The 89,906-nt window shown below is 66.6% G+C and carries 82 protein-coding genes and 4 tRNA genes (1 of these 86 only partly in view); 57 read left to right on the forward strand and 29 right to left on the reverse strand.

Translation table 11 applies throughout. The features are described from left to right. Nucleotides 1-13 carry the final stretch of an AI-2E family transporter gene (locus tag ABE485_RS08370; RefSeq protein ID WP_346514826.1) on the forward strand. It extends 1,079 nt beyond the left edge of the window, so only the last 13 of its 1,092 coding nucleotides appear in the window; the start codon falls outside the window, past its left edge; the stop codon is at nt 11-13. A 117-nt stretch (nt 14-130) separates the two neighbouring features. Further along, a complete protein-coding gene (locus ABE485_RS08375; protein ID WP_346514827.1) occupies nt 131-352 on the forward strand; it encodes a hypothetical protein in 222 nt (73 codons plus the stop codon). A 43-nt stretch (nt 353-395) separates the two neighbouring features. Here ABE485_RS08375 and ABE485_RS08380 read toward each other — a convergent pair whose 3' ends face one another. Continuing rightward, a complete protein-coding gene (locus ABE485_RS08380) occupies nt 396-2,225 on the reverse strand; it encodes a DUF4153 domain-containing protein (protein WP_346514828.1) in 1,830 nt (609 codons plus the stop codon). A gap of 307 nt (nt 2,226-2,532) precedes the next feature. Between ABE485_RS08380 and ABE485_RS08385 the strand changes: the two genes are divergently transcribed. Continuing rightward, nucleotides 2,533-4,107 (forward strand): diguanylate cyclase, encoded by a 1,575-nt coding sequence (locus tag ABE485_RS08385; RefSeq protein WP_346514829.1) that lies wholly within the window; start codon nt 2,533-2,535, stop codon nt 4,105-4,107. 27 nt (nt 4,108-4,134) lie between these two features. On the opposite strand, the gene ABE485_RS08390 is transcribed toward ABE485_RS08385, so the two are convergent. Continuing rightward, nucleotides 4,135-4,377 (reverse strand): 6-phosphofructokinase, encoded by a 243-nt coding sequence (locus ABE485_RS08390; RefSeq protein WP_346514830.1) that lies wholly within the window; start codon nt 4,375-4,377, stop codon nt 4,135-4,137. A gap of 96 nt (nt 4,378-4,473) precedes the next feature. Here ABE485_RS08390 and yddG point away from each other — a divergent pair, with 96 nt between their 5' ends. Further along, nucleotides 4,474-5,382, forward strand: a complete 909-nt coding sequence (gene yddG / locus ABE485_RS08395) for an aromatic amino acid DMT transporter YddG (protein ID WP_346514831.1) — start codon at nt 4,474-4,476, stop codon at nt 5,380-5,382. Between the two features lie 27 nt (nt 5,383-5,409). On the opposite strand, the gene ABE485_RS08400 is transcribed toward yddG, so the two are convergent. Continuing rightward, on the reverse strand, nt 5,410-5,601 hold the full coding sequence (locus ABE485_RS08400; RefSeq protein ID WP_346514832.1) for a hypothetical protein: 192 nt from the start codon (nt 5,599-5,601) through the stop codon (nt 5,410-5,412). A 258-nt stretch (nt 5,602-5,859) separates the two neighbouring features. Here ABE485_RS08400 and ABE485_RS08405 point away from each other — a divergent pair, with 258 nt between their 5' ends. The 3 genes from ABE485_RS08405 to ABE485_RS08415 all read left to right on the forward strand — a co-directional run bounded on the left by ABE485_RS08405 (nt 5,860) and on the right by ABE485_RS08415 (nt 7,523). Beyond that, nucleotides 5,860-6,108 (forward strand): hypothetical protein, encoded by a 249-nt coding sequence (locus tag ABE485_RS08405; RefSeq protein WP_346514833.1) that lies wholly within the window; start codon nt 5,860-5,862, stop codon nt 6,106-6,108. A 115-nt stretch (nt 6,109-6,223) separates the two neighbouring features. After that, a complete protein-coding gene (locus ABE485_RS08410; protein ID WP_346514834.1) occupies nt 6,224-6,424 on the forward strand; it encodes a hypothetical protein in 201 nt (66 codons plus the stop codon). A 187-nt stretch (nt 6,425-6,611) separates the two neighbouring features. After that, entirely contained in the window at nt 6,612-7,523 is a 912-nt protein-coding gene (locus ABE485_RS08415; RefSeq protein WP_346514835.1) for a hypothetical protein, read from the forward strand. A gap of 95 nt (nt 7,524-7,618) precedes the next feature. Here ABE485_RS08415 and ABE485_RS08420 read toward each other — a convergent pair. The 3 genes from ABE485_RS08420 to egtD form a co-directional block, all read right to left on the reverse strand. Next, nucleotides 7,619-7,695: transfer RNA gene (locus tag ABE485_RS08420), tRNA-Met, on the reverse strand. A gap of 148 nt (nt 7,696-7,843) precedes the next feature. After that, on the reverse strand, nt 7,844-9,160 hold the full coding sequence (gene egtB, locus ABE485_RS08425) for an ergothioneine biosynthesis protein EgtB (RefSeq protein WP_346514836.1): 1,317 nt from the start codon (nt 9,158-9,160) through the stop codon (nt 7,844-7,846). A gap of 35 nt (nt 9,161-9,195) precedes the next feature. Then, entirely contained in the window at nt 9,196-10,173 is a 978-nt protein-coding gene (egtD, locus tag ABE485_RS08430) for an L-histidine N(alpha)-methyltransferase (RefSeq protein ID WP_346514837.1), read from the reverse strand. Between the two features lie 358 nt (nt 10,174-10,531). Here egtD and ABE485_RS08435 point away from each other — a divergent pair, with 358 nt between their 5' ends. Next, complete coding sequence (locus ABE485_RS08435; RefSeq protein ID WP_346514838.1) at nt 10,532-10,867, forward strand: DUF883 family protein; 336 nt, start codon at nt 10,532-10,534, stop codon at nt 10,865-10,867. Between the two features lie 9 nt (nt 10,868-10,876). Further along, nucleotides 10,877-12,355, forward strand: a complete 1,479-nt coding sequence (locus tag ABE485_RS08440) for a phospholipase D-like domain-containing protein (protein WP_346514839.1) — start codon at nt 10,877-10,879, stop codon at nt 12,353-12,355. A gap of 18 nt (nt 12,356-12,373) precedes the next feature. Here the strand turns inward: ABE485_RS08440 and ABE485_RS08445 are convergent, their stop codons facing one another. The 5 genes from ABE485_RS08445 to ABE485_RS08465 form a co-directional block, all read right to left on the reverse strand. After that, complete coding sequence (locus ABE485_RS08445) at nt 12,374-14,047, reverse strand: FMN-binding glutamate synthase family protein (RefSeq protein WP_346514840.1); 1,674 nt, start codon at nt 14,045-14,047, stop codon at nt 12,374-12,376. Between the two features lie 200 nt (nt 14,048-14,247). Beyond that, nucleotides 14,248-15,471 (reverse strand): YeeE/YedE family protein, encoded by a 1,224-nt coding sequence (locus ABE485_RS08450; RefSeq protein WP_346514841.1) that lies wholly within the window; start codon nt 15,469-15,471, stop codon nt 14,248-14,250. Between the two features lie 156 nt (nt 15,472-15,627). Continuing rightward, nucleotides 15,628-16,908, reverse strand: coding sequence for an arsenic transporter (locus ABE485_RS08455; protein WP_346514842.1), 1,281 nt, complete (start codon nt 16,906-16,908; stop codon nt 15,628-15,630). Nucleotides 16,909-16,917: 9 nt separating this feature from the next. Continuing rightward, nucleotides 16,918-17,862 (reverse strand): AEC family transporter, encoded by a 945-nt coding sequence (locus tag ABE485_RS08460; protein WP_346514843.1) that lies wholly within the window; start codon nt 17,860-17,862, stop codon nt 16,918-16,920. Between the two features lie 33 nt (nt 17,863-17,895). After that, entirely contained in the window at nt 17,896-18,789 is an 894-nt protein-coding gene (locus ABE485_RS08465) for a DMT family transporter (protein ID WP_346514844.1), read from the reverse strand. A 112-nt stretch (nt 18,790-18,901) separates the two neighbouring features. On the opposite strand from ABE485_RS08465, the gene ABE485_RS08470 reads away from it, so the two are divergent. Continuing rightward, a complete protein-coding gene (locus ABE485_RS08470) occupies nt 18,902-19,351 on the forward strand; it encodes a GNAT family N-acetyltransferase (protein ID WP_430795402.1) in 450 nt (149 codons plus the stop codon). A gap of 231 nt (nt 19,352-19,582) precedes the next feature. On the opposite strand, the gene ABE485_RS08475 is transcribed toward ABE485_RS08470, so the two are convergent. Beyond that, a tRNA-Leu gene (locus ABE485_RS08475) sits at nt 19,583-19,667 on the reverse strand. A 159-nt stretch (nt 19,668-19,826) separates the two neighbouring features. On the opposite strand from ABE485_RS08475, the gene ABE485_RS08480 reads away from it, so the two are divergent. Together ABE485_RS08480 and ABE485_RS08485 are read left to right on the forward strand one after the other, a co-directional pair. Beyond that, on the forward strand, nt 19,827-20,438 hold the full coding sequence (locus tag ABE485_RS08480) for a tRNA-uridine aminocarboxypropyltransferase (protein WP_346514846.1): 612 nt from the start codon (nt 19,827-19,829) through the stop codon (nt 20,436-20,438). After that, nucleotides 20,429-20,644, forward strand: coding sequence for a hypothetical protein (locus tag ABE485_RS08485; protein ID WP_346514847.1), 216 nt, complete (start codon nt 20,429-20,431; stop codon nt 20,642-20,644). The genes ABE485_RS08480 and ABE485_RS08485 overlap by 10 nt, the downstream gene beginning before the upstream one ends. A 6-nt stretch (nt 20,645-20,650) precedes the next feature. On the opposite strand, the gene ABE485_RS08490 is transcribed toward ABE485_RS08485, so the two are convergent. Beyond that, nucleotides 20,651-20,735: transfer RNA gene (locus ABE485_RS08490), tRNA-Leu, on the reverse strand. Nucleotides 20,736-21,021: 286 nt separating this feature from the next. Between ABE485_RS08490 and rnr the strand changes: the two genes are divergently transcribed. The 12 genes from rnr (at nt 21,022) to ABE485_RS08550 (ending at nt 33,668) form a co-directional block, all read left to right on the forward strand. Next, a complete protein-coding gene (rnr, locus tag ABE485_RS08495; RefSeq protein ID WP_346514848.1) occupies nt 21,022-23,487 on the forward strand; it encodes a ribonuclease R in 2,466 nt (821 codons plus the stop codon). Between the two features lie 141 nt (nt 23,488-23,628). Next, on the forward strand, nt 23,629-24,366 hold the full coding sequence (gene rlmB, locus ABE485_RS08500; RefSeq protein ID WP_346514849.1) for a 23S rRNA (guanosine(2251)-2'-O)-methyltransferase RlmB: 738 nt from the start codon (nt 23,629-23,631) through the stop codon (nt 24,364-24,366). A gap of 44 nt (nt 24,367-24,410) precedes the next feature. Then, a complete protein-coding gene (locus tag ABE485_RS08505) occupies nt 24,411-25,655 on the forward strand; it encodes a cystathionine gamma-synthase family protein (protein WP_346514909.1) in 1,245 nt (414 codons plus the stop codon). A gap of 58 nt (nt 25,656-25,713) precedes the next feature. Continuing rightward, the gene (locus ABE485_RS08510; RefSeq protein ID WP_346514850.1) at nt 25,714-26,394 is read left to right on the forward strand and encodes a Fe2+-dependent dioxygenase; all 681 of its coding nucleotides are present in this window, start codon (nt 25,714-25,716) and stop codon (nt 26,392-26,394) included. Between the two features lie 354 nt (nt 26,395-26,748). Further along, a complete protein-coding gene (locus ABE485_RS08515; RefSeq protein ID WP_003812968.1) occupies nt 26,749-27,021 on the forward strand; it encodes an HU family DNA-binding protein in 273 nt (90 codons plus the stop codon). Between the two features lie 145 nt (nt 27,022-27,166). Continuing rightward, a tRNA-Val gene (locus ABE485_RS08520) sits at nt 27,167-27,242 on the forward strand. A gap of 312 nt (nt 27,243-27,554) precedes the next feature. After that, nucleotides 27,555-28,367, forward strand: coding sequence for an energy transducer TonB (locus tag ABE485_RS08525; protein WP_346514851.1), 813 nt, complete (start codon nt 27,555-27,557; stop codon nt 28,365-28,367). 1 nt (nt 28,368) lies between these two features. Then, entirely contained in the window at nt 28,369-29,343 is a 975-nt protein-coding gene (locus ABE485_RS08530; protein WP_346514852.1) for a MotA/TolQ/ExbB proton channel family protein, read from the forward strand. Beyond that, nucleotides 29,343-29,825, forward strand: coding sequence for an ExbD/TolR family protein (locus ABE485_RS08535; protein WP_346514853.1), 483 nt, complete (start codon nt 29,343-29,345; stop codon nt 29,823-29,825). The genes ABE485_RS08530 and ABE485_RS08535 overlap by 1 nt, the downstream gene beginning before the upstream one ends. A 64-nt stretch (nt 29,826-29,889) precedes the next feature. Beyond that, nucleotides 29,890-30,561, forward strand: coding sequence for a response regulator transcription factor (locus ABE485_RS08540; protein ID WP_008164454.1), 672 nt, complete (start codon nt 29,890-29,892; stop codon nt 30,559-30,561). A gap of 111 nt (nt 30,562-30,672) precedes the next feature. Continuing rightward, a complete protein-coding gene (locus ABE485_RS08545) occupies nt 30,673-31,743 on the forward strand; it encodes a sensor histidine kinase (RefSeq protein WP_430795403.1) in 1,071 nt (356 codons plus the stop codon). Further along, nucleotides 31,740-33,668 (forward strand): potassium transporter Kup, encoded by a 1,929-nt coding sequence (locus ABE485_RS08550; RefSeq protein WP_346514855.1) that lies wholly within the window; start codon nt 31,740-31,742, stop codon nt 33,666-33,668. The genes ABE485_RS08545 and ABE485_RS08550 overlap by 4 nt, the downstream gene beginning before the upstream one ends. 63 nt (nt 33,669-33,731) lie before the next feature. Here ABE485_RS08550 and argG read toward each other — a convergent pair whose 3' ends face one another. Continuing rightward, complete coding sequence (gene argG, locus ABE485_RS08555) at nt 33,732-35,072, reverse strand: argininosuccinate synthase (RefSeq protein ID WP_346514856.1); 1,341 nt, start codon at nt 35,070-35,072, stop codon at nt 33,732-33,734. A 65-nt stretch (nt 35,073-35,137) separates the two neighbouring features. After that, nucleotides 35,138-36,070, reverse strand: a complete 933-nt coding sequence (locus ABE485_RS08560) for a LysR family transcriptional regulator (protein ID WP_346514857.1) — start codon at nt 36,068-36,070, stop codon at nt 35,138-35,140. Nucleotides 36,071-36,166: 96 nt separating this feature from the next. On the opposite strand from ABE485_RS08560, the gene ABE485_RS08565 reads away from it, so the two are divergent. The 5 genes from ABE485_RS08565 (at nt 36,167) to ABE485_RS08585 (ending at nt 40,034) form a co-directional block, all read left to right on the forward strand. After that, nucleotides 36,167-37,033 (forward strand): amidohydrolase family protein, encoded by an 867-nt coding sequence (locus tag ABE485_RS08565; protein WP_346514910.1) that lies wholly within the window; start codon nt 36,167-36,169, stop codon nt 37,031-37,033. A gap of 70 nt (nt 37,034-37,103) precedes the next feature. Continuing rightward, nucleotides 37,104-38,057 (forward strand): Bug family tripartite tricarboxylate transporter substrate binding protein, encoded by a 954-nt coding sequence (locus ABE485_RS08570; protein WP_346514858.1) that lies wholly within the window; start codon nt 37,104-37,106, stop codon nt 38,055-38,057. Between the two features lie 2 nt (nt 38,058-38,059). Beyond that, nucleotides 38,060-38,590: a carboxymuconolactone decarboxylase family protein gene (locus ABE485_RS08575; protein WP_346514859.1), complete on the forward strand. Its 531-nt coding sequence runs from the start codon at nt 38,060-38,062 to the stop codon at nt 38,588-38,590. A gap of 12 nt (nt 38,591-38,602) precedes the next feature. Further along, on the forward strand, nt 38,603-39,163 hold the full coding sequence (locus ABE485_RS08580; RefSeq protein ID WP_346514860.1) for a hypothetical protein: 561 nt from the start codon (nt 38,603-38,605) through the stop codon (nt 39,161-39,163). A gap of 22 nt (nt 39,164-39,185) precedes the next feature. Further along, nucleotides 39,186-40,034, forward strand: a complete 849-nt coding sequence (locus ABE485_RS08585) for an alpha/beta fold hydrolase (protein ID WP_346514861.1) — start codon at nt 39,186-39,188, stop codon at nt 40,032-40,034. A 73-nt stretch (nt 40,035-40,107) separates the two neighbouring features. On the opposite strand, the gene argF is transcribed toward ABE485_RS08585, so the two are convergent. Both argF and ABE485_RS08595 read right to left on the reverse strand, forming a co-directional pair. Next, nucleotides 40,108-41,049 carry an ornithine carbamoyltransferase gene (gene argF / locus ABE485_RS08590; protein ID WP_346514862.1) on the reverse strand — a complete coding sequence of 314 codons (942 nt, stop codon included), beginning with the start codon at nt 41,047-41,049 and terminating at the stop codon, nt 40,108-40,110. 56 nt (nt 41,050-41,105) lie between these two features. Then, a complete protein-coding gene (locus ABE485_RS08595) occupies nt 41,106-42,287 on the reverse strand; it encodes an aspartate aminotransferase family protein (protein WP_346514863.1) in 1,182 nt (393 codons plus the stop codon). A gap of 179 nt (nt 42,288-42,466) precedes the next feature. Between ABE485_RS08595 and ABE485_RS08600 the strand changes: the two genes are divergently transcribed. Both ABE485_RS08600 and ABE485_RS08605 read left to right on the forward strand, forming a co-directional pair. Then, nucleotides 42,467-42,757 carry a DUF3579 domain-containing protein gene (locus tag ABE485_RS08600; protein ID WP_013392635.1) on the forward strand — a complete coding sequence of 97 codons (291 nt, stop codon included), beginning with the start codon at nt 42,467-42,469 and terminating at the stop codon, nt 42,755-42,757. 205 nt (nt 42,758-42,962) lie between these two features. Next, a complete protein-coding gene (locus tag ABE485_RS08605; protein WP_346514864.1) occupies nt 42,963-43,730 on the forward strand; it encodes an aspartate/glutamate racemase family protein in 768 nt (255 codons plus the stop codon). On the opposite strand, the gene ABE485_RS08610 is transcribed toward ABE485_RS08605, so the two are convergent. The 3 genes from ABE485_RS08610 to ABE485_RS08620 form a co-directional block, all read right to left on the reverse strand. Beyond that, nucleotides 43,679-44,956 (reverse strand): TRAP transporter large permease, encoded by a 1,278-nt coding sequence (locus ABE485_RS08610; protein WP_346514865.1) that lies wholly within the window; start codon nt 44,954-44,956, stop codon nt 43,679-43,681. The genes ABE485_RS08605 and ABE485_RS08610 overlap by 52 nt on opposite strands. Nucleotides 44,957-44,992: 36 nt before the next feature. Further along, a complete protein-coding gene (locus tag ABE485_RS08615; RefSeq protein WP_346514866.1) occupies nt 44,993-45,493 on the reverse strand; it encodes a TRAP transporter small permease in 501 nt (166 codons plus the stop codon). A 102-nt stretch (nt 45,494-45,595) separates the two neighbouring features. After that, nucleotides 45,596-46,570, reverse strand: a complete 975-nt coding sequence (locus ABE485_RS08620; protein ID WP_346514867.1) for a TRAP transporter substrate-binding protein — start codon at nt 46,568-46,570, stop codon at nt 45,596-45,598. 102 nt (nt 46,571-46,672) lie between these two features. Here ABE485_RS08620 and ABE485_RS08625 point away from each other — a divergent pair, with 102 nt between their 5' ends. The 9 genes from ABE485_RS08625 to ABE485_RS08665 all read left to right on the forward strand — a co-directional run bounded on the left by ABE485_RS08625 (nt 46,673) and on the right by ABE485_RS08665 (nt 55,515). After that, nucleotides 46,673-49,204 (forward strand): ABC transporter permease, encoded by a 2,532-nt coding sequence (locus ABE485_RS08625; RefSeq protein ID WP_346514868.1) that lies wholly within the window; start codon nt 46,673-46,675, stop codon nt 49,202-49,204. Beyond that, on the forward strand, nt 49,204-49,626 hold the full coding sequence (locus ABE485_RS08630) for a group II truncated hemoglobin (RefSeq protein WP_008164491.1): 423 nt from the start codon (nt 49,204-49,206) through the stop codon (nt 49,624-49,626). Before ABE485_RS08625 ends, ABE485_RS08630 begins: the two co-directional genes overlap by 1 nt. After that, nucleotides 49,616-50,350 (forward strand): 3-deoxy-D-manno-octulosonic acid kinase, encoded by a 735-nt coding sequence (locus ABE485_RS08635; protein ID WP_346514869.1) that lies wholly within the window; start codon nt 49,616-49,618, stop codon nt 50,348-50,350. Before ABE485_RS08630 ends, ABE485_RS08635 begins: the two co-directional genes overlap by 11 nt. A 144-nt stretch (nt 50,351-50,494) precedes the next feature. Further along, the gene (locus tag ABE485_RS08640) at nt 50,495-51,598 is read left to right on the forward strand and encodes a polyamine ABC transporter substrate-binding protein (RefSeq protein WP_346514870.1); all 1,104 of its coding nucleotides are present in this window, start codon (nt 50,495-50,497) and stop codon (nt 51,596-51,598) included. Nucleotides 51,599-51,602: 4 nt separating this feature from the next. Further along, the gene (locus ABE485_RS08645) at nt 51,603-52,727 is read left to right on the forward strand and encodes an ABC transporter ATP-binding protein (RefSeq protein ID WP_346514871.1); all 1,125 of its coding nucleotides are present in this window, start codon (nt 51,603-51,605) and stop codon (nt 52,725-52,727) included. Continuing rightward, nucleotides 52,724-53,641, forward strand: a complete 918-nt coding sequence (locus tag ABE485_RS08650) for an ABC transporter permease subunit (protein WP_346514872.1) — start codon at nt 52,724-52,726, stop codon at nt 53,639-53,641. The genes ABE485_RS08645 and ABE485_RS08650 overlap by 4 nt, the downstream gene beginning before the upstream one ends. After that, nucleotides 53,638-54,447 carry an ABC transporter permease subunit gene (locus tag ABE485_RS08655; protein ID WP_346514873.1) on the forward strand — a complete coding sequence of 270 codons (810 nt, stop codon included), beginning with the start codon at nt 53,638-53,640 and terminating at the stop codon, nt 54,445-54,447. The genes ABE485_RS08650 and ABE485_RS08655 overlap by 4 nt, the downstream gene beginning before the upstream one ends. After that, nucleotides 54,444-54,800, forward strand: a complete 357-nt coding sequence (locus tag ABE485_RS08660; RefSeq protein WP_346514874.1) for a Spx/MgsR family RNA polymerase-binding regulatory protein — start codon at nt 54,444-54,446, stop codon at nt 54,798-54,800. Before ABE485_RS08655 ends, ABE485_RS08660 begins: the two co-directional genes overlap by 4 nt. Beyond that, nucleotides 54,760-55,515, forward strand: a complete 756-nt coding sequence (locus tag ABE485_RS08665; protein ID WP_346514875.1) for a DNA-3-methyladenine glycosylase — start codon at nt 54,760-54,762, stop codon at nt 55,513-55,515. The genes ABE485_RS08660 and ABE485_RS08665 overlap by 41 nt, the downstream gene beginning before the upstream one ends. Here ABE485_RS08665 and ABE485_RS08670 read toward each other — a convergent pair. Then, on the reverse strand, nt 55,512-56,207 hold the full coding sequence (locus ABE485_RS08670; protein ID WP_346514876.1) for a PhoP regulatory network YrbL family protein: 696 nt from the start codon (nt 56,205-56,207) through the stop codon (nt 55,512-55,514). The genes ABE485_RS08665 and ABE485_RS08670 overlap by 4 nt on opposite strands. A 135-nt stretch (nt 56,208-56,342) precedes the next feature. Here ABE485_RS08670 and rmuC point away from each other — a divergent pair, with 135 nt between their 5' ends. The 5 genes from rmuC (at nt 56,343) to phoU (ending at nt 62,726) form a co-directional block, all read left to right on the forward strand. Continuing rightward, nucleotides 56,343-57,737, forward strand: a complete 1,395-nt coding sequence (gene rmuC, locus ABE485_RS08675) for a DNA recombination protein RmuC (RefSeq protein WP_346514877.1) — start codon at nt 56,343-56,345, stop codon at nt 57,735-57,737. A 113-nt stretch (nt 57,738-57,850) separates the two neighbouring features. Continuing rightward, nucleotides 57,851-59,380 (forward strand): amidase, encoded by a 1,530-nt coding sequence (locus ABE485_RS08680; RefSeq protein ID WP_346514878.1) that lies wholly within the window; start codon nt 57,851-57,853, stop codon nt 59,378-59,380. A 65-nt stretch (nt 59,381-59,445) separates the two neighbouring features. Then, complete coding sequence (locus ABE485_RS08685; RefSeq protein WP_346514879.1) at nt 59,446-61,107, forward strand: isovaleryl-CoA dehydrogenase; 1,662 nt, start codon at nt 59,446-59,448, stop codon at nt 61,105-61,107. A gap of 39 nt (nt 61,108-61,146) precedes the next feature. Beyond that, nucleotides 61,147-61,827 carry a ribose-5-phosphate isomerase RpiA gene (gene rpiA, locus ABE485_RS08690; RefSeq protein WP_346514880.1) on the forward strand — a complete coding sequence of 227 codons (681 nt, stop codon included), beginning with the start codon at nt 61,147-61,149 and terminating at the stop codon, nt 61,825-61,827. 167 nt (nt 61,828-61,994) lie between these two features. After that, the gene (phoU, locus tag ABE485_RS08695) at nt 61,995-62,726 is read left to right on the forward strand and encodes a phosphate signaling complex protein PhoU (RefSeq protein ID WP_346514881.1); all 732 of its coding nucleotides are present in this window, start codon (nt 61,995-61,997) and stop codon (nt 62,724-62,726) included. An 18-nt stretch (nt 62,727-62,744) separates the two neighbouring features. Here phoU and ABE485_RS08700 read toward each other — a convergent pair whose 3' ends face one another. The 3 genes from ABE485_RS08700 to argA form a co-directional block, all read right to left on the reverse strand. After that, nucleotides 62,745-64,685, reverse strand: coding sequence for a phosphocholine-specific phospholipase C (locus ABE485_RS08700; RefSeq protein ID WP_346514882.1), 1,941 nt, complete (start codon nt 64,683-64,685; stop codon nt 62,745-62,747). A 108-nt stretch (nt 64,686-64,793) separates the two neighbouring features. Continuing rightward, nucleotides 64,794-65,066 carry an oxidative damage protection protein gene (locus ABE485_RS08705; RefSeq protein WP_346514883.1) on the reverse strand — a complete coding sequence of 91 codons (273 nt, stop codon included), beginning with the start codon at nt 65,064-65,066 and terminating at the stop codon, nt 64,794-64,796. Between the two features lie 104 nt (nt 65,067-65,170). Continuing rightward, complete coding sequence (gene argA / locus ABE485_RS08710; RefSeq protein WP_346514884.1) at nt 65,171-66,529, reverse strand: amino-acid N-acetyltransferase; 1,359 nt, start codon at nt 66,527-66,529, stop codon at nt 65,171-65,173. Between the two features lie 216 nt (nt 66,530-66,745). Between argA and hrpA the strand changes: the two genes are divergently transcribed. Continuing rightward, nucleotides 66,746-70,681 carry an ATP-dependent RNA helicase HrpA gene (hrpA, locus tag ABE485_RS08715; RefSeq protein ID WP_346514885.1) on the forward strand — a complete coding sequence of 1,312 codons (3,936 nt, stop codon included), beginning with the start codon at nt 66,746-66,748 and terminating at the stop codon, nt 70,679-70,681. Nucleotides 70,682-70,731: 50 nt separating this feature from the next. Here hrpA and lpxO read toward each other — a convergent pair whose 3' ends face one another. Continuing rightward, complete coding sequence (lpxO, locus tag ABE485_RS08720) at nt 70,732-71,631, reverse strand: lipid A hydroxylase LpxO (protein ID WP_346514886.1); 900 nt, start codon at nt 71,629-71,631, stop codon at nt 70,732-70,734. Nucleotides 71,632-71,705: 74 nt separating this feature from the next. Here lpxO and dnaE point away from each other — a divergent pair, with 74 nt between their 5' ends. The 7 genes from dnaE to ABE485_RS08755 are packed head-to-tail and all read left to right on the forward strand — an operon-like array spanning nt 71,706 to nt 80,875. Beyond that, nucleotides 71,706-75,203: a DNA polymerase III subunit alpha gene (dnaE, locus tag ABE485_RS08725; RefSeq protein WP_346514887.1), complete on the forward strand. Its 3,498-nt coding sequence runs from the start codon at nt 71,706-71,708 to the stop codon at nt 75,201-75,203. Beyond that, nucleotides 75,203-76,303, forward strand: a complete 1,101-nt coding sequence (locus tag ABE485_RS08730) for a glycosyltransferase family 4 protein (protein ID WP_346514888.1) — start codon at nt 75,203-75,205, stop codon at nt 76,301-76,303. Before dnaE ends, ABE485_RS08730 begins: the two co-directional genes overlap by 1 nt. After that, nucleotides 76,300-77,148: a polysaccharide deacetylase family protein gene (locus ABE485_RS08735; RefSeq protein ID WP_346514889.1), complete on the forward strand. Its 849-nt coding sequence runs from the start codon at nt 76,300-76,302 to the stop codon at nt 77,146-77,148. The genes ABE485_RS08730 and ABE485_RS08735 overlap by 4 nt, the downstream gene beginning before the upstream one ends. Then, complete coding sequence (locus ABE485_RS08740; protein ID WP_346514890.1) at nt 77,145-77,897, forward strand: glycosyltransferase family 2 protein; 753 nt, start codon at nt 77,145-77,147, stop codon at nt 77,895-77,897. Before ABE485_RS08735 ends, ABE485_RS08740 begins: the two co-directional genes overlap by 4 nt. Beyond that, a complete protein-coding gene (locus ABE485_RS08745) occupies nt 77,894-79,009 on the forward strand; it encodes a glycosyltransferase (RefSeq protein ID WP_346514891.1) in 1,116 nt (371 codons plus the stop codon). The genes ABE485_RS08740 and ABE485_RS08745 overlap by 4 nt, the downstream gene beginning before the upstream one ends. A gap of 17 nt (nt 79,010-79,026) precedes the next feature. Further along, nucleotides 79,027-79,752, forward strand: a complete 726-nt coding sequence (locus ABE485_RS08750; protein WP_346514892.1) for a polysaccharide deacetylase family protein — start codon at nt 79,027-79,029, stop codon at nt 79,750-79,752. Further along, nucleotides 79,727-80,875: a glycosyltransferase family 4 protein gene (locus ABE485_RS08755; RefSeq protein ID WP_346514893.1), complete on the forward strand. Its 1,149-nt coding sequence runs from the start codon at nt 79,727-79,729 to the stop codon at nt 80,873-80,875. Before ABE485_RS08750 ends, ABE485_RS08755 begins: the two co-directional genes overlap by 26 nt. 24 nt (nt 80,876-80,899) lie before the next feature. Here ABE485_RS08755 and ABE485_RS08760 read toward each other — a convergent pair whose 3' ends face one another. From ABE485_RS08760 to ABE485_RS08770, 3 genes are read right to left on the reverse strand one after another with little or no spacing between them, the layout of a single operon-like run. Then, nucleotides 80,900-81,181 carry a YkgJ family cysteine cluster protein gene (locus ABE485_RS08760; protein WP_346514894.1) on the reverse strand — a complete coding sequence of 94 codons (282 nt, stop codon included), beginning with the start codon at nt 81,179-81,181 and terminating at the stop codon, nt 80,900-80,902. After that, a complete protein-coding gene (locus ABE485_RS08765; protein WP_346514895.1) occupies nt 81,178-81,942 on the reverse strand; it encodes a YdcF family protein in 765 nt (254 codons plus the stop codon). The genes ABE485_RS08760 and ABE485_RS08765 overlap by 4 nt, the downstream gene beginning before the upstream one ends. Before the next feature lie 16 nt (nt 81,943-81,958). Next, the gene (locus ABE485_RS08770) at nt 81,959-82,930 is read right to left on the reverse strand and encodes a glycosyltransferase family 9 protein (RefSeq protein WP_346514896.1); all 972 of its coding nucleotides are present in this window, start codon (nt 82,928-82,930) and stop codon (nt 81,959-81,961) included. Nucleotides 82,931-83,030: 100 nt separating this feature from the next. Between ABE485_RS08770 and msbA the strand changes: the two genes are divergently transcribed. The 4 genes from msbA to ABE485_RS08790 all read left to right on the forward strand — a co-directional run bounded on the left by msbA (nt 83,031) and on the right by ABE485_RS08790 (nt 88,863). Next, the gene (gene msbA / locus ABE485_RS08775) at nt 83,031-84,806 is read left to right on the forward strand and encodes a lipid A export permease/ATP-binding protein MsbA (RefSeq protein WP_346514897.1); all 1,776 of its coding nucleotides are present in this window, start codon (nt 83,031-83,033) and stop codon (nt 84,804-84,806) included. Between the two features lie 171 nt (nt 84,807-84,977). Continuing rightward, nucleotides 84,978-86,783 carry a monovalent cation:proton antiporter-2 (CPA2) family protein gene (locus tag ABE485_RS08780; protein ID WP_346514898.1) on the forward strand — a complete coding sequence of 602 codons (1,806 nt, stop codon included), beginning with the start codon at nt 84,978-84,980 and terminating at the stop codon, nt 86,781-86,783. Nucleotides 86,784-86,986: 203 nt separating this feature from the next. Then, nucleotides 86,987-87,148 carry a hypothetical protein gene (locus ABE485_RS08785; RefSeq protein WP_346514899.1) on the forward strand — a complete coding sequence of 54 codons (162 nt, stop codon included), beginning with the start codon at nt 86,987-86,989 and terminating at the stop codon, nt 87,146-87,148. A gap of 239 nt (nt 87,149-87,387) precedes the next feature. Then, nucleotides 87,388-88,863 carry a sensor domain-containing diguanylate cyclase gene (locus tag ABE485_RS08790; protein ID WP_346514900.1) on the forward strand — a complete coding sequence of 492 codons (1,476 nt, stop codon included), beginning with the start codon at nt 87,388-87,390 and terminating at the stop codon, nt 88,861-88,863. Nucleotides 88,864-88,929: 66 nt separating this feature from the next. Here ABE485_RS08790 and ABE485_RS08795 read toward each other — a convergent pair whose 3' ends face one another. After that, nucleotides 88,930-89,631 carry a DUF3053 domain-containing protein gene (locus ABE485_RS08795; protein ID WP_346514901.1) on the reverse strand — a complete coding sequence of 234 codons (702 nt, stop codon included), beginning with the start codon at nt 89,629-89,631 and terminating at the stop codon, nt 88,930-88,932. Between the last annotated feature and the right edge of the window lie 275 nt (nt 89,632-89,906).

Below are 89,906 nucleotides of genomic sequence, written 5' to 3' on the forward strand. Positions count from 1 at the left end.
CGGAGGGGAATAGCCGCCCCGGCGCATCCATGACGCCCGCCCGCGCCCGGTCGGGTGTATGGTGTAGCAGCGCCGGCCGTTCGACGGCCGGCCTTTCGTGTCAACCTCGCCAATCAGGAGCGCGTTGCATATGGAATGGAAACTGCATCGGTCGGGCTGGATCGAAGAGCGCAACTTCGACATCGAATTCGCCGAAACCCCCGAGGGGTATCACACCCGCGTGCGGGTCTTCGGATTTCCCATTCTCGAAGACACCAAGCATGTGTTTCCCAACGAGGCCCTGGCCGAGAAGGGGGCGTTGACCCTGCTCAAGAGCCAGTTCACGGGCACGCCTGACCTCGAAGACGAGTAGGACCGAAGGCGGGCGGAAAGCATCCGCCCGCTGTTTGCTTGCTTCACCGCAGGCGAAGGCGACCGTCGCCGATGATCAGGTCGCGGTCCGTGCGCGGCGCCGTGCGTATCAGGCCCTGCCTGATGGCCGCTTCGACGTCTTCCCTGGCAGGATCGTCCGTGCCGGCTTCGGATTCCAGGCGGCCCAACAGTTTCCAGGTTCCGTCCGTCGCGGCTCCATAAGCGAAGAATCCGGACTGGCTCCACGACTTGTCGCTTGATTGGGGCACGTGCAGGATGAGCTCGTCCTGTCCGTCTCCGGAGATATCGGCGAAAACCAGCTGGCACAAGGGCAAGGGCGTATCCTGCCGCGTTGCCTGGCCGGATGCCGGCACGCAGCGGCTGGCAATGGCCGGATAGGCATCGGCGATGCCGGCCCACCATTCGCGCGGAATGTCGCGGCCCTCGGGGTAGGTCGTGAACGCCGGCATGTCCTTCGCGTTTGGCGCAGCCGTTCGTCCGTCCCAGCTGTAGTAGCGATCCTTGAATGCGCTTGCCGCGGCCAGCGCGATGCGCGGATCCCTGCCGTCGGCCGCGCCGTCGGCCAGCCGCTGCAGCGCGTCCCGGCCCCATCGGCCATGTTCGGATCGCATGGCGGCATAGGGGAAGTCCTCGGGTGCGAGGCGGCCATCCATCAGGCGCGTCAGTTGGCTCTGCGCGGCCAGCCTCTGCGGACTTGCCCAGGACAGCGCGACCGCGGCAAGCAGCGCCAGCACCGCGCCGGCGGCGATCAGGTTGGTCGCTCCGAGGGTGGCGTAGTAGCGTCTGGGGCGCAATGCGGCCCACGCGTAGCCTGCCCCGTACAGGCCGGCAAGCGCGCACGCATACGCGCCTACCGCCCGGGCGCTTGTCCAGCCGTACTGATCGATGCGCACCGCAATGCCATAACCCGCGACCGCCGCAAGCGGCAGCAGGCAGACCATGCCGGCGCGCAGCAACCGGCGCAGCGCCGGTCCGAAGGGCGCCGCTTCTTCGCTGTCCTGCCATGCGGCATTGATCAGCTTGATCCACATCAGCGAGAACGCGATGATGCCGCCGGCCGACAGCGTGACGGCCTGCAGTCCCAGTGTCAGTCGGGCCGCCAGCGCGACGCTGAAGGCCACGCCGACCAGCGTCGCCAGCGGCAGCAGCCAGGCATTGAGCGTCAGCCAGGAACGCTGCAGCATCTCCGCCAGTTGCGGGCGTCGGCGCACGCCCACGAGACTGGCGGCCAGCACCATCGGCCAGAGGACGATCTGGACGGGCGCGGCGGCAACGAGGTCGCCCACGATGGAAATGCCGATCATGCCGAACATCGCGCCCGCCGCCCATAGCAGCATCCAGACCGCCAGCGTCAGGCAGCCCGCCATTCCCAGGTGGACGGCATTGCGCCACGCGGCACGGAATACGGCGGGATAGTTCCACTGGGGCTTGCCGGAATCCAGTTCCTGGATGAGCGGCAGCAGGACGAACGCTGCGGCGCCCGTCAACAGCAGGGTGAAGAACAGGTCGGATCCCTTGGGCATACCGGCGTGTTCATGGGGCAGCAATTCCCCGGCCTGAACCAGCCCGTACGCCGACAGGGCCGGCAGCAGCAGCCCGTAGGCGGCCAGGGCGATTAGCCAGCGCCTGCCGCTGGGCATGCCCGCCAGCATGGCGCCCGCCAGTGCCGGCAGCCATGCGAGTTGCAGCAGAAACACCAGGGCGTACAGGTTTCCCAGTGGCCAGAGGCGCGCTTTCACAAGCATATAAAGGACCAGGCCCAGTGTTGCGGCGATGGCGCCATGGAGCAGCACGGATCTGTCGGCCGCGCCAAGCTGGCGTTGTGGGAGGGGCTTGCCGGTAGGGATTTTCATGGCCGCGATGGTAGCAGCGAGGCCCCGTGGGCGGCGGGTCGGACAGGTTCCGGCACCAAATTCATCGCCTCTCGGCTGCTTTGGGAGTAAATTGGCCACGCAGTGTTTTCACCACACCAGGAAGTGCGGCCGCCAGGGCGCCTTTTTGAGCTCGAATTGTGCGATTGCGGCGTTCTGCAATAATTTCTGAATTTCATCCATGCCCGGCGAGACGGCCGGGAAGGGCGTATCGGGAGGCGCATGAGGCCAGGGGTGTTGTTTCGGTGGGATCTGCGCGGCGCGCGGGCTCTCAAGAGCGGGCCGCGCCATGTCTGACGGCGAAAGTCTTGCCGGCGCGCGTTCGCGGGCGCCGCGCCTCTACTCGATGCGCACGGGCTTGCTGGCCCTGGTCTTTGCCTGTATTTCTCCGGCGCTGATCGTGGCGTCGGTCGCCGTCTACGAAAGCTACGTCATCCAGAAAGAGCGCATTTTCCGCGACACGATCTTCCTGGCGCGCAATCTGACGGCCATCCTGGATCGCGAATTGACCGGCGTCGAGGCCGGTCTGCAGATGCTGGCTTCGTCCCCGGACCTCGTCGGCGGCGACCTGGCCGGGTTTCATCGCCGCGCCCGCGACGCCGTGCGCTTCCAGATCGTGGACAGCTACGTCCTCACCAGCAAGGACGGACGGCAGGTCATCAACACGCAGGTGCCGTACGGCACCGTCTTGCCGACGAGCGGCGCACCCGAAGAGCTGATCCGCGTCTTTCAATCGCGCATGCCGGTGCTGACCGGCCTGTTCACCGGGGGACTCAGCCGGGATCCCACCATTGCATTGGGCGTGCCCGTCGTGCGGGGCGAAGAGGTGGTCTACAGCCTGAATGTCGGCCTGTCGCCCGAACGCATCGGCAACGTGCTGGGACGTCGCGCGCTGCCCGAAGGCTGGGTGGCGGCGGTGCTGGACAATTCGGGGACTATCGTCGCGCGCACCCGGGATACCTCAAGGTTCGTCGGGCAGAAGGCCGTGCCCGCGCTGGCCCACGCCGTGCAGCAGGAAGGCGAAGGCTCCCTGGAAACCATCACTAAAGAAGGCACGCCCGTCTACACCGCATTCAGCCGGTCGGCGTTGTCGGGCTGGACGGTTGCCGCGGGCGCGCCCATGCAGCTCCTGACGGCCGATCTTTACCGTTCCATTGCCTGGATCGGCCTGGGCACGCTGTTCGCTTTCGGATTGGGCCTGTGGCTGGCGCTGCGGCTCGCAAGCCGCCTGACCCTGGCGGTGCAGGGCCTGGTGGCGCCGGCGCTGGCGCTGGGCGAGGGGCGCACTGTCGAATTGCCCGCCACGCGCATCAAGGAAGCGCAGGAAGTGGGGGCTGCCATGCTGCAGGCCTCGCGCATGCTGGCGCGCGCGCAGCACCTGGCGCATTACGATCCCCTGACCGGCCTGTGCAACCGGGTGCTGTTCGGCGAACTGGTGCTGCGGGAACTGGCCGTGGCGCAGCGCAGCGGCGACGAATTTGCAATTCTCGCGATCGATCTGGATGGCTTCAAGGCGGTCAATGACATGCACGGCCACGCCGCGGGCGACACCGTGCTGAAAGAGGCGGCCGATCGCATGGCGCGGGCGATCCGCGTGTCGGACGTGGCGGCAAGGCTGGGCGGCGACGAGTTCGCGGTGTTGCTGCTGGGCGCCAACCGGGAGAACGCGCGGCTGGTGGCCGAGTCCCTGGTCGAAAGCCTGTCGCTGCCGTATCCCAACGTTCGTGTTGCCGTGTCGGCAAGCGTGGGCATCGCCGTTTTTCCGCATTCCGGCGCCACCATGCTGCAGTTGCTGGAGCGCGCGGACGCTGCGTTGTATCAGGCCAAGGGGCGAGGCAAGCGGCGGGTCGCGCTGGATCAGTGAGCGTGCCGCTTGCGGGGATGCGATCGTTCAGCTGTCGCGGCCAGGCGGCGACAGGGCCGTCAGGACTTCGCCCGATCTCAGCCGGTAGCGCTTGTCGTCCAACGCGGTCACGCGCTCGCCGTCGGAGGTCCTGAGTATGTAGCGCGCCCCGGCGAGCGCAGACGTCGCTCCGCCCGGATCCTCGCCCTGCTGGAACACCTCGATGCGGTAGAGCCGACCCGAGTCCGCGCTTGCCAGCACATCGCTCAACCTGCGTATTGAAATGGCCATGCGGATTTTTCTCCCTTGGAATTTCGCTAAACTTCCCGCCTTGGCGCTGGGCCCGCCCTCGTCGGGGGCGTGAACGGCAGGCAATCGGAAACGGTGATGCAATTGAATCCAGGCCGGAATGCGGCCACCTCGCTGGGCTTGCTGGCGATTCTGCTATGGGGCACGGTCGTCGGGCTGATACGCGGCGTCAGCGAGAGCTTCGGCCCGATCGGCGGCGCCGCGCTGATCTATACGGTGGGAGCGGTCTTCCTGGTGTTGTTGCTGGGGTTTCCCAGATTGCGCAGCTTTCCGCGCGCATACCTTGTCGTGGGCAGCATCCTGTTCGTCGCTTACGAGATATGCCTGTCGCTGTCGCTGGGGTTCGCGCACAACCGCGGGCAGGCCATCGAGCTGGGCATCGTCAATTACCTGTGGCCGTGCTTTACGGTGATTCTTGCCATGCTCATCAATGGCCAGCGGGCCAGCGCGTGGGTGGCGCCGGGGATCCTGTTGTCTCTGTGCGGCATCGTATGGGTGGTGGGCGGGCCGGGCGGACTTTCCGTGGAACGTACCGCAGCCAACGTGGCGAGCAATCCCCTCAGTTATGGGCTGGCATTCAGCGGCGCCATCATCTGGGCCGTGTACTGCAACGTGACCAAGCGCTATGCCGATGGCAAGAACGGCGTCGCGCTGTTTTTCATGCTGACCGCGGCGGTCTTGTGGACCAAGTATTTCTTCAGCGGGGAGCCCGCGCTTGTATTCACCCCGCCCGCCACGGCCGAGCTCTGCGTGGCCGGCGGCGCGATGGCGGCCGGCTATGCATTCTGGAACGTGGGAATACTGCGGGGAAACCTGACCTTGCTGGCCACCGCCTCTTACTTCACGCCCCTGTTTTCCACCTTTTTTGCCGCGCTATGGCTGTCCACCCCGCTGACGGTATCGTTCTGGCAGGGAGTGGCCATGGTCACCGCGGGTTCGCTGTTGTGCTGGGCGGCGACGCGCGGCAAGCCGGCCCGGGGCGGATAGCCCCCGGCCAGGTCTTCGCGAGTGGATTTACTCGATGAGCATGGTCTGGGCGACGGCGTAGCCCAGGGGAATCAAGAGCAGGGATGCAAACAGGGAACTGACGATCGTCGCCGATATCTTCAGCCAGGGCTCGGGCCCAGCGCCTTGAATCGTTTGAACCACCAACGCGACGATGCCCACAACCATCAAACAGCTCATAAAGACTGCTACGTAAGTCATGTTGTCTCCGTCCTCGCCTGATTAAAGGGATTCGGCGCCGCTGAGCGGTCTAGATGTTTGTATCGATTGTGCGCCTGTATTGCAGGGATGCGCCCTAGGGTTTTCCTGGCGGACGGCGGCCTGTGTGGCGTATTTGCCGCGCAGTGTGCAGCATGAATTCATGTGCGTGCGCAGCATTTTTTCCAGGCCATTGCGGCGCCGTTGCATCGGCGGATTGCGCTACGATGGTGGCGTCGAAATTCGGAAAGAGGCCGCAAGATGTCGCGAGAACTACGTCCCGGCACGCGCGCCACCCTGCAAGTGCGGCAGTTGTCGCCCGGCGAATTTGCCTGGATCGTCACACTGCTCGATCCCGACTCCGGCAATGTGCGCAGCACCAATTATTCGGAAAGGCGTTATGGCAGCCTTGACGAAGCGTCCGCGGCGGGCAAGTTGGCCGTCGTGGAGTTCCTGGGCGAAGACGCTCCGGATGGCCGGGGCAGGGCCGCCGGCGGCAAGTCCAAATAATCGCGAGGCGGCGCCGGGCCCCTCATTGTGTGTACGTCTTCATGATCTGTCGCGGGCACGCGGTTTGCTGAGTGCGGGGCAAGGCGCGCTCCGCGCCGCTTGAGGAGACGACACCATGTCCCAATCCCCGCACCGTGAGCCCGGCGCGCCGGACGTCCTTCCGGCCGACGATCCCGCACTGCCCGGCGGTCCGTCTTCGGACGATCCACGCCCCGATCCACGCCCCGATCCGCGTCCGGCCGACAACCCCGACACCGTGGACCCCGTCCCGCCCGCGCCGGATCCCCGCGCGCCCGGCACCATCGACCTGGCGTGAACGCGGCTGGCGCCGCCCCGACCAAAGATATCCAAGGAGGTTTCCATGCGCTCCATTTTGCTGTGGCTGCTTGGCGTACCCATTCCGATCATCATCCTGCTGGCTTTGTTCTGGCACTGAGTTCCGTCGTTCCCCGCTTAGGCGCCGCATCCCTGCGGCTGCAAAAAACAATGGATAAGGATCGATCATGGAAAATTCATCTTCATTGAGCCATTCCTATGCCGACGGCGTGCCGCCGCGCGAGTCGGCGCTGTCGGCGGTGTCGTGGGCCGCGGTGTTCGCGGGCGCGGTGATTGCCGCCGCGCTGTCGCTGGCGTTGCTGGCGGGCGGCACGGGCCTGGGCTTTCTTTCCGTTTCGCCATGGGGCGACGAAGGCATGTCGGCGCCTGCGGTAGGCATCGGCATCATCGGCTGGATGCTGTTCACGCAGATCGTCGCCTATGGCGTCGGCGGCTACGTGGCCGGACGCCTGCGCACCAAGTGGGTGGACGTGCATTCCGACGAGGTCTACTTCCGCGACACGGCGCACGGCTTTCTGGTGTGGGCCTTGAGCGCGGTAGTCAGCGCGGCGTTGCTGGGTTCCGCGATTGCCTCCGTGGCGTCGGGCGCGGCAAGGGCTGGCGCGACGATGGCCGCGACGGCAGGCACCGCCGCGACGGCCGCTGCGGCAGCCGGCGCAAGCGGCGGCGGCCTGGACCAGGCGGTCGACTACTTCACCGACAGCTTGATGCGATCTGAGCGCCCGGATGCCAGCGGCGACCCGGACACGGCGCGTGCCGAGGTCGGCCGTATCGTCGCCATGAGCCTGACCCGCGGCGAGATGACGCCGCAAGACCGCGATTACGTGACCAAGGTGGTTGCCGCCCAGACCGGCCTGGAGCCCGCCGTGGCGCAGCGCCGCGTCGAAGAGGCCATCGCAAGCGCCAAGAAGGCCGCCGAGGACGCCAAGCTGAAGGCCAAGCAAGCCGCGGACGCGGCGAGGAAGGCTGCGGCGGCGTTCGCTCTGTGGGGATTTGCTTCGATGCTGATCGGCGCGTTCGTGGCCAGCCTGGCTGCAACCTGGGGCGGCCGGCGCCGCGATACGGTGTACCGCAGCTAGGGGTGGACCGATCCCAAGCCCCGGGCGTCCACAGAAGTTCTCGCGACGCAAAAGCAAGAAGGCCTGCACGCAAGTGCAGGCCTTCTTAAATTCTTTGGTGGCGCATCCCTGATTCGAACAGGGGACCTGCGGATTATGATTCCGTCGCTCTAACCGGCTGAGCTAATGCGCCATCGCTTCGTTTTTAGTAGCCAGAAATTTTTCCTTCCAGCCCCTCGATCACCGTTTGCGTTGCAAGCGCTGATCAACGAAGAACGAAATTCTAGCACGAAATTTTTTGGATGTGCAAGCGGTCGGCGGCAAGAAAATTACCGGGGCGCTCACGCGTCGCGCGCAAGCCGGATGCCGAAAAACTGCCAGCGCGCTTCCGGCGGGAAAAAGTTGCGATAGCTGGCGCGGATGTGGTCGCGCGGCGTGGCGCAGGATCCGCCGCGCAGCACGTACTGGTTGCACATGAATTTGCCGTTGTACTCGCCGACCGCCCCGGCGCTGGGCTGGAAGCCGGGATACGCGTCATAGGCGCTGGATGTCCATTCCCAAACATCGCCGAACAGCTGCACCGGTCCGCCGTGCCCGTTGCGCGCCGGGGCGGGGCGAGGGTCCAGATGACCGTTTTCCAGCATGTTGGCGCGCGCGGAAAACGTCCCGTCGGCAAGCTGCCGGGCCGCGTGTTCCCATTCGGACTCGCGCGGCAGGCGCACGCGGGCCCAACGGGCGTAGGCGTCGGCTTCGTAGTAGCTGACGTGGGTGACGGGCGCCTGCAATTCCAGCTCCTGCATGCCGTGCAGAGTGAAGACCCGCCACTGGTCGCGGTCTCCTTCCCAATAAAGCGGCGCCCGCCAGCCCTGGGCGCAGACCATGTCCCACCCCAGGGACAGCCACAGTTCGGGGCGCTTGTATCCGCCATCGCGGATGAAGGCCAGGTATTCGTGCTGGGTCACGAGACGATCCGCCAGATGGAAGGGAGCCACCAGCACGTCGTGGGCCGGGCCTTCATTGTCGAAGCCGAAGCCGCGGCCGTCATGGCCAACGCGCGTAACGCCGCCCGCGTAGCGGGTCCAGCCGGCGGGCGTGGCGGGCGGCAGGGCCGGCGGCCCCGCTGCTACGTAGGCTGGCTTGAGCGGATTGGCCGACAGCATGTGCTTGAGGTCGGTCAGGATCAGTTCCTGATGCTGCTGCTCGTGGTTCAGCCCAAGCTCGAGCAGCGTGTCGAAGGCCGCATCGTTGCCGCCCAGGCGCGAGATCAGGGCGTGCATGGCGTCGTCGACATGCTGGCGATAGCGCAGGACCTCGGCGAGCGGGGGGCGGGACAGGAGGCCGCGCTGGGGGCGCGGGTGCTTGGCGCCGATGGCGTTGTAGTAAGAGTTGAACAGCATCCGGTACTGCGGATGGAAGGGCGGACTGGACGGCTGAAAGCGCGCGAGCAGGAAGGTCTCGAAGAACCAGGTCGTGTGCGCCAGGTGCCATTTCACCGGACTGCAGTCCGGCATGGACTGCACCTGGCAGTCCTCGGGGCTCAGCGGCGCCGCGAGGGCGGTCGTGGTGGAGCGCACGGCGTCGTAGCGGTCGTGCTGGCCAGCCTGTCCGGTGGCGTAGGGCCCGATGGCGGGATGGGTCAGCAGGCATGCGGGGTCCATGGCGATCCTCCAGTGGCGTCGTGGGTCATCCCGCGTCAGGCGCGGGCGCTGAAAACCGAGAACCAGCCGCGCGCATCCGACCAGTGCGAGACGTCGCGAAAGCCCGCGCTGTGAAGCAGGTCGCCGAACGCCTGGGGCGTGAACTTGTGGGAATTCTCGGTGTGGATGCGCTCGCCGCGGCGGAACTCGCGATGGCCGCCAGGCCAGGTCACACGTAGCGCGCGCTGCGCTTCCAGATGCATTTCGATGCGCGACCGCTCGCTGTTGTAGACCGCCACATGGCGCCAGTCGTCCACGTCGAAGTCGCTGTCCAGCACGGCGTTCACATGGCGCAGCAGGTTCAGGTTGAACGCCGCGGTCAGGTGCAGCGCGTCGTCATAGGCAGGTTCCAGGACCTGCCTGGGCTTGACGCGGTCCACACCCACGAGCAGTCCGCCGCCCGGACAGGCCTCGCGTATCCGCCGGAGCATTGCGTAGGCATCGTCGGGACCGAGATTGCCGATGCTGGAACCCGGATAGAAGAACAGCCGCCGTTGCGCGGGGATATCGGGAGGCAGCGCGATGACGCGCGAAAAATCCTGTCCCACGGCGGTGATCGCCAGATCGGGATAGGAGAGCTCCAGCCGTCGCACCGCGGTCTGCAGATAATCGGCCGAGATATCGACAGGCACATAGTGGCTTGGCCGCAAGCTGCCAAACAGCCGCTCGGCCTTGACGCAATCTCCGGCGCCCAGGTCGATCATTGCCTGCACCGGTCCGATGTGGCGCGCGATATCGGCGCCATAGCGCTGAAAGATCTCGTCCTCGCACCGGGTGGGGTAGTACTCGGGCAGCTGCGTGATGGCGGTGAAAAGCGATGAGCCGAGCGCGTCGTACAGGAACTTGGGATCGATATGGGCGTGGTGGTCCGACAGCCCGTCGTGCAGCTCGATCTGTTCGGCGCTGGGCCGCTGGGGTTGCTGCGCCATGAAGTCGGGCGCGACGGGGGCAAGCAGTGCGGAAGGGGAAACCATGCGTTCAGTTCCTTTTCGGGGCGGTTGAAGCGCATTGCAAAGACCTATTTTGGCGGTTGTTGGGGTTTACGTGTCAAGCGCCAAGCCTCTGAATGCAATGGACTTTTACGAAATCGAAGTGGCGCGGCAAGGGGTTCCGGCCACGGACAGCGCCCATGCTGGCCCAGGCTGTCAGCAAGTTTCGCTCCGCTGAAATATCGGTTTACGGCTGGTTGCCAAAGCTCGGGCAGCGTCCGCCGATGATGGTCACAATGGGTCTTCGGCCAAGCGGGGCGACGCCCCGCGGCCCGCGCAATGTTGCGTTGCGTCAGGCAGCGCATGCCATTGCGGGGGCGGGCTCAATAAAACAGGAGCGACCATGAACCGAAAGCACCAGCGCGCTGAAATGGCTTTGCATCGTGAACGGGTGAACGACAGCTTTCACGAGCTGCTCGCCGGAACGGAAGACCTGCTGCGGTCCACCGCCAGCTATACGGGCTCCGAGATCGAAGCGGCGCGCACGCGCCTCAAGCGCCAACTGGCGGAGGCGCGCGAATCCGCAGGCGATTGGGAAGGCGAGGCCCGCGAGCGCGCGCGCCGCGTCACCGCTTATGCGGACGAATACGTGCACGAGCACGCCTGGAAATCGGTCGGGGTAGCCGCATTGGTGGGCGCGGTGCTCGGCTGCGTTCTAATGGCGGGCAACCGGCGCTAAAGGCGCATCATGAGTCCGTCTCCGGCCTTGGGCCGGGTCGGGCCGGGTCACGGCTTGCGTGATCGGCTGTCGGGTGTGCGCCGGTGGGCGCACGCCGCGCTGCTTGCCTGCGCGGTGTCTGTGCTGGGGGCCTGCGCCAGCGTCCCGGACGCGCAGCAACGCCAGGCGCGCGCGGCCCAGGCCGGCCTGTCTTCAGATACCGCGCGCGAAAGTTACCGCCGCGGGCAGGGCATTGCGGCAGACCCGCAAACGCCCAAAGACGATTTCCTGGCTCGTCACCTGGCCGTGGAGCGAGCCGTCAGCGGCGCACCGCTGGTTCCCGGCAACCGCGTGCGGCTGCTGGCGGACGGACCCAGCACGTACCAGGCCATGCTGCAGTCCATCGGGCAGGCGCGCCGGTACGTCCACATGGAAACCTACATCTTCGACGACGACGCCGAGGGGGCAAGGTTTGCCGACGCGTTGATCGCGGCGCGCAACCGCGGCGCCGAGGTATCCCTGATGGTCGACGCGGTGGGCACGATCAAGACGCCCGACGCCTTGTTCCAGCGCCTGCGCGATGCCGGTGTGCAGGTTGCGGTCTTCAATCCGGTCAATCCGGCCCGCGCGCGCGCCGGCTGGTCGCCCAATCAGCGCAACCACCGCAAAGTGCTGGTGGTGGACGGCAAGGTCGGCTACCTGGGCGGCATCAACGTCAGCAGTGTCTATGAATCCTCGTCGATATCGGGCGGCGGGGGATCCGGGGCGGGATCCGGCGCGGGCAAGGCCGATGCCGAGCCTGGCGGCGATGCCAAGTCCGCGCCGTGGCGGGATACGCACCTGCGCATCGAAGGGCCGGCGGTGGCCCAGCTGGAACAGGTCCTGCAGGCGGGGTGGGCGTCGCAGGCCAAGGAACCGATCAAGGGCGGAGACTCCCAGGTCGCGCCACCGGTGGGCACGACGAACGTGCGCATCCTGGCCAACCAGCCCGACCGCAGCGACGGCTACACGGTCTACCTCACGCTGATGTCCGCGTTTGAAAGCGCGCAGAAGTCCATCCACATCACCATGGCCTACTTCGTGCCGGATCCGGAGTTCATCGAAGTCCTGGAGGCCGCGGCCCGACGCGGTGTGGATGTGGTGCTGGTGCTGCCGGGCTTCAGCGATTCTTCCCTGGTGTTCAACGCCGGGCGCTCGCATTACACCGGGCTGCTGCGCGCCGGCGTCAAGATCTACGAGCGCCGCGATGCGCTCTTGCACGCCAAGACGGCGGTGGTGGATGGCGTCTGGTCGACGGTGGGTTCCAGCAACATGGACTGGCGCAGCTTTGCGCTGAACTACGAGATCAACGCGGTGGTGCTGGGACCCGAATTCGCGGGCGAGATGGAAGCGCTGTTCGAGCGCGATGTGGCCGATTCCGTGCGCATCACGCCCGAGGCCTGGAAGGACCGGGGCGTGGATGACCGCTTCATGGAGTTCTTCTCGCGGATGTTCGAGCGCTGGCTGTAGGGGCCGCGCGCCGCCGCATCAGGCCGGGGCGGGTGTGGCGGTCGCAGCGGCCTGGGCGTGTTGCTGCGCCAGTGCGGTGGTGATGTCGTGCGTGGGCTGGAACGAGCCGGCCTGCGCCATTGCCCAGCCCACGCGGAACACCTGATGCCGGAATTCCCCGCGCAGCAGTTCGCCGGGCGCCAATTCGGGAAACAGCGCGGACAGCAGCCGGATTTCGCTGGGTGAAATCCGGCGCGCGATATGGTGCGGACGCAATTGGCCCGGATGGGTCAGCCCCGCTGCCGCCAGCAGTTCAGCCAGCGCATGCAGCGTGTTCTTGTGGAAGTTGGCGACGCGCTGCGCCTTGTCGGGCACGACCAGCGCGCGCTGGCGCAGGGGATCCTGCGTCGTCACGCCGGTGGGGCACTTGCCCGTATGGCAGGCCTGGGCCTGGATGCAGCCGATGGCGAACATGAATCCGCGCGCGGCATTGCACCAGTCGGCTCCCATGGCCATGACGCGGGCCATATCGAAAGCGGTGATGATCTTGCCCGAGGCGCCCAGCTTGATGCGATCCCGCAAGTTGACGCCGATCAGCGTGTTGTGGACCAGGCGCAGGGCCTCGCGCAGCGGCGTGCCGACGTGGTCGACGAACTCCACGGGGGCGGCGCCCGTGCCGCCCTCGGCGCCATCGACCACGATGAAATCCGGCGTGATGCCGGTTTCCAGCATGGCCTTCACCATGGCGAACCATTCCCAGGGATGCCCCACGCAGAACTTGAAGCCGACCGGCTTGCCGCCCGACAGCTCGCGCAGGCGCGCCACGAATTTCATCAGGCCGATGGGATTGTCGAAGGCCGAGTGGCTGGCCGGGGAATTGCAGTCCTGCCAGGCGGCCACGCCGCGCGCCTCGGCGATCTCCGGCGTCACCTTGCCTGCGGGCAGGATGCCGCCGTGGCCGGGCTTGGCGCCTTGCGACAGCTTGATTTCAATCATCTTGACCTGCGGCGTACAGGCGTTTTTGACGAAGGCCTCTTCGGAGAACGCGCCGTGCTCGTCGCGGCAGCCGAAGTAGCCGGATCCGATGTTCCAGACCAGGCTGCCGCCTGGTTGCCGGTGGTAGCGGCTGATGCCGCCTTCGCCGGTGTCGTGCGCGAAGTCGCCCTGACGGGCGCCTTCGTTCAGCGCCAGGACGGCGTTGGCGGACAGCGCGCCAAAGCTCATCGCCGACACGTTGAACACCGACATCGAGTAAGGCTGCTGGCACTCGGGCCCGCCGACCGTGACGCGGAAGTCGGTGTCGTTGATGTGCGACGGCGCCATCGAATGATTGATCCACTCGTAGCGGTCGCCGTAGACGTCCTCCTGGGTGCCGAACGGACGCTTGTCGATTTCCAGCTTGGCGCGCTGGTAGACGATGGAGCGCTGCGCGCGCGAGAAGGGCGCGGCCTGGGTGTCGTCTTCCAGGAAGTACTGGCGGATCTCGGGTCGGATGAATTCGAACAGGAACCGCAGGTTGCCCAGCACCGGGTAGTTGCGCCGAATGGCGTGGCGGGTCTGGATCAGGTCATAGACGCCCAGGGCGCCCAGCAGCGCCAGCGGGACGGCAGCCGCCAGCCACCAGGGCGAACTTGTCGCGGACAGGACGGCGGTGAGCGCGGCGCCCGCCAGGGTCAACAGAAAGGCCGTGTAGCGGCCGGCAATCCAGTTCATGTCCATCTCCGTATTTCGGGATGGAGCAACCATACACCAGCGCAGCCGTCTGGCCGATGAACGGATGGCGGCCCGCGCACCCACGCACGACGGGCTTCCGATGGCCCGTTGCGCGCCGCGAGCCCCGTGTTTACTGGCCTGGCGGGCAGCCAGAAAAATGGCCCCCTGGAATCAGGGGGCCATTTCCGGAACACTGTTTTTCAGCAGCTGGATGCCGGCGGCGTCTTTTCGACCGCCAGGCCGAACATCGGCCTCAGGCGGACGCCCAGCGCGCTGCCAGCGAACGCGGCAGGAAGCCACAGCCAGGCGTGCAGGCTGCCCGACAGGATGCCGCTGAAGTAGGCGCCGATGTTGCAGCCGAAGGCCAGGCGCGCGCCGTAGCCCAGCAGCAGGCCGCCGATGACCGCGCCCGCCAGCGAGCGGGCGGGCACCTTCCAGACGGGCGCGAACTTGCCGGCGGCGCTGGCCGCCGCGAGCGCGCCGAGCATCAGGCCGATATCCATGACGGTGGTGACGTCCTGGCGCAGCGGCGCGGCCAGCGAGGGCTGCTTGCTCCAGTAGGCCCAGGTGGCGACGTCGCCGCCCACCGCGTCCAGCGCCTTGGCGCCCCACAGCGCGAAGGCGGAGGTAATGCCCCACGGACGGCCGGCCAGGGCCAGCGTTGCGAAGTTCAACACCACCAGCGCCACGCCACCCCAGATGAGCGGCCACGGGCCCTGCAGCAGCGAGACGGGCCGCCCCGTGCGGGAGGCGAACGAGATCACGTGGCCGTGACGGCGCTTTTCCAGCGCCGTGGCGGCCCAGGCAATCAGGGCAAATACCGCCAGGTTGGCGATGAGCGCGGGCGCCAGGCCCCAGGTCTTGATCAGCGAGGTGGGCGCCAGCGCGGGCAGGTTGGACCACCAGCCGAAGTTGGCGGTGGCGATCACCGATCCCACGATGAAGAACAGCAGCGTCACGACCATGCGCGTATTGCCGCCGCCCACGGCGAACAGCGTGCCCGAGGCGCAGCCGCCGCCCAGCTGCATGCCGATGCCGAAGAGGAACGCGCCCAGCACGACGGACACGCCTGGAGGCGATACGAAGCCGTTGACGGGCTGGCCGAACAGCGTGCCCGCGGCCAGGAACGGGAAGAACAGCAGCACGCCGACAGCCAGCATCAGCATCTGCGCGCGCAGGCCGGCGCCGCGTCGGTCCGAGACGAACACGCGCCAGGCCTGGGTGAAGCCGAACGAGGCGTGGTACAGCGTCACCCCGAGCAGGGCGCCGACCACCCACAGCGCGCCCTGGCGCCAGCTGACGGTCTGGTTGAGGTACAGCGCGCCCGCCAGCACCAGCAGCAGGGCAATCCAGAGCGGCTTGCGGTTGATCTGGATGGGCGGCAGGGCCGAGGGCAGGGGCAGGGAGGAGGCGTTGGCGCTCATGGAAAGTCCCGGGGAATCAAAGACGTAAATGCAAACGGGTGCGTAGACGCACCCGTGGGAATAGCCGCCAGTCTAGAACGGGCGATAAATCTCTCAAAGTATTGATTTATTCTTCAATAATAACTGTAAGTTATATAAGGATCGGGCGCCGCCAGGCTATTGCAGGCGCCAGGCCAGCGCGGCCAGCGTCAGGAGCAGCACGGGCAGCGTCAGGACGATCCCGACCTTGAAGTAGTAGCCCCAGGTGATGCGCAAGCCTTTGCGCGCCAGCACATGCAGCCAGAGCAGCGTGGCCAGGCTGCCGATCGGGGTGATCTTGGGGCCCAGGTCGCTGCCGATGATATTGGCGTAGATCATCGCGTCCCGCACGGGGCCGGTGGCGCTGGTGTCCGCGATGGAAAGCGCGCCGATCAGCACGGTCGGCAGGTTGTTCATGATGGACGACAGGAACGCCGTGACGAGGCCGGTGCCCATCGCCGCGCCCCACACGCCATGTTCCGCGAAACGGTCCAGCACCTGCGCCAGGTGCGCGGTCAGGCCCGCGTTGCGCAGGCCATACACCACCAGGTACATGCCAAGGGAAAAGATCACGATGTGCCAGGGCGCCTCGCGCATGATGCGGCGGGTGCCCACGACGTGCTGGCGGCCCGCGATCAGCAGCAGGCCCAGGGCGCCGGCGGCGGCAATGGCGCTCACGGGAATGCCCATGGGTTCCAGGATGAAGAAACCCGCCAGCAGCAGGCCCAGCACCACCCAGCCGGCGCGAAAGGTGATCCGGTCGCGGATGGCGGATGAGGGCGCGGGCAACTGGTTCACGTCGTAGCGCGGCGGGATGCTGCGGTGGAAGAACAGCAGCAGCACCGCCAGCGTGGACCCGACGGCGACCAGGTTCACCGGCAGCATCACCGAGGCGTATTCGCCGAAGCCGATGCCGAAGAAGTCCGCCGACACGATGTTCACCAGGTTGGAAACGATCAGGGCGATGCTGCCTGTGTCCGCGATGAAGCCCGCGGCCATCACGAAGGCCAGCGACGCGCCCGGGCCGAAGCCCAGGGCCAGCAGCATTTCCATGACGATGGGCGTGAGGATCAGCGCCGCGCCGTCGTTGGCGAACAGCGCTGAGACGGCCGCGCCCAGCAGGACGATCAGGACGAACAGCAGGCGTCCGCGTCCGCCGCCCCAGCGGGCCACGTGCAGCGCGGACCACTCGAAGAAGCCCGCCTCGTCCAGGATCAGGCTGGTCACGATGATGGCGATGAAGGTGGCCGTGGCGTTCCAGACGATGCGCCAGACGTCGGCGATGTCGGCCAGGTGCACCACGCCGGTCGCCAGCGCGAGGCCTGCGCCGAGCACGGCGCTCCAGCCGATGGACAGCCCCCTGGGCTGCCAGATGACGAGCGTGATGGTGAAGACGAAGATGGCGGCGGCGAGCAGCATGGGCAATGTTCAGGAAATCGGATGGGCGCTGATCCAGGCCACCAGCAGGCTGACGGTCAGCACCGAGGCCACCGTGCTCACCAGGATGGCGCGCGAGGTCACGCGCGCGTCGCGGCCATACATTTTGGCCAGCATGAAGGGGCCGGTGCCGATGGGCAGCGCGCTCATCAGCACGGCGGTCCAGGCCCACAGCGGGGGCATGGAAAATACGTAGAAGGCCAGCACCGCGGTGGCGGCCGGTTGCAGCAGCAGCTTGCCCGTGACCAGGCGCAGCACGCCCGGCCCCGAACTGGAGGTTTCCGTCTGCGCCAGGAACAGGCCGATCGTCACCAACGCGCAGGGGCTGGCCGATGCGCCCAGCAAGGACACATAGCGGTCCACGCCTTCGGGCAGCGCCAGGCCGGTGGCGGCCCAGGCCAGGCCCAGCAACGGCGCGGCCAAGAGCGGATTGCGCAGCAGGGCACGGCCGACCTTGAGCAGCGTGGAGGACAGGTTGGGTGTCTGCTGGCGGTCGAATTCGATGAGCGCGATCGCAAAGCCGAACAGCACGCTGGCGGTCAGCAGCGTGGTGAAGGTGGCGGGCGCCAGGCTGTCCGCGCCCAGCAGCGCGAGGCACAGCGGAATGCCCATGTAGCCGGCATTGGCGTACGACGCCGCCAGGCCTTCGATGCTGCGGTCGGTCAGCGAATCCGGGCCGCGCTTGCGGGGCAGGAAGGACACCAGGAAGGTGATGGCGACGCCGCCCGCGAATGCGCCGACGAATCCCCAATGCGCCATGTGCGCCAGGTCGACCTGCGTCATGGCGCGAAACAGCAGCGCGGGCAACGACAGGTAAACCACGTAGCGGTTCAGCGCGTCGGTGGCGTTGGTTCCCAGGATGCGCCAGCGGGCGGCCAGCCAGCCGGTCAGTATCAGCGCGAAGACCGGCAGGGCGGCGGTGACGACGGCGTTCATGGGAAAAGTGGCAAGGGCGGAAAGGCGCTCATTCTACTTGGGTGCGCCGCCGGGCTTGCGGGTCACGAGCAGGATGCCCAGGGCGGCCAGCGCCATGCCGGGCCAGGCAAGCGGCGGGATGGGTTCGCGCAGGATCAGCAGCGCGATGACGGCCGTGCAGGGAGGCACCAGAAAGAAGAGCGCGGAAACGCGCGAGGCCTCGCCGTGCCGGATCATGGTCAGCAACAAGGTGATGGCTACCAGCGAATTGCCCACGACCAGATAGGCCAGCGATCCCAGCAGCGCGCCCGTCCATTCGATATGCATCGGCTCCAGCAGGAACGCCAGCGGCGCCGTCACGGCGAGCCCGACGCCGTACTGCACGAGATTGGAGGTGACGGGATGGACCTGCACGCCAAAGCGCTTTTCGTACAGGGTGCCGCCCGTGATGCAGAGCAGGGCGCTTATCGCGAACAGCAGGCCCAGGGGCGCCAGCACATCGATCGAGGCCTTGGCGACGGTGACGAGCGCGGCGCCCGTCACGCCCAGCGCAAGGCCCGCCCAGCGCCGGGCGTCGACCCGCTCATGCGCGATCGCCGGCGCCAGCAGGCCGATCAGGATGGGCTGCAAAGACGTGATCAGCGCCAGCCCGCCCGCGGACATGCCTTGCTTGAGCGAGAGATAGGTGAAGCAGAAGTAGCCTGCCTGCAACAGCAGGCCGACCATGGCCAGATGCGCCCACGCGCGCGCCCCGGCCGGCATCGGCGGCCGCAGCACAAGCAGCAGGGGCGCCAGGATCAGCACCACGCAGGCATAGCGCAGCGCCAGGAACGTCATCGGATCCGCATAGGCCAGCCCCACTTTGAGCACGACAAAACCGCTGGACCACAGCGCAAGAAAGAGCGCGGGGGCGGCCTTCAACCAGGCGGGAGGAGAGGCAGGCGGCATGGCGGAGCATGGGCGGCGTGGGCAAGCCGCGATCGTACCCCTTTTCGCGCCCCTTTCATCCCTGCGAGAATGCGGCGTAGGATTCTGTTATTCATTTGCTGCAACGTAGGGGATGGACATGTCGGCCAACAAACAAGCATCGGTGCGTATCGCTCTGGGAACCTGGGACCGCCTGCGCGATGACGCATATTCGGTTCGGCATCAGGTATTCGTGGTCGAGCAGAACGTGCCGCCCGAGGTCGAACTGGACGACGACGACGCGGTGTCCGTGCATGCCGTGGCCTATGGCCCGGATGGCACGCCGATGGGAACGGGGCGGCTGCTCCCCGATGGCCATATCGGCCGGATGGCCGTCCACAAGAAGGCGCGCGGCATGGGCGTGGGCAGCCAGTTGCTGGATGCCCTCATCGGGCAAGGCCACGGAGACGGCCACCGCATGCTGGTGTTGCACGCGCAGACCCACGCGGCGGGCTTCTACGAGGCGCATGGCTTCAAGGCGGAAGGCGAGGAATTCGTCGAAGCCGGCATCCCGCACGTAGTCATGACGCGTACGCTGAAGTAGGGCGCCGACGAAGGCGTCGCGGCGCCTGCGCTTTTCGGTGCGGGTGCCGGGCGCGGGCCTGTGGTTCGGGATTCTGGTTCGGCTCTCTGGTTCGGCTCTCTGCTGCAGTGGCATGCGTGAAAGCCGCGGCGCAAGGCCGGAAAACCGGACCGGAAAAGAAAAAACCCCGAACGCTTTCGCGTACGGGGTTTTTCTTGGCGCATCACGACAGGTACCTCGTGATGTAATAATTGGTGCCCAGGAGAGGACTCGAACCTCCACACCTTGCGGCACACGGACCTGAACCGTGCGCGTCTACCAATTCCGCCACCTGGGCGCTGTTGCTTCACATTTGCTTCGCTTTCGCGTCGTTTCGTGTTCAGCAGCAGAGGAACGAGATTATGCATACTTTTTTTGAAGTGTGCAAGTCGTTCTGCTTTTTTTTCACTTTTTTTGGGTTTTTTTTGTTTGGGACGCTTTCGATATAGTGTCGGCCATGTCCCGCACCCTCTGTACGCGCTGCCTGCGCCCTCGATCGCACTGCCTGTGCGCCCTGATTCCTTCGCTGTCTTGCCGCACTCGCGTGGTGGTGCTACAGCATCCGAGCGAAGCGCGCCATGCCCTGAACACCGCCAGGCTTGCCGTGCTCGGCCTGGCCGGCGCGCGCCGCGTGGTGGGAGAATATTTTTCTGAAGAAGATTGGGCCGAGGCCGGCCATCTGCCGCGCCTGCTGTTTCCCGGCGATGGCGCCGAGGTGCTGACGCCGGGCTACGGGAAGGACCTGGGCATGCCCATCCGGTTGATCGTTCCGGACGGAACCTGGGGGCATGCGCGCAAGCTGCTGCACATCAATCCGGCGCTTGCCGCGTTGCCTCGCGTGATGCTGCCCGCCGGCCTGTCCACCCGCTACCGCGTGCGCCACGCGGACGTGCCGGGCGCGCTGTCCACCATCGAGGCCGTCACGCACGCGCTCAACGCCATCGAGGCCCCGCGCAATTTCGACGCGTTGCTCAATCCTTTCGAAGCGCTGATCGACGGGCAGATCGATGGAATGGGCGCGGATCTTTACGCGCGCCATCATTTGAACCGCAAGGTTCCGTGGCGCTGAGCGGGTGGGGCGGTGCGCCGCCCCAATTCAAATGCGTTGTTCCCGATGTCGCTGTTTTCAATGCCACCGCTTTCAATGCCACCGCTTTCAACGCATACACCAGGCGCGCAAAGCAAAAGCCCCGAAAATCATTTGATTTCCGGGGCTTTCTCGCTGAATTTTCAGCTGCTTTAATCATCAAGCCAATTCAAATTGCCTTGATTTGAATTCCGTGGTGCCCAGGAGAGGACTCGAACCTCCACACCTTGCGGCACACGGACCTGAACCGTGCGCGTCTACCAATTCCGCCACCTGGGCACTGAAAGATACTGTCAGAACTATGTGCTACGCTGCCGCCAGTTGCATCGTCCGGTTCAACATATTTAACTAAACTGTTGAACTAAACCATGCGCCAGCTTGCAGTTGGTTTTACAATCGGTTTTTCAGTTAAGGTTTTGAGCCCCCGGATTTTTCAATCCAGTCTTTCAAACCACCTGATCAACCTCTTGACTAACCTTTTGACCATCCTTCTGACCATTTCTGCTTCAGTGTTCAGCCTTGGGCGAACCACAGAAGCTGCGCATTATATACGGAAATTTTAGCTTTGGCAAAACGATCGAATAACGAGTCGAATAACAACAGATCAACACCCTTGCCCGAAGCGCCGCCGGACTTCGATCCCGACGTTCCGTCCCGTGAAGCCATCCTGACAGCGCTGCGCGCCGCCGGTTCGCCGTTGTCTCCTGTGGAACTGGCTGAGCGCATGGGCATCGAGCGCCCGGCGACGATGGTGGGCTTCGAGCGCCGCCTGGGCGCCATGGAGCGCGATGGGCAACTGATGCCCAACCGCAAGGGCGTGCTGCTGCTGGCCACCAAACTCGACTTCATCGCGGGCAAGGTCCTGGGCCACCGCGACGGCTTCGGCTTTCTGCTGCGCGATGACGGCGGCCCCGATCTGTTCCTGTCGCCGCGCGAAATGCTCAAGGTGCTGCACGGCGACCGCGTGCTGGTCAAGCCGTCGGGCGAGTACCGCGGCAAGCCCGAAGGCACCATCGTCGAAGTCATCGAACGCCGCACCAACAAGCTGGTGGGGCGCTTCCTGCATGAGCACGGCCTGTCCATCGTCGTGCCCGAAGACCAGCGCATCAAGCACGACATCCTGATTCCGCCCAGCGATACCAATGGCGCCCAGCACGGGCAGGTGGTCGCGGTGGAAATCATGGCGCAGCCCACGCGCCACACGCAGCCGCTGGGCCGCGTGGCCGAGGTTCTGGGCGAAATCGACGATCCCGGCATGGAAATCGAGATCGCGGTGCGCAAGTTCGACGTGCCGGTCGATTTCACGGAAGGCGCCCTCAAGCAGGCCGCCCGCCTGCCGGACTCCGTCAGGAAGTCCGACCTGAAAGACCGCGTCGACCTGCGCGACGTGCCGCTCATCACGATCGACGGCGAAGACGCGCGCGACTTCGACGACGCGGTGTATTGCGAACCCGTCGAATTGGGCGCGGGCCAGCGCAAGCGTCCCGGCTGGCGCCTGCTGGTGGCCATTGCCGACGTCAGCCATTACGTGCGTCCGGGCGATGCGCTGGACGACGACGCGATCGAGCGCGGCACCAGCGTGTACTTTCCGCGCCGGGTCATCCCGATGCTGCCCGAGTCGCTGTCCAACGGCCTGTGTTCGCTGAATCCGGATGTCGACCGCCTGGTCCTGGTGTGCGACATGGTCATCCCGGCCTCCGGCGCCAAGGCCGGCACGGTCACGGCCTACCAGTTCTATAACGCGGTCATGCATTCGCATGCCCGCACGACCTACACCAACATCTGGGCCGCCCTGCAGCAGCCTGGCGGGCCGGCCGCGCACGCGATGCGCAGCGTGATGCCCCAGGTCCAGCACCTTTACGAACTTTTCCAGGTGCTGTCGCAAGGACGCAAGAAGCGCGGCGCCATCGACTTCGACACGGTCGAAACCAAGATCGTCTGCAATGAGCTTGGGCGCATCGAGCAGATCGTGCCGTCCGTTCGCAATGACGCCCACAAGCTGATCGAAGAATGCATGCTGGCCGCCAATACGTGCGCGGCCGACTTCATGACGCGCAGCAAGCATCCCGGCCTGTACCGCATCCACGAAGGCCCGACGCCGGAACGCCTGCAATCGCTGCGCGAGTTCCTGCGCACGATGGGCCTGTCGCTCGGCGGAGGCGAGACGCCCACCGCCAAGGATTACGGCGATTTCCTCGATTCCGTGCGGGGGCGCCCCGATTACCAGCTGCTGCAGACCATGTGCCTGCGCTCCATGCAGCAGGCTGTCTACAGTCCGGACAACATGGGCCACTTCGGCCTGTCCTATCCCGGCTACAGCCACTTCACGTCGCCGATCCGCCGCTATCCGGACCTGCTCACGCACCGCGTGATCAAGGCCCTGCTGGCGGGCCAGCGGTACGTGCCCAGCCTGGACGACCATGCCGTGGTCATCGGCCGCACGCAGCGCGAACATGAGCACGCCATCTGGGAAAAGATGGGCCTGGTGCTGTCCGCCAGCGAACGGCGCGCGGACGAGGCCTCGCGCGACGTCGAGGCCTGGCTCAAGTGCTGGTTCGTCAAGGAACGCGTGGGCGAAGACTTCAGCGGCACGGTCACCGGCGTGGCCAGTTTCGGTATCTTCGTCACGCTCGACACGCTGCACGTTGAGGGCCTGGTGCACGTCTCCGAGCTGGGCGGCGAATACTTCCAGTTCAACGACGCCCTGCACGAACTGCGCGGCGAGCGCACGGGCATGCGTTATCGCCTTACCGACAAGGTGCAGGTGCAGGTCTCCCGCGTGGACCTGGAGGCGCGGCGCATCGAATTCCGCCTGGTGCAGGGCACCAGCTTCGATGCATTGCGCAAGGCCGCCGCGCGCGGGTCCGATGAACCGGCGCGCCGCGTGAAGAAGGCGGCGGCGCCCAAGCCCGCCGCCCTGAAGGGGCAGACCGCCAAGGAAAGGCGCGCCGAGGCCAAGAAGGCCGGCAAGCCTCCCAAGACCGCCCAGCGCGCCGCGCCCGCCAAAAAGGCCACCCGCAAGCGCCACTGACGGGCGCGATTCCGGCTCCTTATGTCCAGGCCGTCGTTTGGCGGCCTGGCCTTAAGGGGTAACATTGCGGTTATGTCCGGCCTGGTCCGGTGGCCCGCCCCGCTCCGGGGCGGGTATTCGTTTATCTAAAGGTACTGTTTTATGGCGTCGACCCAAGTTCTGGCCGGGTTTCACGCGGTTGTCGCGCGGCTGCGCCACGCGCCCGAGTCGATCAAGGAAATCTATGTCGAGGCCTCGCGCCGCGACAAGCGCATGCAGACATTCATCGAGCAGGCTGAAAAGGCGGGTTGTCGCCTGCATCCGGTGCCCATGGAGCGTCTGGACGGCCTGTCGCGTGGCACTCGCCATCAGGGCGTCGTGGCGCTGGCCGACGAGCGCCAGCTTGCGGTTGATGTCGACGAAGTGCTCGACGTGGTCGAGGGCCCGCCGCTGCTGCTGATTCTCGACGGCGTGACCGATCCCCACAATCTGGGCGCCTGCCTGCGCACCGCGGATGCCGCGGGCGTGCACGCCGTGATCGCGCCCAGGGACCGGGCAGTCGGCTTGAACGCCACGGTCCAGCGCGTCGCCTGCGGCGCGGCGGATACCGTTCCCTACCTGATGGTGACCAACCTTGCCCGCACCATGCGCAGCCTGAAGGATCGCGGCGTGTGGCTGGTCGGCACCGACGATGAGGCCACCGGCAGCATGCACCAGATCGACGCGCGCCAGCCCATGGCGTGGGTCATGGGCGCCGAAGGCGAGGGCATGCGCCGCCTTACCCGAGAGACCTGCGACCAGTTGGTGAACATTCCCATGCTGGGCTCGGTGGAAAGCCTGAACGTCAGCGTGGCCAGCGCCGTCTGCCTGTACGAGACCGTGCGCCAGCGCCAGTCGTAATCCATCCTTATTTGTCGACACCCTTCTTTTCGCGTCAGCCCATCATGCACCAGAACGGCTTTACCACCACGATCCTCCATTCCGACCGCAATCAATCCGTCGAGCACGGAGCGGTGCACAAGCCGATGCATCCGTCGTCCGAGTTCGCCTACGAAGACGCGCGCGAACTGGCCGCCGTTTTCCAGGGCAAGGCGGGCTTCACGTACGCGCGCCAGGGCACGCCCACGACGACCGCGCTCGAAGCCAAGATCAGCCAGATGGAAGGCGGCAAGGGGACGGTCAGTTTCTCGACCGGCATGGCCGCGCTGGCAGCCATCTTCACCACGCTGCTGCGCCACGGCGACCACCTGGTGTCCAGCCAGTTCGTGTTCGGCAACACGAACAGCCTGTTCGGCACGCTGCAGGAACTGGGCGTCGAGATCACCTTCGTGGACGCGACGGATTCGTCGCAGGTGCGTGCGGCGATCCAGCCCAACACGCGCATGGTCTTTACCGAAACCATCGCCAACCCGGGTACGCAGGTTGCCGACCTGGCCGTCATCGGCGAGATCTGCCGCGAGAAGGGGCTGGTCTATGTCGTGGACAACACGCTGACCTCGCCCTGGATGTTCCGGCCCGCATCGGTGGGTGCGTCGCTCGTGATGAATTCGCTGTCCAAGTACATCGGCGGGCACGGCAACGCGCTGGGCGGCGCCGTGACGGATACTGGTCTGTATGACTGGGCCGGCAACGACAACATCTATGAAGCCTATCGCAAGGGCCCGTCCACGGGCTGGGGGCTGACCCAGATCAAGAAGAAGGGGTTGCGCGATATGGGCGGCACGCTCGCCGCCGAGCCGGCGCACCGCATCGCGGTGGGCGCCGAGACCCTGGCCCTGCGCATGGCCAAGCACTGCGCGAACGCGCTGGCGCTGGCACGCTTCCTGGAAGAGCATCCGGGCGTGGCCAAGGTGCACTATCCCGGCCTCGCCAGCCATCCGCAGCATGCGCGCGCGGCGGCGCTGTTCGGTTCGCGCTTCGGCGGCCTGCTCGGCGTGGAGCTGGCCGACGGCGTCGATTGCTTCGATTTCCTCAATCGCCTGCGCGTCGTCCTGATGGCGACCCACCTTGGCGATACCCGCAGCCTGGCGCTGCCCGCGGCCCACACCATCTACTACGAGATGGGCGCCGAGCGCCGCCAGCAGATGGGCATCGCGGACAGCCTGATCCGGGTGTCGGTGGGCATCGAGGACGAGGCCGATTTGCTGTTTGATTTCGATCAGGCGCTCAACGGATGCCTGAAGGGATAATGCGGCAGGCGCTGATCCGGCATTGAACGCGCCGGGCTCGCAACCGGGGTAGGAACCCATGCTCATACAGATCGCAGAAGTGTTTACGCCGCAAGAGGCGGCGGATATCCGAAGCCGGCTCGACGCCGCCGACTGGGTCGACGGCAAAGTCACGGCGGGCTATCAGTCGGCCGAGGTCAAGCGCAATCGGCAGTTGCCCGAGCAACACCCCCTTGCGCAAGAGATCGGCGCGCTGATCCTGCAGCGCCTGGCGGGCAACAACCTGTTCATGTCGGCCGCTTTGCCGCGCAAGATCTTTCCGCCGCTGTTCAACCGCTACGAAGGCGGCGAGGCCTTCGGCTATCACGTGGACAATGCCGTGCGCGGCATCACCGGCACGGCCGAGCGCGTGCGTACGGACTTGTCCGCCACGCTGTTCTTCTCGGATCCGGATTCCTACGACGGCGGAGAACTCGTCATTGACGACACATACGGCCCGCGCACGGTGAAGCTGCCCGCGGGGCATATGGTGCTGTATCCCGGAACCAGCCTGCACAAGGTCAATCCGGTGACGCGCGGCGCGCGCGTCAGCGCTTTCTTCTGGATGCAGAGCCTGGTTCGCGAGGACAGCCAGCGGGCGCTGCTTCTGGACATGGACGTGGCCATACAGCGCCTGAACCAGGATGTGGCGGGGCATGCGTCGATCGTTCAATTGACCGGCATTTATCACAACCTGCTGCGTCGATGGGCAGACGTTTGATGAAGCCTAAAGCGTTTTTCCGGGGTGTCGCGCAAATCCCTAAATTCGCGTTTGTGTTTATTGCGAAAACGCCTAAAAGCTAGTATTGACGCGGGTTGCGGTCAGGTTTTCGCTTGACAGCCGCTCTACGCCAAGGCCTAATACACGTCTGCGTCGCTGACGGTTTGAGGGCAATACGCCCTTGAATCCTAAGCGGCGCAGCAGTTTAAAAGTTGTGCTTTGCAGCGCAAGAAAAAAGTTTATCCACTGTCTGTTCGTCGTTTGCCTGGTCTTGCGTCCATTTGTGGCATCCAATCATGACGGCCATGAACTGCGCTCCCGGCAGACTCCACACCTTGTGAGGGGTATACCTGCATGAACAAAACCGAACTCATCGATCATATCGCCAGCAAGGCCGATATCTCCAAGGCTGCTGCCGGCCGTTCGCTCGACGCCCTGATCGGTGCCGTGAAGACCACGCTGAAGAAGGGCGGTACGGTCACGCTGGTTGGTTTCGGCACGTTTGCCGTGTCGGCTCGTGCCGCGCGCACTGGCCGTAACCCGCGCACCGGCGAAACCATCAAGATCAAAAAGGCCAAGGTGCCGAAGTTCCGTCCGGGCAAGGCCCTGAAGGACGCCGTCAACTAATAGACGGCAGGCTGATCGCACGGCGCGGCCCTCTGCGATTTGCCCACAAGTACGCGGTCCGGTATACTCCGGCCCGCGTATTGCTTTTGAGTATCCCGATTGGCAGTTGCCTGGCACGAATTTTCGTCCTGCAACTGCACCGAAAGGGTGCTTAGCTCAGTTGGTAGAGCGGCGCCTTTACACGGCGTAGGTCACAGGTTCGACCCCTGTAGCACCCACCAAAAGCAATGCTCGATTTTCCGCAAAACCCGCACACGTCGCCGTGGCGGGTTTTTTGTTTTCCGGCGTCCCCGGAAAGCAAGGCGCGACGGCAGGGATGGCATTTGCCCCGGCTTCGGACCTGTTTTTTTCGGCGCGTTATCGGCCCCGCATTGATTCCGGTCAGTATTGTGGCGTTGTCCCAGACGAAATACAACGTGCGAATCATTCGCATTTAAGATACTATGTTGGGCTTGTACCGGCCAGCCGGCGCCATCATCTGTGCGCGCCGCGCCCCTGGCAGGCCGGATAAGTCAATGCTCCCTGGCTGATTCATGCCTAGTCTTCAACCCGGTTGGAATTCTTCTTCGCGGTCTTCTTTTGGTATACGCGCAGGCGCTGGCCTGGCGGTCGTCGCGCTTCATGCGGCGGTGATCGGCGCCATCTTCATGGCGCCGGAAAGTCGTCCTGAATTGGAGGAACCCGAGGCAATCATGGTGAGTGTGGTGGATGCCCCCATCCCCCAGATCGCCAAAGCCGAACCCACCCCCGAAGTGCCGCAGCCGGTGACCGAGACGCCGCCCGAGCCGCAACCCGAGATCGAGCCCGAACCTGAACCCGAGCCCGAACCCGAATTGAAGCCCGAGCCGGAACCCGAACCCGAGCCCGTGGTCGAGAAACCGCCGATGCCGGCGCCCAAGCCGCCGCCTCCGAAACCCAAGCCCAAGCCGAAGCCCCAGCCCAAGCAGGACGTCAAGCCCGAGCCGAAGCCGGAAACGCCTCCCCAGCAGACGCCGCCCAGCGGCGCGCCGGAAGGCACGCAGGCGCCGCAGGGGCCGCAGCAAGGTCCGCCGCCCGATCAGCCCGTGCTGGTTTCCAGCATCGAATTCCAGGGCGCGCGTCCCATGCCGAACTACCCGATGGCGTCGCGACGCATGCGGGAAGAGGGCCGGGTCGTGGTCCTGGTGGAGATCAACACCCAGGGGCTGGTCGAACGCGCCACCATCGACGCTTCGTCGGGGTTTCCGCGTCTGGACGAGTCGGCGCTGGCCGCCGCCCGCAAAGGTCGTTTCAAGCCGTATACCCGTAATGGCGTGGCTTATCCCGCCAAAGCCAAAATTCCGTTCGATTTCGTAATGAGGAACTGAGATGTCCAACGCACTGCATAGCGCCACCCTGGTGGCGCAGGCGACCACCAGCCCGGCTGCGCCGGCTGCAGCCGCTGCGCCCGCCGCAGCCGCCGCCGCGCCCGCAGCCCAACACGCCGCCACGACCGCCGGCGACGTCGCCCAGCAAGCCGCCGGCGCCGTCCAGCAATCGGCCGACGCGCTGCACAGCGCCGCCGCCGCGCTGCCCGCCGCTCCGGCCCCGGCTGCCGTGCCGGACATGGGCTTCCTGCACTTCGTCGCCCAGAGCGATTTCGTGGGCAAGAGCCTGTTCATCATCCTGATCCTGATGTCGCTGGTGACCTGGTACCTGATCCTGGTCAAGGTCGCCAGCAACGTCAGCATGCGCAAGCGCTCGGCCGACTTCCTGAACAAGTTCTGGAACGCCAGCTCGCTGGAGCAGGTCGAACACGAAATCAACACGCACGGCGCGCGCGATCCTTTCTCGCACCTGGCCAGCCATGCGATGCACGCGCAGGCGCACCACAACAAGTTCGGCGCGACCAAGCTGGAAGAGTCCGGCAGCAATTCCGACTTTGTCACGCGCACCATGCGCAAGGTGATCGACGAAGAAACCGCGAAGCTCGAAAACGGCCTGACCGTGCTGGCTTCGGTGGGCTCGACGGCGCCGTTCGTGGGCCTGTTCGGCACGGTGTGGGGCGTGTACCACGCGCTGGTCGGCATCGGCCTGTCCGATGGCGTGACCATCAACCGCATCGCCGGCCCGGTGGGCGAGGCGCTGATTATGACGGGCCTGGGCCTTGCGGTGGCAATTCCCGCGGTGCTGGCGTATAACACTTTCGTGCGCAACAACCGCGTGTTCCTGTCGCGCCTGGACGCCTTTGCGCATGACCTGTTTGCGTTCCTGACCACCGGCCAGCAAGTTGCGCTGTCCGACGGCAAGGTACGCGCGCTGCGCCGCCAGAATGGCGCCGCGGCCCAACGCGGGAGCGAATAATGGCCTTTGGCAGCTTTGAGGGCAAGGGATCCGGGAGCCATGCGGTTTCCGAGATCAACATGGTGCCCCTGATCGACGTCATGCTGGTGCTGCTGGTGATCTTCATCATCACGGCGCCGCTGCTTGCGCATTCGATCAAGATCAACATGCCCCAGGTGGCCGCTGAGCAGATCGAGGAAGAGCCCAAGACGGTCGACCTGGCCATCGACGCCAGCGGCGCGCTGTTCTGGGACGAGAAGCCGGTCAACATCGATGACCTGCCCAATCGCTTCAAGTCGATCGCCGGCACCAAGCCGCAGCCCGAGATCCGCATCCGCGCCGACCAGAACACCCGCTACGAAACGTTGGCCAAGGTCATGGCCTCGGCTCGCCGTTCGGGCATGACGCGCATCGGTTTCGTCACGACGCCGCCGTCGAGCGGCGCTCCCGCAGCCGGTGCGCCGGCTGGCGGTGCGCCGGCGCCGGCACCGTCCGGCGGGTGAACGATTCCTGGGAAGGGGGCGCATTTCGCGCCCCTTTTTTTTTGGATCGCGCTAGAATCGCGGCATGCGAGTTCTGGTAATCGAAGACGACACCACCCTGGGCCATGCGCTCCAGGAATTCCTGGCCGACCAGGGTTATGCGGTCGACTGGCTGACTGATGGCGACCGTGTCCTGGGCGCCCTGGCAGGCCAGCCGTATGACCTCATGCTGCTCGACCTCAACCTGCCCGGCATGAGCGGCCTGGACGTGCTGCGCCAATTGCGCCAGGACGGAAACCAGGTTCCCGTGCTGATCCTCACCGCCCGCGATGGCATCGAAGACCGCGTCGCCGGTCTGGACGCCGGGGCGGACGACTACGTCACCAAGCCTTTCGAACTGCCCGAGCTGGCCGCCCGCGTGCGCGCCTTTGGCCGCCGCCGCGCAGGCCAGGCGCAGCCCCTCATCGAAGTGGGGCCCCTGGTGTTTGACACGGTCGGCCGCGAGGTCCGCGCCAACGGCCAGCGCCTGTCGCTGTCCGTGCGCGAACTCTCCGTGCTGGAAATGCTGATGGCCCGCGTGGGCCGCGTCGTGACCAAGCGCCAGATCGTGAATTCGCTGTCCGCCTGGGATGCGGATTTCAGCGAAAACGCTGTCGAAGTCTACGTGTACCGCTTGCGCAAGCGCCTGGAAGGCACGGGCGCCAGCATCCAGACGGTGCGCGGCTTCGGCTACATGCTGGATGTGGAAGCGGCCTGACGCGCCGGCTGTGGCCGGCGTACGCCGGCCTCGCATATCCCCCCGCCTAATCGAGGGCCACGCGGCATGACGCAGGAACGCACACCTCACCCGTCCCCGGCTGCGCGCCCCATGCTTCCCTCCCGTTCGCTTGCGCGGCATCTGGTCATCCGACTGATGCCGCCGATCCTGCTGCTCGTCCTGCTGGATCTTGCGGCCACCTGGGTCATCACGCACAAGATCGACATGTCGCTCTGGATGCTGGAAGATTTCTTCTGGCTGATGGTGGTGGGGCAGGTGGCGCTGATCGCGCTCTTCACCTGGGTGGTGATGCAAGGCGTGCGGTCGGGCCTGCGTTCGGTGAACCATCTGTCCGAGGAAATCCGCCAGCGCTCCATCGACGACATGCAGCCGCTGGAAGTGGCCGGCGTGCCGGTGGAAATCGAACCGCTGGTGACCCACACCAATGACCTGCTGCTGCGGCTCGACGCTTCGCTCGCCGCGCAACGGCGCTTCATCGGCCACGCGGCGCACCAGTTGCGCACGCCGTTGTCCGGCCTGCGCCTGGAATCCGAGCTGATGCTGGCTCGTCCCTTGCCCGACGATGTCCGGGCCCGCGCCGAGCGCATCAAGGCGGTCAGCGACCGCATGATCCGGCTGGGCCAGCAGTTGCTGGTGCTGGCGCGCGCCGACCCCAATGCCCGTCCGCAGGACAGCTTTGTGCGCATCGACCTGTGCGAATGGGTGCGGGTGCACGGCGCCGAATGGTTTCCGCGCGTGCGCGAGGCCCACTACGAGCTGGACCTGGTTGCGCCCGAGACGCCCATCTGGATCGATGCGGATCCCCTGTTGCTGGCGGAGCTGCTGGGCAACCTGATCGACAACGCCTTGCGCTACGGCAATCTCACGGGACGCATCACGCTGATCGTGGGCGCCAATCCCCCGTCGCTGACGGTAGAGGACGACGGGCCGGGCATTCCTTCCGAAGAGCGCGACCGCGTCTTTGAAGCGTTCTACCGGTCGCCCACCGCGACGGCGGGCGGTTCCGGCCTTGGGCTGGCCATCGTGCGCGAAATCGCGCACGCGCATGGCGCCTGGTGGAAGCTCACCAGCCGCCCCGACTTCTCCGGGACGCGGCTGTCCGTCGTGTTCCCCGGCCCCCGCAAAGGGGCTCAACTCACTCGTCAAGAACCCGCATCATGAGCCAAGGCACTGTCAGCGCTCCTTCCTCGTCCGCAAGCCCCGCGGGCGGCATGCACGCGCCTTCGTCGCGGGCCGCCCTGATCCTGGGCGCCCTGGGGGTGGTGTACGGCGATATCGGCACCAGCCCCCTGTATACGTTGCGCGCGTGCCTGACCGGGCTCAGCGTGCACACCGACCTGGAGCCGGCCCACCTGCTGGGCGTGCTCTCGATCCTGTTCTGGATGCTGATGGTGGTGGTGTCCCTGAAATACGTCACCCTGGTGCTGCGCGCGGACAACCGCGGCGAGGGCGGCACGCTGGCGCTGCTGGAGCTGGCGGTGCGCGCGCGCGAAGGCAAGCTGCGCTGGGTGCTGATCGTGCTGGGCATATTCGGCGCGGCGCTGTTCTACGGCGACAGCATGATCACGCCGGCTATTTCCGTGTTGTCGGCGCTGGAGGGCATCGGCATCGTTTCGCATACGCTGGACCGTTGGGTGGTGCCGATCGCGCTGGTCGTGCTGATCGCACTGTTTGCGATCCAGTCGCACGGCACGGCGACGATGGGCAAGCTGTTCGGCCCCGTGATGTTTCTGTGGTTCGCGACACTGGCGGCCCTGGGCGGCTGGCAGATCTGGCAGACCCCCGAGGTGCTTGCCGCGCTGAACCCGATTTGGGGGCTGCGCTTCATCGTCGAAGCCCCGTGGATCAGCTTCGTGCTGCTTGGCGCCGTGGTGCTGGCGCTGACCGGCGCCGAGGCGCTTTATGCCGACATGGGCCACTTTGGCCGTCCGGCGATCCGCCGGGCCTGGTTCAGCATGGTGCTTCCGGCGCTGACGCTGTGCTATTTCGGCCAGGGCGCGTTGCTGCTGCGCGATCCCACCGCGATCCGCAATCCCTTTTTCCTGATGGCTCCCGAATGGGGGCTCGCGCCGCTGGTCGCGCTGGCCACCATCGCCACCATTGTCGCGTCCCAGGCCGTGATTTCGGGCGCGTATTCGGTGACGCGCCAGGCGGTGCAGCTGGGCTTCTGGCCGCGCATGCAGATCCTGCATACGTCGGCGGTCGAAAAGGGCCAGATCTATCTGCCCCAGGTCAATGCGCTGCTGCTTTGCGCGGTGCTGATCCTGGTGCTGTGGTTCCGCAATTCGGACAACCTGGCCGCGGCCTACGGCTTCGCGGTCACGGGCACCATGCTCACGACCTCGGTGCTGGCGTTCGCGGTGCTCCCGCGCGGCAGCACCGGCATCAAGCGCATGATGTGGTTCCTGGTGCTGGGCCTGTTGCTGCTGCTGGACGTGCTGCTGTTTTCGGCCAACGTCTTCAAGATTCACGAAGGCGGCTGGCTGCCCCTGGCGGTGGCGATCGTGGTGTTCACGTTGATGATGACGTGGCGCCGCGGCCGGCGCCTGCTGTCGGACATGCAGCAGCGCGACCGCCAGCCGCTCAAGGAATTCATGGAGCAGCTCGAGGAATACCCGCCTTCGCGCGTGCCGGGCACGGCCATCTTCATGACGATGAACTCGGGCAACGTGCCCCCTGCGCTGCTGCATAACCTCAAGCACAACAAGGTGCTGCACGACCACGTGCTGTTCCTGACGATCCTGGTGGCGGACGTGCCGTATGTCTCGGCCGAAGAGCGGTTCGAGGTGCGCAAGCTCAGCGCGTCGAGCTGGACGGCGACCGTCAACTACGGTTTCAAGGAGGATCCGGACGTGCCGGAGGCGCTGCGGCTGGTGGCCGAGGCCTATCCGGAACTGGACCTTGAGCCGATGCGCACGTCGTTCTTCCTGTCGCGGCAGACCGTGGTGGCGGCCAAGAAGCCGGCCATCTCGCGGTGGCGGCGCGCGGTGTTTTCGTTCATGGCGCGCAACTCGACGCGCAGCACGAAGTTCTTCAAGATTCCGGCCAACCGCGTCGTGGAAATGGGGATGCAGGTCGAGCTGTAGCCGAACTGCAGGACGAAAAAAACCCTCGGAGCGATCCGAGGGTTTTTTGCTGGCCGGGAAGAATTACTTCTTCTTGGCTTCGTCCTTGAGCTGGGGCAGCGAGGTGCCGCTGGAGGCGAGCAGGCCGGTCTTGACGTACGTGAACAGCTTTTCGCGGGTGTCGACGATGTCGAGGTTGCGCATGGTGAGCTGGCCGATGCGGTCTGCCGGCGTGAAGGGCGCGTTTTCGACCTTCTCCATGGACAGGCGCTCGGGCGCGTACGTCAGGTTGGGCGACACGGTGTTCAGCAGCGAATAGTCGTTGCCGCGGCGCAGTTCGATGGTGACTTCGCCGGTGATGGCGCGGGCAACCCAGCGCTGGGCGGTTTCGCGCAGCATGATGGCTTGCGGGTCGAACCAGCGGCCCTGGTACAGCAGGCGGCCCAGCTTGCGGCCGTTTTCGCGGTACTGCTCGATGGTGTCTTCGTTGTGGATGCCGGTGACCAGGCGTTCGTAGGCGATGAAGAGCAGGGCCAGGCCCGGGGCTTCATAGATGCCGCGGCTCTTGGCTTCGATGATGCGGTTTTCGATCTGGTCGCTCATGCCCAGGCCGTGGCGGCCGCCGATGCGGTTGGCTTCGAGCAGCAGTTCGACGGGGTCGGCGTATTCGACGCCGTTCAGGGCGACGGGCTGGCCTTCTTCGAAGCGGACCGTGACTTCCTCGGCCTTGACGGCGACGTCGTCGCGCCAGAACGCCACGCCCATGATGGGCTTGACGATGCGGATGCCGGAATTCAGCTGTTCCAGGTCCTTGGCTTCGTGGGTGGCGCCCAGCAGGTTCGAGTCGGTGGAGTAGGCCTTTTCAGCCGACATCTTGTAGTCGAAGCCGGCCTGGCGCATGTATTCGGACATTTCCGAACGGCCGCCCAGTTCGTCGATGAAGCGCTGGTCCAGCCAGGGCTTGTAGATCTTGAGTTCCGGGTTGGTGAGCAGGCCGTAGCGGTAGAAGCGCTCGATGTCGTTGCCCTTGAAGGTGCTGCCGTCGCCCCAGATGTTGACGTTGTCTTCCTTCATGGCGGCCACCAGCATCGTGCCGGTGACGGCGCGGCCGATGGGCGTCGTGTTGAAGTACGTGATGCCGGCGGTCGAGATGTGGAACGCGCCCGATTGCAGGGCGGCGATGCCTTCGGCCACCAGTTGCGCGCGGCAGTCGATCAGGCGGGCGTTCTCGGCGCCGTAGGCCATGGCCTTGCGGGGGATCTCGTCGTAGTCGGATTCGTCGGGCTGGCCCAGGTTGGCGGTGTAGGCGTAGGGGATGGCGCCGTTGTTGCGCATCCACAGGAGCGCCGCGCTGGTGTCCAGGCCGCCGGAAAAGGCGATGCCGACTTTCTGGCCGGTGGGCAGGTTCGGGAGGATAGTGGTCATTGTTTGAGGTGAGACGCCAACAGGACTTTGACAGCAACGAGCCGCCAAACAAGAAAAGTAGCCCGTTATTTTAACTCTTTTGAGGGGGGCTGCCCGCGCGGGGCGAAGAGTTCGGCCAGTCGCAGTCCGCGGATGAGCTGGGCCGTGGCCGTGGCCAGCCGGGTGGCGGGGCGGTGCCGGGCGCTGGCCAATACCAGGTTGTTGGTGATCGTGGGCGAGCCGATGTCGCACAGGGACAGTTCATGCTCGGCGGCGGGGCCGCGTGCGGCCGAGCGGGGCAGGATGGCGTACGCGTCGCCCTGGGCGGCCAGTTCCACGATGGTCTGGACGGCGTCGACCTCGGCCGCGACCTTCAGCCGCACGCCCTGCGCGCGGCAGACGCTTTCGACCAGGGTCCGGATGGCGTTGGGCAGGCTGGGCAGCACCAGCGGGTAGTCGCCCAGGCGCGCGACCGGCACGCGGGCGGGCAGGGGCGGCTGATGGCCGGCGGCGGCCGCCAGGACCAGGTCTTCGCGGAACAGCGATTCGTAGGCCAGTTGTGGCGAGGGGGCGGGATCGTAAAGCAGGGCCAGGTCCACCCTGCCCGCGAGCAGCCATTCGCGCACCTGCGCGCTCAGGCCTTCGGCGACGGCGATGGAGGCGTCGGGGAAGCGGCGGCGGAACGCCTGCACAAGCGGGGGCGTGAGCACGCGGGCGATGCGCGGCGGCAGGCCGACCACCACCTTGCCGGTGGGCGTCTCCCGCAGGGTCTGCAGGTCTTCCTTGGCGCGTTCGGCCAGGGTCAGCAGCGCACGGGCGTGTTCCAGGAAGCGCAGGCCCGCCTCGGTGGGCTCGGCGCCACGGCCGTTGCGGTAGAGCAGGTGCTGGCCAAGCTCCAGTTCCAGCAGCCGGACCTGCCGGCTGAGGGTGGGTTGCGCCACGTCGAGCATTTCCGCTGCGCGCGAGAAGCTGCGCCGTTCGGCCACGCGCACGAAGTACTCGATTTGCTTCAGATCCATCGGATATTTAATTTATCTATATCTGAAATATAAGATATAGCATTGTTAGGCATCCGGCAATCCGCGACCATGGCGCTTTCCATGCAGGAAGCCGCCGTGTCCGATTGCCGTCCCCCGCTTGCGTCGCCCTCCCGTCCCCGCCATGCGCTGCCGCCGGGCGCCTGCGACGCCCATTGCCATGTGTTCGGACCCGGCGACGTCTTCCCTTATGCCGAAGGGCGTTCCTACACGCCGCCCGACGCGCCCTATGCCCGAATGGCGGCGCTGCATGCGCACCTGGGGATCGAGCGCGCTGTCGTGGTGCAGGCCAATTGCCATGGGTCGGACCATCGTGCGCTGCTGGATGCGCTGGCGCAAAGCGCCGGCCGTTACCGCGGCGTGGGCCTGCTGGGCGCCGACGCCACCGCGGCCAGCGTCAAGGCGCTGCACGAGGGCGGCGTGCGCGCGGCGCGATTCAACTTCGTGCCGCACCTGGGCGGCGCGCCCGATCCGTCGGTCTTCGACCATGTGGTCGCGCTGATCGCGCCGCTGGGATGGCACCTGTGCCTGCACGTGGACGGTGCGATGCTGCCCGAGCTGCTGCCGCGGCTGCTCAAGCTGCCGGTGCCGTTCGTCGTGGACCACATGGGGCGCCTGAAGGCGGCCGACGGGCTGGACTCGCCCGCGATGCGCGCCTTGCTCAGCCTGGCCGATGTGCGCGAAGCCTGGGTCAAGGTGTCCGGCATCGACCGCATCGCGTCGGGCAAGCGGCCCTTCGCGGAGGGCGTTCCGTTCGTGCGCGCGCTGGTCGAGGCGATGCCGGACCGAACCCTGTGGGGCACGGACTGGCCGCATCCGAATGTGGCGGGCGACATGCCCGACGATGGCGAACTGGTGGACACGTTCTTTGAGGCGTGTCCCGATGCCGGGCTGCGCCAGCGCGTGCTGGTGGACAACCCGGCGCGGCTGTACGGATTTCAGTAGCAGGTATTGACGCGGTCAGAAGGCCCTGAGGCCCGATCCGCAAAAACATTCCATCCAACGAGGAGACACCATGTTCAAGAAGATTTTCTCGGCCGCCGTGCTGAGCCTGGCCGCCGTGGGCGCGGCCCACGCCGATGGTCCCGTGCGCCTGATCATCGCCTTTCCGCCGGGCGGCCCGGTGGACCTGGTGGGCCGCGTGCTGGCCGAGCAATTGGGCAAGGAGCTCAAGCAGAACGTCATCGTCGAGAACAAGGCCGGCGCCAATGGCAACATCGCGGCCGCCTACGTGGCCAAGGCGCCCGCCGACGGTTCCGTGCTGTTCCTGACCAGCGTCGGCGCGGTAGCCATCAGTCCCGCGCTGTACAAGGACCTGCCCTACGACCCCGCGCGTGACTTCGCGCCGGTGTCGCGCGTCGTGAACAACGCCACCGTGTTCGTGGTGAACCCGTCGAACCCCGCGACCGATGCGGCGGACTTCGTCAAGAAGTCCCAGGCGGCCTCGCAATCCGTGGCGATCGGCTCGTCGGGCATCGGCAGCATTCCGCACCTGACTCTGGAAATGTTCGCCGATTCCAGCAAGGCCAACGTGCTGCACGTGCCCTACAAGGGCGCGGCGCCGGTCATCAATGACGTGATGGGCAATCAGGTGTCGGGCTTTTTCGGCGACGTGCCGGGCCTGATCGGCCATATCCAGGGCGGCAAGCTCAAGCCCCTGGGCATCGCCGCGCCGACCCGCCATCCCTTGCTGCCGGATGTGAAGACGCTGGCCGAGCAGGGCATTGCCGGGGTGGAGTCCAACAACTGGTACGGCATCGTGGCGCCCGCGGCGACCCCCGCCGCCACCGTCGACAAGCTGAACCAGGCCTTGCGCGCCGCTCTGGGCAACGAGGCCGTCCGGGCCCGCCTGGAAAAGTTCGGCGCCGAAGCCGCGCCCAGCACGCCGCAGGAATTGGCCGCGCTGATCGCATCTGACCGCGAGAAGTGGACCGCGCTGATCCAGCGCAAGAACATCCGTCCGGAGTAATCATGAGCGCCAGCCGAGTCGAACCCGTCGTGCCGGGCACGCGCCCGGAGCTTGCGGTGCTGGAGGCGCGCATCGCCGCCGCCCGCGGCCGCATTTCTCCGCTGTACCAGGTGCTGCTGAACAGTCCCGCCGTGGTCGAAGGGTGGGAAGCCATGCTCACCGCCATCCGTCAGAAGACCTCGCTGGCGCCGCGGCTGCGCGAACTCATCATCCTGCGCGTGGCCACCTTGAACAACGCGCCCTATGAATTCGAGGCCCATGTGCCGCATGCGCTGGCGGGCGGCATGCCGCAGGAAGTGATCGATGTCCTGCGTGGCAATCCCGCGCCGGATCAGGTCGCGGGGTTGGCGCCGGGCGAGGCCGACGTCCTGGCCCTGACCGATGCGATGACGCGCGACATCGAGGTGCCGGACGCGGTATTCGCGCCGCTGCGCGAGCGCTACGATGACGCGCAGCTGGTGGAATTGGCGGCTACGGTGGGCGCCTACAACATGGTGTCGCGCTTCCTGGTGGCGCTGCGCGTCGGGCATTGAAAGGAGATGGCTGTGCAGGAAACGATTTTGCTGGTGTCGCTGGGCGAACGCTTCGACGAGGCGCGCATCCGGGATCTGGCCGCGCGCCTGGCCGATGGCCTGGCGGGTGCTCGGCTCAGCGCCTTCGCGGCGCTGGAAGCCGACGAGACCTACGTGTACGTGCGAGGCGCCGAGGCGCTGCCCGAGATCCAGGCCCGGCTGGCCGAGTTCGTGCCGGGCGCCCATGCGCGGCTTCTGCATCGGACGCTGGATCTGCCCGGGGCTTCCGCAGGACAGGATGCGCCGTGGCACTACATCGTTGAAACCGACGTGCTGCCCGAGGCGCAGGCCGACCTGAACGCCTGGTACGACCAGGAGCACCTGCCCGGACTGGCGTCGGTGCCCGGGACGGTGCGCGCGCAGCGCTACGAATGCCGCGACGAGTCGCCGCGCTACCTGGCCTGCTATGACCTGCAGACGCAGGAGACCTTCGGCAGCCCGCCGTGGCTGGCCGTTCGCGCGACCGACTGGAGCAGCCGCGTGCGGCCGTCGTTCCGCAATACGCGGCGCACGATGTTCAGGAAGATCCTGTAGTCAGCAAGGACGGAGGAGCAACATGATCAGAAAAATACTGGCCGGCGTCGCACTGGCTTCCATGGCCACCGCCGCGGCGCCCGCATTGGCCGACGCGCCCCGGCGCGTCAATGTGCTGGTGGGCAACGGCGCAAGCATCGAGGTGCTGGACCAGGGCCAGGGACCGGCACTGGTGCTCCTGCCGTCGCGGGGACGCGGCGCCGAGGACTTCGACGAGCTGGCGCAGCGCTTCGCGCAGGCCGGCTATCGGGTGATCCGCCCGCAGCCGCGCGGCATCGGCGGCAGCACGGGCCCGATGTCCGGCATTACGCTGCACGATCTGGCCGAGGACCAGGCCGCCGTGATTCGCAGCGTGGCGCGCCAGCCCGTGGTGATGGTGGGCCACGCCTTCGGCAATTGGGTGGCGCGCACGACGGGGGTGGACCACCCCGAACTCGTCCGCGGCGTCGTGATCGTGGCGGCGGCCGCCAAGCAATATCCCAAGGGACTGAGCGAGCACGTGGACCGCAGCGCGGATCTGTCGCTTCCCGACGCCGAACGCCTGAAGTCCATCCAGTACGCGTTCTTTGCGCCGGGGCATGACGCCGCGGTCTGGCTGAACGGCTGGTACCCCGAGGTCAGCGAAAGCCAGCGCCTGGCGGGCCGCGCGACGCGGCAGTCGGACTGGTGGTCCGGCGGCCGGGTGCCGCTGCTGGACCTGCAGGCCGGGCAGGACCTCTTCAAGCCGCCAGCCACCCGCAACGAGATCAAGGACGAATTCGGCGCGCGCGTGTCGGTCGTGGTGATCGACGGGGCGGGACATGCGCTGGTGCCCGAGCGGCCGCAAGCCGTCGTGGACGCCATCGCCGCCTGGGAGCAGGCGCTGCGCTAGGATGGGCGGCCGATAAGGAAGGGGCCTGGGCATCTTGCGATGCCCAGGCCCCTTTTTCATGCGTGCCGCAGGGTCAGTCCACCTGGCCCAGCAGCAGGAACTCCATCAGCGCCTTCTGGACGTGCAGGCGGTTCTCGGCCTCGTCCCAGACCACGCTTTGCGGGCCGTCGATGACTTCGCCCGTGACCTCTTCGCCGCGGTGGGCGGGCAGGCAGTGCATGAAGACGGCTTGGGGATCGGCCGCGGCCATCATCTCGGCGTCCACGCACCAGTCGGCGAAGGCCGCGCGGCGCTCTTCGTTTTCGGCTTCGTAGCCCATGCTGGTCCAGACGTCGGTCGTGACCAGGTGCGCGCCCTTGCAGGCTTGCATCGGGTCCTTGAACTGGCGCAGCACCTTGTCCGAAGGCGTGCCGATGCGGGCGGCTTCGAGCTCGTAGCCGGCCGGCGTGGACACGTGCAGCGTGAAGCCCAGCATCTCGGCCGCGTGCAGCCACGTATAGGCCATGTTGTTGGCGTCGCCCACCCAGGCGACCGTCTTGCCGGCGATGGGGCCGCGGTGCTCGATGTAGGTGAAGATGTCGGCCAGGATCTGGCAGGGGTGGAATTCGTTGGTCAGGCCGTTGATCACGGGCACGCGCGAATGCGACGCGAAGCGCTCGATGCGGGTCTGCTCGAACGTGCGGATCATGACGATGTCGACCATGCGCGAAATGACGCGCGCGGTGTCCTCGATGGGCTCGGAGCGGCCGAGCTGCGAATCGTTGGAGGTCAGGTTGATGACCGAGCCGCCCATCTGGTACATGCCGGCCTCGAAGGACACGCGGGTGCGCGTGCTGGCCTTTTCGAACACCATCGCCAGCGTGCGGTCGTGCAGCGGCATATGGGGTTCATAGCGCTTGAACTTTTCCTTGATCAGGCGTGCGCGGTCCAGCACGTAGGCGATCTCGGCGGACGAGAAGTCCTTGAACTGAAGAAAGTGCCGCAGCGGGCCGTTTTGAGTCGTGGGAGGAGTCATGATGATGTCGCAGGTCATTGGGCCCGGCCAGGCTCGTGGCCCGGCTGGGACGTTGATTATGGTTTTTCGGCCAGGAACTGTTGGATGAGCGGAACCAGGATGGCGACGATCTGGTCGGCCTCTTCGCGGGTCAGGATCAGCGGCGGCAGCATGCGGATGACGCGGTCGCGCGTGACGTTGATGAGCAGCCCGGCCTCCATGGCGCGCAACGCAAGGACGCCGCAGGGGCGGGACAGTTCGATGCCCAGCATCAGGCCGCGGCCGCGGATGTCGGCGACGCCGGGCGTGCCTGCCAGCGCGCTGGCCAGGCGGTCTTTCAAGTGATTGCCCACCGCGTGGGCGTTGTCGAGCAGGTTTTCGGATTCCAGGGTGTCCAGCACCGCCAGGCCGGCCGCGCACACCAGCGGACCGCCGCCAAAGGTGGTGCCGTGGCTGCCCGGCGTGAAGACGCCGGCGGCGGGGCCGGCGGCGAGCATCGCCCCGATGGGGACGCCGCCCGCCAGGCCCTTGGCCAGTGTCATGACGTCGGGGCGGATGCCGGCCCACTGGTGGGCGAACCATTTGCCCGTGCGGCCGACGCCGGACTGCACTTCGTCGATCATCAGCAGCCAGCCGCGCTCGGTGCACAGGCGGCGCAATTCCTGCAGGTATGCGATGTCGGACGGGCGGATTCCGCCTTCGCCCTGCAGCACTTCGAGCAGCACGGCGGTGGTGCGGGGTTCGGCGTCGCCGGCTTCGCGCACCGCGTCCAGGTCGTTGTACGGGACCTGGATGAAGCCGCTAGGCAGGGGCTCGAAGCCCTTGCGCGCCTTTTCGCTGCCGGTGGCCGCCAGCGTGGCCAGCGTGCGGCCATGCCAGGACGAGTCCATGGTGATGATGTGGGCGTGCTTGTTGCCGCGCTGGAAGGCGTAGTAGCGGGCCAGCTTGATGGCCGCCTCGTTGGCTTCGGAGCCGCTGTTGTTGAAGGCGACTTCCTGCATGCCCGACAGTTCAGCCAGCCGGGCGGCCAATGCCGTCTGCTGGGGAACTTCGTAGATGTTCGAGGTATGGATGACGCGGGCGGCCTGCTCGCTGATGGCCGCCACCAGCTTGGGATGCGCGTGGCCCAGGCACGATACGCCGATGCCGGCGAGGGCATCCAGGTACTTGCGGCCCCCGGCGTCCCACAGCCATACGCCCTGGCCGTGCGTGAACGATACCGGCAGCCGGGCGTAGATGTTGGCCAGAGGCGAGCTCATCGCGGATCCTCCTGGGTGATTGCATCAAAAGCATGCCCCGCGTTCGGGCGCGGATTCAAGGCGAATCGCGTTTTGAAAGAGGGCAAAGGATCAATCATATACAATTCGCGGCGCGGGGCGCATGTTTGATCACGCCGAAGATCCGGCTTTCGTGAAAGGCGCACCGCAGTGAAGAACTCATGGCAACTCGCGTCAGACAATTCGTAATTCATGGCGTTACCGAAAGCGGTAGCCGATTCCGCCCCAGCGATTGGGCGGAGCGGCTCGCCGGCGTAATGGCACAGTTCCGGCCCGCCGGCTGTGCTGGTAACCACCTCACCTATTCGCCCTATGTGCTTCCCGTCGTGATCGATGGCGTGCGCGGTATCGTCGTCGACCTGCGCCTGCGCGACCTGGAGCCGCTGGCGTACAAGTTCGTGGTGGACTTCGCCCGCGACAACAACCTCAAGACGGAAGAACGCGAAATCTAGGTCCCCAGAACGAAAAAGCGCCCCGACCGGGCGCTTTTCTCATTCTGCGCGCCCTGCGCGCCCCTCGGGCGGGCCGGGCGCTACCCGCCGCCCGCTTCGATAGCGAACGCAGGGGGCGTCAAGGGTTAGCGATAGCTTGAGGGTTGGGCGGGATTGAGTGCATTGTTGACATAATTTGTATACATGCCCCCGTGCCAGAGGTCCCATGCCAGCCCCATCCGACTCCTTAGCCGCCGACCGGCAGGGCGCAGCCCCCTATCGCCTGCTGGTGGTCAACGGCAACACCACCGCCGCGCTGACGGACAGCCTGGCCGGCCAGGCGCGCGCATTTCTTGGCGCCGCTGTCCAGTTGCGGTCCGTCACCGCGCCGTTCGGCCCGCCCTACATCGCCAGCCGTGCCGACGCGGCCATCTCCGCGCACGCCGTGCTGGCGGCCGTCGAGCGCGAGGCGGCGCAGGCCGAGCAGCCATTCGAGGCCTGCGTGCTGGCGTGTTTTGGCGAACCCGGCATCGGGGCGGTGCGGGAGCGGCTGAATGCGCCCGTGGTCGGCATGGCGGAAGCTTCCATCATGACGGCGATGCAGCGCGGCGACCGCTACGCCATCGTGACCGTCGGGCAGCGCTGGCCGGCGATGCTGCGCGAACAGATCCGCCAGTTGGGCGTGGAATCCCGCTGCGCGGGGATCCATGCCCTGCCGGGCAATGCGCTGGATTACGCGACCCGCTCGAGCGATTCGGCCGCCGCCGTCGCCGCCGCCCTGGACAAGGCGGCGGAGCAGGGCGCGGACGTGGTGATCGTGGCCGGCGCCGCGCTGGCGGGCTATCTGCCCAGCCTGCCCCGCGCGCCGAGGGTGCCCGTCATCGATTCATTCCGGGCAGCGCTGGCCCAGGCGCTGGCGCTGGCGTCGCTGGAACGGGCCAATCACTTCGCATACACCAGGTCGCGCAGTCCAAGCGACAGCCCCGGCCAGTAGGTGATCACCATCAGGCAGACGATCACCACGCCGACGAACGGCACCAGCGGCTTGATCAGCCGCTCAAGCGGCAGTTTCGCCACCGCGCAGGCCGCGAAGAGATTCACGCCGAACGGCGGGGTGATCATGCCCAAGGCCAGGTTCACCACCATGATGATGCCGAAGTGCACCGGCTCGACGCCGAACTTGAGCGCCACCGGCAGCAGCAAGGGGGCCAGCACCACGATGGAGGCCGATGTCTCGATGAACATGCCGATGACGAACAGCGCGGCGTTCACGCCCATCAGGAAGGTGAACTTGGTGTCGAAGATCTGCGACAGCCACACGCCCAGCGCGTCGGGGATCCCGGCGCGGTTGAGCAGGAAGCTGAAGATCCCGGCGTTGGCGATCACGAACATGATGACGGCCGTGGACACCACCGACTTGTGCAGCGTGCCCGACAGTTGACGGAAGCTCAGCCGGCGATAGATGAATTTGCCGACGAACACCGCATACATGACCGCCACGACCGAGGCTTCGGTCGGGGTGAAGATGCCTCCGTAGATGCCGCCCAGGATGATGACGGGCATCAGCAGCGCCAGCCAGGCGTTCTTGAACGCCGGCCACAGCGGCAGGCGGCCTTCGCCGTCACGCTTGCCCAGGTTGTTGCGCTTGGCGTAGAGCCACACGTAGAACATCAGCGCCACGCCGATCAGGATGCCGGGCATGACGCCGGCAATGAAGAGTTCGCCGGTGGACGTGTCGGTGGACACGGCGAACAGGATCATCGGGATCGACGGCGGGATGATCACGCCCAGTTCGGCCGCGCTGGCCTGCAATGAGGCGGCGAAGGGCGCAGGGTAGCCGTGCCGGATCATGGCGGGGATCAGGATCGCGCCCACCGCGAACGTGGTGGCCACGCTGGAGCCTGCGACCGCAGCGAAGATCATGCAGGTCAGCACGCAGGTGCAGGCCAGGCCGCCCTGGATGCCGCCCACCACGCTCTTGGCGAATTCCACCATGCGTTCGGAGATGCCGCCGGCTTCCATCAGGTTGCCGGCCAGGATGAAGAAGGGGATGGCGACGAGCGGGTACTTGTCCAGCGCGGCAAAAAGCTGCTGCGCGACGACCACCCACGGCAGGCCGGCGGCGCCGACGCCCGCCAGGCTGGCCAGGCCGATCGACACGGCGACCGGCACGGACAGCCCGAAGAAAATCAGCATCGAGACAATCATTAATTGGGACATGGCGATATCTGCTGCTCAGGTTCTGTATGGGGCGGCTCAGCCTTGCGCGTCGTTGCGCACGGGCACGTCTTCTTCTTCGCCGGCGCACCAGCGGGCCAGCACGGCGATGGCGGCGAGCGTCGCGCCCACCGGGATCGCCAGATAGATCCACGAGATCGAGATGTCCAGGCTGGGCACGTTCTGGAAGCGCACGCGGTAGACCATGTTGCCGCCGATCCAGGCCAGGAATCCCAGGAAACCGGCGCAGATCAGGCCGATGACGGCCTCGAGCACGCGGCGGCGCGTGCCGCCAAGCAGGTTGCGCAGCAATTCCACGCTGATCATGGCGCCGTGGCGGAAGGCCAGGGCCACGCCCAGCAGCACGGTCCAGATCAGGAGGGCGCGGGTCAGCACCTCGCTCCAGTCGGCGGGCGAGTGCAGCACGAAGCGGGCGATGACCTGGTAGAAAGCGGCGGCCGCGGCGGCCACCAGCAGGAGTTGGGCAATGGCCGAGACCAGCTTGAACAGGCCGCGGTCGAAAGCGCAGAGCAAACGCATGGTGAATCCCGTTAGCGATATACGCGAAAGACGGGGCGGGCAGCGCGGCTGGCGCCGGTCCCGCCCACAGGGCGTACGGCCCCGCATGGGGGCCGCGCCTGCTTACTTGGTGTCGCGGATCGAGTCGATCAGCTTCTTGTCGAACTTCTTGTAGTACTCGGGATAGGCGGGTTCGACAGCGGCGGCAAAGGCGGCGCGGTCGACTTCGGACACCTGCATGCCTTCTTTCTTGAGCTGCTCGACCCCCGTCTTTTCGATGTTGTCCACGAAGGCGCGCATGGCCTGCGCCGATTCCTTGCCGGCCTTGTCGAAGTTGGCCTTGTCGGCGGCCGACAGCCCTTCATAGACGTTGGCGGACATCAGCACCAGCGCCGGACCATAGACGTGACCGGTCAGGGACAGATACTTCTGCATCTGCGACAGCTTGGCCGACGTGATCACCGACAGCGGGTTTTCCTGGCCGTCGATGGTGCCCTGCTGCAGGGCGGTGGCCACTTCGGGCCAGGCCATCGGCGTGGGCAGGATGCCGATCTGGCGGAAGGCGGTGATGTGGATCGGGTTCTCGGTGGTGCGGATCTTCAGGCCCTTGGCGTCCGCCGGCGTCTTCACCGGGCGCACGTTGTTGGTCAGGTGGCGAAAGCCCTGTTCGCCCCAGGCCAGGGCCACGATGCCGCGGCTGGGGAACTTGGCCAGCATGTCCTGGCCGATCTTGCTGTCGAGCACCGCGCGGGCGTGCTGCAGGTCGCGCAGCAGGAACGGAATGTCGAAAACGCCGGTCTCGGGAACAAAATTGAGGGTGGCCCCTGTCGAAACGATGGCCAGGTCGATGGTGCCGATCTGCAGGCCTTCGATCACTTCGCGTTCGCCGCCCAGCGCGCTGTTGGCGAATTGCTGGACCTTGAACTTGCCGTTGGTGGAGGCCTCGATGGACTTGGCCATCGCGTCGGCGCCGGCGCCGTAGTGGGAAGAGGTCGACAGGGCGTAGGCCATCTTGAGGGTGGTCTGCGCCGCCGAGGGCAGGGATGTGGCGGCCGCGCAGGCGGCCAGGATCGTGGCCGCAAGCCAGGATTTACGCATTGTCTTCTCCGGAATTGGTTATCTTTATGGGCGGCTTTGCCGCCCGCCCCGGGATGATATCGGGATTCGGACGCCCTACAGGCGCTTAGTTAACATAGATGAATGATGGATTTCCCTGATATGTCACAGGCCAAGCGCCCCGGTTTCTGGTCCACCCTGCGCCTGGGCGCCCGGATGATGATGCGCGACGCGCGGGCAGGCGAACTGCGCCTGCTGGTGCTGGCCCTGGTCGTGGCCGTGGCGGCCGTGACCAGCGTCGGCTTCCTGGCCGACCGCGTGGGCCGGGCGCTCGAGCGCGACGCCGGCCAGATGCTGGGCGCCGATCTGGTGCTGGATGCGGACGAGCCCGTGCCGGCGGCATTCAAGGACCAGGCGCGCGAACGCGGCCTGAACGTGTCCAGCACGTGGCAGTTCCCCTCCATGGTGGGGGCGGGGGACGGCGCGCAGCTGGCGGCGCTGAAGGCCGTGGAACCGGGCTATCCGCTGCGCGGGGCCTTGCGGGTGGCGGATGCGCCTTTCGCGCCGGATGCGCCCACGCGCGATATCCCGCCCGAGGGTGCGGTCTGGGTGGACGCCCAGTTGCTGTCGCTGCTGAACCTGAAAGTGGGCGGCACCCTGAACGTGGGCGACGCCCACCTGCGCATCGATCGCGTCATCACCTATGAGCCGGACAAGGGCATGCAGTTCGTCAACGTCGCGCCGCGCGTGCTGCTGCGCGCCAGCGATCTGCCGGCCACCGGCCTGGTCGCGCCGGGCAGCCGGATCGGCTACGCCATGCTGATCGCCGGCCAGCCCGACGCGGTGGCGGGCTATTCGGCCTGGCTGAACCAGAACCTCAAGCGCGGACAGAAGGTGGCCACGCTGGAATCGGGCCGTCCCGAGGTGCGCCGCACCCTGGACCGCGCGCAACGCTTCCTGTCGCTCGTCGCGCTGCTGGCGGTGCTGATCTCGGCGGTGGCCGTGGCGCTGGCGGCGGGCCGCTACATGACGCGCCACCGCGACGGCATCGCGGTCATGCGCTGCCTGGGGGCGGTGCAGTCCCAGGTCGCGCGCATGCTGACGCTGGAATTCACGCTCGTCGGCCTGTTCTCGTCGGCCGCCGGCTGCCTGCTGGGCTATGCCGTGCATCAGGTCCTGGTGATGCTGCTGGGCTCGCTCATCGACACCACCTTGCCGGCGCCGTCGGCGATTCCGGCCCTGCAGGGGCTGCTCACGGGCCTGCTGCTCCTGCTGGGCTTCGCCTTGCCCGCGCTGGCGCAACTGCGGCACGTGCCGCCTGCCCGGGTGCTGCGGCGCGATGCGGACACGATCAGCGCGCGCAGCGCCTTCGGCTACATCCTGGGCGCGGCGGGCTTTGCGCTGCTGATCTGGTGGTTCGCGGGCGACGCCAAGCTGGGCGGCGTTGTGGCCGGCGGCTTCCTGGGCGCCTTCGGCGTGTTCGCCCTGGTGGCCTGGCTGTGCATCCTGGGACTGGCGCGGATACGCGGCCTGGCGGCCGGGTTGCCGGCGCTGCGCTTCGCCCTGGCCGGCGTGGTGCGCCGGCGGGCGGCCACGATCACGCAGGTCTGCGCGCTGGCGGTCGGCCTGATGGCGTTGCTGCTCCTGACCATGACCCGCACCGACCTGATCCAGGGCTGGCAGCGCACCCTGCCGCCGGATGCGCCGAACCGGTTCCTCATCAATGTGCAGCCCGACCAGCGCCAGGCGGTCACGGACGCGCTGACCCGCGAAGGACTGAGCCGTATCGTGCTGTCGCCGATGGTGCGCGGGCGCCTGATCGCCGTGAACGGCAAGCCGGTGGGTCCCGACGATTACGAAGAGCCGCGCGCCAAGCGCCTGGTGGACCGCGAGTTCAACCTGTCCTACGGCGACGAGATGCCTTCCTCCAACCGCATCGAGCAGGGCCGCTGGCTGGCCCCGGGCGCGGCCGAGGTCTCGCTCGAGTCCGGACTGGCGAAATCCCTGGGCATCGGGCTGGGCGACAAGATGACCTTCGACGTCGCGGGCCAGCAGGTCGAGGTGGCGGTATCGAGCATCCGTCGGGTGGATTGGGATACGATGCGCGTCAATTTTTTCGCCATCCTGACGCCCGCCTCCCTGGCCGACATGCCCCAAAGCTGGATCACGTCCTTCTACCTGCCCCCCGAAAAGGCGGCGATTTTGCCCGCCCTGGTGCGCGAATTTCCGAACCTGACCGTGTTCGACGTGGGCGCCATCCTGCAGCAGTTGCAGTCCGTGCTGAATGAAGTGGGCCGGGCCGTGCAGCTGCTGTTCCTGTTCACGCTGGCCGCCGGCGTGCTGGTGCTGTCCGCGGCGCTCACCGCCACGCGCGACGAGCGCATGCGCGAAGCGGCGGTGCTGCGCGCGCTGGGCGCCACGCGGCGCCAGCTTGCGCGGTCCCAGCGCATCGAACTCTGGGCCGTGGGCGGCCTGGCGGGCCTGCTGGCGGCCGCCGGCGCCACCGCGATCGCTTGGGTTTTATCAACCCAGGTGTTCGATTTCGCCATTACCCTCAGCCTCTGGCCGTGGCTGGCGGGGATCGGCACGGGTATGCTGGGCGCCTGGGCAGGCGGCGCGCTGGCCCTGCGCGGCGTCCTGCGCACGCCGCCGCTGGTCACCCTTCGAGAAACCTGATGACGTCCCGCGTCCATACCATTACTGAGCCCGTGGAAAATTCCCGCACCATGTTTGACCTTCTTGGCGGCGAGGCCGGCGTGCGCGCCCTCGTCGACCGTTTCTATGACCTGATGGACATCGAGCCGGACCTTAAAGAGCTGCGCGCCGCCCACGGCCCCAGCCTGGACGAGGCGCGCGACAAGCTCTTCTGGTTCCTGTGCGGGTATTTCGGCGGTCCGGACCACTATATAGAACGGTTTGGCCATCCACGCCTGCGGGCCCGCCACCTGCCGTTTTCCATCGGCGAAGTCGAGCGCGACCAGTGGGTGACCTGCATCGGGCGCGCCATGGAAGACGAGGGCATCGAACCCGCCCTGATCGAACGCCTGCTCGAATCCTTCTACGGCGTGGCCGACTGGATGCGCAACCGTGAAGGGTGACGATCCGCAATCCGGCGCGCGGCGCAAGTCCTGGCCGGGCCCCCTGGCAGGCGCCATGCTCAGCGATGCCGGGCGCCTGGCGGACGCGGGGCCGGAAATCTTCAACCCCGCCCACTACGGCGATCGGGCGCGGCCCGTGGACGCCGGCGGACGCCAGGCCGCCTGGTTCGTGCAGGGTCAGGGCTGGCAGGGCGTGCTGCGGCGCTACCGCCGCGGCGGCATGATCGCCCGCATCAGCAGCGACGCCTATCTCTGGAACGGCGAGTCCCGCACCCGCAGTTTCCGGGAATACCGCTTGCTGGCGGCCATGCGCGCCCAGGGGCTGCCCGTTCCGGCGCCGCTGGCCGCGGCCTATTGGCGGCAAGGTCCGGTCTACCGGGCGGCCATCGTGGTCGAGCGCATCCCCGGCGTTCGCCCCTTGGCCCAGGCGCTTGCCGAGCCGCTGTGGCAGCCGGTGGCGGACGCCATCGTCCGCATGCACCGGGCCGGCGTGTGGCATGCCGACCTGAACGCCTTCAATATTCTGATCGGCAGCGATGGCCAGGTCTGGCTCATCGATTTCGACCGCGGGACCCAGGGGACACTGTCCGAGCGGCAGCGCCAGGGCAATCTGGAACGGCTGCGCCGTTCGTTGCGCAAAGTGGCCGGAGAAGACGGCGAGCGTTTCTGGCTGCGCCTGCGCGACAGTTACTGGACGGCCTGGGGCGTCGGAATCCAGCCCTGACGGCCGCCTCGCCGCAGGGCGGGGACGGCGTGCCCATTGCGCCAATTACCCGCCAAAGTTGGTCAGGTCAGCGCTAAAAAGCTTTATCATTTCGCCTTTTGGTACTCCTGTCACATACGGCATAGAGCAAGGGGGCTGGTAATAATGGAACTAAAGGCGGGAATGCGCTGGGCGCTCGGAGCGGTGCTGGTCGCGGCGGCCACATCGGCGGCGGTGGCGCAGAACAAGGTCGTCAACGTCTATAACTGGGCCGAGTACACGGCGCCGGACACGATCCCGGGTTTCGAAAAGGAAACCGGCATCAAGGTCCGCTACGACGTCTACGACAGCAACGACGCGCTGCAGGCCAAGCTGCTGGCCGGCAAGTCGGGTTACGACGTCGTTGTCCCGTCCACCCATTACGCCTCGCGCCAGATCGAAGCCGGCCTCTTCCAGAAGCTGGACAAGTCCAAGATCCCGAACTGGAAGTACCTGGATCCCGAAGTGATGGCGCTCGTCGCCTCGGTCGATCCCGGCAACGAACACGCCATTCCCTGGGGCTACGGCACCAACGGCCTGGGCTACAACGTCACCAAGGTCAAGCAGATCATGGGCGACGGCGTCGACCTGGCCAGCTGGGACATGATCTTCAAGCCCGAGAACGCCGCCAAGCTCAAGGAATGCGGCATCTCGATGCTGGACGAAGCCGCCCAGGTGTTCCCGGCCGTGCTGAAGTACCTGGGCAAGGATCCCAACAGCACCAACGCCGCCGACTACCAGGCCGCAATGGAAGTGCTCAAGCAGATCCGCCCGTACATCCGCCAGTTCAGTTCGTCGGGCTATATCGACGAACTCGCCGTGGGCGACCTGTGCATGGTCTACGGCTTTTCCGGCGATGTCATGATTGCCCGCAAGCGCGCGCAGGATGCCAAGAAGCCCTATGAAGTGAACTACTTCATCCCGAAGGGCGGCGCTCCGGCGTGGTTCGACCTGATGGTCATCCCGAAGGACGCGCCCCATCCCGAAGAGGCGCTGGCGTTCATCAATTACATCGAGACGCCGAAGGTCCACGCGGCCATCACCAACACCATGTTCTACCCCAACGCCAACAAAGAGGCGCGGCAGTACGTGAACAAGGACGTGGCCGAAAATCCCATGATCTACCCGTCTCCCGAGGTCTCCAAGACCCTGTACGTGATCAAGGCGCTGCCCTTGAATATTTCACGGCTGCAGAACAAGTTGTGGTCCGAGCTGAAGTTGGGAAAATAGCATCATGAACGATAGCCGTTATTCGGCGCAGCAGGCGGACCCGGACGAGTTCGTCCGGGTCTCCGATGTGGTAAAGATCTTTGGCGACGTGGTTGCGGTGCGTTCCGTCAACCTGTCCGTCAAGCGCAATGAAATCTTCGCGCTGCTGGGCAGCTCGGGCAGCGGCAAGTCCACCTTGCTGCGCATGCTGGCCGGCTTCGAAGAGGCCACCTCGGGCCAGATCCTGCTGGACGGCGAAGACATCACCAGCGTGCCGCCGTACCGGCGTCCCGTGAACATGATGTTCCAGTCCTATGCGCTGTTCCCGCACATGACGGTCGAGGCCAACGTGGCGTTCGGCCTCAAGCAGGAAGGCGTGGACCGCGCCGAAATCCACGACCGCGTGTTCGAGGCCCTGGACCTCGTGCAGATGGCCGGCTATTCGCGCCGCAAGCCGAACCAGCTTTCGGGCGGGCAGCAGCAGCGCGTGGCGTTGGCGCGCAGCCTGGTCAAGCGTCCGAAGCTGCTCTTGCTGGACGAGCCCATGTCGGCGCTGGACAAGCAGATCCGCCAGAAGACGCAGATCGAGCTCGTGAAGATCCTGGAGCAGGTCGGCGTGACCTGCATCATGGTTACCCACGACCAGGAAGAGGCCATGACCATGGCGCACCGCCTGGCCGTCATGACCGAAGGCCAGATCGTCCAGTGCGGCACGCCGCAGGACGTCTATGCCTTCCCGAATTCGCGCTTCGTCGCCAGCTTCATCGGGTCGACCAACATGTTCACCGGCACCATCGTGGTCGACGAGCCCGACCACGTGGCCATCGAATGCGCCGAGCTGACGCGCCCGCTCTACGTCAACCACGGCGTGAGCGAGCCCCTGGGCATGGAAGTGCATGTGTCCATCCGGCCCGAGCGCCTGCTGGTGTCGCGCGAGCAGCCCGAAGGCGAATACAACTGGGCCCACGGCATGGTCAGCCACATGGCCTGGATGGGCAGCTACGCCCTGTACCAGATCCGCCTGGATTCCGGCAAGACGGTCGAGGCCAGCGTGCCCAGCCGGCTGCTGGCCCAGATGGACGCGCCCGGCATCGACGAAGAAATCTTCGTGAGCTGGGACGCCGACAGCGCGACGGTGCTGGCGTCATGATCCGTTTTACGCCCCGCGACTGGCTCCCGTCGGGCCGAACCCTGGCGGTGGTGCCGCCATTTGCCTGGCTGGTGCTGTTCCTGCTGCTGCCGTTCCTGCTGGTGCTGAAGATCAGCTTCGCCGAAATGAAGTTCGGCATCCCGCCCTATACGTCGCTGGCGCAGTTCCAGGACGAGGCGATCCAGTTCAGCCTGCACCTGCGCGGCTACATCCTGCTGTTCACCGAAAACCAGTACTTCCTGACCTACCTCAGTTCGGTGAAGATCGCCGGCATCACGACGCTGGTCTGCGTGCTGATCGGCTATCCCATTGCGTACTACATCGCCCGTTCGTCGGCGGGAGTGCGCAATCTGCTGCTGCTGGCCGTGATCCTGCCGTTCTGGACCTCGCTGCTGCTGCGCGTGTATGCCTGGGTGGGCATCCTGCGCAACGATGGCCTCCTGAACAACCTGCTGCAGGGCCTGGGGCTGATCTCCAGTCCGCTGGAAATCTACCGCACCGACCTCGCCGTCTACATCGGCATGGTCTACGCGTACCTGCCGTTCTTCATCCTGCCGCTGTACGCCACGCTGGTCAAAATGGACCTGCGCCTGCTGGAAGCCGCCTATGACCTGGGCGCCAGGCCGTGGCAGGCGTTCTGGCAGATCACCGTACCCATGTCGCGCCAGGGCGTGAGCGCCGGCGCCATGCTGGTGTTCATTCCGGCCGTGGGGGAATACGTGATTCCTGAAATGCTGGGCGGGGCGAACACGCTGATGATAGGCCGCGTCATGTGGAATGAATTCTTCAACAACGCCGACTGGCCGATGGCATCGGCCGTGACGTGCGTGATGGTGCTGCTGCTGCTCTTGCCGCTGGTGTACTTCCAGTACAGCCAGGTCAAGCAGCAGCGCCAGGGCGGAGGCCGCGCATGAACGGCCCGAACAAGACGTTGCGCGCCCTGGTGCTGGGGCTGGGCTATTTCTTCCTGTACGTGCCCATTCTCAGCCTGATGGTGTTTTCGTTCAACGAGTCGCCCTCCGTCACCTCGTGGACGGGGTTCTCGTTCCGCTGGTATCACTCGCTGTTCAACGACGACGCGCTGCTGCGCGCGGCCTGGCTGTCGTTCCGCATTGCCGTGCTGACGGCTACGGCCGCCGTCATCATCGGCACCTGGGCGGGCTACGTGCTGGGGCGCATGGGGCGTTTCCGGGGTTTTGCGCTGTATGTGGGCATGCTGAGCGCGCCGCTGGTGATTCCCGAGGTTGTGCTGGGCATCTCGCTGCTGCTGATGTTCGTGGAAGTGCGCGGCGCGCTGGGCTGGCCCGAGCAGAACGGCATGTTCACGATCTGGGTGGGCCACGTGACGCTGTGCATGGCCTTCGTCGCGGTCGTCATCCAGACCCGCATCCGCGACCTGGACCGGTCGCTAGAGGAAGCCGCGCTGGACCTGGGCGCCACGCCCATCACCGTGTTCTTCAAGATCACGCTGCCGCTCATCGCGCCGGCGCTGGCGTCGGCCTGGCTGCTGGCGTTCACGCTGTCGCTGGACGACGTCGTCATCGCGTCGTTCCTGTCCGGCCCCGGCTCCAGCACGCTGCCCATGGAAGTCTTTTCGCGGGTGCGCCTGGGCCTCAAGCCCGAGATCAACGCGCTCGCCACCCTGTTCATCCTGGCGGTGGGCACCTGCGTGATCCTCGCCAACCGCATGCAATGGCGCAAGGAGGCCGATTCCAAATGAAGCAAACCACTCTGTATGGCCTGGCCAAGTGCAGCACCTGCGTCAAGGCGCGCGACTGGCTGACCGAACACGGCGTCGACCACGCCTTCGTCGACTACCGCGACAACCCGGTGCCCGCGGCCATGCTGAAATCCTGGGCCGATCAGGTCGGCGGCTGGGAAAAGCTGGTCAACCGCGCCTCCATGACGTGGCGCAACCTGCCCGAAGACCGCAAGACGGCCGGCACCGATGCCCAATGGACCCAGCTGATCGCCGAGTACCCGGCGCTGGTGCGCCGTCCGGTCACGGTGACGCCCGATGGCGAGGTGAGCGTTGGCTTCAGCGAAAAACGCTACGGCGAACGCTTCGCCTGATCTCGCGGCGAAGGCCGGGCAGGCGCTGCCCGATGCCTTCTTCGACCGCGACGCGTGCCAGCTTGCGCGCGAACTGCCGGGCAAGGTCATCCGGCACCGGGTCGGCAGCCTGTGGCTGTCGGCCCGCATCATCGAGACCGAGGCCTACTACCTGGAAGAGAAGGGCAGCCACGCCTCGCTGGGTTACACGCACAAGCGCCGCGCGCTGTTCATGGACGGCGGGACGGTCTACATGTACTACGCGCGAGGCGGGGATTCGCTGAATTTCAGCGCGGCGGGCCCCGGCAACGCGGTGCTGATCAAGTCCGCTTTCCCGTGGGCCGATGCGCTGTCGGGGCCCGACGCGCTGGCCCGCATGCAGCAATTGAATCCGGATGCTCAGGGGCGTCCCCGTCCGCTTTCCGGCCTGTGCGCGGGGCAGACGCTGCTGTGCCGGGCGCTGGGCCTGAAGGTCCCCGATTGGGACGCCCGCCGCTTCGATCCCGCCGGGCTGTATGTCGAGGACGTGGGCGAGGCGCCGCCCGCGCTGATCTGCACGACTCGGCTGGGCATTCCGGCGGGGCGGGACGAACACCTCAGTTACCGCTTCGTGGACCCGGCCTACGCCGCCTTCTGCACGCGCAATCCCCTGCGGCGCGGACAGCGCGCGGGGCATGACTATGTGTGGGTGGACCGCCAGGGCATCGTGCTGCCCGAGGCGCCGGCGGGCGGCTAGTAGCCGGCTTCGCGGATCCGGCTGGCCAAAGACTCCCGCATCTTCGCGTACTTGCGCTGCATCCGGCGGCGATTGAGCCCCTTGCTCCAGGCGTACAGGGGGATCAGCGGCAGCACCCCGAAGCCGTCGATCAGGTACAGGCCCTTCTTGCCGTCGGCGTTCAGGCCCACCGCGATATTGCTGGCGGACATGTCGTGCACCACCACGTGGGCATCGGCCAGGTCGTCGAAGAATTCGTCCAGCTGCGCCTGCAGGGTATCGTCGAGCAGCCCCTTCATGGCCAGGTCGGTGAGGGTGGGCGCCATGTTGCCCGCTTCGTCGGTGATCTTCTCTACCAGCAGGCCCAGTCCCAGCGAAGTCTGCGCCACGCCGAGAATGCGCGCCATGGGCACCTGCCACACGCCCGACGGACGGGTCGTGGTGGTGACGTATTCCGAGATTTCGTTCAGATAGACGCGATAGGCGCTTTCGCGCTGATACTGCTTGTACCAGCGCTTGAACGGCCGTTCTTCCAGGAAGACCGCGCGCGCGCGCATGTCCATGACCTTGACCAGCAGGGACGGCGCATGAGGGTGCTGGAAGACATGACGGTCTCCGCCCGTGGCAAGCGGCGTTTCCGAATCCAGGTCCAGGGGACCAAACACGGATTGAAACAGGGCAGGCTTGCCGGGAGAGTGATCGACGGGGTTCAAAGAAAGTGCGCGGATCCGTTTAGATGGCCGCCAGTTTAATCCTGTTGCCGGTCCGCGTCTTTCGGACCGCCGGGCAACGCCACGGGGGGCGCTGGATAGGGGGGCGGGATGAGACCTACAATTCGCGCTTTGGAGATGCTTCTTTTGAACGATATTCTGCTTTGGGTCGCGGCGGGCGGCGCGGTGTTGGCCTTTCTGGCGGCGGTGCTGGCGTGGTTGCGGCCGTCCTCGTCGGATGCCCGCCTGGATGCCTTGCTGGAGGGGCTTGAACGAACCGAACGCGCGCTGCGCGCCGACATGGCCGAGGGCCAGCGCGGCCTGCGCAGCGAATTCGCGGAATCCACGCGTGCGCTCAGGGTGGAACTGTCGCAGTCGCACGGCGACTTGCGCGCCGGCCTGTCGCGCGATGCGCAGGCGGCCCGGGCGGAGTCCGCCGAATCGCTGACGCGCTTTGCGGCCGGGTTTTCCGAGCAATTGCAGGGGCTCATCCAGATCAACGAACGGCGGCTGATGGAAGTGCGCGCCACGGTCGACCAGCGCCTGCAATCGTTGCAGACGGAAAACGGCGCCAAGCTCGACGAGATGCGCCGCACGGTCGACGAAAAGCTGCACGCGACGCTGGAGCAGCGCCTGGGCGAATCCTTCAGGCTCGTGTCCGACCGCCTGGAAGCCGTGCACAAGGGGCTGGGCGAAATGCAGGCCCTGGCGGCCGGCGTCGGCGACCTGAAACGGGTGCTGACCAACGTGAAGTCGCGCGGTACGTGGGGCGAGGTGCAACTGGCCCGCCTGATCGAAGACAACATGACGCCGGACCAGTATGCAAGCAACGTCAAACCCGTGCCGGGCAGCGACGCGGCCGTCGAATTCGCCATCCGGCTGCCGGGCCGCGGCGAGGGCGGGGATCCCGTCTGGTTGCCGATCGACGCCAAGTTCCCCAAGGAAGAATACGAACGCCTCATGGACGCGCAGGAAGCCGCCGATGCCGAAGGCGTGAAGGCGGCCGGGGCGGCGCTGGGCCGGGCGGTGGAAGTGCAGGCGCGCCTGATCGCCGGCAAGTACATCGCGCCGCCGCACACCACGGATTTCGCGATCATGTTCCTGCCCACGGAAAGCCTGTACGCCGAGGTGCTGCGGCGGCCCGGCCTGCTGGACAAGCTGCATGACCTGCGGGTCAACGTGGCGGGGCCCAGCAACCTGGCGGCGCTGTTGAACAGCCTGCAAATGGGCTTTCGCACCCTGGCGATCGAACAGCGTTCGTCGGAAGTCTGGCAGGTGCTGCGCGCCGTCAAGACCGAATTCGGCAAGTTCGGCGAAGCGCTGGCGAGCGTCAAGAAGACGCTGGACACGGCCAGCAACAAGATCGGCCAGACCGAAGTGCGCACCCGCGCGATGCTCAGGAACCTGAAAAGCGTGGAGGCGCTGCCCGAAGCCGACGCCTTGAGGCTGCTGGGCGGGGCAGGCGCCGCGGATCCGGCGGAGGCCGACGAGGATGCCGAGGACCAGGACGCGCCGTCGGCCGGCGCGGCCTGATCCGCCCGGCAGGTTCGGGCGCGGGCGTCCGGGGGGACGCTTGTTGCCCGCCCTGACTGCCGATATCCTCATGCTTACGGCATTTCGCCGTCGATACCAGGAGCATCGCAAGCATGAGCACCGCCGATCGCCTTGATTCCTCTTCCCTCGACGCGACGGCGCTGGGCGCCGACATCGCCCAAGGAGCCACCACGGCGCTCGCCGCCATGCAGCAGGCGGTGGACCGGGTGGCGGCGCGCAATCCCGCGATCAACGCGGCCTGCGGCGTGCAGGCGGAGGCCGGCCTGCGCCTGGCGCAATCGCTGGATGCAGAACTGGCTTCGTTGTCGTCCGAACAGCGCCTGGCGCAGTTGCGCGACCGTCCGTTCCTGGGCGTGCCCACGCTGCTCAAGGACCTGGCCACGGCCGCCATCGGCCTGCCCAGCGCCATGGGGTCGGTGCTGTATGGGCACGTCGAATGGAATCTCGACGCCGAGATCGTCAAGCGCTACCGGCGCGCCGGCCTGATCCCTTTTGGCCGCACCACCAGCGCCGAACTGGGCCTGAGCCCCACCACCGAGTCCCCGGCCTATGGCCCGCCCACGCAGAATCCCTGGAAGACCGGGCATAGCGCGGGCGGTTCCAGCGGCGGCGCGGGGGCGGCGCTGGCCAGCGGCATGGTGCGCATCGCGCATGGCAGCGACGGCGGCGGCTCCATCCGCATCCCCGCATCCTGCTGCGGCGTGCTGGGCCTGAAGCCCTCGCGCGGCCTGATGCCGCTGGGCCCGCTCAAGGGCGAGGGCTGGGGCGGATTGGCCACTGAACACATGATGACGCTGTCGGTGCGCGATTGCGCGGCGTCGCTGGACATCAGCGCGGGCGCGGACGTGGGCGCGCCCTACGCGGCGCCCGCCGGGCCCGCGGATTCTTACCGCGCCGTCGTGGCGCGGGTGGCGGCCGACCCCCGCTCGGCCGCACGCCGCCGCATCGCCTTCATCAACACCACCTATGAGGGCAACGCCATCCACCCCGACGTCGCCGCGACGCTCGACGAGGCCGCGCGCTTCTTCGCCTCGCTGGGCCACGAACTGGTGGAGGCGCCGCCGCCCGTGGGATCCGAGGAGGTCCTGTCTCCCATGCTGCCGCTGATCGCCAGCGCGGCGGCCAATGCCATCGACAGCTTCGTGGCCGCACGCGGCAAGCGTCTGGCGGCCGACGAACTGCAGCCCACGACGCTGGGGGCGCGCGAGTACGCCCGCGCGATTTCCGGCGCGCAATACGTGGCATGTATAGACACTTGCCACGAGATCACCCGGCGCGTCGGCCGGTTCCTGCATCGCGACGGCTCCCAGGGCTACGACCTGTTCCTGAGTCCGGTGCTGGCGCAGCCGCCGGCGCCCATCGGCCGCTATGCCATGGACAACGCCGACTACCTGGCCTACCGTCTGGGCAAGAAGGGCGTCATCGGCTATTCGCCGTTCGCGCCCCTGGCCAACCTGACCGGCATGCCCGCCATTTCCATCCCCTTCGGGATGTCCGCCGACGGTCTGCCCATCGGCATCCAGGTCATGGGGGCGCTGGGTTCCGAGGCGCTGCTGCTGGAGCTGGCGGCGCAGGTCGAGGCGCTTCGGCCCTGGGCCCTGACGGCGCCCATGGCCCGATAACGTCCACGCAGCCATGCGCGCCGCGTCCGCGGCAGCGCATCGGCCGATCGAAGCAGGGAGTTGCCATGTCATCGTTCGCGACGCATACCGTGCTCAACCAGGTGCCGCCCCTGGAAGACTATTCCCTGTATGACACCGACCCGGCCCTGCGCGAGGCCGTGCGCCGCGAGGGCGCCGACGCCTGGACCGGCGACCTGAACGCGCATGGCGCCTGGCTGGGCCGCGCGCAGACGCTGGCGGCCGGCGCCGAGGCAAACCGTTGTCCGCCGCGCCTGTTGTCCTACGACCGCGCCGGCCACCGCATCGACCGGATCGAATTCCACTCCTCGTGGAACCTGCTGATGGACGGCATCATGGCGCGCGGCCTGCACAGCCCCGCCTGGATGCAGCCGGCGCCGGGCGCCCACGTGGCGCGCGCCGCCGCGTACCTGATGCAGGGCCAGGTTGAAGCCGGCACGCTTTGTCCGACGACCATGACCTTTGCCGCCGTGCCCCTGCTGCAGCGCGAGCCCGCCGGCGTGGTGGACTTTGCCGCCCAGTGGCTGCCCGCGCTGTATTCCCGGGAGTTCGACGGCAGCGACGCGCCGCTGGCCGCCAAGCGCAGCGCCCTGGTCGGCATGGGCATGACGGAAAAGCAGGGCGGCTCCGACTTGCGCGCCGTCACGACGCGCGCCACGCCGCTGGGCGCGCCCGGGCGCGGCGGGGCTTACCAGCTGGTGGGCCACAAATGGTTCTTCTCGGTGCCGCAGGCCGACGCCCATCTGGTGCTGGCGCAGACGGACCAGGGCCTCAGCTGCTTTTTCGTGCCGCGCTGGATACCCGACGGTCCGCGCAATGCCGTGCGCGTGCGCCGCCTGAAAGACAAGCTGGGCAACCGCAGCAATGCCAGCGCGGAAGTCGAATTCGAAGAGGCCTGGGGCGTCATGGTCGGCGAACCCGGGCGCGGCCTGGCGGTGCTGCTGGAAATGGCGGGCACCACCCGGCTGGACTGCGTGCTGGGGAGCGCCGCGCTGCTGCGCCAGGCGCTGGCCCAATCGGCGCACCATGCCCGGCACCGGCACGTCTTCGGCAAGGCGCTGATCGAGCAGCCCCTCATGCGCAACGTGCTGGCCGACCTGGCGCTGGAAAGCGAAGCCGCGATGGTCCTGGGCATGCGGCTGGCGCGCGCCGTGGACGAACGCGCCGACGCCGGCGCGCGCGCGCTGGTGCGCGTGGGCACCCCCGCCGCCAAGCTGTGGGTCTGCAAGCGGGCGGTCGCCGCGGTGGCCGAGTGCATGGAGGTCTGGGGCGGCAACGGCTACGTGGAAGAGGGGCCGATGCCCCGGCTCTATCGGGAGACCCCGGTCAACTCCGTATGGGAAGGCTCGGCCAACGTCATGGCGCTGGACGTGCTGCGGGCCCTGCAGCGCGAACCCGAAGCCCTGCCGGCGCTGGAGGCCGAGTTTGCGCGCGCGGCGGGCCAGCATCGGGCTTTCGACGAGGCCGTGAATCGCTGGAAGGCGCTGCTTGCGGACGGCGCGCGGGCGGAATTCCACGCGCGCCGCGTGGCGGGCGGGCTGGCGCGGCTGTGGCAGGCCGCCTTGCTGATCCAGCATGCGCCGGACGCCGTGGCGCGGGCGTTTGCGGAAAGCCGCCTGCAGGATGGCGGCCATGTGTTCGGCGAACTGTCCGCCGACACGGATACCCACGCGATCCTTACCAGGGCGTGGCCCGCCGTCGCATGCTAAATTTCCTGGCTCAAGCAACTTTCCCGCATTTCTACCGCCATGCTCTCCCAGCAAGAACTCAAGCAGCAAGCCGCAGACGCCGCCCTGGAATTCGTCGAACAGGCCGCCGGCCCGGACGTCATCATCGGTGTGGGCACCGGATCCACGGCTGACCTGTTCATCGATGGCCTGGCGCGGTTCAAGGACCGGATCGCCGGAACGGTGGCCAGTTCCGAGCGCAGCGCGGCGCGCCTTGCCGGGCACGGCCTGAAGGTGCTCGACCTGAACGAGGTGTCCTCCATGCCCATCTACGTGGATGGCGCGGACGAGATCGACGCCAACCTGCACATGATCAAGGGCGGCGGCGGCGCGCTGACGCGCGAGAAAATCGTGGCGTCGGTCGCCGAGCGCTTCATCTGCATCGCCGACGAATCCAAGCTGGTCCAGACCCTGGGCAAGTTCCCGCTGCCCCTGGAAGTGATCCCGATGGCCCGCGAATCGGTGGCGCGCGCGCTTGTCGCGCTGGGCGGCCAACCCCGCCTGCGCGAAGGATTCGTCACCGATAACGGCAACATCATTCTGGACGTCTCGGGACTGTCCATTACCGACGCGACGGCATTCGAAGCCCGCGTCAACAACCTGCCCGGCGTCGTGACCTGCGGCCTGTTTGCGCTGGCCGGGGCAGACGTTGCGCTGCTGGCCACCCAGAACGGCATCCGCCGGCTCGACCGCCGTTCCTGAACCGCGCGGGTTCCCGCGGGGCCTGCCAGTCTGCCTTGCGGGCGGCGGGCCCCCCATTCATAATCCTGTCACACTTGGGTCATAACCTTGCGGGTTGTGCAGGCCCATCTCGTAACCTCTCTCAATTTCGGGGCAATGCAATGAGATCAACCACGCAGGGAGCCCGGATGACGGAGCATACAAACAAGCAGTTCGACGCCGATCTGGAAAGCGTCCGTTCGCAGTTCTTGCAAATGGGCGGCGTGGTGGAAGCCATGATCCAGGAGGCCATCGACGCGCTGGCCAGCGGCGACCTGTCGCTGGTCGAAAAGGTGCGTGAGCGGGAAAAGGAAGTCAACCGCCACGAAGTCGAGATCGACGAAAGCATCAGCCGCATCCTGGCCCGGCATCAGCCCACCGCCATCGACCTGCGCATGCTGATGGCCGTATCCAAGATGCTCACCGACATGGAACGGTCGGGCGACGAGGCCGAGAAAGTCGCCACCGTCGCGCGCCGCGTCCACGAAGGCGAGCTGCGCCACATCCCCGTGATCGAACTGCGCCACATGGCCGCCGCCGTGCGCACCATGCTGCACCAGGCGCTGGATTCGTTCGCCCGCCTCGATCCCATCCTGGCCGCCGCCGTCGTGCGCAGCGACAAGGAAGTGGACAAGGAATGGAAGGGCGCGCTGCGCCACCTGATCACGTACATGATCGAAGATCCGCGCACCATTTCGCGCGCCATCGACATGATCTTCATTGCGCGCGCGCTGGAACGCATCGGCGACCATGCCAAGAACATGTCCGAACGCGTGATCTACATGGTCAAGGGCGCCGACGTGCGCCATACCGGCGTGAAGAACACCGAGCGCCTGGCGCGCGGTGAAGAAGAGTCCGAGGACTCGGCGGACCCGCAGTAAGAAAAAGGGCTGCCGCCGCTACGGCGGCAGCGCCGCGCCCTGGCACAGCCGCGGATCCGGCACGCCGGGCTTGCCGCCATCGATACGCCCCGCCAGCCGGCGTCCAAACGCCGGCATCGCGGGCGCCGCGACATCCAGGTCGTACCAGCCTTCGCACCCCGAATACTTGAGTTCGATCGCGCCGCCCGCGGACACGTGCGCCATGGCGCGCCAACCGTCATCCATGCGCGATTCCACCCGGACCGGCTGCGGCGTGTCGCTGTGGTTGACCAGCCGCAGGCGCAGGCCCGACGTCACGGGCACCAGTTGTGCTTCCAGCATGCCGGCGTCTTGCGCGTTGCCGCGGAAATGCCGGTGAAAGCCGTCCGGGCCCAGCAGCCACAAGTCATAGGCGCCGCCGTTCTCCAGACGCCAGCCATCGTCCAGGCGAGCTCCCGCGCCCACGGTATAGCGCCGCGGCGGCTGCGCCAGCGCGTGGCGGTCGTAGACATGCAGCACCGCGCCCGCCCCGCCCGAATTGCGCAACGTCAGCCGGTAGTGTTCGCCGTCGGCGGTCATGCGCCCGACGGCCTCCAGCGCATAGGGCAGGGGGCAGGCATGGCGGGTGCTGTCGGGGTGATGGGCCCCCCGGTCGCCCGCGAAGTCGAACGCCGAGGTCAGATCGCCCGCCACCGCGCGCCGCCAGGCGCTGATGTTGGGTTCGGCCACGCCGAAGCGCGCCTCCAGGAAACGGATGACGGAAGTGTGGTCGAACACCTGCGAATTGACCCAGCCGCCCCGGCTCCAGGGCGACACCACCAGCATGGGCACGCGCGGCCCCAGGCCGAACGCGCGTCCGTGCAGGGCGGGCGGGTCGTCCGGGGTCGACGCGCTGGGTCCGTGCCGCGCGTCATGGTATTCGCCGTCCAGCTCGACCGTGGACAGGCCGCCGGGCTGGCCGTCCGGACGCCGCGCCGGGGGAGCCGGCGGCGGCATGTGGTCGAAGAAGCAATCGTTCTCGTCGTACGTGACGAAAAGCACGCACCGGCTCCAGGTTTCGGGGTGGCGCGTCAGGATGTCCAGCACCCGTTCGGTATAGGCGGCGCCGCGTTGGGGGGAAGAGACTTCGGGATGCTCGGAGTCCGCCGCGGGCGCGATGATCCATGACACCGCCGGCAGCGAACCGTCGGCGACGTCGCGCGCCAGGTCGTCCAGCGTGCGCGTGGAAAGCGCGCGGTCACGCAAGGGGGCCCCCGCCTGCTGTTCGCGGTACTGCCTGAAGCCGGCCAGCGGATTGTCGTTGTAGTTGTCCGCCATGTCCTGGTAGATGTGCCAATCCACGCCCGCCGCTTGCAGGCGTTCCGGGTAGGTGGTCCAGGCATAGCCGTCGTTCGCCGGCCCCAGGCGGTCGAAGGTGTTGACCAGGGCCGGTCCGCCGGCCAGGCCCTGCGGGTCGTTCGTGCCCGTCCACAGGAACAGGCGGTTCGGATTGGTGCCCGCCTGCATCGAGCAGTGATAGGCGTCGCAAAGGGTGAAGGCGTTGGCCAGCGCGGTCTGGAACGGCACGTCGACGCCCCGGTAGGCGCCCAGGCCCAAGCGGCCCTTGGCGGACAGCCACTGATCCATGCGGCCATCGTTCCATGCCCGCTGCGCGTCGTCCCAAGTGTGCGGGGTGATGTAGCCGACGGGGACGCCGCTGGCGTATTCCGACTGCAGCGAATACGGACTGCAACGCGCATCGCCGTCAGTCTGCGTCATGACGGTGCCCGCAGCCGTGGGCGCCGGATGCGGGTCGGCGAACCCCCGTACGCCGGGCAGCGTGCCGAAATAATGGTCGAAGGACCTGTTCTCCTGCATCAGGATGACGACGTGGCGTACGTCCTGCAGCGTGCCGTGCTTGCGATCGGGCTCGATCTCCAGGGCGCGCCGGATGGCGGGGGACGGGTCGGCGGGAACGGGCGAGCGCGATTCTTGTTTCATGACAGCACTAATACGGCCAGCGATATTTGAATCTTAAGGCACCAAACACAAAGCCCCTCGCGGGCGAGGGGCTTGGGGAGCGTGCCGCTTGCAGGCGGCGCGGCGGGATCAGGCCGAGGGCGGAACGTAGCCGTCGGCTTCGACGCTGCCGTCCTCGAACAAGTAGCGCTCCATTTGCTGCTGCAGGTACTTGCGAGCGCGGGCGTCCGCCAGGTTCAGGCGGTTTTCGTTCACCAGGCGGGTCTGCACGCCCTTCCATTCTTCCCAAGCTTCCTTGGAAATGCTTTGCCAGATCCGCGTGCCGACTTCGCCGGGGTAGGGCGGATAGTCCAGCCCTTCGGCTTCACGCTTCAGTTTCACACAGTTGACGATACGGGCCATGGTTCGCTGCCGGAAAAATGAATAACGCCACATTTTAGCGGGGCTTGGCGTCCAGGGGGCGCCAAGCCCCTTCAAGTTCCGCGGATTGGGTCCGCGGGCCTTTCCTAGAGCTTCTTGATGAAGACCAGGCTGTTGCGGGAACGGTTGTAGTTGTTCTGCTTTTCGCGGGGCAGATCGGCGATGCCGCCCTGCACGAATCCGCGCTTCATGAACCAGTGCGAGGTCCGGGTGGTCAGCACGAACAGCCGCTTGGCGCCCGAGGCGCGGGCGCGCGATTCCATGTGGCGCAGCAGGATCTCGCCTTCGCCCGACCCTTGCCATTCGGGATGCACGATGAGGCAGGCCATTTCGGCCATCTGCTCGTCGGGAAACGAATGCAGCGCCGCGCAGCCGTAGATGACGCCGTCGTGCTCCAGCACGGTGAAGTTCTCGACGTCGCGTTCGACCACGCTGCGGGGACGCGGCACCAGCGTGCCGTCGGCCTCCAGGGGCTCGATCAGGCTGAGGATGGCGCCCACGTCGTCGATCGTGGCGGGCCGCAGGTCGTCCAGGGTGTCTTCGACCACCATGGTGCCCACGCCATCGTGGGTGAAGATTTCGAGCAGGACGCTGCCGTCCAGCTCGAAGGGCAGCAGGTGCGCGCGCGCCACGCCGCGCTTGACCGCCAGCGACGCGTACTGCAGGAACGAATGGGTTTCCTCGTCCAGTTCGCCGGCGGCGAGCAGCGCATCGGCGTCGACGCGGGCCAGTTCGGTGTCCAGCGTTCCGTCTTCGTTCAGCACGCCTTGCGAGCTGGACAGGAAGATCAGCTTTTCGGCCCGCAGCCCCACGGCGACGCTGGTCGCCAGGTCTTCCATGGCCAGATTGAAGGCGTCGCCCGTCGGGGAGAAGCCCAGCGGCGACAGCAGCACGACCGACGAGCCTTTCTCGATGGCGAACTTCAGCGCCTCGACGTCGATCTTGCGGACCTGGCCGGTGTGCTTGTAGTCCACCCCGTCCAGCACGCCGGTGGGGCGGGCCGTGACGAAATTGCCGGAGATCACGCGAATATGCGCGTGCGACATGGGCGTGTTGGGCAGCCCCTGGCTGAACGCGGCCTCGATGTCCAGGCGGATCTCGCCGGCGGCCTCCTTGGCGCATTCCAGGGCCGCGGCGTCGGTGGGGGCCAGGCCGCGGTCGAACTGCTGCGTGTAACCCTTCAGGCGCAGCTGTTCATTGACCTGCGGACGCGAGCCATGCACCAGCACCAGCCGGATTCCCAGCGAAGACAGCAGGGACAGGTCCTGGACCAGCGTGTTCAGCGCGCCCGCCTGCACCAGTTCGCCGCCAAACGCCACCACGAAGGTCTTGCCTCGGAACGCATGCACGTACGGCGCGACGTCTCGGAACCATCGCACAAACTGCGCGGCGGCGAATTCGGGGGCTTCAAGGGCGGAGACGGTGTCTGGTTCCAGGTCGGGCATGATGGTTGGAGGGCTTCCTGATGATCGGTTGGAGCGCGGCGCCTTGCCGCGCCCTGCGCCGCCAGTCGGCGGCGTGGCGAAATTATATGACCGCCGCGAACCCGCGCAGGGGGGAAATCAGCCCTTATTTGGTGCCGGATTTCCCGGCTTTCGACCCGCGGGCCTGCCCGGGGCGCCGGGGAAATTTATAATGCCGGGCTAACCGGACTATCGTACATGCCTGAAACCACCCGCCCGCGGGCGCCCCAGGCCGCTGCCAAAGCGGCATCAGCACCTGCCGGGGCGGCCCCGGGCGCACCCCGCGCCCCGCGCCCCGAACGGCCCATCCCCGCCGTCACCTATCCCGAAGACCTGCCTGTCAGCGCCCGGCGGCAGGAGATCGCGCGCGCCATCGCCGGCCATCAGGTCGTGATCGTCAGCGGCGAAACCGGGTCGGGCAAAACCACCCAGCTTCCGAAGATCTGCCTGGAACTGGGGCGCGGCCGCCAGAAAATGATCGGCCATACCCAGCCGCGCCGGCTGGCGGCGACCTCGGTGGCCAAGCGGATCGCCGAAGAGCTGAACACGCCCATGGGCGAAGTGGTCGGCTACCAGGTCCGGTTCAACGACCGGACCGGTCCCAACGCGTCCATCAAGCTGATGACGGACGGCATCCTGCTGGCCGAATCGCAGCGCGATCCGCTCCTGCGCCGCTACGACACCATCATCATCGACGAGGCGCACGAGCGCAGCCTGAACATCGATTTCCTGCTGGGCTACCTGAAGCAACTGTTGCCGCGGCGCCCGGACCTGAAACTGATCATCACGTCGGCCACCATCGACGCCGAACGCTTCGCCAGGCACTTCGCGGCGTCCGAGGACAAGCCCGCGCCGGTGATCGAAGTCTCCGGTCGCCTCTACCCGGTCGAAGTCCGCTACCGTCCCGTGCGCGAGGAGGCGGCCGCCGAAGAGGGCGCCGCGCCGGCGGCCAAGCCGGGCCGCGACCGCGAGCGCATGTCGGGCGACGAAGAGCGCGACCTGATCGATGCCATCGTGGACGCCGTGGACGAATGCGCCAGGCATGGCCCCGGCGACGTGCTGGTGTTCCTGCCCGGCGAACGCGAAATCCGCGAATCGGCCGAGGCGCTGCGCAAGCGGCATCCGGCCGGCACCGAGGTGCTGCCGCTCTTTGCCCGCCTGTCGCAGGCCGAGCAGGAGCAGATATTCCGCCCGCGCGGCAACGCGCGGCGCATCGTGCTGGCCACCAACGTGGCGGAAACCTCGCTGACCGTGCCCGGCATCCGGTTCGTGGTGGACAGCGGCCTGGCGCGCATCAAGCGCTATTCGTGGCGCAACAAGGTCGAACAGCTGCGCATCGAGCCCATCAGCCGCGCGTCGGCCAACCAGCGCGCCGGCCGTTGCGGCCGGGTGGGGCCGGGCGTGTGCATCCGGCTTTACGATGAGCTGGATTTCAACAATCGGGCGGCCTTTACCGATCCGGAAGTGCTGCGGTCGTCGCTGGCGTCGGTCATCCTGCGGATGAAGGCGCTGAAGCTGGACGACATCGAGCAATTCCCCTTCGTCGAGGCGCCTCCCGGGCGGGCGGTGGCCGACGGCTACCATCTGCTGCAGGAGCTGGGGGCGATCGAGCTGGCTTCGGCGTCCGACGAGGACACGGATGCCGGGAGCACCGGCGCCGCCTTCGTGTTGACGCGCACCGGACAGGAACTGGCCAAGCTGCCGGTGGACCCGCGCATCGGCCGGATGATTCTGGCCGCGCGCGAACACCAGTGCCTGGCCGAAATGCTGATCATCGCCTCGGCCCTGTCCGTGCAGGACGCCCGCGATCGTCCCATGCAGGAGCGCGAGGCCGCCGAAGCGGCGCACGCCAAGTTCGCCGACGACAAGTCGGAATTCATTTCCTTTCTGAAGCTGTGGCGCTGGTACGGCGAGCAGGTGCAGCACAAGGCGTCGCAGCGCAAGCTGGTGGGCCTCCTGCGGCAGAACTTCCTGTCGCCAATCCGGCTGCGCGAGTGGCACGACGTGCACACGCAGCTGGCGGCGCTGGTGGGCGAGCAGGGCTGGCGCGTCAACCAGACCGAAGCCACGTACGAGCAGCTGCACATGGCGCTCCTGTCCGGCCTCTTGGGCAACATCGGCTTCAAGAGCGACGAGGGCGGCAACTACCAGGGCGCGCGCGAGATCCGTTTCCACATCCATCCGGGCTCGCGCCTGGTGAAGAAGGCCGGCCGCTGGATCATGGCCGCCGAACTGGTTGAGACCACGCGTCTGTACGCGCGCTGCGTGGCGCGCATCGATCCGGTGTGGCTCGAAAAGGCGGGCGCCCACCTCATCCGCAAGAACTGGTCGGACCCGCGCTGGGAAAAGAAGGCCGGGCAGGTCGTGGCCAATGAACGCGCCACGCTCTACGGCCTGGCCATCTACACGGGACGGCGCATCCATTACGGCCGGGTGAACCCCACGCACGCGCGCGAACTGTTCATCCGCCAGGCGCTGGTGCCCGGCGAAATCGACACGCGGCTGCCGTTCGTGGCGCACAACCGCAAGCTGATCGCAGGTATCGAAAAGCTGGAGCATCAGACCCGCCGCCCGGACATCCTGGTGGACGACGAGCTGATCTACGCCTTCTATGACCGCCAGCTGCCCGCCGACATCTCGCAGACGGCGTCGCTGGAAAAGTGGGTCAACGGCCTGGACAAGGCGTCGGCAGCCAAGCTGATGCTGACCCGCGACGAGCTGATGCGCCACGAGGCGGCCGGCGTCACGACGGACGTCTTCCCCAAGAAGGTGGAATGGCAGGGCGTGTCGATGGCGCTGGATTATCACTTCGAGCCGGGATCCCCGCGCGACGGCGTGACCCTGTCGGTGCCGCTGTTCGCCCTGAACCAGATCGATCCTGCGCGATGCGAATGGCTGGTGCCCGGCATGCTGAAGGAAAAGGTGCATCTGCTGCTCAAGTCGCTGCCGCAGAAGCTGCGCCGCCATTGCGTGCCGCTGCCCGACTATGCCGCGGGCTTCTACGACCGCTGGTTCGAGCGGCTGGCCGATCCGCAGCAGGGGCTGGTGGACGCCATCATCGCCGACATGTGGGATCAGGTGCAGGTGCGCCCGGCCGCGGGCGACTTCAAGCTCGAGACCCTGCCGGCGCATCTGTTCATGAACTTCCGGGTGGTGGACGAGCACGGCCGCATGCTGGCCGCCGGCCGCAACCTGGCCCAGCTGCGCGCCGAATTCGGCAAGCAGGCGCAGGCGACGTTCCAGCAGCTGGCGGCCAGCGATACGCAGGTTGCCCAGGCGCTCGCGCACGAAAACCTGACCTCCTGGACCTTCGGGCCGCTGCCGGAGATCATGGAGATCAAGCGGCGCGGACAGTCCGTCATCGGCTATCCGGCGCTGGTGGACCGTGGCGCGCATTGCGACCTGGACGTGTTCGACGACCCCGACGAAGCGCGCAAGCATCATCGCGCGGGCTTGCTGAAGCTGTTCCGCCTGGGGCTGCGCGAGCAGGTCAAATTCCTGGAAAAGAACCTGGCGGACCTGACCAAGATCAGCATGCTCTACATGACGCTGGGCACGCAGGAAGAACTGCGCGACCAGATCATCGACTGCGCGCTGGGTCAGGCATGCCTGGCCGAACCATGGCCGGTGAACGAACAGCAGTTCGAAGCCCGGCGCGCCGAAGGCAAGGGCCGGCTGGGCCTGCTTGCCCAGGAAGTGGCCAGGCTGGCCGGGGCGGTGCTGACCGAGTACGGGGCGTTGCAGCGCAAGCTGCCACAAGCCAAGCCGCATGCCGCCGCCTACGCCGATCTTCAGCAGCAACTGGGCGCCCTGATGCCCAAGTGGTTCATCCGCGATACGCCGTATGTGCAGCTCTCGCACTTTCCGCGCTACCTGAAGGCGGCGGTCGCGCGCATCGACAAGCTGCGGGCCGATCCGGCGCGGGATGCGAAGCTGGTGGCGGAAATGGCGCCGCTGGTCACGCAGTACCAGCGGGCAAGATCGGCGCTGAAGGGCGCGCCCGACCCCAGGCTCGACGAATTCCGGTGGCTGCTCGAGGAGCTGCGGGTGGCGTTGTTCGCCCAGGAACTGCGAACGCCCATGCCGGTTTCGGTCAAGCGCCTGATGAAGAGCTGGGAGTCATTGCAGCGCTAGGCCCGGGGCCAGATGCAGGAAAGGCCGCATTGCTTGCGGCCTTTCTTGTCTTACAGCGCCACGAACGCCGCGATGACCAGGATGATCAGGCCATATTTGGTGGCCTTGTAGACCTTGCGGTTCCAGGCCTTGAAAGCCTTGCGCTTCTGGTCTATGACCCAGTGCGCGTGGGTCAGCCGGTTGATGGCGCCAGTCTGGTCGCCGCCGTCGTTGGGCGAACTGGCGGCCGACATGACCACGCGGCCGAACCAGCGGTTGAAGGCCTCGGCCCAGCGCCACTTCAGCGGGCGCTCGACGTCGCAGAACAGGATGATCCGGTTGCCGTCCGTCTTGTTGTAGGCCTCGTGCACATAGGTTTCGTCGAACACCACGCTTTCGCCGTCGCGCCAGCTGTAATGCTCGCCGTCCACGATGATGTGGCAGCCGTCATCGTTGGGGGTGGCCAGGCCCAGGTGATAGCGCAGCGAACCCGCGAACGGATCGCGGTGCGGATTCAGCTGGCCGCCGGGGGGCAGTTCGGCGAACATCGCCGCCTTGACCTTGGGCAGGGTCTTCAGGATGGCGACGGTTTTCGGGCAGAGTTCCTCGGCCGACGGATGGCGGGCGTCATACCACTTCAGGTAGAACCGCTTCCAGCCGTACTTGAAAAAGGAATTGAAGCCGATGTCGTTATGGGCGTCTGCCGCCTTGATCCGGCGAAGCTCGGCCATCTGCATGGCTTCTTCCCGGATCGTCTCCCAGTTGTCGTCCAGGACCTTGAGCTCGGCGATTTCGCTGGTCGTCAGGTAGGGGGTGGACGGCACCCGGGAAGTCAGCACCATGAAGGCGTTGATGGGGGCCAGCAGGGCAGAGTGATCCAGGAGCTGCCGGCTCAGGGGCAGCTTGACGCGGCCGCGGAAGTGCGAAAACAGGATGGCGGCAAGCCAGATCCCGGGAATAAGCCATTTCATACGTAAATCTCGTTTTGCCACGAGGTGGTGCGGTATCGGTGTATTGTCCCACACGCGCTAGGTACAATTCGGCCATGTCCGAAGCCGCTACGACCCCCAACCTGACCCCATTTGTTCACCTGCGCGTTCACTCCGAGTTCTCGGTCGTGGACGGCACGGTGCGCATTCCCGATCTTATCAAGCGCGTCGCCAAACTTGGCCAGCCCGCCGTCGCGCTGACCGACCTGTCGAACCTGTTCGGTCTGATCAAATTCTACAAAGGCGCCCGCGGCGCCGGGGTCAAGCCCATCGCGGGCTGCGACGTCTGGATCAGCAACGACGAGGATCCGGCCAAGCCGTTCCGCCTGCTGCTGCTGGTGCGCAATCACCAGGGCTACCTGAATCTGTGCGAACTGCTGTCCAAGTCCTTCCTGACGAACCAGGGCAAGGGCCGCGCCGAAATCCGCCGTGAATGGCTGCAAGGCCAGGAGGGCCTGATCGCCCTGTCGGGTGGGCGCGGCGGCGACGTGGGGCAGGCGCTGGATGCCGGCAACGCGGTGTCGGCGCTGGCGCTGGCGCGCCAGTGGGCGCACATGTTCCCGGGCAGCTACTACATTGAACTGCAGCGGTCCGGCATGGACGGCGACGAAGGCTATTGCCAGGCCGCCATGCGGCTGGCCGCCGAGGCCGGCTTGCCGGTGGTGGCCACGCATCCGGTGCAGTTCCTGGACGAATTCGAGTTCCAGGCGCACGAGGCCCGCGTCTGCATCGCCGAGGGTGAAATCCTTGCCAATCCGCGGCGCGTGCGGCGGTTTTCCAAGGAACAGTACCTGCTCAGCTCCGAGGAAATGGCGCGGCGTTTCGCCGACGTGCCCTCGGCGCTGGCCAATACGGTGGAAATCGCCAAGCGCTGCAACCTCAGCCTGGTGCTGGGCAAGCCGCGCCTGCCCAACTTCCCGACGCCCGAGGGCGTGACGCTGGACGATTATCTGGTCCAGCTGTCGGAAGAGGGCCTGGAAAAGCGCATGGAGTTCCTGTTCCCGGACCCGGCCGAACGCGAATCCAAGCGCGAGCAGTACTACGATCGCCTGCGCTGGGAATGCAAGACCATCATCCAGATGGGCTTCCCGGGCTACTTCCTGATCGTGCAGGACTTCATTAACTGGGGCAAGAACAACGGCGTGCCGGTGGGGCCGGGACGCGGTTCGGGCGCCGGGTCGCTTGTGGCCTATGCCCTGGGCATTACCGATCTGGACCCGATCCGCTACGACTTGCTGTTCGAGCGCTTCCTGAATCCCGAGCGGGTCTCCATGCCCGACTTCGATATCGACTTCTGCCAGGACAACCGCGAACGGGTCATCGACTACGTCAAGGAAAAGTACGGCCGCGCGGCCGTGAGCCAGATCGCCACCTTCGGCACGCTGGGCGCCAAGGCCGTGGTGCGCGATGCCGGCCGCGTGCTGGACATGCCCTACATGTTCTGCGATGGCCTGTCCAAGCTGATCCCGTTCAACCCGATGGATCCCTGGACGCTGGAGCGCACGCTGAAGGACGAGCCCGCCTTCAAGGACCGCTACGAGCAGGAAGAGGAAGTGCGCTCGCTGGTCGACCTGGCCAAGCCGCTGGAAGGCCTGACCCGCAACATCGGCATGCACGCGGGCGGCGTGCTCATCGCGCCCGGCAAGCTCACGGACTTCTGCCCGCTGTATTGCCAGCCCGGGCAGGAGAACAGCGCTGTCTCGCAGTTCGACAAGGACGACGTCGAGGCCGCCGGCCTGGTCAAGTTCGACTTCCTGGGCCTGCGCAACCTGACGATCCTGGATTGGGCGGTGCGCTATGTGCGCCAGTTCAACGAAGGCAAGCGCGACTTCGACGTCATGGCGCTGGCCCTGGACGATCCGGCCGCCTACAAGATCCTCTGCGACGCCAACACCACCGCGGTGTTCCAGCTGGAATCGCGCGGCATGAAGGAACTGCTCAAGAAGCTGCGCCCCAATACGTTCGAAGACATCATCGCCATGCTGGCCCTGTATCGTCCGGGGCCGCTTGAATCGGGCATGGTGGACGACTTCGTCAACCGCAAGCACGGCCGCGCGGCGGTGGACTATTTCCACTCCGACCTGGAAAGCACGCTCAAGAGCACCTACGGCGTCATCGTCTACCAGGAACAGGTGATGCTGATCTCCCAGATCATCGGGGGATACTCGCTGGGCGGCGCCGACCTGTTGCGCCGCGCCATGGGCAAGAAAAAGCCCGAGGAAATGGCCAAGCACCGCGAGCTCTTCGAGAAGGGCGCCAAGGAAAAGGGCCATGACCCGGACCTGGCGGTCAAGCTGTTCGACCTGATGGAAAAGTTCGCGGGGTACGGCTTCAACAAGTCGCACTCGGCCGCGTACGCGCTGATCTCGTACCAGACGGCCTGGCTCAAGGCGTACCATCCCACCGAATTCCTGGCCGCCACCATGTCCTCGGACATGGACGACACGGACAAGGTCCAGATTTTCTGCCGCGACGCCCAGGACAACGGCGTTGAGGTCCTGCCGCCCGACGTGAACTTCTCGGGCTACCGCTTCGAGCCCGTCGCCGACAAGCACACCGAAAAGGGCAAGCCGCCGCGCACGATGCGCTACGGCCTGGGCGCCGTCAAAGGCACCGGCCAGGGCGCCGTCGAAGACATCCTGCGCGCGCGCAAGGAAGGCGGGCCGTTCCTCAACCTGTTCGACTTCTGCCGCCGCGTCAGCAAGCAGGCCGTCAACCGGCGCACCATCGAGGCCCTGATCAAGGCAGGCGCGTTCGACACCATCGAACCCAACCGCGCGGCGATGCTGGCTTCCGTGCCCACCGCCATGGAAGCGGCGGAACAGGCCGCCCGCAGCGCCAACCAGGCCTCGCTGTTCGGCGACGACAGCGGCGACGTGGTGGCCGGCGAACTGGCCAAGGTGGCGCCCTGGGACCTGCACAAAAAGCTCACGGAAGAAAAATCCGCGCTGGGCTACTACTACAGCGGCCACCTGTTCGACGCGTGGCGCGACGAAGTGCGCCGGATCGTGCCGATGCAACTCGTCCGCGTCGAACCGCAGCGCGACCTGCAATGGATGTGCGGCGTGCTGGCCAGCGTGCGCGTCATGATGACCCGTCGCGGCAAGATGGTCTTTGCGGTGCTGGACGACGGCACTGCCCAGGTCGAGATCTCGGTCTTCAACGAACTCTACGAAAAGCACCGCAACCGGCTGCGCGAAGACCAGCTCGTCATCGTCCAGGGCAAGGTCAGCAACGACGACTACTCCGGGGGCATGCGCATCGTGGCCGAGCAGCTCTATGACCTGCAGCTGGCGCGCGAGGCGCGCGCCAAGTCCCTGCGCGTCAAGCTCAACGGCAGCGCCGATGCGGCCCGCCTGCGCCAGATGCTCAATCCGTTCCGCGCGGAACCCGAAAACGGCATCCCCGGCGTGCCGGTGGACATCGTCTACACCAAGAACAATTTCCTGTGCACCGTCAGGCTCGGCGAAGAATGGCGCGTCCGCATGGCAGACACGCTGCTGGCGAACCTGAACGACTGGACCAAACCGGACGGCGTGGAGGTCACCTACTGATGCCCACCTTGCGGATCGTGCACTCGGAGGCCGCCACCAACTTTGGCGGCCAGGAAGGACGGATTTTCAAGGAGATGACCGCGATGCGCGCACGCGGCCATCACCTCGAGGCCATCTGTCAGCCGCAGGGGCTGCTGGCGGGACGGCTGTCCGAAGCCGGCTTCACCGTGCATGCGCTCAGGATGGACGGACCCGCGAACTACCTGAAGGGCGTGATGGCCGTGCGGACCATCCTGAAGAACGGGCGCTTCGACGTGCTCAACACGCACAGCCGGCGCGATACCGTGATCGCGGCCCTGGCCGGCAGGCTCGCGGGGACGCCGCTGATCGTGCGCACGCGGCACCTGTCCAACAAGGTCGGGTCGATGTGGTCCTACACCATTCTTCCGCACCGGGTCACCACCGTCAGCGACCATGTCCGCGGATACCTGATCAGCCGCGGCGTGGCGGCCGAGAAGGTGGCGACGGTGTATTCGCCCATCGTGCTGCCGGCTCCGGTCGAGCGTTCCACCTTGCGCGACGAACTGGGGCTGGCCGACGACGACATCGTCGTGGGCTGCGTGGCCGTCATGCGCGCCACCAAGGGCCACAAGGACCTGATCGACGCCATCGCGCCGCTCATGGCAGCCCGTCCCAAGCTGCATCTGGTGTTTGTCGGCGCCGGTTCGCCGGTCTTCGAGCAGACCCAGGCCTATGTGGCCGAGCGCAAGCTGCAGGACCGCATCCACCTGATGGGGACGCGGCGCGACGTCCCCAACCTGTTGGCGGGCTTCGACCTGTTCGCCCTGGCGACGCAGCAGGAAGCGTCCGGCACGGTCTATGTCGAGGCGCAAGCCAGCGGCCTGCCCGTGGTCGGCACCAATGTCGGCGGCGTGTCGGAGATGTTCCGCAACGGCGAGACCGGCATCCTGGTCCCGCCCAAAGACCCCGTCGCGCTGACCGAAGCGCTGGAGCGCCTGATCGACGACCCGGCCCTGCGCCGGCGCATGGGCGAGGCGGGCCGCCGCATGGTCTGGGAAGAAGGCGTGTTTTCACCTGCCCGGCTGGCCGAGACCACCGAGGCCATTTACACCAAGTGGCTGGCGGAGCGTCGCGGATGAATGCGCCCAACGTTCCGGTGCTGATGTATCACCACGTCACGCCGGCCGGCGGCATGATCGCCGCCACGCCCGACGTTTTCGAATCCCAAGTCGCGCGGCTGGCGCGCGCCGGCTACCAGTCGCTGACCGCCGCGCAGTTCGCCGGCTATCTGGCCGGCGCCGGCGTGCCCGAGCGCTCCGTCCTGATCACCTTCGACGACGGCTACCTGAACAACTGGGTGCACGCGCATCCTGTCCTGGCGCGCCATGGCATGCGCGCGGTGCTGTTCACCATCACGGGGTGGATCGGCGACGGCCCGGTCCGGCCGCATGCCGGGCAAGGGGGGGCGCTGCCTGCAACGCCGGACCATGACGCCTGCAAGCAGCTGGTGGCGGCGGGCCGCGCCGACGAGGCCATGCTGCGCTGGAGCGAAATCGAGGCCATGCAGGCCGCCGGCACCTTTGAATTCCATTCGCACACGCATACGCACACGCGCTGGGACAAGGTCTGCGGCGCCGACGTGAACGCCAAGCGCGAACGCATCGCGCAGGAACTGCACGAGTCCCGCGACACGCTGGTGCGGCGGCTGGGCGAGGTCAGCGATCATCTCTGCTGGCCGCAGGGCTATTTCGACCCGGATTACGTGGCCGCCGCCCGGCAGGCGGGCTTTCGCCACTTGTACACTACCGACCCTTTCGGGCAGAACACGCCTGGCGCGGATCCCGGCCACATCTATCGTTTCGCGGTGCGCAACCAGGGCGGCTCCTGGCTGAACCGCCGCATCTGGCTGTCGCGAGACCCCTTCTGGGGGCCGCGCTATCACGCCTGGAAGGCCTGGAAAAAGCGTCTTAGGAATCGCGGATGAAGTTATCAGTCATCATCATCACCAAGAACGAAGCGGCGAACATTGCCGCCTGCCTCAAGTCCGTGGCGTTCGCCGACGAGTTCATCGTGGTGGATTCGGGCAGCACCGACGGCACCGTGGAACTGGCGCAGGCCCTGGGCGCCCGGGTCGAAACGACGTCCGACTGGCCCGGCTTCGGCCCGCAGAAGAACCGTGCACTGGATCTCGCGACCGGCGACTGGGTGTTGTCGATCGACGCGGACGAGCGCGTCACGCCCGAGCTGGCCCGTGAAATCCAGGACGTGCTGCAGGCGCCGCAGGCCGACGCCTACGAAATCGCGCGCCTGTCCAACTTCTGCGGGCGCGACATCCGCCACAGCGGCTGGTGGCCCGACTACGTGCTGCGCCTGTTCAAACGGGGCACGGCGCGCTTCACCGACGCGGCCGTGCATGAACGCGTGGTGCCCGCGAACGGGCGCCCGCTGCAGTTGCGCGGCTATTTCAACCATTATCCGTACGACAACCTGGACGCCCTGATCAACAAGGTGAACCGATATTCGTCCGACGCCGCCGCCATGATGTACGCCAAGGGCCGGCGCACGTCGGTCTTCGGGGCGCTGGGGCACGGGTTCTGGACGTTCGTTCGCATCTATCTGATCCGGCGTGGATTCCTGGACGGCAGGCACGGGCTGGTCCTGGCCGTGACGGCGGCGGCCGGCAGCTTCTTCCGCTATTCGAAGCTGATGTTCCTGGCGGAAAACAAAAAGTGAAGATCCTGTATACGAACTTCCACGCCGGCAACGGCGGGGGGCACGTCACCTACATCATCAATCTGGCCAAGGCGCTGGCGCGCGATCACCAGATCACGGTGGCGGCTCCGGCGACTAGCCGCCTGTACCGCTACGCCAAGGCCATCCCCGGCGTGACGGTCGTGGAAATGCAATACAAGACGCGCCCGTCTTCGTGGTTCAAGGACCGCGCAAGCCTGCGCCGACTGATCGAAGCGGGCCGTTTCGACATCATTCACGCCAATGGTTCGGCCGATCACAAGCAGGTCATGCTGGCCACGCTGGGCATGCCGCGCCGGCCGCGCATCGTGTTCACCAAGCACAACGACCATCCGCTCACGAGTTTCGGGCACAAGATGCGCGTGGCGCTGGCGACCGATCACGGCATCGCGGTCAGCGACTACATCCGCGGCATGATGGAGCAATCGCCCTATCGCAAGCGCCCCATCACCACCATCCGCCACGGCATCGACACCAATTTCTTCGCCCCGCCGGCGCCGGAAAGCCTGGACAAGCTGCGCGAGATCTTCTTCGGCGCGGACTGGCGCGGCAAGCTTCTGCTGGGCAGCGCCGGGGGTACCGACTACGACAAGGGCTGGCTGGATCTCGTGGCCGCCGTGGCCGCGCTGCCGCCCGCCGACAAGGCGCGCGTGCTGCTGATGGTCGCGGGCGATCCGCCCTCCGAGGAAAAGCTGGCGCGCGTGCGTGAACTGGGCATGATCGACCAGGTGAAATTTCCCGGCCTGCTCGACGACGTGCGGGCGGCGCTGGCGGCATGCCATGCGGGCTTCGTGCTGTCTTACCGGGAAGCCCTGTCTTTCGCGTGCCGCGAAATCATGGGGCTGGGCCTGCCGGCGCTGGTCAGCAACGCGGGAGGACTGCCCGAGAACGTAAGCGACGGCGTGGACGGCTGGATCGTGCCGATGCGCGACGTGCCCGCCATGACCGCCAAGTTGCGCTTTATGCTTGATCATCCGGACGCCGTCCGGATGATGGGCGCCAACGCCCGCGAAACCAGCCTGCGCGACTTCAATCTGGAGCGTTTCGCGGCCGCCACAATGGATGTCTACCAACGTACGCTGGCTGGACGCTGACCCTATAATCCGGTCCTATGTCTATCCCAATTCTCATGTACCACCAGATCGGCGAACCCAACCCCAAGGGCACGCCGTATCGTGGGCTCACGGTGCACCCCGACAGCTTTGCCCGCCAGATGCGCTGGATGCGCCGGCTGGGCTATCGCGGGCTGTCCATGCGCGACGTGATGCCCTATGTGCGCGGCGAGCGCCAGGGCAAGGTATTCGGCATCACGTTCGACGACGGCTATCGCAATGTGCACCACAACGCGATGCCGGTGCTGAGTGAATTGGGATTCACCGCCACCAACTATTTCGTGGCGCGCCAGTTCGACGGCGGCAATGTCTGGGATCTGCAAAAAGGCATTCCGTTCTCGGCGCTGATGACCGTGCAGGAAATGCGGGAATGGGCCCAGGCCGGCAACGAGGTCGGCTCGCATACGCTGGACCACGTCCATCTGCCTGAGCTGCCGCCCGAAGAGGCGCGGCGCCAGATCGTCGAATCCAAGGCCGAACTCGAGCAGGCCCTGGGCGCGCCCGTCACGGCCTTCTGTTATCCGTACGGCGACCATGGCCCGGAACACCGCGCCATGGCCCGGGAGGCGGGCTACGACAATGCAACGCTGACCCGGCGCGGCCTGGCGGGGGCATCCGATGATCCCTTCGGACTGCCGAGGGTGACGGTGGCCCGTTCCACCAACATTATCCGCTTCCTCCAGAAGTGCCTGACCCGGTATGAAGACCTCCGCCGGCGTCCCTGATCGACGGCTTCGCATCGCGCTGCTGGTTGACCGGTTCGGCAATCGTTTCGGAGGCGCGGAAGCCTACGGCGTGGAACTGATGCGGGTGCTCGGACAACGGCACGAAGTCGCCGTCGTCGCGCGCGACTTCGACAGCGACCTGCCGTTCGATTTCCTGCCCGTGCGCTTTCCCGGCTGGTTGCCCAGCTGGATGCGCGTGCTGTACTTCGCGTGGCGCGCTGACCGTCTCACTCGCGGCCGCTACGATATCGTGCACTCGCACATGAACGGCTGGGCGGGCGAGATCCAGGTCATGCACGTGACGCCGGTGCGCTACAACCGCGTCACCCGCGTCAAGCCGCTGCAGCGCCTGACCGCCTGGCTGAGCCCGCGCCTGGCCACTTACCTGATGCTGGAACGCCTGCGTGTGCGCAAGACGCCCACGCGGCGCGTGGTGGCGGTGTCCGGACTGATCATGGATCAGCTGCACCGCAGCTACGGCGAGCAGCTGCCGGTGGATATCATCGCGCCGGGCGTCAAGCTGCCCGTCGCGGGGCAGGGGGGCGGACGCGATGCGACACGCGCCCGGCTGGGCTGGGATGCGGACACCATCGGCTGTCTGCTGGTTGCGCGCAATCCGCTGCGCAAGGGGCTGCCGGCGCTGCTGGACGCCCTGGCGCAATTGCCGCCGCGTTACAAACTGCTGGTCGTGGGGGCCGACGAGCCCACCCGGGAGCGCGTCCGCGCCACCGGGCACATTGCCCGCCGCGTCACCCTGGTGGATCCCACCCCGGACGTTGGCCAGTACTTCGAGGCGGCCGACATCTATGCCCACCCGACCCTGAACGACAGCTACGGCATGGCGCCGCTCGAAGCCATGTCCCACGGCCTGCCCGTGGTGGTCAGCTCGCCCGTCTATTGCGGATTCGCGCAGTACCTGGCGGCAGGCAAGGACGCGCTCATCCTGCAGGACCCGCGCGATGGCGCGCAACTCGCGCAAGCGCTGGAGCGCCTGGGCTCCGATCCCGAGCTGCGGGCGGCGCTGACCGAGCGCGGCCTGAAGATCGCCCGCGACCAGAGCTGGGAGACGGTGGCGTCGCGGTACGAGGCCCTGTACGAAAAGGTGCTGCTGGACCGCAACTGAACGGCGGGGCGGCCCGCCCCGTTTTCAATGACCGGGCGCCGTTGCGCGCTCCAGGTCGCCCAGCCACTGGATCGCGTGCTCGCGGTCCGGGCCGCACATCTCCCGTTGCGGCTGCAGCCCGCCACAGAAGTCCGGCCGCGACGGCTGGCCGAAGACCGCACAGCGCATGTCGGGCAGCAATTGAATGCATGGCACGCCGGCGGGCTTGCCATGCGGCATGCCTGGAAGGGGCCGAGTGATCGAGGGCGCGATGCAACAGGCGCCGCATCCCGGCCGGCAATCCAGGCCGGCGGCCGCCAGACTCATACCCACCCGCGCAGCCAATAGACGAACAGGCCGGCGTATTCCTTCAGGATGGAACGGCTCGCGTCGAACGTGCGCTGGTCGGGCAGCCACAGGGGCAGGGATCCGTCCGTCGGCGCCACGATCTGCGGCGGCGCGGGCGCGGCGATGACTTCCACGCCTTGCTTGGAAAACGCGGCCATGGCGCGCGGCATGTGCAGGGCGGAGGTCACCAGCAGGACCTTGCCGATGCCCCGCGCCTTGAGCTGGTCTTCGGTCAGGGTCGCGTTCTCGTAGGTGGTGCGGCTGGCGTTTTCCAGGATCAGGGCCGTTTCCGGCACGCCTTGCTGGCGGATCGCGTGCGCCATGCCCTTCGCTTCGCTGACGTCACCCTCGAGCGCGCCGCCCGACAGCACCACCTTGGGCGCGCGACCCGCCAGGTAGAGCTGGGCGGCGGTGTCGATGCGCACGACGGCGGTGTCCTTGTCATAGGGCAGGAACCAGTTGGCGCGTCCGTTGGCGGTGTTGCCGCCCAGCACCACGATGGCGTCGGCGGTGGGCGACTGTTCGGGCGGCAGGTGCGGATAGCGGCTTTCCAGCGCTCCGCCGGCCCACAGCGACGTGGCCGGCAACGACCAGGCCAGCGCCCACAGCAGGCCCGCGGCAATGATGGCGCCGCCGGTCTTGCGGAGCCGGAACAGCCCCAGCACCAGACCGATGACGATCAGGGTGATGCACAAATTGTAGGGAATGATCAGATTCGTTAGATAGCTGGAAAAGGTCATTTCAAGACAGTCCTGATTACTGCGTACCGTCCAGCAGGCGAGTGGCCTGCCGTTCTACTTCTTCGGTTGAGGGCCAGGCCTGTTCCGATCCCACGCATACGGCGCGAGGAGACCAGGGACCGGTCCTTTCCGGCCGCGTCACGCCAAACAGCGTGAGCTCCCGGGCCGAGGCCGCGGCGGCGACATGCGACACGCCGGAATCGTTACAAACCACCAGCGCCGCCCTGGCGGTCAGGGCGGCGAAGGCTCCCAGCGACAGGGGCGGCAGCACTTGCGCCGTCGGCGCATTGCGACGGGCCTCGTCGGTTTCGGCCGGAGGGGGGCACGTTACCACGGTATGGCCGCGGGCCTGCAGGGCGCGGGTAAGTGTATCGAATCCCGGCCAGACCTTGATTTTGCCCTTGTGCAGGCCGGTGGCGGTGGGGGCGATCAGCACGAAACGGCGGCCGGCCAAGCCGGCCTCTGCCAGCGCCTGGTCGGCGGCGGCCTCGTGGGCCGGGGTCAGGGGCAGGTCCAGCGTCGGGCCGGGCCGGGCGGGGCCGGAAGGCAGCCCCCAGGCGGTCAGGGCTTCGCGGGTCAGGTGATGCCAGGATTCGACGGCATGCAGGGAATCGGCTGGCTTGGTGAAGGGCCAGCGCAGCAGGAAGCTGCGGCCGTCGTCCCTGTAGCCGGCCGACGGCTGGCCCGCCAGCCGGAACACCAGGGCGCTGGACAACGAGTCCGGCAGCAGCAGGCCGCGGGCGCGGCGGCCCTGCGCGCCCAGGCTGCGCCGGTGGGCGCTGACGGCGGCGCGGTCGGGGCCGACCTTGCCGCGCATGGGAATGAAATCGCGTTTTTCCACGCCGTCGAGCAGATCCCGGGCCCACGGGCGGGCACAGATTACCAAGGGGAGGCCGCTGGCGTGCAGGGCACGCAGGCTGGGCAGGCTCATGCAGACATCGCCCACCCAATTGGGCAACCGGACGTACAAGCAACTGATATCGGACATGGGAAGGCGCTGGGCGCGTTTGGGCTGAGGGGGCCGGGCGGCGCGCGGGCGCGCAGCCGGTACAATCCTGGGCACAATTGTATAAAAGCGAGTGATCCCTTTGAATTCTGCCGCACGCAATGCGCCCGCGGGTTCTCAACCCGTCAAGTCTGAACTCTGGAGCCGGATCTACAGCCGCGTGGGTTCCTATTGGAAGGGCTTGCTGGCGGCAGTCCTGCTGATGGCCGGGGCGGCGGCAACGCAACCCGTTCTTGCCGTCATCATGAAGCCCCTGCTGGACGGCGGATTCTCGGGCGCCAAGCCCTACTACGTCTGGGCGCTGCCGCTGGCGGTCGTGGGCCTGATCCTGTTGCGCGGCATCTGCAACTTCTTCAGCGACTATCTTCTGGCCTGGGTGGCCAACAATGTGCTGCTGGGCATGCGCCGCGACATGTTCGAGCGCCTGCTGGGCCTGCCCGACGCCGATTTCAAGCGCGGCGACACCGGCCGGCTGCTGAACCGTTTCACGATCGACGCCGGCAACGTCACCGGCTACGCCACCGATGTCATCACCGTCCTGGTGCGGGAAACCCTGGTGGTGCTCGCACTGATCTGCGTACTGCTGTACATGTCGTGGGTGCTGACGCTGATCATCCTGGTCATGCTGCCCGTGTCGGTGATGATCTCCCGCTTTTTCATCAAGCGCCTGCGCCGCATCAACCGCGAAACCGTCAACATGAACGCCGAACTGACCCGCGTGGTCGGCGAGGGCATCGACGGCCAGCGCGTCATCAAGCTGTTCGACGGCTATGAAGTCGAGCGCGGCCGGTTCGATTTCGTCAGCCGGCGCCTGCGGCGCTTCGCCATGCGCACGGCCACGGCCGATGCGGCCCTGACGCCGCTGACCCAGGTCTGCATCTCGATTTCCGTCGGGGCCGTCATTGCCGTGGCGCTCAGCCAGGCCAACAACGGGTCGCTCACGGTGGGCAGCTTTGCTTCCTTCATGGCCGCGCTGGCCCAGATCTTCGATCCCATCAAGCGCCTTACCAACGTGGCCGCCCGCATGCAGAAGATGCTGGTGTCGGCCGAAAGCGTGTTCACCCTGATCGATCAGGTGCCGGAAAACGACACGGGCACCAAGGAATTGCCCGAACCGGTGCGCGGCAAGGTCGAATTCCGCAATGTCTTCCATCGTTTCCCCGACGCCGACCGCGATACGGTCAACGACATTTCCTTCGTGGTCGAGCCGGGGCAGACCGTCGCGCTGGTGGGGCGGTCGGGCAGCGGCAAGACCACGCTGGTCAACATGCTGCCGCGTTTCGTGCTGGCCGACAGCGGCCAGATCCTCGTGGACGACGTGCCCATCGACGACCTGACGCTGCGCAGCCTGCGCTCGCACCTGTCGCTGGTCAGCCAGGACGTCGTGCTGTTTGACGACACCATTGCCGCCAACGTCGGCTATGGCGCGCTGGGCAAATCCAGCGATCAAAAGGTGCGCGACGCCCTCGAAGCGGCAAACCTGCTGGAGTTCGTCGAAGGCCTGCCGCAGGGCATCGAAACGCCGGTGGGCGAGAACGCCGCCCGCCTGTCCGGCGGCCAGCGCCAACGCCTGGCCATCGCGCGCGCGCTCATCAAGAACGCGCCCATCCTGATCCTCGACGAAGCCACCTCCGCGCTGGACAACGAGTCCGAACGCCAGGTCCAGGCCTCGCTCGAACGCCTCATGAAGGGACGCACCACGCTCGTCATCGCCCACCGCCTGTCCACGGTCCAGAATGCCGACCGCATCATCGTCCTGGATGGCGGCAAGATCGTCGAACAGGGGCCGCACGCGGAACTGCTGGCGGCCGACGGCCTGTACGCCTCGCTCTACAAGATGCAATTCCGCGAAGACTGACCCGTCCGCCTCGCTCGGATTTTCCAAGCCGCCGCCTTTCGCGGCGGTTTTTCATGGCCGAAGTTCCTGTTTGCCAATCCCGCGGATTGCCGGAAAATGGCCCCAGCCTGCGCGTAGCGGGCAGGGCCGCGTCCCAGGCGCTTCGGCCCGCCATGCAACCAGGAGCACGCCATGGCCCTGCCTTCCGAAGGCAATCAACTCATCAACGTCGTCGTCCTGCTGGGGGCGGCGGTCATCGCGGTTCCCCTGTTCAAGCGGCTCGGACTCGGCTCGGTGCTGGGCTATCTGGCAGCGGGCCTGGTCATCGGACCATTCGGTATCGGGTTTTTCTCCGATTCGAAATCCATCCTGCACGTGGCCGAACTCGGCGTCGTGATGTTCCTGTTCATCATCGGCCTGGAAATGCAGCCCTCGCGCCTGTGGAAACTGCGCGGCGAGATCTTCGGGCTGGGCGTCGCGCAGGTGCTGGCCTGCGGCGCGCTGCTGACGGCCGTGGGCCTGCTTGCCGGCATGTCCGGCCCCGCGGCATTCATGGCGGCGATGGGCTTCGTGCTGTCGTCCACCGCCATCGTGATGCAGATCCTGGCCGAACGCGACGAGACCGCCAGCGCCCAGGGGCAGCGCATCGTTTCCATCCTGCTGCTCGAGGACCTGGCCATCGTTCCGCTGCTTGCCCTGGCGGCCCTGCTGGCCCCGGCCGGAACCTCGGGGCACGGCGATCCCTGGCTGCAGTCGGCCATCGCCCTGGGCTGCATCCTGGCGCTGCTGGCGGCGGGGCGCTGGCTGCTCAATCCGCTGTTCCGGCTGCTGGCCAACGCGCACGCCCGCGAAGTGATGACGGCCGCCGCGCTGCTCGTCGTGCTGGGGGCGGCGCTGCTGATGGAACTGGGCGGGCTGTCCATGGCGATGGGCGCCTTTCTTGCGGGCGTGCTGCTGTCCGAATCCACCTTCCGCCATCAGCTGGAAGCAGAGATCGAACCCTTTCGCGGGATTCTGCTCGGCCTGTTCTTCCTGGGCGTGGGCATGTCCCTGGACCTGTCCGCCGTGGCGCGCGAATGGCCGCTCATCCTGGCGGGCGTCGTGGTTTTCATGCTGGTGAAATCCGTGGGCGTGTACGTCGTGGCGCGGCTGTTGCGTGCCAGTCATGCTGAAGCGGTGACCCGCGCGGCGCTGTTGGCCCAGGGCGGCGAGTTCGCGTTCGTGCTGTACAGCGCGGCGGCCGACAAGGGAATCTTCGACGCGCACACGGGCGCGGTGCTGACGGCCATCGTCATCATTTCCATGGCGCTGACCCCCGTGTGCGTCCTGTCCCTGCGCTGGCTGATTCCCAAGCCGACGCCCTCCATGGAAGGCGTGGATGTCGCCCGCGACCTGGACGGCTGCGCCCTGATCGTGGGATTCGGTCGGTTCGGCCAGATCGTGGCGCAGACCATGCTGGCGCGAGAACTGAAGGTGTCCATCCTGGACATCGACACCGACGCGATCCGAGCCGCCGCAAAATGGGGGGTGAAAGTCTATTATGGGGACGGTACGCGAGCAGACATGCTGCGTTCCGCCGGCGCGGAAAACGCCTGCGCCATCCTCATCTGCATCGACGATCCGCGGGCCGCCACCCATATGGTCAAGCTGATCAAGTCTGAGTTCCCGCTGGTGCGGGTGGTGGTACGCGCCTATGACCGCATCCATTCGCTGGCGCTCGCCAAGGAAGGCGTGGACTTCCAGGTCCGGGAAACCCTGGAGTCCGCACTGGTCTTCGGCGAAGCGGCGCTGCGCGCCATCGGGGTTCCCGCGGAAGAGGCGCAGGAGGTCCTGGAAGACGTCCGCCAGCGCGACACCGAGCGCTTCGAACTGGAAGTGGCCGGGGGACTGTTCGCCGGAAGGTCGCTCCTTTACGGAAATATGACTAGCCAACCGGATGGCAAGAACGATGATCCGAATCGCGAAACCGGCGAGGCCGCGGCCAGTCCATCCGCCTGATGGCCAGGTTTCGGCCTGCATTTCGGTATCTTTGCATTACTTTACGCATCATTTCACGCGCAAACGCTGGCGGCTAAGGTAGATTAATCCGTACCGACGCTTCATTCACGAAGCGCATTTGCCAGGGGGCTGCCATGCTGCAAACGGACCGGAATTCGACTACGCCGCACGCGATCGGAATTGAGCTTGCGCGGCGACAGGCCTTGACGCTGCGCTGCGGCTTCTCGGGCGGACTGACGCGGCAGCTCATGTCGCACACCGGTTCGGTGGGACCGGCATGGGCCATCAACGCCCATCGCGAAACCGACAAGGCGCGGGGCGCCAAGGCATTTCCCTTCCGCATCGCCGCCAGCGTGGCATCCTGAGGTTCCGCTCCGGGCTCCGCGCCCGGAGTTTCGGCCAATTCCCGTCCGTCCTGGCTCGCCGGCGCTCCGGCCGACGGCGCGCATCGACTCTCCCGCACTTTTCCTGCCATTGCCAGCCCCCCCCCCCGCGCCGGGCGCCGGCTGGCGCTGCCTTGCGCCCGGGCGTGGGGACCGGCATTATCTCGCTGACATTGCCATGAAATGCGTCCCCCTGAACGCCGATGCGAAGGAGCGCCGTATTGAAGTCCCGTGGGATCGTGCATCGCACCTTGTATGCGCTGGCCGGGCTGGTGGCCATCGGTATCTGTACGGCTGCGGTGGCGCTGCTGTGGATGGACCGCCGGGTCACCTGGGAGTCCGCCTACGTCTCGGCCCGCAACCTTGCCGGCGTGCTGGCGGCGGACATCGGCCGCACGCTGCACGTCTATGATCTGTCGCTGCAGGGCGTGGTCGAACGCCTGCGCGAGCCGCGCATCGCCCAGGTCGAACGGGAAACCCTGCATCGCTTTCTGTTCGACCGCTCCGCCACGGCCGAGTATCTCGGCGCCATCGTCGTTCTCGACAAGGATGGCAATGTGGTCTATGACTCGACTTCCATCGACCCGCCCAAGCTCAATTTCGCGGACAGGGATTACTTCCAGGTGCATCGCGACGCGCCAGACGTGGGTCTTTTTGTCAGCCGTCCGTACCACAGCCGCTTGCGTGGCGGGGATGAAAGCATTGCCATCAGTCGGCGGATCTCAATGCCGGACGGCAGTTTTGGCGGAATCGTCGCGGGGTCGCTGCGGATGGCGTATTTCCGCGACCGCTTCGCGGACGTGTCCATCGGCGAACACGACGCCATTACCGTGTTTCGCAATGACGGCATCGTGCTCCTGCGCGATCCCTATTCGCGCGCCGACATGAACCGCGAATTCGACGTGCCGCTGGATTTCCAGCAATACCTGATCGGCCGGGAGGGCTCGTTCGTCGGCATCCTGTCGCACGATGGCGTGAATCGCCTGTACGCGTTCGACGCCATCGACGGCACGCCGCTGGTGATCGACGTGGCCCTGGCCGTGGACGACCTGCTGGAACCCTGGGTGCGGCGCGCCGCGTTGATCGTCCCGGTCACGCTTGCGCTGTTCATGTCCGTGATGGCGCAGATCATCCTGTTCCGCCGCGAAATGCGCTGGCGGCGCGCTTTCGAAGAGCAGCTTGCAAGCCAGGCGCAGACCGACGGACTCACGGGCCTTGCCAACCGGCGCACCTTCGACGAAGTGCTGGACCGCGAGTGGGGCGTTGCGCGGCGCGAGCGCACGCCGCTGTCGCTGCTGTTCCTGGATGCCGACCACTTCAAGCTCTACAACGATCGCTATGGCCATCAGGAAGGCGACGAACTGCTCAAGATGCTTGCGCTGGCGCTCAAGAACAAGGCGCGGCGGCCGCGAGATCTGGCGGCGCGTTACGGCGGCGAGGAGTTCGTGGTGCTGTTGCCCAATACCAGCCGCCAGCGCGCCGTTGCCATTGCCGAGTCCATTCGCCGGGCCATCGCGGAATTGGGGGTTCCGCACGAGGGGAACGAGGGCGGCATCGTCACGGTCAGCATCGGCGTCGCCACGGCAACCCCCCTGAACGACAATGATGTTTCGGCCAGCCTTGTCGAGGCCGCCGATGCTGCCGTCTACCAGGCCAAGGAAGCGGGCCGCAATCAGGTCGCCGCCGCGGCAGCCTGACAGGCTTCGCGCAAAAAAAACGCCCCGGCGCACATTCCTGTGCGGCGGGGCGTCTTCGAAGAAGGCTTAGCGGCCCAGCATCACGGCCTGCAGGCGCGTCTGCGCCTGCTGCACATTCTTCGCCTGGGTATTCAGGTCCTGCAGCAGCTGGTTGAGCTCAGCCTGCACGGCAGGGTCCTTCACCTTCACGATGGGACCGGCGATTTCAATCTGCGCCTTGTGAGCCTCGACGTAATCGGCGATCTTCAGGCTGCTGTCGAACGTGGCGTTCAATTGGGGCAGCACGTCGCGGAAGGTGTCGGCGGGCAGGCTCACGGTCTTCTCGTACGCCTTGTCGTAGACCGCCTTCAGGTCTTCCGGCTGCTTGAGTTGCGCGCGGGCGGCATCGGCCTTCGCCTGCTGTTCCTTCAGGGCCGAGTTCATGTCGTTCAGCGCGGCCTGCACGGTCTTCAGGTCATCGCGACGGGTCACGATATCGTTCACCGAGCGCATGGCGCCTTTCTGCATGATGCCCGAAAGGGGTTTGACCGAAGCATCCATGCCCGCGTTGAAATCCGTGATCACGGCGTACTGGGCCGCGTAATCACCGAAGGATTTCTTCTCTTCGTCCGTCAACTGAGGCACTCGCACGCCAGGCTTGTCGACGATGCGCGTCTGCAGGAATTGGGTGAACGCGGCGCGCTGTTCGGGCTCCTTGTCGCCGCATGCGGCCAGCACCAGGGGCAGGGCCACGACCAGTGCCAGAAACGGACGAAATAGGGACTTCATTGCATTGACCTCCGGAAAAGCTTGGGGAATGGCGCCGGGCAATATTCCACCCGGCAAAAAGCGCCCGCAGCTTATCGGCAACCTTGCGGCGCCGCCATCGGTTTCAAACTTCATTGCAAACGAATCTTTAAGACACACAATCCATACATGTCGGCTTGAATGGCGCTTGCGATTCGGGTATGGGAGAGGGCGCTGGCCGGCTGCCACGGCCAACGTCCCGCGCAGCCGCGCACAGACGAGGATGATGTAGTAATTAACTTGGGTGTAAGGGCTTT

The sequence above is a fragment of the Achromobacter spanius genome (genome assembly GCF_039673305.1).
In the GTDB taxonomy this organism is placed as follows: Bacteria; Pseudomonadota; Gammaproteobacteria; order Burkholderiales; family Burkholderiaceae_B; genus Achromobacter; species Achromobacter spanius_F.

Coding starts and splice junctions, on each gene's coding strand:
- ABE485_RS08375 (WP_346514827.1), top strand. CDS start 131: ATGGAATGGAAACTGCATCGGTCGGGCTGGATCGAAGAGCGCAACTTC.
- ABE485_RS08380 (WP_346514828.1), bottom strand. CDS start 2,225: ATGAAAATCCCTACCGGCAAGCCCCTCCCACAACGCCAGCTTGGCGCG.
- ABE485_RS08385 (WP_346514829.1), top strand. CDS start 2,533: ATGTCTGACGGCGAAAGTCTTGCCGGCGCGCGTTCGCGGGCGCCGCGC.
- ABE485_RS08390 (WP_346514830.1), bottom strand. CDS start 4,377: ATGGCCATTTCAATACGCAGGTTGAGCGATGTGCTGGCAAGCGCGGAC.
- yddG (WP_346514831.1), top strand. CDS start 4,474: ATGCAATTGAATCCAGGCCGGAATGCGGCCACCTCGCTGGGCTTGCTG.
- ABE485_RS08400 (WP_346514832.1), bottom strand. CDS start 5,601: ATGACTTACGTAGCAGTCTTTATGAGCTGTTTGATGGTTGTGGGCATC.
- ABE485_RS08405 (WP_346514833.1), top strand. CDS start 5,860: ATGTCGCGAGAACTACGTCCCGGCACGCGCGCCACCCTGCAAGTGCGG.
- ABE485_RS08410 (WP_346514834.1), top strand. CDS start 6,224: ATGTCCCAATCCCCGCACCGTGAGCCCGGCGCGCCGGACGTCCTTCCG.
- ABE485_RS08415 (WP_346514835.1), top strand. CDS start 6,612: ATGGAAAATTCATCTTCATTGAGCCATTCCTATGCCGACGGCGTGCCG.
- egtB (WP_346514836.1), bottom strand. CDS start 9,160: ATGGACCCCGCATGCCTGCTGACCCATCCCGCCATCGGGCCCTACGCC.
- egtD (WP_346514837.1), bottom strand. CDS start 10,173: ATGGTTTCCCCTTCCGCACTGCTTGCCCCCGTCGCGCCCGACTTCATG.
- ABE485_RS08435 (WP_346514838.1), top strand. CDS start 10,532: ATGAACCGAAAGCACCAGCGCGCTGAAATGGCTTTGCATCGTGAACGG.
- ABE485_RS08440 (WP_346514839.1), top strand. CDS start 10,877: ATGAGTCCGTCTCCGGCCTTGGGCCGGGTCGGGCCGGGTCACGGCTTG.
- ABE485_RS08445 (WP_346514840.1), bottom strand. CDS start 14,047: ATGAACTGGATTGCCGGCCGCTACACGGCCTTTCTGTTGACCCTGGCG.
- ABE485_RS08450 (WP_346514841.1), bottom strand. CDS start 15,471: ATGAGCGCCAACGCCTCCTCCCTGCCCCTGCCCTCGGCCCTGCCGCCC.
- ABE485_RS08455 (WP_346514842.1), bottom strand. CDS start 16,908: ATGCTGCTCGCCGCCGCCATCTTCGTCTTCACCATCACGCTCGTCATC.
- ABE485_RS08460 (WP_346514843.1), bottom strand. CDS start 17,862: ATGAACGCCGTCGTCACCGCCGCCCTGCCGGTCTTCGCGCTGATACTG.
- ABE485_RS08465 (WP_346514844.1), bottom strand. CDS start 18,789: ATGCCGCCTGCCTCTCCTCCCGCCTGGTTGAAGGCCGCCCCCGCGCTC.
- ABE485_RS08470 (WP_430795402.1), top strand. CDS start 18,902: ATGGACATGTCGGCCAACAAACAAGCATCGGTGCGTATCGCTCTGGGA.
- ABE485_RS08480 (WP_346514846.1), top strand. CDS start 19,827: ATGTCCCGCACCCTCTGTACGCGCTGCCTGCGCCCTCGATCGCACTGC.
- rlmB (WP_346514849.1), top strand. CDS start 23,629: ATGGCGTCGACCCAAGTTCTGGCCGGGTTTCACGCGGTTGTCGCGCGG.
- ABE485_RS08505 (WP_346514909.1), top strand. CDS start 24,411: ATGCACCAGAACGGCTTTACCACCACGATCCTCCATTCCGACCGCAAT.
- ABE485_RS08510 (WP_346514850.1), top strand. CDS start 25,714: ATGCTCATACAGATCGCAGAAGTGTTTACGCCGCAAGAGGCGGCGGAT.
- ABE485_RS08515 (WP_003812968.1), top strand. CDS start 26,749: ATGAACAAAACCGAACTCATCGATCATATCGCCAGCAAGGCCGATATC.
- ABE485_RS08525 (WP_346514851.1), top strand. CDS start 27,555: ATGCCTAGTCTTCAACCCGGTTGGAATTCTTCTTCGCGGTCTTCTTTT.
- ABE485_RS08530 (WP_346514852.1), top strand. CDS start 28,369: ATGTCCAACGCACTGCATAGCGCCACCCTGGTGGCGCAGGCGACCACC.
- ABE485_RS08535 (WP_346514853.1), top strand. CDS start 29,343: ATGGCCTTTGGCAGCTTTGAGGGCAAGGGATCCGGGAGCCATGCGGTT.
- ABE485_RS08540 (WP_008164454.1), top strand. CDS start 29,890: ATGCGAGTTCTGGTAATCGAAGACGACACCACCCTGGGCCATGCGCTC.
- ABE485_RS08545 (WP_430795403.1), top strand. CDS start 30,673: ATGCTTCCCTCCCGTTCGCTTGCGCGGCATCTGGTCATCCGACTGATG.
- ABE485_RS08550 (WP_346514855.1), top strand. CDS start 31,740: ATGAGCCAAGGCACTGTCAGCGCTCCTTCCTCGTCCGCAAGCCCCGCG.
- argG (WP_346514856.1), bottom strand. CDS start 35,072: ATGACCACTATCCTCCCGAACCTGCCCACCGGCCAGAAAGTCGGCATC.
- ABE485_RS08560 (WP_346514857.1), bottom strand. CDS start 36,070: ATGGATCTGAAGCAAATCGAGTACTTCGTGCGCGTGGCCGAACGGCGC.
- ABE485_RS08570 (WP_346514858.1), top strand. CDS start 37,104: ATGTTCAAGAAGATTTTCTCGGCCGCCGTGCTGAGCCTGGCCGCCGTG.
- ABE485_RS08575 (WP_346514859.1), top strand. CDS start 38,060: ATGAGCGCCAGCCGAGTCGAACCCGTCGTGCCGGGCACGCGCCCGGAG.
- ABE485_RS08585 (WP_346514861.1), top strand. CDS start 39,186: ATGATCAGAAAAATACTGGCCGGCGTCGCACTGGCTTCCATGGCCACC.
- argF (WP_346514862.1), bottom strand. CDS start 41,049: ATGACTCCTCCCACGACTCAAAACGGCCCGCTGCGGCACTTTCTTCAG.
- ABE485_RS08595 (WP_346514863.1), bottom strand. CDS start 42,287: ATGAGCTCGCCTCTGGCCAACATCTACGCCCGGCTGCCGGTATCGTTC.
- ABE485_RS08600 (WP_013392635.1), top strand. CDS start 42,467: ATGGCAACTCGCGTCAGACAATTCGTAATTCATGGCGTTACCGAAAGC.
- ABE485_RS08605 (WP_346514864.1), top strand. CDS start 42,963: ATGCCAGCCCCATCCGACTCCTTAGCCGCCGACCGGCAGGGCGCAGCC.
- ABE485_RS08610 (WP_346514865.1), bottom strand. CDS start 44,956: ATGTCCCAATTAATGATTGTCTCGATGCTGATTTTCTTCGGGCTGTCC.
- ABE485_RS08615 (WP_346514866.1), bottom strand. CDS start 45,493: ATGCGTTTGCTCTGCGCTTTCGACCGCGGCCTGTTCAAGCTGGTCTCG.
- ABE485_RS08620 (WP_346514867.1), bottom strand. CDS start 46,570: ATGCGTAAATCCTGGCTTGCGGCCACGATCCTGGCCGCCTGCGCGGCC.
- ABE485_RS08625 (WP_346514868.1), top strand. CDS start 46,673: ATGATGGATTTCCCTGATATGTCACAGGCCAAGCGCCCCGGTTTCTGG.
- ABE485_RS08630 (WP_008164491.1), top strand. CDS start 49,204: ATGACGTCCCGCGTCCATACCATTACTGAGCCCGTGGAAAATTCCCGC.
- ABE485_RS08640 (WP_346514870.1), top strand. CDS start 50,495: ATGGAACTAAAGGCGGGAATGCGCTGGGCGCTCGGAGCGGTGCTGGTC.
- ABE485_RS08645 (WP_346514871.1), top strand. CDS start 51,603: ATGAACGATAGCCGTTATTCGGCGCAGCAGGCGGACCCGGACGAGTTC.
- ABE485_RS08650 (WP_346514872.1), top strand. CDS start 52,724: ATGATCCGTTTTACGCCCCGCGACTGGCTCCCGTCGGGCCGAACCCTG.
- ABE485_RS08655 (WP_346514873.1), top strand. CDS start 53,638: ATGAACGGCCCGAACAAGACGTTGCGCGCCCTGGTGCTGGGGCTGGGC.
- ABE485_RS08660 (WP_346514874.1), top strand. CDS start 54,444: ATGAAGCAAACCACTCTGTATGGCCTGGCCAAGTGCAGCACCTGCGTC.
- rmuC (WP_346514877.1), top strand. CDS start 56,343: ATGCTTCTTTTGAACGATATTCTGCTTTGGGTCGCGGCGGGCGGCGCG.
- ABE485_RS08680 (WP_346514878.1), top strand. CDS start 57,851: ATGAGCACCGCCGATCGCCTTGATTCCTCTTCCCTCGACGCGACGGCG.
- ABE485_RS08685 (WP_346514879.1), top strand. CDS start 59,446: ATGTCATCGTTCGCGACGCATACCGTGCTCAACCAGGTGCCGCCCCTG.
- rpiA (WP_346514880.1), top strand. CDS start 61,147: ATGCTCTCCCAGCAAGAACTCAAGCAGCAAGCCGCAGACGCCGCCCTG.
- phoU (WP_346514881.1), top strand. CDS start 61,995: ATGACGGAGCATACAAACAAGCAGTTCGACGCCGATCTGGAAAGCGTC.
- ABE485_RS08700 (WP_346514882.1), bottom strand. CDS start 64,685: ATGAAACAAGAATCGCGCTCGCCCGTTCCCGCCGACCCGTCCCCCGCC.
- ABE485_RS08705 (WP_346514883.1), bottom strand. CDS start 65,066: ATGGCCCGTATCGTCAACTGTGTGAAACTGAAGCGTGAAGCCGAAGGG.
- argA (WP_346514884.1), bottom strand. CDS start 66,529: ATGCCCGACCTGGAACCAGACACCGTCTCCGCCCTTGAAGCCCCCGAA.
- hrpA (WP_346514885.1), top strand. CDS start 66,746: ATGCCTGAAACCACCCGCCCGCGGGCGCCCCAGGCCGCTGCCAAAGCG.
- lpxO (WP_346514886.1), bottom strand. CDS start 71,631: ATGAAATGGCTTATTCCCGGGATCTGGCTTGCCGCCATCCTGTTTTCG.
- dnaE (WP_346514887.1), top strand. CDS start 71,706: ATGTCCGAAGCCGCTACGACCCCCAACCTGACCCCATTTGTTCACCTG.
- ABE485_RS08730 (WP_346514888.1), top strand. CDS start 75,203: ATGCCCACCTTGCGGATCGTGCACTCGGAGGCCGCCACCAACTTTGGC.
- ABE485_RS08735 (WP_346514889.1), top strand. CDS start 76,300: ATGAATGCGCCCAACGTTCCGGTGCTGATGTATCACCACGTCACGCCG.
- ABE485_RS08740 (WP_346514890.1), top strand. CDS start 77,145: ATGAAGTTATCAGTCATCATCATCACCAAGAACGAAGCGGCGAACATT.
- ABE485_RS08750 (WP_346514892.1), top strand. CDS start 79,027: ATGTCTATCCCAATTCTCATGTACCACCAGATCGGCGAACCCAACCCC.
- ABE485_RS08755 (WP_346514893.1), top strand. CDS start 79,727: ATGAAGACCTCCGCCGGCGTCCCTGATCGACGGCTTCGCATCGCGCTG.
- ABE485_RS08760 (WP_346514894.1), bottom strand. CDS start 81,181: ATGAGTCTGGCGGCCGCCGGCCTGGATTGCCGGCCGGGATGCGGCGCC.
- ABE485_RS08765 (WP_346514895.1), bottom strand. CDS start 81,942: ATGACCTTTTCCAGCTATCTAACGAATCTGATCATTCCCTACAATTTG.
- ABE485_RS08770 (WP_346514896.1), bottom strand. CDS start 82,930: ATGTCCGATATCAGTTGCTTGTACGTCCGGTTGCCCAATTGGGTGGGC.
- ABE485_RS08780 (WP_346514898.1), top strand. CDS start 84,978: ATGGCCCTGCCTTCCGAAGGCAATCAACTCATCAACGTCGTCGTCCTG.
- ABE485_RS08795 (WP_346514901.1), bottom strand. CDS start 89,631: ATGAAGTCCCTATTTCGTCCGTTTCTGGCACTGGTCGTGGCCCTGCCC.